Genomic DNA, 114573 nt, shown 5'->3' with positions numbered 1-114573 from the left:
AGACCGCTCCCGGTCCCGTCGCTCCCATCGCCCCCGTGCCGGCCGAAGCGGTCATCGCCAGGTAGATCCCGACGGCAGCCACCGACCCGATGCCGGTGCCGACCGCGACGGTCCTGCCGATGGCCATGGCGCTCTCCTTCGCACGGTGCTGGATCCGGATCGGTGGGCGACCGGACGATCCGACGATGCCGCGAACGGCATCAACGGCGCATCGCCGCCGGCTCAAGAGCGCGTTAAGGATCCGTCGACCGCCGCTCGCGAACGAGAGGATGACGGTTCCTTAACAGTCACCTGACGCGCACTTTGCGACGCGACGCGCAGCGTGGGGATCGACCTCGACGAACCCACGTCGGAGCCCGACGAGTCCACCAGCAGGAGCGCCATGTCCGGATTGCTCACCCCCGGCGAACGCGACCGTGCCCGCACCCTGACGACCGTGCTGACCGGCGTCGTGGCGGCCGGCTCGGTCGCCGCCGTCGGCGCGGTCTCCGCGGTGGCCGCCGAGCAGACCCGCCAGGCGCGCGAGGCCCGCGAGGCCCGGGCCCACGAGCGCACCGCGGCCGTCCTCGAGGCCGCGACGCAGGCCCGGTACGGCGCCCTGGTCGCGGACGCCGCGAGCCACCCGCAGGTCGTGCTCCTGCCGCGACCCACGCGCACCGTCGTCGACCCTGGGGTCGTCGTACGGGCGTCGGCACCGGGCAACGCCAGACCGGGCCCGGTGTCGGCGTCCTCGGGGGCGGGGCGGTCCTCCGCGTCCACCCGGACGTCGACCTCGGGCTCGTCCGGGTCCTCGGCGCCCCGCCCCGCGCCCGGCCCGGTCGTCATGGCCCCCGTGGTCCCGAGCACCGGGTCGTGACGTGAGGCCCGCACAGCCGGAGGGCCGCCCATGACCGGCGGTACGCCAACGACGCTCGTCGCCCGTCCCGACGTCGACCTCGCGACGGGTACGGCCCGGTGGCGCGCGCTCGGCACGTACGTGCACCTCGGCGTCACCGACGCCGACACCACCGCCGGCGCGGCCCACCTCGCTGCCGCCCTCCTCGACGAGGTCGACGCCGCGTGCAGCCGGTTCCGCGCCGACAGCGAGCTGACGCGCGCCAACCGGGCCACCGGACCGGTGCCCGCCTCACCCGTGCTCGTCGGCGCGGTCCGGGTGGCGCTCGAGGCCGCCGAGCAGACCGGCGGCCTCGTCGACCCGACGCTGGGCGACGTCCTGGTCGCGGCCGGCTACTCGCGCACCTTCGAGGAGGTGCCTGCCAGCGACCCCTCGCCGGTGGCCCTGCCGACGCGTCGACCCGGGTGGCGAGACGTCGTCGTCACCGACGACAGCCTCGAGGTGCCACCCGGCGTCGTCCTCGACCTCGGGGCCACGGGCAAGGCCTACGCGTCGGACCTCGTCGCCCTGTCGGTCGTCGACCGGTTCGGAACGGCGGTCGTCGTCAGCGTCGGCGGCGACGTCCGGGCAGCCACGCCGGGTGTTCCCGGCACGGTGTGGACGGTCGGCCTCGCGCACACCCCGGACGGCCCGGGCGCCTTGCCCGTGGCACACGTCGCCCTGACGGACGGCGGCCTGGCCACGTCGTCGGTCTCGGCCCGGCGCTGGACGCGGGCCGGCCGTCGATGGACGCACCTCGTCGACCCCAGCACCCTCGGCCCCGTCGCCGGGCCGTGGCGCACCGTCTGCGCCACCGGCCCCACGTGCGTGGCAGCCAACGTGGCGACGACGGCCGCGATCGTCCTCGGCGCCGACGCCCCGGCCTGGCTGGAGACCCGCGGCGTCGACGCGCTGCTGCTGGCCCACGACGGCACGACGCGCCGCACCGGCGCGTGGCCGGACGCGCACGCCGAGGACGACCACGACGGAGGTGCCCCGTGACCGACCCGATCCTCTGGTTTCTCAACCGCGGCACAGGCGTCGTGCTGCTCGCCCTCTTCACGGCCACGACGGTGCTCGGCATCCTCTCGACGCGGCGCGGTTTCCACCCGCTGTGGCCGCGGTTCGTCACCCAGGAGCTGCACCGGGCCCTGTCGGGCGTCTCGGTCGTCATCCTGGTGGGCCATGTGGCCGCGGCCGTCGTCGACGAGTACGTCGACATCCGCTGGTGGCAGGCGATCCTGCCGTTCGGGGCCACCTACAAGCCGCTGTACCTCTCGCTCGGCACCCTCGCGCTCGACCTGCTCGCGCTCGTCGTCCTCACGTCGCTGGTGCGCGGCCGCCTGACCGAGCGCACCTGGCGGGTCGTTCACCGTGCGGCCTACGCGTCGTGGGCGGTGTCGGTCGTGCACGGCTTCGGCATGGGCACCGACGCCGTGTCGTCGTGGTTCGTCTGGCTCACGGTGACGTGCGTCGCGCTCGTCACCGTCGCGACGGCCGCCAGGGTCGTCGCCGTCGTCGTCGACCGACGCCACGCGGTGGTGGCGCGGTGACGGCGACGATCGGGGTCCCTGCCACCCTCGGCGGCCGTGCGCCGGCGGGTTGGGACCCGACGCCGGTCACCGACCTCTTCGTCCACCGGGGCCCGCTGCTGCTCCGGCACGTCGGCGACCCCGTCGACCTCGCGCACCACCGGGCCCGCGGGGGTCCGCTCCCGACGCCCGACCTGGCCGCCCTCGTCCCGCTCGTGAGCGACGCGGCGGTGCGCGGACGTGGGGGAGCGGGCTTTCCGCTGGCGCGGAAGCTGACCACGGCAGCCCGGGGCCGGCGCCGCCCCGTCGTCGTGGTCAACGCGGCCGAGGGCGAGCCGGACAGCGGCAAGGACTCGGCCCTGCTGCGCACCGCGCCACACCTCGTCCTCGACGGCGCTGCCGTCGTCGCACGAGCGCTCGGGGCGCGCGAGGTCCACGTCGTCACCGGAGCCGACCGCGCCGACACGACGCGCGCCGCGCGTGCGGCCGTCGCCGAGCGCGACGACCGGTCGATCCGCTGGTCGCACCGCACGGCGGCACCCCGTTTCGTGTCCGGCCAGGCCCGCGCCGTCGTCGAGCTGCTCGAGGGCCGCGACGGACTGCCCGTCACGGCGTGGCAACCGGCGGCCGTCCGCGGGCTGCACGGACGCCCGACCCTGCTGTCCAACACCGAGACCTTCGCCCACGTCGCCGTCCTCGCGCGGGACGGAGCGGAGGCCTACGCGTCGTTCGGCACCGTCGACGAGCCGGGCACGACCCTGCTCACGGTGTCCCGCCGGCTGCCCGCCGCCGGGGTGCCAGCCTGCATCGGTGGTGGCATCGAGCCCGACGGGGGTCTCGACGGCGGTCCCGAGGCCCGGGTCGTCGAGGTGGCGCACGGCACGCCGTTCGCGGACGTCCTGCACCCCGCCGAGCTCGCGGGCCCGGTGCTGATCGGGGGGTACCACGGCACGTGGGTCGAGGGGCACGTCCTCGCCGACCTGCCGGTGTCGGCCGGTGAGCTGCGCCGACGCGGGCTCGCCCTCGGCGCCGGCGTCGTGCTGCCCCTCGGCCCCGACGCGTGCCCCGTGCGGGCCACGGCCGCCGTCGCCACGTTCCTCGCAGGACAGTCGGCGGGGCGGTGCGGTCCGTGCGTCAACGGGCTGCCGGCGCTGGCCGACGCCGTCCGGAGCCTGGCCGAGGGCGAGGACACCCGATCGCGCCTGCGCGAGCTGTGCGGGCTGCTCCCACGGCGCGGCGCCTGCGCCCACCCCGACGGCACGACGCGTCCGGTGCGCACCCTGCTCGAACATCTCGGCCGGCACGTCCACGCCCACCTCGGTGGCACGTGTCCCTGCACGAGCGGCGTCGGGGGAGCGCGATGAACCGGCTGGGCCCCGTGCGCCCGGTGAGCTCATGAGCCTCGGGGGCCCGGCGGGCCGGCACGACGCCCTCGTGCTCGCCGTCGACTGGCCGGCCTGCCGGGCCCGCGGCCTGTGCGCCGAGCTGCTCCCGGAGCAGATCTCCCTCGACGAGTGGGGCTACCCGGTCCTGCACGGGCCCGTGCCGGGCCCGCTGCGCGAGCACGCCGTCGGCGCCGTCCGCGCGTGCCCGCACCGGGCCCTGCGCGTCGTGGCACCCAGGGGCACCTGACTGACGCGTCACATACGAGGGTGGGATCGGGGCATGAACGGTGCTGCGACGGCGTTCACACAGCGTCTGCCCACCGCCGCCGGGCGCACACCCGGCCACCCGCGCGACCCCGTCGAGCGAGCCGGGCCGGCGACGCGGTAGACTGGCGTGTGGCCGACCGGACTGGACTCCGCGCCGAGCCGTCCCGCACGTGTGTGGGATGTCGAGGAACGGATAGCTGGTCGGCACTGCTGCGAGTGGTCGCGGCGACGGATGCAGAGACCGGGGCGAACGCCCGGGTGCTGTGCCCTGACCCGCGACATCGGATGCCGGGTCGTGGTGCATGGCTGCACCCGACGCCCGAGTGCCTCGGGATGGCAGTGCGCCGCAAGGCGTTCGGGCGTGCCCTGCGAGTGCAGGCCGCGGTCGACGTGAGCGCGGTCGCACGGTACCTCGGTGTCACGGACGCGTAGCAGCGACCAGGCGCAGGCGGCTCCCGCCGCCGGCGCGTCAGAACCACCAGAAACGAACCAAGGCGGGTTGAAAACGCTATGAGCACCCGATGAGTACTCAGCGATGAGCAAGCCCCAGCAATAACCACGGTTCGGCCACTTCCTGTTCAGGCCGGACCGAGACAGGAGAGATGTGGCTAAGGTCCGGGTCTACGAGCTCGCGAAGGAGCTCGGAGTCGAGAGCAAGACCCTGCTCGCACACTTGAAGAGCCAGGGAGAGTTCGTCCGGTCGGCGTCGTCGACCATCGAGCCCCCCGTCGTCCGCAAGATCAAGGACACCTTCCCTCGGGAGGGTGCCGCTGACAGCAAGGGCGACACGAAGCCGGCGGCCAAGCCCGCCCCGAAGCAGGCGGCGCCCGCGCCGTCCCAGAAGCCTGCCGCGATGCCGTCGTCCCCGACGCCGGCCGCTCCGGCTCCCGCCGCCCCCGCCCCGGCCGCGCGCGAGACGGCTCCCGCGGCCCCGGCCCGTCCGGCCGCGGCTGCCCCGACGCCCAAGGCTCCGGCTCCCGCGGCCCCGGCGGCTCCCGCCGCCAAGGCCCCGGCGCCGGTGCAGTCCTCGCGCGACGGCGGCAAGCAGACGAGCGGCGTCCCCGCGTCGCCGCGTCCCGCGCCGCGTCCGGGTCAGCCCCGTCCGGGCAACAACCCGTTCGCCCCGAGCCAGGGCATGGGCCAGACCCGCGCCCCGCGACCCGGTGGTGACGCCGGTCCGCGTCCGGGCAACAACCCGTTCAGCTCGAGCCAGGGCATGCCCCGCCCGCAGTCCCGCCCCGGCGGTCCGCGTCCGGGCGGTGCCGGTGGCCCCGGTGGCGCCCCGCGTCCCGGTGGCGCGCCGCGTCCCGGTGGCCCGGGTGCAGCCGGTGGCGCTCCGCGTCCCGGTGGCGCCCGCCCGACGCCCGGCATGATGCCCGAGCGCAGCACCGTCGGCCGTCCCGGCCAGCGCCCGGCCGGTGGTCCCGGCCGCGGTGGCCCCGGTGGCGCCGGTGGCGGTCGCGGTGGTTTCGGCGGCGGCCCCGGTGGCGGCGGTCGCGGTGGCTTCGGCGGCGGCCCGCGTGGCGGTGGCGGTGGCCGCGGCTCCACGGCCGGTGCCTTCGGCCGCGGTGGCGGTCGTCCGGTCCGAGGCCGCAAGTCCAAGCGCGCGAAGCGCCAGGAGTTCGAGCAGATGCAGGCGCCGTCGATCGGTGGCGTCACCGTTCCCCGTGGCGACGGCTCGACCGTCGTGCGGGTGCGTCGTGGCTCGTCGCTGACCGACTTCGCCGACAAGATCAACGCCAACCCGGCCTCGCTGGTCACCGTGCTCTTCCACCTCGGTGAGATGGCCACGGCGACGCAGTCGCTCGACGAGGACACCTTCAAGGTGCTCGGCGCCGAGCTCGGCTACGACATCCAGGTCGTCTCGCCGGAGGAGGAGGAGAAGGAGCTCTTCGACTCCTTCAACATCGACCTCGAGACCGGTATCGAGGGCGAGGAGGACGAGGACCTCGAGGCCCGTCCGCCCGTCGTCACCGTCGTCGGTCACGTCGACCACGGTAAGACCCGCCTCCTCGACGCCATCCGCAACGAGGACGTCGTGGCCGGCGAGGCCGGTGGCATCACCCAGCACATCGGTGCCTACCAGGTGCACCGTGAGCACGAGGGTGTCGAGCGCGCGATCACCTTCATCGACACCCCGGGTCACGAGGCATTCACCGCCATGCGTGCCCGTGGTGCGAAGGTCACCGACATCGCGATCCTCGTCGTCGCTGCCGACGACGGCGTGATGCCGCAGACCATCGAGGCGCTCAACCACATGCAGGCCGCCGACGTCCCGATCGTCGTGGCCGTCAACAAGATCGATGTCGAGGGTGCCAACCCGGCCAAGGTGCGTCAGCAGCTGACCGAGTACAACCTCATCGCCGAGGAGTACGGCGGCGACACGATGTTCGTCGACGTCTCGGCCCGCCAGGGTCAGAACATCGACGGCCTGCTCGAGGCGGTCCTGCTCACGGCCGACGCGGCTCTCGATCTCCGGGCCAACCCGGAGAAGGAGGCGCGCGGCGTCGCGATCGAGGCCAACCTCGACCGTGGCCGCGGTGCCACGGCGACGGTGCTCGTCCAGACCGGAACGCTGCACGTCGGTGACTCCATCGTCACCGGCTCGGCGTACGGCCGCGTCCGCGCCATGCTCGACGAGCACGGCAACAACGTCGCGGAGGCCGGCCCGTCGCGTCCGGTCCAGGTGCTCGGTCTCAGCTCGGTGCCGCGCGCCGGTGACACGTTCGTCGTGGCTCCGGACGACCGCACGGCCCGCCAGATCGCCGAGCGTCGCGAGGCCGCCGACCGTCAGGCCGTGCTGGCCAAGGCCCGCAAGCGCATCTCGCTCGAGGACCTCAACGAGGCCCTCGCGGCCGGCAAGGTCGAGACCCTCAACCTCATCCTCAAGGGTGACGTGTCGGGCTCGGTCGAGGCGCTCGAGGACGCCCTGCTCAAGATCGACGTCGGCGACGAGGTCGACCTGCGCATCATCGACCGCGGCGTCGGTGCCATCACGATGAACAACATCAACCTCGCGATGGCCTCGAACGCGATCATCATCGGCTACAACGTTCGCGCCGAGGGGCAGAACGCCGACTACGCCGAGCGCGAGGGCGTCGAGATCCGCTACTACTCGGTGATCTACCAGGCCATCGAAGAGGTCGAGGCGGCGCTCAAGGGCATGCTCAAGCCGGAGTACGAGGAGGTCGAGCTCGGCACGGCGGAGATCCGCGAGATCTTCCGTTCGAGCAAGTTCGGCAACATCGCCGGTTCGATCGTGCGCAGCGGCGAGATCAAGCGTGGCTCCAAGTCGCGCATCACCCGCGACGGTGTCGTCATCTCCGAGAACGTCGAGATCTCCGGTCTGCGGCGCTTCAAGGACGACGTCACCGAGGTCCGCGACGGGTACGAGTGCGGTATCAACCTCGGCTCGTTCAACGACCTGCAGATCGGCGACCTCATCGCGACGTACGAGATGCGCGAGAAGCCGCGCGCCTGACCGTCACACCGCGTCGGCCGTCCGGCCCGCGCAAGCCGGCGCCGGCCCCCGTCCTGGGGGCCGGCGTCGGCGCGTCACGCGCGTCCTGCCCGACGCGGCACCTCGGCGCCCGCCCGTTAGGGTGGATCGTCGCCGTGAGCGGTGCCACCCCACGGCGGGTACGGCACCACCCACCGGGCAGCTCAGCACGACCCGCACCGAACCCAGAACGACCCGCACCACCTCAGCAGCACCTCGAGGACAAGGAGACCACCATGGCCGACCACGCCCGCGCTCGGAAGATCGCCGACCGGATCAAGGTCATCGTCGCGGAGTACCTCGAGTTCCGCCTCAAGGACGAGCGGCTCGGGTTCGTCACGATCACCGACTGCCGCGTCACCGGCGACCTCCAGCACGCCAGCGTCTTCTACACGGTCTTCGGCTCCGACGAGGAGCGCCAGGCGACCGCCGACGTCCTCGCCGCCAACACCGGCCGCATCCGCTCTGCCGTCGGCAAGGGCATCGGTATCCGCCTGACGCCCTCGCTCGAGTTCATCGCCGATGCCATCCCCGAGGGCGCCGCGCACCTCGAGGACGTCCTGGCCCAGACCCGCGCCCGTGACGCCGAGCTGGCTCGCGCGGCGGCCGGTGCCACCTACGCGGGTGACGCCGACCCCTACCGCAAGCCGGCCGACCGCGACCTCGAGGACGACCTCGATCTCGATGCGGATGCCGACGCGGGGGCGGACGCGGACGTCGACGCACGATGAGCGAGCGTCCCGGTGGCCTGCTCGTCGTCGACAAGCCGGCCGGCTGGACCAGTCACGACGTCGTCGCGCGGGTGCGCCGCCTGGCGGGGACCCGACGCGTCGGCCACGCCGGCACGCTCGACCCGATGGCCACCGGTGTCCTCGTCCTCGGCATCGACCGCGGCACCAAGCTGCTGACGTTCCTCGTCGGCTGCGACAAGACGTACGCGGCCACGATCCGTCTCGGCATGGCGACACTCACCGACGACGCCGAGGGTGAGACCACCTCGGCGGTCGGCGTCGACGACGTCGCGGCTCTCGAACAGGCCCTGCCGGGCGCCGTCGCGGCCCTGACCGGCGACATCGAGCAGGTCCCGAGCGCGGTCAGCGCGATCAAGGTCGACGGCGTGCGCAGCTACGCCCGAGTACGCCAGGGCGATGCCGTCGAGCTGCCGGCCCGCCCGGTGACGGTGAGCCGGTTCCACGTCGAGTCGGTCCGGCCGCGCCAGGCCGCGCTCGAGGTCGGGCCTGCCATCGACGTCGTCGACGTCGAGGTCGAGGTCGACGTGTCCTCGGGCACGTACGTGCGCGCCCTGGCCCGGGACCTCGGTGCCGCGCTCGGCGTCGGCGGGCACCTGACCGCGCTGCGCCGTTCCCGCGTCGGTGGCTTCGACCTGCGGGACGCCCACACCCTCGACGAGCTCGCCGCCCTGGCCGAGGTCGGCGGGCGCGAGGCGCTCCCGCTGCTGCCCGTGGCCGACGCGGCCCGGGCGGCCTTGCCGGTGCACGAGATCAGCGAGCGCGAGGCCACGAGCATCGGCTACGGCCAGCGCATCCCGAGCGGTCTGGGACGGACCGACGCCGTGGCGGCCATCGACCCCGACGGCACCCTCGTGGCCGTCCTCGACGAGACCCGCCCCCTCGCCCGCTCGCGTGTGGTCTTCGTCACGGCGGCCGACCGACAGCAGGCCCCGAACCAGGCCCCGGACCAGGCACCGGACCGCACGGCCCGTGCCGAGGCGGGCGCCGCAGCGGGCACCGCACACACCGGGGCCTGACCCCGAGTGCGCGACCACGACGCAGCCCCGCAGACCCCGGCCACTACAGTGGGCGCCGTGCATCGCTGGTTCGGACTCGACGACATCCCGGCCGACCTCGGGCCCACGGTCGTCACGCTCGGCAACTTCGACGGGGTGCACCGCGGGCACCGCGAGGTGCTGACGCGTGTCGTGCGCGAGGCGGCCGACCGTGGCGCCACGCCGGTGGCCGTGACGTTCGACCCGCACCCGATCGCGGTGCTCTACCCAGACCGGGCACCGGCGGCGGTCATGTCGCTCGGACAGCGCCTCGACGCGCTCGAGTCGGTCGGTGTCGGCGCCACGCTCGTGCTCGAGTTCACCGCCGAGTTCGCCCAGCAGACGCCGGAGGAGTTCGTCCGCGGCACGTTCGTCGACGCCCTCGGCACGGTCGCGGTCGTCGTCGGCAAGGACACCCGCTTCGGGGTGCGCAACTCCGGCGACGTCGACACGCTGCGCACCCTCGGGGCCGAGCACGGGTTCGAGGTCATCGCCCTCGAGGACATCGGCGACACCGCCGCCGCGCACCAGACGAGCCAGGCCGACGCGTCGTCACCGGGCGCCCGGTGGAGCTCGACCCAGCTGCGCGCGGAGCTGCTCGCCGGCAACGTCGAGCACGCCGCCCAGATCCTCGGCCGCCCGCACCGGGTCACCGGCTCGGTCGTCCACGGCGACCACCGGGGCCGCGAGCTCGGCTTCCCGACCGCCAACCTGTCCCAGGACCACGAGGGCCTCGTGCCGGCCGACGGCGTCTACGCCGGCTGGCTGCTGAGACTCGACCTCGAGGCGGGCCACCCCGACCGGACGCTGCCCGCTGCGGTGTCGATCGGCACCAACCCGACCTTCGACGGGCACCAGCGACGCGTCGAGGCCTACGTCCTCGACCGCACCGACCTCGACCTCTACGGTGAGCGCGTGGCCGTCGAGCTCGTGTCGCACCTGCGACCCACCCTGAAGTTCGACTCGATCGACGCCCTCGTCGCGCAGATGAGCGACGACGTGGAGCGGTGCCGCACCATCCTGTCGGCGATCGTGCCACCGCAGCTGCCGGCACAGCAGACGACGACGCAGACCAGCCAGGGACGCGCCTGACCTCGCCGGTCCGCCTCCCCGTCGCCGCCGGTCCGACACGGCCCGGCGGCCGCGGCCGGGCGGGCTGGCTGAGGGTCGACCTCGGTCTGTTCATAGGCGCCGCGGGGCTCTCGCTCGTCGGCGTCGTGCTCGTGTGGTCGGCCACGAGGGCCGACCACGGCCAGGCGCTGGCCCTCAAGCAGCTCGTGGCGGTGGCCGTCGGGGCGGGCGCCGCCGTCGGGGTGACGCGCCTGGACGTCCGCGCGCTGCGCGCGCTCGCACCACTCGTCTACGCCGCCGGGGTCCTCGGCCTCGCCGCGGTCCTGTCACCGCTCGGCTCGACGGTCAACGGGTCGCGTTCGTGGATCCGCCTGCCGGGCGGCTTCACGCTGCAGCCCTCCGAGCTGGCCAAGGTGGCCCTCGCCGTCGCCCTCGCGATGCTGCTGGCCGACCGGGCCGACCGGGCCGACCGGGCCGACAAGGCCGACAGGGGACTGCGCCAGCGGCACCGCGACATCGCTCTCGCCTGGGGCGTGGCCGGGGCATCGGTCGCGCTCGTCCTGGCCCAGCCCGACCTCGGGTCGGCGCTGGTGCTCGTCGCCATGGCCGTCGTCGTCATCGCCGCTTCGGGCGCGCCGCTCCTCTGGACCCTCGGCGTCCTGCTGGCGGGAGCGGGCGCGGTCGTCGCGGCCTTCACGACCCCGCTGCTCAGCGGGTACCAGCGCAACCGCCTCACCGCCTTCCTCGACCCGTCGCTCGACCCGCAGGGCATCGGCTACCAGACGCGTCAGGTGCGCATCGCCATCGGCTCGGGCGGCCTGACCGGTCAGGGACTCTTCGAGGGCCGGCAGACCCAGGGTGGGTTCATCCCCTTCCAGGAGACCGACTTCGTCTTCTCGGTGGCGGGGGAGGAGCTCGGCTTCCTCGGCGCGGCTGGGCTCGTGCTGCTCATCGGCTTCATCGTCGTGCGGGCCTGTGTCGTCGCGCGCCGGGCCGACACGTTCGGACGCCTCGTCGTGCTCGGCATCGCCGTGTGGTTCGGGGTGCAGTCCTTCGAGAACATCGGCATGAGCCTCGGGCTGACGCCGGTGACCGGCCTGCCGCTGCCGTTCGTGTCCTACGGCGGCTCCTCGATGATCGCCGGCTGGGTCGCGGTCGGCATCGTCGGCAACGTGGCCTCGGCGAGCGCGCGCCGCTGACGCGTCGACCGGCTCGACGCGTCGGCCGCGTCGACGTCCGAGGGAGCGGCCACCTGCGGCAACCGGTTACCGGCGGGTCACGGTGCGATGTCGTTCGCCATCGATGCGTGACTGGACCACGGATTGTTGACATCATCCCGGCAAGGACGACGGCCCGCTGACGCCGATGACGGGCCGCCGTGGCGACGAAGGAGTCCACATGCCGCTCATGTCCCGCGCCGACCAGCCCGTGCGCCAGGAGGTGCTCGACAACCGGGCGACGAGCGTCGGTGAGCTCTTCCGGCGCCGGGTCGCCGACTCCCCGGACGCGCCCGCCTACCTCTACTTCCCTGAGGGCAGCAGCACACTGACCACGCTGACGTGGCGGGAGACCGACGACATCGTGCGCCGCTGGGCCGCCGGGCTCATCAGCCTGGGCGTGCAGCTCGAGGACCGCGTCGCCATCGCGTCGACGACCCGCGTCGAGTGGGTGCTGGCCGACCTCGCGGTCATCTGCGCCGGCGGCGCGACCACGACCGTGTACCCGACGACCATCGCCGAGGACGTCGCCTACATCCTGTCCGACTCGGGCAGCGAGATCGTCTTCGCCGAGGACGAGGCTCAGGTCGCCAAGCTCCAGCAGGTGCGCAGCGAGATCCCCGGCGTGCGCCAGGTCATTGCTCTGACCGGCCCGGGCAGCGACGACGGCTGGGTCATGACGACCGACGAGCTCGCGAAGCGGGGCGCCGAGTGGCTCGAGGCCACGCCCGACCTCGTCGACTCGCGCATCGACCAGCTCGGCCCGGACAGCCTCGCCGTCGTCATCTACACGTCGGGCACGACCGGGCGCCCCAAGGGCGTGCGGCTCGTCCAGGACAGCGTCGTCTACGAAGGTGCCGTCATCGACGCCATCGGCACGCTGACCAAGGCCGACCTCCAGTTCCTCTGGCTGCCGCTGTCTCACGTCTTCGGCAAGATGCTCGTGGCCACCGGCCTGCAGATCGGCTTCCCGACCGCGGTCGACGGGCGCGTCGACAAGATCGTCGACCACATGGCGATCATCCGGCCGACCTTCATGGCCGGGCCGCCGCGCATCTTCGAGAAGGCCCGCGGCCGCGTCATGCTCATGCTCGGACAGGAGACCGGCGTCAAGAAGGCGCTCATCGACTGGGCGCTCGGCGTCGGCGCCAAGGTCCGTGACCTGCACGAGCAGGGCCAGCAGCCCTCGGCCGTCCTCGGGCTCCAGCACGGTCTCGCCACCAGGCTCGTCCTGTCCAAGGTGCAGGAGCGCTTCGGCGGCCGGGTGCGGTTCATGATCAGCGGCTCGGCCCCCCTCGACCCGGACGTCGCGCGCTGGTTCGGCGCCGTCGGCCTCCTCGTGGGGGAGGGCTACGGCCTGACCGAGACCTCGTCCGGCACCGCGGTCAACCCGCCCGACCCCGGCCAGTACCGCTACGGGTCCGTGGGCTGGCCGCTGCCGGGCACCGAGGTGCGCATCGCCGAGGAGGACGGCGAGATCCTCGTCAAGGGGCCCGGCGTCATGCGCGGCTACCACAACAACCCCGAGGCCACGGCTGAGGTGCTGAGCGAGGACGGCTGGTTCAGCACCGGCGACATCGGCCGCATCGACGAGCGCGGCTTCGTCTACGTCACCGACCGGAAGAAGGACGTCTTCAAGACCTCCGGCGGCAAGTACGTCGCGCCTGCCGAGATCGAGGCGAAGTTCAAGGGTGAGTGCCCGTTCGTCAGCCAGTTCCTCGTGCACGGCGCCGGCCACAACTACGCCACGGCCCTCGTGACCCTCGACCCCGACGCCATCACGGCGTGGGCCGCGACCAACGGCCTCGCCGGTCGCTCGTACGCCGAGATCGCGACCTCGGACGAGGCCCGCGCGCTCGTCCAGGGCTACGTCGACCGCCTCAACGCCGGTCTCAACCGCTGGGAGACGATCAAGAAGTTCACGATCCTCGACCACGACCTCACCGTCGAGGAGGGCGACCTCACCCCGAGCATGAAGCTGCGGCGCAAGATCGTCACCGAGAAGCACCGCGCCGAGCTGGAGCAGATGTACGCGGAGTGATCAGTCCTGGCGCGCGGGGAGGTCGATGACGGCTCCGGCGTCGGCGTGCGCCGGGTCTGGGAAGACGACGTGGTGCCCGTGCTGCTCGATGAGTCGCGGATCGGCCCAGCGCTCGGTGCGCGGCGTCCGGTAGTTGAACCACAGGGTGGGCCCGGACGGCGCGTCGAGCACGACGCGGGCGATCGCGGCGTCGTCGGGGTGGTGGAACACGTCGCCGTTCGTCGAGACGAGGTAGTGGCTGGCCGGCGCGGCCGCGAGCAGCGCCGCGATGACGTTGGCCTGGCTGCCGTGGTGGGGCAGCTTGAGCGCGTCGACGGCGAGAGTCTCGGTGCCGCGCGCACGGGCCAGCCCGTGCAGGGCGGACGCGAGGACGGTGCCGTACGCGTCCGCTCCCAGGAGGACGCTCGCACCGCGGTGCTCGACGAGCAGGGCGATGCTGCTGCCGTTCGGCACGGAGGCGTCGCGGACCGTCCGTTGGTCCGCCAGGTGCTCCAGGTCGTCGAGCGGTGCGAGCGTGTCGAGCCCCACCTCTCGCTCGGCTCCGCGCAGCGCGTCCCGGACGGCAGCTGCCCACGTGTCGGCCAGGCGCGCCAGGCGCTCGGTCGTCGGGGAGAGCACGGTGATCGTGGGCCCGTCGGGGACGGCGACCACGATGTGACCGCCCGCAGCGCCCGCGTCGACGGGGCCTCGACCGAAGGCCTCGTTCCACGGCCTGGCCTCGTCGTGGGGGTGCCGGGCTGGGCTCCCCTCGGCCGGCGTACCGGCAGCGGCGGGCGTCAGGCCGAGCAGCGCGGCGACGACGTCCTCGCCCTGGTCGATGCTCCGGGAGGTGCCCTTCGGGGCGGGAAGGTGGGTGCGCCCGTTGAACCAGAAGTCCCCGACGCCTGCGGCGAGGTCACTCGCGAGGAACGGCAGCATGCCGCCGATGTGGTCGTTGTCGACGTGCGTGATGACGGCGACGTCGAGGCGTCCGTCGGCCGGGTCCAGCCGGCGCAGCCGCGCCTCGAGCAGTGGCCAGGTGTCCGGCGGGCCGCCGTCGACGAGCATCCGCCACGTCGGCCCCTGGGCCCGCGGGCACTCGACGAGCAGGCAGTCGCCGAGCCGTGCGGGCAGTACCTCGACGTGGATCGCCGTCGACACGGTCGCCACCTTTCCCACCCCGCCAACCCCAGAGTAGGACGGGCGGCCGCGCGCGTCCGGATCTTGGCCGGCCCATCTGGCTCGCTCGCATGCTTTCTCGCTCGCTTCGCTCGCGGGCTTTCTCGCTCGCTTCGCTCGCATGCTTTCTCGCTCGCTCCGCTCGCGGTGTCCGGCACGCTCCGTCGTCGCGCCTTCCCTCCTCGGCTTACTCGCTTCGCTCGTTTCGCTCGTCAGTCCAGGCGCGACGGCCTGCCGGACGGCTCGTCAGTCCGGGCGCGACGCGCGCCGGACCTGTGCATTTCGGGGGTCCGGCCGCGCCCCCGTACCATGGTCCAATGCCCGGAGAGTCACTGTTCAACGCCCTCGAGCCCCTGCTGGAGCGGGTCAACAAGCCCATCCAGTACGTCGGTGGCGAGCTCAACTCCACGGTCAAGGACTGGAACGTCGGCGGCCACGGCCCGGGCGGCGAGGAGCTGACCACGCGCTGGGCGCTCATGTACCCCGACGCCTACGAGGTCGGCGTGCCCAACCAGGGCGTCATGATCCTCTACGAGGTCCTCAACGAGCGTTCCGACGCCCTCGCCGAGCGCACGTACGCGGTGTGGCCCGACATGGAGGCGCAGCTGCGCGAGGCGGGCCTGCCGCAGTTCACGGTCGACGGCCACCGCTCCGTGCGCGACTTCGACCTCTTCGGCCTCAGCTTCTCCACCGAGCTCGGCTACACGAACATGCTCACGGCGCTCGACCTCGCCGGCATCCCGCTGCATGCCGGCGACCGCACCGACGACGACCCGATCGTCGTGGCCGGAGGCCACGCGGCCTTCAACCCCGAGCCGATCGCCTCGTTCATCGACGCCGCCGTCATCGGCGACGGCGAGGAGGCCGTGCTCGCCGTCACCGACATCGTCGGGTCGTGGAAAGCGCAGGGGCGCCCGGGCGGCCGCCGCGAGGTCCTGCTGCGCCTGGCCCGCACCGGTGGCGTCTACGTGCCAGCCTTCTACGACGTCAGCTACCTGCCCGACGGGCGCATCCAGCGCGTCGCGCCCTCCACGGACGCGCCGGGCGTGCCCTGGCGCGTCTCGAAGCACACGGTCATGGACCTCGACGCGTGGCCCTACCCGAAGCAGCCGCTCGTGCCGCTCGCCGAGTCGGTCCACGAGCGCATGTCGGTCGAGATCTTCCGCGGCTGCACCCGGGGCTGCCGCTTCTGCCAGGCCGGCATGATCACCCGACCGGTCCGCGAGCGCTCCATCACCGGCGTCGGCGAGATGGTCGAGCGTGGCCTGGCCGCAACGGGATTCGAGGAGGTCGGCCTGCTCTCGCTCAGCTCGGCCGACCACTCCGAGATCGCCGAGATGACCAAGGGCCTTGCCGACCGCTACGAGGGCACCCAGACCGGCCTGTCTCTGCCGTCGACCCGCGTCGACGCCTTCAACATCGACCTCGCCAACGAGCTGACCCGCAACGGTCGCCGCTCGGGGCTCACGTTCGCCCCCGAGGGTGGCTCCGAGCGCATCCGCAAGGTCATCAACAAGATGGTGTCCGAGGAGGACCTAATCAACACCGTCGCCGCCGCGTACGGCGCGGGCTGGCGGCAGGTGAAGCTCTACTTCATGTGCGGCCTGCCGACCGAGACCGACGACGACGTGCTCCAGATCGCCGAGCTCGCCAAGAAGGTCATCGAGACGGGCCGGCAGGTGTCCGGTCGCCGCGACATCCGCTGCACCGTCTCGATCGGCGGGTTCGTGCCCAAGCCGCACACCCCGTTCCAGTGGGCCGCCCAGCTCGGCGCCGACGACACCGATGCCCGGCTGCTCAAGCTGCGTGAGGCGATCCGCGCCGACCGCCGCTACGGCTCCTCGATCGGGTTCCGGTACCACGACGGCCAGCCCGGCATCGTCGAGGGGCTGCTGTCGCGCGGAGACCGCCGAGTCGGCCGGGTCATCGAGCAGGTGTGGCGCGACGGTGGTCGCTTCGACGGCTGGAGCGAGCACTTCTCCTACGAGCGCTGGATGACCGCCGCCGAGACCGCCCTCGCGGGCGAGCCCGTCGACGTCGCCTGGTACACGACGCGCGAGCGCGGCGAGGCCGAGGTGCTCCCGTGGGACCACCTCGACTCCGGCCTCGACAAGGACTGGCTCTGGGAGGACTGGCAGGACTCGCTCGACGAGACCGAGGTCGACGACTGCCGCTGGACCCCGTGCTTCGACTGCGGCGTCTGCCCCCAGATGGGGACCGAGATCGAGATCGGCCCCACCGGCAAGACCCTGCTGCCGCTCACCGTCCTCGGCAGCAAGCGCGACGAGCTGCTCGAGCACCAGCACTGAGCGACGGCGACCGATTCGTTTCCATCCTGGCCGCACAAGGCCGACCGACCCGGGGCGGATGCCCCGGGTCGGTCAGGTTCCGTGGGGCGGATCAGTCCTCAGCGGGGAGAGACCCGTCTCGATGAACTCGGATCACGACGTCGGCGAGCTCCCCGCGTACGCGAAGGTCGCCGTCTCGTCGGACTGCGCAGGCGTGCAGACCGTCGTGGCCGTCGTGTAGTTCGGGTTGGCACTCGTGTTCGGTGCGAAGGTCACCAGCCACGAGTACGTGCCCGCATCGACGAGGAAGGCGTTGCTCGAAGCCGCGCCGCTGGCGTCGATGGTCACCGTCTGGGTCGAGCCGGCGACGAGACCGGTCGAGCAGTCGGCCGACTTGTACAGCTTGAACGTCACGTCACCGGCGGGTGCGCCGGCGCCCGGCAGCGCCGAGACCTTGGCCGTGTCGCTCAGCTTCATCTTGGTCGACACCGGCGGTGTCACCGGAGTGACGACGACCTGCTCGGTCGTGTCGCCGCAGGCGGTGAACGTCGGGTTGCCCTGGGCGTCGAGCGGAGCGGCCTTGTTCTGCGCGTTGCCCGAGTACTGAGCGACCCACTGGTACTTGCCGACCACGGTCGGGGTGAACGAGTCGCTCGTCGCCGAGGCCGTCGAGTCGGTCAGTCTCGAAGCGCCGTTCGTGGACGTCGCCAGCAGGTTGGCCCCCGTACCGGAGTCGACGCACGAGCTCGCCGTGAGCGTCGCACCGGCCGCGAACGGCCCGTACAGCTTGAACGTCACGGTGCCGACCGCGATGCCGCCCGACGGGAAGAACCCACCGGAGATGTTCGCGACGTCGTTGATCGTGTTGGCGGGGCTCCCGCCGACCGAGATCGTGCCCGACGGCGTGGTGGCGATGGCCGGCGTCACCTTGGTGACCACCAGTGGCTCACTGGTGCAGACACTGGTGGACCCCGTGAGCCTGCTGCCCGCAGCCGGCTCGAAGTGAGCCTGCCACCAGTAGCTGGCGGGCTGGGTGAACGTCAGGCTCGGCGACGGCGGAACCGATCCGTCGGCCGCGACGGTGACGTTCGCGGTGTTCCCGCCTCCCGCGAAGGTCGGGTCGGTCGAGGCCACCTTGCAGGCGTTGTCGGTCCACAGCGAGTACGTCACGGTGCCGGCCGGCGTCCCGAGGGTGCTGCTGATGCTCGACGTGTCGTAGACCTTGACCGGCGGGGTCACCGTGTTGTTCGGCGGCTCGAGGTTGGTGTCGGTTCCCGGGTTCTGGCTCGCGCCGAGCTGCTGGCGCAGGCTCGTGGTGATCGACGAGGTGCCGCAGGTCGTCACGTTGCCCTCGGCGTAGTCATAGAGCGAGGCCGTGAGCGACTGGCTCGAGCGGGTGTCGAAGACGAACCGGTTGACACAGATCGGGTTGCCCTGCGAGTCCTGGTCGAGGTGGTTCGCGGTCAGGTCGAGACCGCCCTCATAGAACTGGTCGGCGCCGAGGGTGGTGCCCTGCGTCTTGTTGTTCACCGTCTGCCACGGCGTCGTGACGCTGGCGGAGTTGGTGATGGCGCAGATGCTGGCCGTGCCGCTGGAACAGCCGTTGCCCGTGACGATGGCGGTCGTGTTGAGGGCACCGTTGGCGCCCCCGACCCACTTGTAGGCGCTGATCTGCGGGTTGGTGCCGCCGCTGAGGAACGCCGCGACGACGAGGATGTCGCCGTCGACGTGGTGACCGGTGAACGCGTTTCCGTTGCCGCTGCCGCCGCCCTGACACGCTGCGTTGGCGTCCTGGAGGAACCACACGCCCATGTTGTTGTCACCGTTGGACGTGTTCTTCTCCATGCCGAAGTAGAGGACGAGGTGCGGAGGAGTGAATGACGTGTCGTTGTACACGGCGGTGTAGGCGTTCTGGATGTCGCCCTTGTTGGTGACGTTGTTCGCTCCGACGCACCGCCAGCCGGTGGCGATGTCATCGAGGTCCTTGGCGCCGGTGGTGTACGTCGACGGGTCGCTCGTGCTGCCCGGGATGAAGTCGCGGGCGAAACCGGCGTCGAAGAAGCCGGTGGGAAGCGGGTTCCGCTTGACGCCGATGCCACTGGCGACGTCGAAGATGCTGTTGCTGCCGCTGGCTGCGCCCCAGTCGGGGGGTGTCGAGGCGGTGTTGTCGAGGACATCGCCTTCGAGTTCGAACGCACTGTTGACCGACGCCAGTGCAGTGAGCGATCCGGCGACGAGGAGTGAGGTCGCGGCGAGTGCCGCGGTGAGGCCGACCGCGGCACGTCGCCGCAGTGGTCGCCTGGTGCCTGATCCCGACCCAGGCACCAGGGAGACGGTTCGTGAACCGAACATGGAGATCTCCAAGGTGTGGTGGAGTGACCCGCCCCGCTCCGGCGCGGGTGGCTACCCGTACGGTCGCGCCTCGTCCGCCCTCGGCCCCCGAGAGGCCCCCGTCTTCCCAGGGCAGCCGGCCGGTGCGTGTGCGGCTACCCAGACATCGACGCTAGGGGCGATCTCATGACGACGCACAGCAATCGGGGAAGTGGTCCCCTATGAGCGGAAAGTCGTGGACGAGGTCCGGAAAATCCTTGGATGGCAGGCTAATTCGTGACTGGCGGCGGTGGGCTCACACCGGGTGGCCGACGTGGGCCAGTGCCTGGCGCACGAGGACCCCGTGCGAGCCGCTCATGTCGGTGGACACCGAGATCGTCATGGCCTCCTCGGGCGTCACCCACGACAGGTCGAGGGCGTCCTTCTGGGGCCGGCAGTCGCCCATGACGGCCACGACGAACGCGAGCGACACGGCGTGCTGGCGCGGGTCGTGGAACGGGGTCACTCCGGGCGTCGGGAAGAACTCGGCGACGGTGAAGGGCTGGGGCGAGAGCGGGATGCGCGGCAGGGCCATCGGACCGAGGTCGTTCTCGATGTGCCGCAGGAGCGCGTCGCGGATCTTCTCGTGGTAGAGCACGCGGCCGCCGACGACCTCCTGGCCGATGCCGCCGTCGCTGTCGGCGCGCAGGAGCAGCCCGATGTGCGTCACCTGCCCCTTGTCGTCGACCCGGACGGGTACGGCGTGGACGTAGAGCATCGGGAGGCGCTCGCGGGCGTCGTCGAGGTCCTCTCGGCTGAGCCAGGCACCGGTCGTCTCCACTTCCGTCATGGCCTCATAGTGCCAAACGCCGGCCCGTCCGCCCGGGACGGTCCGCCCCCAGCCTGTCGTGGGCCGTGCTCGGTCGTCGTCGACGCATCGGGCCCGCCGCTCGGCGCAGGCGGCGTGCCGCACAGGTTAGACTGGGCGCGCACAGGCGTTCGAGCCGTCATCAGCGGCGAGCCTCCGGAAGAACCGAGACCGCGAGCCGGCGGTGCTCCCAGTAGAACCGGACGGGTGGGCCCGTCACAGCCACGAACGAGCGGTCGCACGCGCCTCCGGGCCCGAGCGGCAAGCGGGGTGGTACCGCGGCGGAGACGTCGTCCCCGGCACAGCAGCCGAGACCGCCGAGACCAGGAGCCCGCAGCATGACCTACCCCAAGGTCACCACGTCCGAGCCGACCTCCGAGCCGACGCCCGCCCGCAGCACCGGCGTCCCGTCGAACCCGCGCTTCCCCGAGATCGAGGAGCGCGTGCTGAGGTACTGGGACGAGGACGGCACCTTCATCGCGTCGGTCGAGAACCGCGACGCGGGCACGGACGGCGACAACGAGTTCGTCTTCTACGACGGGCCGCCCTTCGCCAACGGCCTCCCGCACTACGGCCACCTGCTCACCGGCTACGTCAAGGACATCGTCCCGCGCTACCAGACGATGCGCGGCAAGCGCGTCGAGCGTCGCTTCGGCTGGGACACCCACGGCCTGCCTGCCGAGCTCGAGGCCCAGCGCCAGCTCGGCCTCAAGACCAAGCAGGACATCGTCGAGCTCGGCATCGACACCTTCAACGACGCGTGCCGCGCGTCGGTGCTCAAGTACACGGGGGAGTGGCGCGACTACGTCACCCGCCAGGCGCGCTGGGTCGACTTCGACCACGACTACAAGACGCTCGAGCCCGGCTACATGGAGTCGGTCATCTGGGCCTTCAAGCAGCTACACGACAAGGGTCTGGTCTACGAGGGCTTCCGCGTGCTGCCCTACTGCTGGAACGACCAGACGCCGCTGTCCAACCACGAGCTGCGCATGGACGACGACGTCTACAAGATGCGCCAGGACCCCGCCGTCACGGTCGGCCTGCGCCTCGAGACCGGCGAGCTCGCGCTCGTGTGGACGACGACGCCCTGGACCCTCCCGGCCAACCTCGCGATCATGGTCCACCCCGACATCGACTACGTCGTCGTCGAGTCGGACTTCACCGGCACCACCGAGCGCTACGTCATCGCCGAGGCTCGGCTCAGCGCCTACAAGCGCGAGCTGGGGGAGGACGCCGAAGAGCGGATCGTCCAGCGGCTCAAGGGCTCCGAGCTGTTCGGTCGCTCGTACACGCCGCCCTTCACGTACTACCAGGGCCACGAGCGGGCCCACCGCGTCGTCGAGGCCGACTTCGTCACGACCACCGACGGTACGGGCCTCGTGCACAGCGCCGGCGCCTTCGGTGAGGAGGACAAGCTCGTCACCGACCGCGAGGGCATCGCCCCGGTCGTGCCGGTCAGTGCCGAGGCGCGGTTCACCTATCCCGTCGCCGACTACGAGGGCATGCACGTCTTCGACGCCAACCTCCACATCATCGACCACCTCAAGGCCGCCACGCGTGGGGAGGGCGACACCGGCTCGGTCACGGCCGGCACCGTGCTGCTGCGCCGCGAGACCTACGACCACAGCTACCCGCACTGCTGGCGCTGCCGGCAGCCGCTCATCTACATGGCGGTGTCCTCGTGGTTCGTCGAGGTCACGAAGATCAAGGACCGGATGCTCGAGCTCAACCAGGAGATCGAGTGGACGCCCTCGCACATCAGGGACGGCCAGTTCGGCAAGTGGCTGGCCAACGCCCGTGACTGGTCGATCTCGCGGAACCGCTTCTGGGGCAGCCCGATCCCGGTGTGGAAGTCCGACAACCCGGAGTACCCGCGCCTCGACGTGTACGGCTCATTCGAGGAGCTCGAGCGCGACTTCGGCGTGCCCGTCACCGACCTGCACCGGCCCTTCATCGACACCCTGACGCGTCCGAACCCCGACGACCCGACGGGGCAGTCGACGATGCGCCGGGTCGAGGACGTGCTCGACGTGTGGTTCGACTCCGGCTCGATGAGCTTCGCCCAGGTGCACTACCCGTTCGAGAACGCCGAGTGGTTCGAGCACCACTTCCCGGGCGACTTCATCGTCGAGTACATCGGGCAGACGCGCGGCTGGTTCTACACGCTGCACATCCTCGCCACCGCGCTCTTCGACCGACCGGCCTTCAAGTCGTGCGTCAGCCACGGCATCGTGCTGGGCTCCGACGGCCAGAAGATGAGCAAGTCGCTGCGCAACTACCCGGACGTCTCGGAGGTCTTCGACCGCGACGGCGCCGACGCGATGCGCTGGTTCCTCATGTCCTCGCCGATCCTGCGCGGTGGCAACCTCGTCGTCACCGAGCAGGGCATCCGCGACGGTGTCCGGCAGGTCATGCTGCCGCTGTGGAACGCGTGGTCGTTCTTCGCGCTCTACGCCAACACGGCGCGGGGCGGGGAGGGCTACGAGGCGAAGTGGTCGACCGCGTCGACCGACGTGCTCGACCGCTACCTGCTCGCCAAGCTGCGCGAGTTCGTCGGCGACATGACCGAGCAGCTCGACGCCTACGAGGTCGCGGCGGCCTGCGACACGATGCGCGGGTTCCTCGACGTCCTGTCCAACTGGTACATCCGCCGTTCCCGCGACCGCTTCTGGGGCGGGGAGACCGACGAGTCGCTCGCAGCCTTCGACACGCTGTACACCGCCCTCGAGACGGTGACGCGCGCCATCGCGCCGCTGCTGCCGCTCGTCACCGAGGAGATCTGGCGCGGCCTGACGGGCGGCCGGTCGGTGCACCTGACCGACTACCCCCTCGTCGACGACCTGCCGGCCGACCACGCACTGGTCGTGGCGATGGACCGGGCGCGCGACGTGTGCTCGGTCGGCTCCAGCCTGCGCAAGGCCCGCCAGCTGCGCGCCCGCCTGCCGCTCGCCGCCCTGACCGTCGTCGTGCCCGAGCCGGACGCCCTCGAGCCGTTCCGCTCGATCGTCCAGGACGAGCTCAACGTCAAGGACCTCGCCCTCGTCGACCTCACGACCGCGAGCGAGGCCGACTTCGGTGTCATGCAGCGCCTCTCCGTCAACGCCCGGGCGGCCGGCCCGCGGCTCGGCAAGGACGTGCAGGTGGCCATCCGTGGCAGCAAGTCCGGCGACTGGTCGGTCTCGCCCGACGGCATCGTGACCTCAGGCGGCCTGGAGCTCGTCGAGGGCGAGTACTCCCTCGAGACCGTCGTGTCCGGCGACGGTGCCGACACCGCGGCCACCGCGATGCTGCCCGGCGGCGGCTTCGTGGTCCTCGACACCGCCGTGACGCCGGCCCTCGCCACCGAGGGCGTGGCCCGCGACCTCGTGCGCGCGGTCCAGCAGGCCCGCCGCGACGCCGGCCTGCACGTCAGCGACCGGATCAGCCTGACGATCCAGGGCTCACCGGAGGTGTTCGAGGCCACGGTCGACCACCGAGACCTCATCGTCGGCGAGACGCTCGCCGCACAGTTCGCGTCGGCCGGGCCGGAGCACGCCCTGCCCGCCGGCGTGGGGACCCAGGTGGTCGTCGGCGACGACCACACCGCGACGATCGTGGTGGAGAAGCGATGAGCCTGGCCAGCACCGGCACGCAGGGTCCGGGTGTCGAGGGCGTCGAGGTGCGCCCGGCGGTCGGCGACGACCTGTCCGGCGTCCTGTCCGTCGGCCACCGCACGTGGCTTGCGACCTACGAGCCGCTCGTCGGCCCCGAGTACGTCGCCATGGGCCTGGCCAAGTGGTGGACGAGCGACGTCGTCGCCGCCTCGATCCGCAAGGGCCGCACCATCGTCGCCGTCGACGGCGACGACGTCGTCGGCGTGGCCACGTTCGGCCCGCAGGACGACGACTTCGTGCTGTGGAAGCTCTACGTGCTTCCCGACAACCACGGAAACGGCGTCGGCTCGCGGCTGCTGGATGCCGTCGTCGAGCGGGCCGTCGAGGGTGGGCACTCGCGGATCGTCCTGTCGCACATCGAGGGCAACACGGGCGCGGCGCGCTTCTACGCGCGACACGGTTTCACCGAGACCCACCGCGAGTCGGGTGGCTCGGACATGCCGGTGAGCGTCTGGATGGAGCGTCCGCTGCCGACGGCCGACGGCACCCGTACGGAGGACGCGTCGTGAGCGGCGGGCGGCCGGACGCCGCCGCCCTGGAGGCGGCCCGCAACCTCGAGGAGATGAAGCGTGTCCGCGAGATCGAGGAGGAGATCCTCGCGCGCGCCCCCGAGAACGACATCGGTCCCTCGCTGGAGCGCATCCGGGCGGTCATGCAGCTGGCCGGCGACCCGCAGCGGGCCTACCCCTCGATCCACCTGACCGGCACGAACGGCAAGACGTCGACGAGCCGGATGATCGACGCGATCCTGAGCGAGAGCGGCCTGGCGACGGGGCGGTTCACCTCGCCGCACCTGCACGACATCCGCGAACGGATCACGCTGTCGGGCAAGCCGATCCCGCGTGAGAAGTTCATCGCCGCCTACGACGACGTCGCTCCCCTCATCGAGATCGTCGACGCGCGTTCCCTCGAGGAGGGCGGGCGCCGGATGAACTTCTTCGAGGTGCTCGTCGCGGTCGCCTACGCGGCGTTCGCGGACGCCCCCGTCGACGTCGCGATCATCGAGGTCGGCCTCGGCGGGTCGTGGGACGCCACCAACGTCGTCGACGCCCAGGTGGCGGTCGTGACCCCGGTCGACCTCGACCACACGCACCTGCTCGGTGACGACGTCGTGGCCATCGCCGAGGAGAAGAGCGGCATCATCAAGGCCGACTCGTTCACGGTGTCAGGCGTGCAGGACGAGGACGTCGTCCGGGTCCTGCTCGATCGCGTCGAGGAAGTCGGTGGCTCGCGGATCGTCTTCGAGGGCAACGACTTCGGTGTCCTCGAGCGTGAGGTCGCGGTCGGTGGCCAGCAGGTCTCGCTCCGCGGCCTGGTCGGTGACCACCCCGACCTGTTCCTGCCGCTGCACGGTGCGCACCAGGCGAGCAACCTCGCCACCGCCGTGGCCGCCGTCGAGGCGTTCCTCGGTGGGGGAGAGCAGGCCCTCGACACCGACGTGCTGCGCGCCGCGTGCGCGTCGATGACCTCTCCCGGACGCCTCGAGGTGGTCCGCCGCTCGCCGACCGTCCTCGTCGACGCCGCCCACAACCCGCACGGCGCGCGTTCGCTCGTCGCCGCGCTCGGCGAGTCCTTCACCTTCACCCGCCTCGTCGGTCTCGTCGGGATCGTCGCGGACAAGGACGCCGTCGGCATGCTCGAGGTTCTCGAGCCGGCCCTCGACCACGTCGTCGTGTCGCGCAGCACCTCGCCGCGGGCGCTCGACCCGGAAAAGCTCGGCGAGCTGGCCCGCGAGGTGTTCGGCGAGTCGCGTGTCACCGTGGTCGACGCGCTTCCCGACGCTCTCGAGCAGGCCGTGACCCTGGCGGAGCAGGACGGCATGGGCGGGGGAGTCGTGGCCACCGGCTCGGTCATCACGGCGGGCGAGGTGCGGATGCTCCTCGGCCACACCGAGGTGTGAGGAGCCACGCGCGAGCCGCCTAGGCTGGCCCCCATGCACCCCTTCGTCAAGCTCGTCATCGTCGTCGCGGTCGTCGTCGCCGTCGTCGTGCTCTGGGGCCGGGTCGTGGGCCGCCGCGACCCCGACCGGCAGCCCGAAGGACTCACCGACCGGGTGCGGGGCGTCGTGAGCCGCGAGATCAGTGCGGGGCACAAGATCAACGCCATCAAGGTCTACCGCGAGGCGACGGGCGCACCGCTCGCCGACGCTAAGCGGGCCGTCGACAACTGGTTCGTGCCCGGCCAGGGGCCCGGCGTGCGCGACGCCGCGGCGTCGTTCACCGAGGGGCGGCTCACCGACGAGGCCCGGTCCCGCATCAGCCAGCTCCTCCGTGCCGACCGGCGGGAGGACGCGATGAGCCTCTACGCCGAGGCCACGGGCGCCAGCGAGACCGAGGCGCGCGCCATCATCCGCACCTGGGACACGGCCCAGGACTACTGACGCCACCGGCGTCGAGCCTCCGACGCGCACCAACCGCACGAACGCACGACCCGACCTCACGATCCGACCCCACCGACACCAGGACCGCACGCATGAACGCCCTCCGCCTGTACGGCACCACCGGAAAGTTCACGTGGCGCATGCTCGCCACCGTCCTCGGAGGCCAGTCGCTGTGCATCCTGCTCGGGGCGCTCGTGGCCCGCGGCGTCACGTCGGCGGCCGACGAGGCGGGGCGCAGCACCGCCTACCTCGTCGTCGGCATCGGCCTCGGTGCGCTGTGCGTCGTCGCCGCCGGCTCGATGCGGAAGCCGTACGGGTTGACCCTCGGCTGGGTGGTGCAGGTGCTGACACTCCTCAGTGCCCTCGTCGTGCCGATGATGCTCGTCGTCGGGCTCTTCTTCCTCGCACTCTGGATCACCTGCCTCGTCAAGGGCGCCTCGATCGACGCCGAGATGGCTCGCCGCGAGAGCGCCGCGTCGGCTGGGCACGACCAGCCCGAGGCCGGGGACGGCGCCTCCGGCCCGGCCGATAGGGTGGACGGGTGACCACGGAACGTTCTCTCGTCCTCGTCAAGCCCGACGGTTTCGGCCGCGGCCTCACCGGTGAGGTGCTGCGCCGCATCGAGGCCAAGGGGTACGTCCTCGCCGGCCTCGACGTGCTGACCCCGACCCGCGAGCAGCTCGCCAAGCACTACGCCGAGCACGAGGGCAAGCCGTTCTACGAGCCCCTCGTCGACTTCATGAGCTCGGGTCCGGTCGCCGCCGTCGTCATCGAGGGGCAGGACTGCATCAAGGGCTTCCGTGCGCTCGCCGGCGCCACCAACCCCACCGAGGCCCTGCCGGGCACGATCCGTGGCGACCTCGGCCGCGACTGGGGCACCAAGGTCCAGCAGAACATCGTGCACGGCTCCGACTCGCCCGAGTCGGCCGCGCGCGAGATCGCCATCTGGTTCCCCGCCCTCTGAGCCCCAGCGGCCCCAGCAGGACCACAGCGGCCCCAGCAGGACCACAGCGGCCTCGTAGGCCCCAGGCGTCGACTGGCGTCACGCATCCGGCGACACTCGGCGGATGCGCTCGGTCCTGCCGCCGGCTCGCGACACAATCCCGGCCATGAGCACCTGGCCGCCCCTCGGACGCGACCTGGCGGTCGACCTCGGGACGGCCAATACGCTCATCCACGTCCGGGGCCGTGGCGTCGTGCTCGAGGAGCCGTCCGTCGTCGCCGTCGAGGCCGGCACCGGTCGCCTCGTCGCGGCCGGCACGCGCGCCAAGGAGATGCTCGGGCGCGCGCCCGGCACCATCCGGGCCGTGCGCCCGCTGCGCGACGGCGTCGTGTCCGACGCCGACGAGACCGAGCGGATGCTGCGCTGGTTCATCGACCGCGTCCGCACCTCACGTCTCGTGCGCCCGCGGATGGTGCTCTGCGTGCCGAGCGAGGTCACCGGCGTCGAGCGGCGCGCCCTCGAGGACGCCGCGACGCGCTGTGGTGCGCGCCGCGTCTACATGGTCGAGGAGCCGATGGCGGCCGCCATCGGGGCCGGCCTGCCGGTCTACGAGACGGCGGCCAGCATGGTCGTCGACATCGGCGGCGGCACCACCGACGTCGCCGTCATCAGCCTCGGTGGCATCGTCACCTCGACGTCCGTCCGGGTCGCGGGAGACGAGATCGACGAGGCGCTCGTCAGCCACGTCAAGAGCGAGTACTCGCTGCTGCTGGGCGAGCGCAGCGCGGAGGACCTCAAGGTCGCCGTCGGCTCGGTGTTCCCGTTGCGCGAGGAGCTGTCCACCCGGCTGCGTGGGCGTGACCTCACGACCGGGCTGCCCAAGACCGTCCAGGTCGGCTCGGCGGAGGTGCGCCGGGCCATCGAGGGGCCGGTGCTGCGGGTCATCGAGGTGGTCCGGGCCACCCTCGACGTCTGCCCGCCCGAGCTCGCCGGCGACATCCTCGACCGCGGCATCACCCTGACCGGCGGGGGAGCGCTGCTGCGTGGCCTCGACGAGCGGATGCGCCACGAGCTCGGCGTGCCGGTGCACGTCGCCGACGACCCGCTCCGTGCGGTGGCGCGCGGCGCCGGCCGCTGCGTCGACGACTTCTCCAGCCTCGAGCGCGTCCTCGTCGGCGACCCGCGCGGCTGACCGTGGACGACCGCACGCGCCGCCGCCTCCTCGGGCTGCTCGTGGCGGTGACCCTCGGCCTGCTCGCGGCCGACCTCGCCGGCTCGGGCGTGACCGACGCGGTGCGCCGCGCGTCCGGCGTCGTCGTGGGTCCCGTGCAGCGCGTCCTCGCGGGTGCGTCTCCCGGCGACCTCTCCCGCCTCGAGGCAGAGAACGTCCGCCTGCGAGCGGTCGTCGCCGACCAGCAGCGCGCGCTCGACGACGTGGCGCGCGTCCGGTCGGTGCTCGGGGCCGAGGTGCTCGCCGCGCACGCCTTCGTGCCGGGACGCGTCGTCGGCACGGCGCTCGGCCCGCTCGGTGGTCGCAGCCTGACGATCGACGTCGGCTCGCGTGACGGCGTCGAGGCCGACTCCACCGTGGTCGCGGCCGAGGGGCTCGTCGGGCGCGTCGTGTCGGTGTCGCCGTGGACGAGCGACGTGCAGGTGCTCGGTTCGACCGGCTCGGTCGTCGGGGTGCGCGTCGGTCCCGCGGGCATGCTCGCCACGGTGGCGGCGCCCGGTACCGCCGACCGCGAGGCGCGCCCACGGGGGTCGCTCACCCTGTCGTTCGTCCAGCCGGGCACACCGGTCGTCGGCGACGTCGTCCGCACCCTCGGCAGTGTGGACGAGCGTCCCTACGCCGCAGGCGTCGTCGTCGGCACCGTCACCGACGTCGACCCGGGGAGCGGGCGGATGACCTGCACCGCCACGGTGCGCCCGGCGGTCGACGCCGACGCGATCGACGTCGTCGCGGTCCTCGTGCCACGGGCGCGGGCCACGCCGCGCCCGGTGCAGCTGCCGGTCACCGGCGTCGCGACGGGAGCGGGGCGGTGAGGCCGACGCTGCTCGGCCTGCTGCGCGCCGCCTACGTCGTGCTGGCGGCCTTGGCGACGGCGACGTTGCTGCCCCGCCTCGGCGTGCCCGACGCGTGGGTGCCCGACCTCGTGCTCCTGGGGGTCGTGGCGACGGCGGTCCTGCGCGGCCCGCTGCACGGCGCCCTCGTCGGTCTGCTCGCCGGCTGGGTCGTCGAGCTCGTCCCTCCGGTCGGGTCGCCACTCGGGCTGACGGCGCTCGTGACCGCGGTCGGTGGCCTCGCCGCGGGACTGTTCCACAGCCCGGCCTCGCGGTCGGGCCTGCGCCCGCTCGCCGCGCTCCTCGCGGCGGGTGCCGTCGTCGGCCTGGCGCGCGCCGTCACGACGCTGCTCGCGGAGGGGAGCGTCGACACGCTCGCGGGGCTGGCCCGCCTCGCCTCGACGCTGGGCGTCGGCCTGCTCACCGTTCCCGTCGCCGTCACGGTCGACCGCGCCCTCGTACGACGTCGGCTCGGATGAGGGCGCGGTCGGTTCGCAGACGCCTGCGGGTGCCTCGGCCGCGGGTGTCGTTCCGCGAGCCCCGGTCCCGACGCGCGCCACGCACCGGTGTCGTCGGCGTCGTCGTCGTGCTCGTCGTCGTCCTCTTCGGACTGCTCGTCGGGCGGCTCGGCGAGCTCCAGCTCGTCCAGGGCCCGCAGCTGGCGCGCGCCGCGACCACCGCCAACACCCGCACCGTCACCGACCACGCCCTGCGCGGCCGGATCCTCGACCGCAGCGGCACGCCCCTCGCGACGAACACCTTCACGACGACCGTGACGATCGAGCGGGCCACGCTCGTGGGAGCGCGCGACGGAGGCCGCGCGCTCGTCGCGTCGGTGGCCGCCGCTCTCGGGCTGCCGTTCCAGCGGCTGTGGGACAAGACGATGCTCTGCGGCACCCGGGGCGCACCGGAGGCTCCCGCGTGCTTCAACGGCTCGCCCTACGTGCCGATCCCGGTGGCCACCCGCGTCGACGAGCGGCGCGCCCTGACGCTCCTCGAGCAGCCGGAGAAGTACCCCGGCGTCGGGGTCACGGCCGAGCCCGCCCGCGGTTACCCGCGTCCCGGTGGCGCGCTCGCGCCCCACCTGCTGGGCTGGGTCGCCCGGGCCGACGCGTCCGAGGTGAGCGGCGGTGGCGGGCGCATCGACGCCGAGGACGCCGTCGGCCGCAGCGGCCTCGAGCAGCAGTACGACGCCGAGCTGCGCGGCGCCAACGGCTCGACCGTCGTGGCCGTCGACCCGCGCGGGATCGTCACGGGCACGGTCTCGACCACGGCGCCGACACCGGGCCGTGACGTCGTGACGCACCTCGACGCACGCCTCCAGGCCCGCGTCGAGGCCGCCCTGTCCGGCGCCGTGGCGCGTGCCCGGGCGCAGAAGCTGCCTGCCGACAGCGGTGCCGCCGTGGTCCTCGACGTGACCAACGGGGCCGTCGTCGCCGCGGCCAGCTACCCGACCTACGACCCGGGGCTCTTCACCGGCGGGATCGGCTCGACACAGCTGGCCCGGCTGACGAGCGAGGCGGCCGGGGTGCCGCTGTCCTCTCGGCTCACCGCCCAGACCTTCCCGCCGGCCTCCACCTTCAAGGTCATCTCGGTCCCTGCCGCCGTCAACGCCGGTGCCCGCCTCGACGGTCGCTACGACTGCTCGCCGAACGTGGACGTCGGCGGCCGGGTCTTCAACAACTACGAGTCCAGGGGCTACGGGCTCATCGACCTCCACCGGACGCTCGTCGTCTCCTGTGACACCGTCTTCTACCGTCTCGCCTACGCCGCGTGGCTCGCGCAGGGCGGGCTCACCGCCCCGACCTCGGCGCCGGACCCGTTCGTGGCCATGGCCCGGGCCTTCGGGCTGGGCCGGCCCACGGGCGTCGACCTGCCGGGCGAGGCTGCCGGACGCGTCGCAGACCGGCAGTGGAAGGAGGACACGTGGGCGGCCACTCGCGACACGACCTGCCGGCGGGCCCGCACGGGCTACCCCGAGGTGGCCCGCACCGACCGCGCCCGCGCCACCTACCTGACCCAGCTGGCGAAGGAGAACTGCGCCACCGGGTTCCAGTACCGCGCCGGCGATGCCGTGAACTTCTCGATCGGACAGGGCGACACGACGGTGACGCCCCTGCAGATGGCCACGGTCTACGCCGCCCTCGCGAACGGAGGCACCGTGTGGCAGCCGCAGGTCGCGGCCGCCTTCAGGTCGGTCGACGGCGTCACGACGCCCATCGCGCCCCGACGCGTCGGCACGGTGCCGCTGCGCCGCGACGTGGGCGCGTACGTGCGCGCGGCGCTCGCCGACGTGACGCGCCCGGGCGGGTCCGCCGGGTCCGCGTTCGCCGGCTTCCCGCAGCACCGCTACCCGGTGGCCGGCAAGACCGGCACCGGTGAGGTCTTCGGGAAGAAGGCGACCGCGTGGTTCGTCGGCTACGGGCCGACGACCCGGCCGAAGTACGTCGTCGCCGTCGTCGTGAGCCAGGGCGGCTCGGGGTCGAAGGTGGCGGCGCCCGCCGTGCGTGAGATCTTCGATGCCATCCTTGCCCTGAGGATGTGACCCACCGAACCGAGAGGCCGACGTGGACGACTACCTGAGGACCGACGCCCCCGTCGTCGAGGCCCTCGACCGGGCGTGGCGCCGCAGCCGGCTCACCGCGCGAACCCGCTTGTCCCGCCTACGCTCTCGTGTCTTCCTGCTGCTCCAGAGCGCCATCGCGGCCGGGGTGGCGTGGTTCGTCGCGCACAACATCGTCGGCCATGCCACGCCGTTCTTCGCCCCGATCGTGGCGATCGTCTGCCTCGGCATGTCCTACGGCCAGCGGGTCCGGCGCGTGATCGAGGTCGCGGTCGGGGTGGCCGTGGGCGTCTTCACCGCCGACGTCTTCGTCCACTTCGCCGGCAGCGGCCCGTGGCAGATCACCGTCGTCGTGTTCTTCTCGATGGCCTTCGCCCTGCTCCTCGACGGCGGGCCGCTGCTCGTGACGCAGGCCGCCGTGCAGAGCGCCACCATCGTCGCGCTCGCGGCGAGCCCCGGCCAGGCGCTGTCGCGCTGGACCGACGCGCTCATCGGTGGCGGCGTCGCGCTCGTCGCAGCGGTCGTCGTGCCCCAGGCGCCGCTGCGCCGACCGCGTGTCGCCGCGGCCGAGGCCGTCGCCAAGATCAGCGAGCTGCTGCGCCAGGTGGTGCGGCTGGCCGACGACGGCGACGTCGACGGGGTCGCCCAGGTGCTGGCCTCGGCCCGGGGCACGGAGTCGCTCCTCCGTGAGCTGCGACAGGCCGCGGACGAGGGGCTCGCCGTCATCACCAGCTCGCCGTTCTCCCGGCGCCGGCACGCACCCCGGGTGCGCTCGATGGCCGAGCTCGTCGAACCCCTCGACATCGCGATGCGCAGCACGCGCGTGCTCGTGCGTCGCGTGACCATCGCCGTGGGCCGGGGCGAGGACCTGCCCGACAGCTACCGGACGCTCCTCGGACGGCTCGCCGACGCCACCGACGTCATGGCCCGTGCGCTCGCCGAGAACGCAGCCGCGTCCGCAGGTCGCAGCGCGCTGGTCCAGGTCGCCGCCGAGATCGGCGACCTCCCGCGCACCTCGAGCCTGGCGACCGAGACCGTCCTCGCGCAGCTGCGGTCGCTGACCCTCGACCTGCTGCAGGTGTCGGGGATGGGCCTCGAGGAGGCCCACAACGCCATTCCCCCGGAGCGCGAGCGCGGCTGACGCATCCGCGTCGGTCGGCGTCGGTCGGCGTCGGGCGGGAGAGCGGACATGGCGAAGGGGCCGGGTCCGTGCGGACCCAGCCCCTTCGACCGGCGTGGCGTGTCGGCGCTCAGGCCGACGGCGTCAGCTCGTGCGGTCCCGTCTTCAGCTTCTCGACGCGGGGGTCGCCCGCGTCGGCGAAGTAGTCGGCCGGGATCGTCTCGTCGTGGCCCTCCGGCGCCTTGGCAGCGCGGAGCACCAGCGTCAGCACGGCGGCGACGACGACGTTGATGGCGAACGCCGTGACGGCGATGTAGCCGAGCTGGCCGATGATCGGCATGTTGGCGACGGAGCCGGCGAAGTGCGCCCCGGTCGCCTTGTTGGTCACGTTGTACGCGGCGACCGTGCCGTAGACCATGCCGACGGCCCAGCCGGCGAGCAGGGCCCAGCGGTGGAACCACCGGGTGTAGAGGTAGAACACGAGCGCCGGGAACGTCTGGAGGATCCAGATGCCGCCGAGGAGCTGGAAGTTGATCGCGTTGCTCTTGTCGAGCGCGAGCACGAAGACCAGCGCGAACGCCTTGACGACCAGCGAGGTGATCTTGCTGACCTGCGCCTCCTGCTTCGGCGTCGCGTCGGGCTTGATCCACGCCTTGTAGATGTTGCGCGTGAACGTGTTGGCCGCGGCGATCGACATGATCGCGGCCGGCACGAGCGCACCGATGGCGATGGCGGCGAAGGCGACACCGGCGAACCACGCCGGGAACATGTCCTCGAACAGCTGCGGGATGACGAGCTGGCCGTTGACCTTGCCGTCGAGACCCACGGGCTTGGTGCCCGCGGCGATCGCGACCCAGCCGAGGAGCGCGAGCAGGCCGAGCAGGAACGAGTACGCGGGCAGGATCGAGGCGTTCTTGCGGATCGTGTTGCGGTTCTTGGCCGACAGGCTCGCCGTCACCGAGTGCGGGTACATGAACAGGGCCAGTGCCGAGCCGAGGGCGAGCGTCGCGTAGGCCCAGTACGCCTTCGGGCCCGGGATGAACACGTTCGGGTTGCCCGTGGCGGGGTTCGTCGTCGTCGTCATCTTCTCCTTCGCCGCGTCGAAGACGTGCCCCCAGCCGCCGACCTTGGACGGCAGGTAGATGACCGCGACGATGATGACGAGGTAGATGAGGATGTCCTTGACGAAGGCGATGATCGCCGGCGCGCGCAGGCCCGAGGTGTAGGTGTAGAGCGCGAGCACGAGGAAGGCGATGAAGAGCGGGAGGTCGTTGGCCACCCAGTTGCCGCCGCCGCCGACCCCCGCGACCTCGAGGACGGCCTGGATGCCGACGAGCTGCAGGGCGATGTACGGCATCGTCGCGAGGAAGCCGGTGACCGCGACCGCGAGCGACAGGCCGCGCGAGCCCGATCGGCCCTGGACGAAGTCGGCCGGCGTGACGTAGCCGTGCCGGTGCGACACCGACCACAGCCGCGACATGAAGACGAAGATGATCGGGTAGAGCACGATCGTGTACGGCACGGCGAAGAAGCCGTTGACCGCACCGAAGGCCCACATCGCGGCCGGGACGGCGACGAAGGTGTACGCCGTGTAGAGATCACCGCCGAGCAGGAACCACGTGATCCACGTGCCGAAGCTCCGGCCGCCGAGGCCCCATTCCTCGAGGCTGTCCATGCTGGCCGGACGCCGCCAGCGGGCGGCCCAGAAGCCGGCACCTGCGACGAGGACGAAGAAGAAGACGAGGACGGCGAGTGCGACGCCGTTGACTCCCTGGTTCATCGGGTCCCACCACCCCAGGTGCGGCCCGACGCGTCGCCGGTCGTGTCGTCGTCGACGTACTCGTCACCCTCGGGGTTCATCGGCCGGTGCGGCCGGGCCTTGAGGACGAGGCGGTAGGCCGTGTAGGTCAGGGCCGAGCAGAGGATGACCCAGAGGAACTGGTACCAGATGAAGAACGGGAAACCGCCGAGGCGCGGCTCGTCCTTGGCGTAGGTGCCGACGAGCATCAGGGCGACGATCGGGATCGCGAGGAGCACCCCGGCGACGGCCAGCAGGCCCTTGTTCGCCGGTGGCGCCGAGTGTCGGTGCGGAGTGGAACTCACGCGGGTGACCTCCGTTGGTCGGGGCCGGGTGCATCCGGCCGTGCGTGTCGGAACGTACTCTCGCCCTTGCCCCGAATGTGGGGTGCGACACAGGCAGTTGCGGATCGACACCCGTTTCGTGACGTCGGCGCCGGCTGGGGTGGAACCGCGGTCGGGACCGCGTGCCCGCACGGATAAGGTGCCCTCATGGCTGATTTCGATGTCGTTGTGCTCGGTGCCGGTCCTGGTGGCTACGTCGCGGCGATCCGCGCGTCGCAGCTCGGCAAGAAGGTCGCCGTGGTCGAGAAGCAGTACTGGGGCGGCGTCTGCCTCAACGTCGGCTGCATCCCCAGCAAGGCGCTGCTGCGCAACGCGGAGATCGCGCACATCATCACGCACGAGAAGAAGACCTTCGGCATCGAGGGCGACGCGACCATGTCGTACGCGCCGACGCACTCGCGCAGCCGGTCGGTGGCCGACGCCAGCGCCAAGGGCGTGCACTACCTCATGAAGAAGAACAAGATCGAGGAGATCGACGGCTGGGGCACCATCACCTCGGCCACCTCGATGGACGTGGCCCTCAACGACGGGTCGTCGCGCTCGGTCACCTTCGACCACCTCATCATCGGTACCGGCGCGAAGGTCCGGATGCTGCCAGGCATGCAGGTCAGCGACAACGTCGTCACCTACGAGGAGCAGATCCTCGACGCCGACCTGCCGTCGTCGATCATCATCGGCGGCTCAGGCGCCATCGGAGTCGAGTTCGCCTACGTCATGAAGAACTTCGGCGTCGACGTCACGATCGTCGAGTTCCTCGACCGCATGGTCCCGACCGAGGACCCCGACGTGTCCAAGGAGCTCTTCCGTCAGTACAAGAAGCTCGGCGTCAAGGTCCTGCTGTCCACCGCCGTGAAGAACGTCGAGGACACCGGCTCCGGCGTCCGCGTCACGGTTGCGCCGGCGGCCGGGGGAGACGAGACCGTCCTCGAGGCGGACAAGTTCCTCGCCGCCTTCGGGTTCGCCCCGCGCACCGAGGGCTACGGCCTCGAGTCGCTCGGCCTCGAGATGACCGAGCGGGGCGCCATCGCCATCGACGGCCGCGGCCGCACCAGCGTCCCCAACGTCTTCGCCATCGGTGACGTCACGGCCAAGCTCATGCTGGCCCACACCGCCGAGGCCATGGGCGTCGTGGCCGCCGAGACGATCGCCGACGCCGAGACGATGGAGCTCAACTTCGACATGATCCCGCGGGCGACCTTCTGCCAGCCGCAGATCGCCTCCTTCGGCTACACCGAGGCGCAGGCCAAGGAGAAGGGCTACGACGTCAAGACGGCCAGCTTCCCGTTCTCGGCCAACGGCAAGGCACGCGGCATGGCCGAGGGTGTCGGCTTCGTCAAGATCGTTGCCGACGCCGAGCACAACGAGCTGCTCGGTGCCCACATGATCGGCCCCGAGGTGACCGAGCTGCTGCCGGCGCTGACCCTGGCCCAGCAGTGGGACCTCACCGCCGGCGAGGTGGCCCGCAACGTCTTCGCCCACCCGACGCTGAGCGAGGCCATGAAGGAGGCCATCGAGGGCATCGCGGGGCACATGATCAATCTCTGACGCGTCCCCGTCCCCGGACGCGCCTGACGCGCGAAGGGCGCCCCGCGGCGTGAGCCACGGGGCGCCCTTCGACGTCTGGTGCGGGCCGATCAGTACCAGTGCTTGCGTCCGCCGATGGCGCGACCGGTGGCGCCGAGCACGTAGAGGACGGCTCCGACGACGAGCAGGATGATGCCGATCGTCGTGAGGATGCTGATGTGGACCAGCAGCCCGACGATCAGCAGGATCAGACCGAGGATGATCATGGTGTCGCTTCGCTCCTTTGGAGTGGGTTCCCGAGACAGCTGTTCCGTACCCGGCGACGTCGCGGCATCAACATCGGCCGGGTCACGAAACGGTGACGCGCCCCGGCAGCGCCCCCTGCCCAACGCCGATTAGTACGTGCTGGCCTGCCCTGTTACGCTTGGGACCGCCGTATTCCGGCCGCGGAAAGAGAGAGCCCAGGTGGACATGCCCTGGAGCACCGCGCAACGAGTAGAGAAGGAGTCGGTCTTCCATGCCCCTGGACGCTGACGTCAAGAAGAACATCATGGCCGAGTACGCCACCAAGGAGGGCGACACCGGCTCCCCCGAGGTGCAGGTCGCACTGCTCACGCAGCGCATCAAGGACCTCACCGAGCACGCCCGCGCTCACAAGCACGACCACCACAGCCGTCGTGGTCTGCTCCTGCTCGTGGGCCAGCGCAAGCGGATGCTGCGCTACCTCGAGACCACCGACATCGAGCGCTACCGTTCGCTGATCAAGCGACTCGGTCTGCGTCGATGACGATGTGACGAAAGGCGGTCACCGCGCGTGCGCGGTGACCGCCTTTCGTCGTAGGTGCGGCCGGGTCGGGCTCCGACACCGACCGCACCCGCGGGCCCCCGGGCCCGAGGCAGTACACAGAAGGCAAACCGGGCACACAACGACGATGTGCACCGGGTTCATGAGAAAAAGAAAGCGAGGGCCCACATGGAGGGTCCAGACATCACCTTCGCCGAGGCCGTCATCGACAACGGCAGCTTCGGCACCCGCACCGTCCGGTTCGAGACCGGGCGTCTGGCCAAGCAGGCCGGCGGCGCCGTCACGGCCTACCTCGACGACGACACGATGCTCCTGTCGACGACGTCGGCCGGCAAGCAGCCGAAGGACCAGTTCGACTTCTTCCCCCTGACGGTCGACGTCGAGGAGCGGATGTACGCCATCGGCAAGATCCCCGGCAGCTTCTTCCGCCGCGAGGGTCGTCCGTCCACCGAGGCCATCCTCACCTGCCGCCTCATCGACCGGCCGCTGCGCCCGACCTTCAAGAAGGGTCTGCGCAACGAGGTCCAGGTCATCATCTCGGTGTTCTCGCTGAACCCCGACCACCAGTACGACGTGCTCGCCATCAACGCCGCGAGCGCCTCGACGCAGATCTCCGGCCTGCCGTTCTCCGGCCCCATCGGTGGCGTGCGCGTCTCGCTCATCGACGGCCAGTGGGTCGCCTTCCCGAACTTCTCCGACATCGAGCGCTCGACCTTCGACATGGTCGTCGCCGGTCGCGTCGTCGGTGACGACGTCGCGATCATGATGGTCGAGGCCGAGGCCACCGAGTCGACGTGGGACCTCGTCAGGAACGAGGGCAAGCAGGCCCCGACCGAGGAGGTCGTGGCCGAGGGCCTCGAGGCCTCCAAGAAGTTCATCAAGCAGCTGTGCGAGGCCCAGGCCCAGCTCGCTGCCGCGGCCGCCAAGCCGGTCGAGGAGTTCCCGGTCTTCCTCGACTACGAGGACGACGCCTACGCCGCCGTCGAGGCCGCCGTGTCGGCCGACACCGCGCAGGCGCTGAGCATCGCCGGCAAGCAGGAGCGCGAGGAGCGCCTCGACGAGATCAAGGCCTCCGTCAAGGCCCAGCTCGCCGACCAGTTCGAGGGTCGCGAGAAGGAGATCTCGGCCGCCTTCCGCTCGCTGCAGAAGGCGCTGGTCCGCCAGCGCATCCTGCGCGACGAGGTGCGCATCGACGGCCGTGGCCTCAAGGACATCCGCGCCCTGGGCGCCGAGGTCGAGGTCCTGCCGCGCGTGCACGGCTCGGCGATCTTCGAGCGTGGCGAGACCCAGATCATGGGTGTCACGACGCTCAACATGCTCAAGATGGAGCAGCAGCTCGACACGCTGAGCCCGGTCACGCGCAAGCGCTACATGCACAACTACAACTTCCCGCCCTACAGCACCGGTGAGACCGGCCGCGTCGGGTCGCCGAAGCGTCGCGAGATCGGCCACGGCGCCCTCGCGGAGCGGGCGCTCATGCCCGTCCTGCCGACGCGCGAGGAGTTCCCGTACGCGATCCGCCAGGTGTCCGAGGCCCTCGGCTCCAACGGCTCGACGTCCATGGGATCGGTCTGCGCCTCGACGCTGTCGCTGCTCAACGCCGGTGTGCCGCTGCGCGCCCCGGTCGCCGGCATCGCGATGGGCCTGGTCTCCGACCAGGTCGACGGCGAGACGCGCTACGCCGCCCTCACCGACATCCTCGGTGCCGAGGACGCCTTCGGCGACATGGACTTCAAGGTCGCCGGCACCAAGGAGTTCGTCACGGCCATCCAGCTCGACACGAAGCTCGACGGCATCCCGGCATCGGTCCTCGCGGGCGCGCTGACCCAGGCCCGCGACGCGCGTCTGCACATCCTCGACGTCATGGCCGAGGCCATCGACGTGCCCGACGAGATGAGCCCGTACGCGCCGCGCATCATCACGGTGAAGGTCCCCGTCGACAAGATCGGTGAGGTCATCGGCCCGAAGGGCAAGATGATCAACCAGATCCAGGACGACACGGGCGCCGACATCTCCATCGAGGACGACGGCACGGTGTTCATCGGTGCGGTCGACGGCCCGTCGGCGGAGGCGGCTCGCGCGGCGATCAACGCCATCGCGAACCCGCAGATGCCCGAGGTCGGCGAGCGCTTCCTCGGCACCGTCGTCAAGACGACGACCTTCGGTGCGTTCGTCTCGCTGCTGCCCGGCAAGGACGGCCTGCTGCACATCTCCGAGGTGCGCAAGCTCGTCGGCGGCAAGCGGATCGACAGCGTCGACGACGTCGTCAAGGTGGGCCAGAAGGTCCAGGTCGAGCTCAAGGAGATCGACCCGCGCGGCAAGCTCTCCCTGGCAGCCGTCCTCCCCGAGGACGAGGCCAAGGGCGGGGCTGCGGCCGACGCCGAGGCGACCGAGACGGCCGAGGTCTGACCTCACCCCGTCCGCACGGATCACGAGCGGCCCGTCACCCCTTCCGGGGTGGCGGGCCGCTCGCGTCTGCCGGGAGCCAGCAGCGACAGGCAGGTGGGCACCGGTGTCGGGGACGCGGGTGCCGGCGTCCGTCAGGCGTCCGTGTCGGCGTCCGTGTCCGGCGCCGAGCGCCCGTAGCGACCGGCGAAGCGCGGGTCCTGCTCCCACCACAGGCCCGACGGTGCGGCCTCCGGCGTCGTGGCCGGCACGGCACCCGGCCCCTGACGGCCCTCGCCGGGGGCCGACGTGGCCTGCCCGGCGTGTGCGGCGGCAACCTCGGCCTCGGCGGCGTCCGCTTCGGCATCGGCTGCCCGGGCGTCGCGCTCGTCGCTACGCATCCACTCGATGAAGACCGCGGCGATGATCGGCAGTCCGACGGACTCGGCCACCGCGACGAGCGCCCCGCCGCCGAGCCGCTGGTCCTCGAGCGGGTCCAGGCCGCTGACACCGCTCGTGAACCCCGGGTAGCCCGGCGACAGGATCGTCGTGGCCGTCATGACGACGATGCCGGGAACGGCGTCGAGCAGGCCGTCGACGAAGGCGAGGAAGGTGCGTACCGGCGGCGTGGCCCACCGGGGCAGCAGGTCGTCGGTGAGCAGGGGCACGACGAAGAGCAGGCCGGTGAGCAGCAGCACGAGGTCGAGCCCCACACCGAACGCCCGGGAGGTGATCGACCGGGTGAAGACCGGCGTCACGAAGACGAGCAGGAGCGTCCCCGTCGCGAGGATCGTGCTCACCGCCGGGAAGGTGAGGGCCCGCGCGACGCGTCCGCGCAGCAGGCGCAGGAGCGCGTGGTCGCCGTCGGGGTGCAGGCCACGGATCAGACGTACCGGGTCACCGAGGGCGAGGCCGACCGGCGTCACCGCGGCCAGGACGCCGAGGCGCAGGGCCCCGATCCAGTAGACCTGGGCGCGGTACACCTCGAGGGGGCCGCAGCAGGCGTAGGCGAGCGTGCCCACCCCGACCACCGCGTAGAGGGTCGTGCGCCACGCCGACGGGCGCAGGCCGGCCCGGGCCGCCCGTCGCACGAGCACGGCGTAGGGCACGGCCGCGAGCACGACGAGCGCGGGACCCACGGGGTCGGCCGTCCAGGCCGTCAGCAGGTCGCTCGGCTCGAAGGTGCTCACCGGCGCCTCGGGGCGCCCGTCGCACGCCTCATCGCATGTTCCCGGTGTGCCCGAGCGAGAACCGTCCCGGCTGCGGCCACACGAGCAGGCCGTGCGGCCCGGCGCCGACGGGGATCCGGTGCAGCAGGCGTCCGGTCGTCGTGTCGATGACGTACACCTCGGCGCTGTAGCGCCCGCTCAGCCACAGCTGTCGCCCGTCGGCGCTGACACCGCCCATGTCGGGCGTCGCGTGGCCGGGGAGCTTCCACGTCGTCACCGGGCGGTTCGTGACGGCGTCGAAGACCGTGACCGAGCCGGCGTCCCGGTTGGAGACGAAGACCCTCGACGCGTCGCGCGAGGGGTAGATGCCGTGCGCGCCGAGCCCGGTGTGGACGAAGTGGTCGAGACGGAAGGTGCGCGCGTCGACGAACCACACGCCGTTGCGGAGCATGTCCGCGACCATGAACCACCGACCGTCCGGGGTGAGGCGCACGTCCTGCGGCATCGCGGTGGCACCCTTCTGCAGGCCGACCCGCGGCCCGGCCATGCTGCCGGGTCCCATCGCCGGGGTGGCTCCGGGCGTGCCGACGTGGTTGAGGTCGATGATTTTCTGCACCCGGGTCGCCGACGCGTCGACGACGAGGAGCCGGCCGCTGAACTCGCAGCTGGCGACGAAGGTGTGCAGGTCGGCGGTGAAGTCGGCGTGGTTGACCCCGGCGCAGGCCGGCACGGGCAGTGAGCGGACCAGCTTCATGGTGTGGGCGTCGCGCACGTCGATGGCGCGGGAGCGCGACGCCATGACGAGGGCGTAGCGGCCGTCGGGGGTGAAGTAGAGGTTGTACGGGTCGCGCACCGTGACGGGACGGCCGGCGGAGCCGGTGCGCGGGTCGATCGGCGTCAGGGCGTTGCCCTTGTCGGAGTTGACCCACAGGCGGGTCAGGTCCCAAGAGGGCACGACGTGCTCGGGGGAGGCCGGCACGCGGCGGGTCGACACGACGCGGTAGGTGCGCGGGTCGATGACCTGCAGCAGGCCGGCCACCTGGTCCGGGACGTAGACGAGCGGGCGCGCGGCGCGCGCCGTCGCCGTGAGGTCGCCGGCGCCGGTGCGCGCGTAGGGCGGGGTGAGTCCCATTCCCGTCGCCGCCGTGTCGCCCTGGTGGCCGGGGGACATGGCGGTCGTCGGGGCGGCCGTACCCGTGCCGCGTGCCGACGCCACCGCATCGGCCGGGGCCGTCGTGGCCGGGTCGGTGCCCGGCGAGGCCCACGGGCCCGAGCAGGCCGCCGTGAGCAGAACCAGCGCCGTCAGCACGGCCAGGCGCGACGGACCGCCGACGGCGCGGCGGCTCATGCGAGCAGCTCGGTCAGCGTGACCGCGCTCAGGCCGCGCGAGGCGAGGCCGGACAGCACGGAGGGGAGCGCCGCGGCCGTGCCCGGGTGGCCGAGGTGCAGCGACACGATGCTGCCGGGGCGGACCGCGGAGAGCGTCCGCGCCGTGACCGCAGCGGCCCCGGGGTCGGTGTAGTCGCGTGGGTCGACGGAGTAGGACACGCACCGGTGATACCCGGCCGCGCGGGCCGCCGCACGGATCGTGGCCGTCGACGTCGGGGTGCCGGAGGGGCGGAACAGCAGGGGCGAGGAGCCCGCGACCGCAGCGACCGCCTCGGCACCGCGGGCGACCTCGGTGCGGGCCGTGGCTGCGTCGAGCCGCGGCATGGTGCGGTGCGACCACGTGTGGTTGCCGAGGTCGTGGCCGGCGTCGACGACGGCGCGGCCGAGGTCGGGGTTGGCCGACAGCCAGGTGCCGACGGCGAAGACGGTGACGTGTGCGTCGTGGCGCGCGAGCAGCGCGAGGACGCGACGCGTCAGGCTCGGGTCACCGGCTCCGTGGAACGTCAGCGCGACCTGCGGTGCCGACGAGGGCCCGTGGACGACGTCGGGTCCGTCCGTCTGCAGCACGGCCGGCGTGACCAGTCCGGGCGGCGGGGTGGTCGCCGTGGAGGTGACGGCTGTCGACACGGAGTGGCTCGGGGTGGGGGAGCCCGGCGCATCGGTGGACGGGCGGTGCGTGGGCGACGTCGGGTCCCTGGTGGCGGGGGACGAGCAGGCCGCGGCACCGAGCGCGAGTGAGCCGGTGACGCCGGCGAGGAAGACGCGTCGGTCGACGCGGGGACCGCGCGCGGTGGCGGGTCGGTCGGCCGCGTCGGGGGCGTCCGGGGCGTCGGCCGCGTCGGGGGCGTCGGGGCTGGGGTCGCCCTCGGGGTCCGTGGTCACGCGCGGATGTTCGCGCCCGCCGCTGGGTTTTGGCTGACAGGTGCCTGGCCGGGGCGTCGACGCGCTCAGAAGATCGCGTTCGCGACGTTCCATCCGGTGCTCACCTGGCGCCGCGGGGACCAGCCGGCCGACGCCGTGCGCGGGTAGAGCCAGAGCACGCCGGCGCGGTCGCGGGCGAGGACGTCACCGACGCGGTCGCCGTTGACGTCACCCGGGGAGGCGAGGGCGGTCATGCCGTTCCAGCCGGTACCGACGACGACCGGGGCGGCGAAGCCCCCCGCCCCAGTGCCGGCCAGCAGCCACAGGCGTCCGGTCGAGGGCTCCCGCGCCATGACATCGGGGCGTCCGTCGCCGGTGACGTCCCCGACGGGGACGATCCGGTCGTAGCGGTTCCAGCCCGACGCGACCTGGATGCGTGGCTGCCACGTGGCATGCCCGGTGCCCGGGTAGACCCACACGGTGCCGTCGGAGGCCCGGCGGGCAAGCAGGTCGGGTCTCCCGTCACCGGTGAGGTCACCGGGGCCCAGGATCGCGTTCATGGCACCCCAGCCGGCCCCGAGGCGGATCCTGGCGCCGGCCCAACGGCCCCGACCGTCACCGGGATAGAGCCACAGGTAGCCGGTGGCCCGCTCGCGGGCCACGACGTCGAGGGTGCCGTTGCCGTCGAGGTCCCCGGCGGTGTCGAGCGCGTCGAACCCGCTCCAGCCCGTCCCGACCTGGCGGCCGAGCGCCAGGCTGCCGGTGCCCGTCCCCGAGTACAGCTTGAGCACGCCGGTCGTCCACCGGGCGAGGACGTCGGTGCGCCAGTCGCCGTCGAAGTCGCCCGTCGAGGCGGTCAGGGTCGAGGCCGCGACCGGCAGGGCGGTGAAGGTGTACGGCTCGCACGTGCGGTCGAAGTCGGTCGTCGTGTTCCACCACTGCGACACGTACACCCGCCCGCCCGAGAAGCTCGGCTGGGTGCACCGGTCGAGCGCCTCGTTCGGATAGTCGAGCGTGCCTGCCGTGGCCCACACGGGTACGCCGGGCAGCAGCCAGGAGCCCGTGATCGCCTGCCAGCCGGACGAGTTCGAGTAGAGGCCGTAGGCGTAGCCGCGGTCGCGCAGGCCACGCATCAGCCCCTCGACGACGTAGCGGTTCTCGATTCGCTGCGCCCACGTGCTCGACGGCCACGGCTGCGCCGGCCGCGGCTCGACGTCGATCCAGACGACCGGCGGCCGCCAGCCGATGCGCGACAGTGTCGCCGTGGCGTACGTCGCCTCGGCGTAGCCGACGTTGGACAGCCGACCGGCCCGGGTCGTCGAGGCCCACGGACCGAGCGAGCCGGACGTCGACAGCTGCGCCGACGTCGGGAAGCCGGCCATGGTGTAGGCGTGCGCGGGCTTGGCGTGGTCGCGGACCCACTGCACCTGGGAGGCCACGCAGGGGTTCTCGGTGAAGGGCAGCCCGTGGGTGAGGCCGACGACGACGAACTGGGTGGAGGTCGGCGGCATCGGCTGGCCCGCACCGCCCTGGGCGACGGTGCACTGCGGCCAGGAGATGTCGTGGCCGAAGAGCACGGCGGCCCCGGCGGCCGGCGCGGTGACCACCCCGAACGAGAGGGCGAGCGCCAGGGCCGCGACGACGGCGGCGAGGCGATGGCGGCCACGCGCGTCACCGGGGGTGCGGGCCCTGCGGGCGACGGCGGTCGGGGAGGTCCAGGCGGCAGGGTGGGCGCGGTTCGGCATGGCGATCACTTCCTCCTCCCAGTGTCCGCCGGGCTGCCGGGTGTCGCGACGCTTTGTGACCGACGGAGCGCGGTGGGAGAGCCCGCACACCGGAGCCCTGAAGGTCATCACCCACAGCACGAGCCAGGTGCTGACCCGCTGAGACCTCGGACCGCCCTGCGGCACGGCGCCACTACGCTCGAGGCGTGCAGACGACGAGCGAGCAGGCGACAGGGCACGAGGGCACGAGCGCGGCGGGGCGGGAGATCCGCGTCGCCGTCATCGGGGCGAGCGGCCGGATGGGGTCCGAGGCGGTCCGGGCGCTCGAGGCGGCCGACGGCATCCGGCTCGTGGGTGCCTACGGCAGCAGCGACGACCTCGGAGACCTCGGTGGTGCCGACGTCGCCGTCGAGCTGACGGTGCCGGCGGCATCACCCGGAAACGTCGCCCACTGCGTCGAGCGCGGTGTGCACGTCGTCGTCGGCACGACCGGTTGGGACGACGAGCGGCTCGAGGCGCTCCGTGGACAGCTGGCCGAGGCGCCCCCGTCGAGCACCGGCGCCGGCGTAGGAGTCCTCATCGCCCCGAACTTCGCGATCGGTGCCCTGCTCATGATGTCGTTCGCAGCCAAGGCCGCCCCGTTCTTCGAGTCGGTCGAGGTCATCGAGCTGCACCACCCCGCGAAGGTCGACGCTCCTTCGGGCACCGCGGGCCGGACCGCCTCGATGATCGCCGCTGCCCGCGCCGAGGCGAGCGTGGCACCCGGACCCGACGCCACCACGCACGATCCCGACGGGGCCCGCGGCGCCCGGGTGGACGGCATCCCCGTGCACTCGGTCCGGTTGCGTGGCCTCACGGCCCACCAGGAGGTCCTGCTCGGCAACGCCGGGGAGCAGCTGACGATCCGGCACGACTCCTTCGACCGCGCGTCGTTCATGCCCGGGGTCGTCGCGGCCGTGCGCTCCGTCGCCGACCACCCGGGTGTCACCGTCGGTCTCGAGCAGTACCTCGGCCTGGACTGACCACCCTCCGCGAGCCGGCGCCCTCCGTCCCGCCGCTCGGCCCCTGATCGAGGGCCCGCGATCGACGGCGGCGGATCCGGGTAGGGAGGGCGAGATCCGCGGCATCCAGCGCTGCGGCGCGTCGAAGGAGTCGAGATGTCCACCGGAGTGCCTCCCATCCCGCCGTCGGAGACCCAGCCCTCGACCGCGTGCACGTGCGACAACTGCCCCGAGGGCTGCACCTGCGACACGTGCGCGTGCGAGGACTGCACGTGCGACACCTGCCGACACGGACGCTGACGCTCAGCCCCAGCCGACGGCTCGTAGCAGGGCTGCCGTCGCCGCGCCGAGCACGACGACGACGATGAACGGCGCCCGGAACAGCAGCGCCACGACCGCGACGCCGACGGCAGCGAGCCGCGCGTCGAGCGTCAGGCCGCCACCTGGAACCGTGAAGGTCTGCGTCGCGATGAGTGCGGCGAGCAGGGCGATGGGCAGCGATGCCGTGATGCGCTTGACCCGGGGCTCCGCCAGCAGGCCGGCCGGCACGAGGTAGCCGGCGAGCTTGAGGCCGAACGCGATCGCCGCGGCCACGAGGATCGCCACCCACAGGGTCATCGCCGCCCCCCGTCGTCGGTGACGTGGCGGTCGGTGCCTTCGCCGACGCCGTCCGTCTCGTGCTCCGTCGGCCCGTCCGGCCCGCCGCCCTTGGGGGTGCGCCACGCGATGAGCGCTGCGAGCGCCGCGACGAGCACGGGCACGCCGGCGGGCAGCCCCGGCGACAGCACCACGGCGACGACCGCGGCCACGGCCGCGATCGCCACGGCGTCGCGGCTGCGCAGGCGCGGCCAGAGGAGGGCGGTGAACGCGGCGCAGGCGGCGGCGTCGAGGCCGTACCGGCGCGGGTCGCCGAGCGCGTTGCCGAGCAGGGCGCCGGCGAGCGTCGTGAGGTTCCACAGCGTGAAGACCGAGGCGCCGGTGAGCCAGAAGCCGAGCCGCGACGCGCGGACGTCCTCCTGCGACACGGCGACGGCCGTCGACTCGTCGATGGTCAGGTGGGCGGCCGCGACGCGGCGCGCCCCCCGCACCCCGAGCAGCTGGGTCAGCTCGAGGGCGTACAGGCCGTTGCGCACGCCGAGCAGCGATGACGCCGCGATGGCAGCCGGGGCGGCGTGCAGGCCGTTCGCGACGATGCCGACGAAGGCGAACTGCGACCCGCCCGTGAACATGAGCAGCGACAGGGCCATCGCCTGCCAGACGTCGAGCCCCGCGGCCACGGCGAGGGCCCCGAAGCTGATGCCGTACGCCCCGGTGGCGACGCCGACCGACAGCGCCTCCCGCACCACGACCCGACGCTCACCGGAGGGGAGCGCGCCGGGCGCGGTGGCGGCGTCGGTCACGAGGGCTCCGGCTGCACCGACGCGGACAGGCGCAGCTCGCTGACGCTGCGGCCGTCGGCGTCGACGACGCGCTCGCGGTGCGCGCCGTCCGGTCCCATGCCGGCAGCGGTGAGGAAGGCGCGGACGGCGTCGTCGGAGGAGAGCAGCCAGGCGGTCAGGTGGTCGCGACCGCGGGCCCGCGCGGTGTCGACGACGGCGTGGAGCAGCCGGGAGCCGTGTCCCTGCGTCCGCGCGTCGGGGTGCACCGCGAGCACGAGCAGCTCGGCGGTGGTGTCGCCGGCGTCCGGGTCGCCCGACGCGCCGACCGCGGCGAAGCCGACGACCTGCTCGCCGGCGCAGGCCACGAGGAGGACGCCGTCGCCGGCCGCCTCGCCCTCGAGGCTGTCACGCCAGGCGTTGGCGAAGGCCCGCGGCTCGAACTGCGCGAGCACGTCCGGGGCGAGCACGCTCGCGTACGCCTCCCGGAAGACGACCGCCTGCACGAGCCCGACGGCGGGGGCGTCGGAAGTGCGGGCAACGCGGACGCTGGCGTCGGCGACGGGGCCCCGGTCGTGTTCGTGGTCGTGCCCGTGGCCGTGGTCGTGCTGGTGCTGCTGCTCGTCGTGGGGGAGGTTCACCCCGGCATCCTCTCAGCCGCTCCTCGACGCCCGGAGGGGCCACTTTGTCGGCAGTGGCGTCCTTCTCGCATACTGGACACATGTATGGCAATGACGTCATCGACCCGAACGAGCCGCTCAACGCGGCCGAGACCGCCGAGTACGACTCGGCGCTCGCGGACGGCCAGCAGGCCGAGCATCGTCCGGGTGAGGGCGGGGGCTTCGAGGCCCTCATCGCCGCCGACCAGCGCATCGAGCCGCGCGACGACATGCCGGAGAAGTACCGCCAGACGCTGATCCGCCAGATCGCCCAGCACGCGCACTCCGAGATCATCGGCATGCAGCCCGAGGGCAACTGGATCACGCGCGCGCCGAGCCTGCGCCGCAAGGCGATCCTCATCGCCAAGGTCCAGGACGAGGCCGGCCACGGGCTCTACCTCTACAGCGCGGCCGAGACCCTCGGCATCGACCGGCAGGAGCTGCTCGAGCGGCTCCACGACGGCCGGCAGAAGTACTCCTCGATCTTCAACTACCCGACCCTGACGTGGGCCGACTGCGGGGCCATCGGCTGGCTCGTCGACGGCGCGGCGATCATGAACCAGGTGCCGCTGTGCCGCTGCTCGTACGGGCCGTACGCGCGCGCCATGATCCGCGTCTGCAAGGAAGAGTCCTTCCACCAGCGCCAGGGCTTCGAGATCCTCTGGAACCTCATGCGTGGCACCGAGGGGCAGCAGGCGATGGCACAGGACGCCGCGAACCGCTGGTGGTGGCCGGCCCTGGCGATGTTCGGCCCGCCCGACACCGGTGAGGCGGCCAAGGGCGGCCACACCGAGCAGTCGATGGCCTGGGGCATCAAGCGGTTCAGCAATGACGACCTGCGCCAGAAGTTCGTCGACATGATGGTGCCGCAGGCCGACAAGCTCGGCATCGTGCTGCCCGACCCCGAGCTTCGCTGGAACGAGGAGCGCGGCCACTACGACTTCGGCGAGATCGACTGGGACGAGTTCTGGCAGGTGCTGCGCGGCGACGGGCCGTGCAACGCCGAGCGCATCGAGCACCGCCGGCGCGCCCACGACGACGGCGCGTGGGTCCGTGAGGCGGCCAACGCGTACGCGGCCAAGCAGGCCAAGAGGACGAAGGAGAGTGCCGCGTGAGCGGAGGTCCGGACGCAGTCGCCCCCTCGAGCGAGCGGAGCTGGCCGCTGTGGGAGGTCTTCGTGCGCGGCAAGCGGGGGCTGTCGCACGTGCACGTCGGGTCGCTGCACGCGCCTGACGCCGCGCTCGCGCTCCGCAACGCGCGCGACGTGTACACGCGCCGCCAGGAGGGCGTCTCGCTCTGGGTCGTGCGTGCCGACGACATCACGGCGAGCAGCCCCGACGAGAAGGACTCGTTCTTCGACCCGGCCGCCGACAAGATCTACCGGCACCCGACGTTCTACGACGTGCCCGAGGACGTCGAGTACCTGTGACCGGCGTGAACCAGCCCCACCAGCCGCAGGCTGTCCCGATGACCGCGACCGCTGCGTCCGTCCCGACCGCCGACTACCTCGTGGGCCTCGCCGACGACGCCCTCGTCTACGCCCAGCGCCTCGCCGAGTGGATGACGAACGCGCCGCAGATCGAGGAGGACATGGCCCTCGGCAACATCTCGCTCGACCTACTCGGCCAGGCCCGCGCGCTCTACCCGTACGCCGGCTCGCTCGACGGCACCGGCCGCCTCGAGGACGACTTCGCGATGGTCCGCGACGAGCGGCAGTGGCGCAACGTGCACCTCGTCGAGCAGGAGCGCGGCGACTTCGCCGACGAGATGGCCCGGCTCCTGTGGTTCTCCGCCTACCAGGTCGAGCTCCACACGCGTCTTGCCGAGTCGTCCGACGACGTCGTCGGCGGTGTCGCCGCCAAGGCGATCAAGGAGGTCCGCTACCACCTCGACCACGCCACGCTCTGGGTCTGCCGCCTCGGCGACGGCACCGACGAGTCGCACCGTCGCATGCAGGCCGCGCTCGAGCGCGTCGCCCCTTACGTCGCAGAGCTGTTCGCCGATGACGACGCGTCGGTGCTTGCCGCGTCCAGTGGTCTCGGCGTGCTCCCGTCGGCGCTCGAGGAGCCCGTCACCCGACGCGTCCACGACGTGATCGCCGAGGCGACGCTGACGGTGCCCGACGCCCCGTCGTGGCGTTCGCGCGGCGGACGCGAGGGCGTCCACTCCCGCCCGATGGGCTACCTGCTCGCCGAGCTCCAGCACATCGCCCGGTCGCACCCCGGGGCAACCTGGTGACGGCCATGGCCACCGGACAACCCGCGCGCTCAGAGGTCGAGTTCTCGGACTCGGCTGTCGCGCAGGCGATCTCGCGCATCCCCGACCCGGAGGTCCCGGTCATCAGCATCGCCGACCTCGGCATCCTGCGTGCCGTCGAGGTAGACGACGAGTCGCGGACGCTCGTCGCCACCGTGACACCCACCTACAGCGGGTGCCCGGCCATGGAGGCCATCGCCGACCGCATCGTCTTCGCCGCCCGCGAGCACGGCTACGACGCGACGGTCCGCACCCTGTTGTCCCCGCCGTGGACCACCGACTGGATGACCGACGAGGGTCGCGCGGCCCTGCACCGGTTCGGCATCGCCCCGCCCGGCCCCGTGTCGGCGGCCGACGCGTCGGGCCCGGTGCTCGTGCGCCTCGCCCGCCACGTCGTGGCCTGCCCGCGCTGCGGCTCCGACGACACCACCGAGATCGCCCACTTCGGCTCGACCGCGTGCAAGGCCCTGCGCCGCTGCAACGTGTGCCTCGAGCCCTTCGACGAGTTCAAGGCCCTCTGAATGACCGACCTCACCACCGACGCGACGAACGACGCCCCGGGCGGGCCGGGCGAGCCCGCGCACGACCCCACCGTCGACCCCGCAGCGTCGACGGCCGCGGCCACCGACGCCGCCGCGGCACCCGCGTCCGACAACGGCGACGCGCCGGCCCGCCACCGGGCGCGCTTCCACGCGCTGCGCATCGCCTCGGTCGAGCGGCTCACCGACGACGCCGTCGCGGTGGCCTTCGAGGTCCCCGACGAGCTCGCCGACGAGTTCGCCTTCCAGCCGGGCCAGCACCTGACCGTCCGCGCCACGATCAACGGCGAGGACGTGCGCCAGTCGTACTCGATCTGCCAGTCGCGGGGAGCCGCCGGCATGGAGCACCTGCGCCGGGTCGCCGTCGCTCGCGTGCCGGACGGGCGGATGTCGACGTGGATGAACGACGTCGTCGCCGCCGGTGACGTCGTCGAGGTCATGACGCCGCTCGGGTCGTTCACCTGCCCGACGCGCCCCGACCTCGCGCGCCACCACGTGGCCATCGCGGCCGGCTCGGGCATCACGCCGGTGCTGTCGCTGCTCGCGACGGCGCTGGAGGAGGAGCCGCTCTCGCGCGCGACGCTGCTGTTCGGCAACCGGCGCACCAGCTCGGTCATGTTCCTCGAGGAGCTCGAGGACCTCAAGAACCGGTTCCCCGGGCGCTTCCACCTCGTCAACGTCCTGTCGCGCGAGGCCCAGGACGTCGAGCTCTTCCACGGCCGCCTCGACGCCGAGCGCCTCACGGCGATCTTCGACCGGCTCCTGCCCGTCGGGTCGGTCGACGAGTGGTACCTCTGCGGACCGTTCGGCATGGTCACCGGGGCCGAGGCGCTGCTGCGCGAGCGCGGCGTCGACCTGCACCACGTGCACCACGAGATCTTCCACGTCGACGACGGCACCGAGCCGAAGCGCAAGGTCGTCGTCGACGAGGGTGCGCCGCCGGAGGCCACGGTCACCGTCAACCTCGACGGCCGTACGACGGTCATACCGATGCCGAGCAAGGACGAGACGATCCTCGACGCGACGCTGCGGGCGCGTCCGGACGCGCCGTACTCGTGCACCGGAGGCGTCTGCGGCACGTGCCGGGCCCGCCTCGTGTCGGGCGAGGTGCGGATGGACCGCAACTACGCCCTCGAGCCGGAGGAGGTCGAGGCCGGCATCGTCCTCGCCTGCCAGAGCCACCCGGTCACCGACGAGGTCTCGCTCGACTACGACGCCTGACGCGTCTCGCCGGGTCGGCGCGGCACGGCCGCGGGCTTCGGCGTCGGGAAGAGCCCGCGGTGGTTGCGCGTTCAACCGACGTGGAACGCGTGGAGGTCGTCGTCATCGGTGCCGGTCAGGCCGGCCTGTCGGCGGCCCACCACCTGACGCGCCTCGGCGTCGACCCCTTCGTCGTCCTTGACGCCGACGACGCGCCCGGGGGCGCCTGGCAGCACCGCTGGGACAGCCTGACGATGCGCGACGTCCACGGCGTCGCCGACCTTCCCGGGCTCGCCTTCGACGGCGCCGACCCGGACAGCCGCGCCAACGCGGCCGTGCCCGCGTACTTCGCCACCTACGAGCGGCACTTCGACCTGCCCGTCGTGCGGCCCGTCCGCGTGAGGCGCGTCGAGGCCGTCGACGACGACCCCGACGGCCCGATCCGCGTCGACACCACGGCCGGCACCTGGCTGACGCGCGCGGTCGTCAACGCGACCGGCACCTGGCGCTCGCCGTTCCTGCCGGTGTACCCGGGCGCCCGGACCTTCCGTGGCCGACAGCTGCACACCGTCGACTACACCGGGCCGGACGACCTCGCCGGTCAACGGGTCGTCGTCGTGGGCGGCGGCGCGTCGGCCGTGCAGATCCTCGGCGAGATCGCCCCGGTCGCGCACACGATGTGGGTCACGCGCCGCGAACCGGTCTGGCGCACAGGCCCGTTCACCCAGGACGCCGGCCGCCAGGCCGTCGCGCTCGTCGAGGAGCGGGTCGCGCACGGACTGGCGCCGCAGAGCGTCGTCGGCGTCACCGGCCTGGCGCTGCGCCCCCAGGAGGCGCGCGCCGCAGAGCTCGGCGCCTACCGGCGTCGGCCGATGTTCGAGCGCATCGAGCCCGACGGCGTGCGCTGGTCCGACGGCACGTTCGAGCCTGCGGACGTCATCCTCTGGGCCACCGGCTTCCGGCCGACCGTCGGGCACCTCGCCCCGCTGCACCTGCGCACCGAGCACGGCGGCATCCGGCTTCGGGCGCCGTACGACCGCCACACCTTCACCACCTCGACCGCCGACCCGCGCATCCACTTCGTCGGCTACGGGCCCTCCGCGTCGACGATCGGCGCCAACCGCGCCGGTCGCGCCGCCGCCCGCGCCGTCGTGGACCAGCTGGCTGCCGCGGCCGCCTGACCCGCGCCGGCCGGCCCGCCCGTCGCCCCCTCCGATCGAGAGAGCAGGGCGTCACGCGACGGAGTGCTCTTTCGATCAGAGGTGGGACCGCTCAGGGTGTGCCGCGCGCGGCGCGAGGCGGTGGCATCGGCGCGGGGGGTTACGCTGCGGAGCGTGCGGCAGTACCTCGACCTCCTCGACCACGTCCTGACCCACGGGCAGGAGAAGTCCGACCGGACCGGCACCGGCACGCTCAGCACCTTCGGGTACCAGATGCGCTTCGACCTCGCCGATGGCTTCCCGGCCATGACGACCAAGAAGCTGCACCTGCGCTCGATCATCGGCGAGCTGCTGTGGTTCCTTCGCGGCGACACCAACGTGCGCTGGCTCCAGGAGCGCGGCATCAGCATCTGGGACGAGTGGGCCGACCCCGCCACGGGCGACCTCGGCCCGATCTACGGCTACCAGTGGCGGTCCTGGCCGACACCGGACGGCCGACGTGTCGACCAGATCGCCAAGGTCATCGAGCAGATCCGCACCAACCCCGACAGCCGCCGCCTCATCGTGTCGGCGTGGAACGTGGCCGACGTCGACGACATGGCCCTGCCGCCGTGCCACACGATGTTCCAGTTCTACGTCTCGCCGCCCGGCCCCGACGGCAAGCGGCGCCTGTCATGCCAGCTCTACCAGCGCAGCGCCGACATCTTTCTCGGCGTCCCCTTCAACATCGCCAGCTACGCGCTGCTGACCCAGATGGTCGCCCAGCTCACCGGCCTCGAGCCCGGCGAGTTCGTGCACACCCTGGGCGATGCCCACCTCTACCTCAACCACCTCGAGCAGGCCCGGCTGCAGCTGTCCCGTACCCCGCACGCGCTGCCGACGATGCGCATCACCCCGGGCAAGACCTCCATCGACCAGTTCGACCTCGACGACTTCGAGCTGGTCGACTACGTCGCCGAGCCCGGCATCAAGGCGCCCATCGCCGTCTGAGCACGATGGCGCCGGTCTGGCAGGCTGAGGCCATGACGAACGTGACGATGATCGTCGCCGTCGGTCGCAACGGCGTCATCGGCGACGGCCGCACGATGCCGTGGCACCTGAGCGAGGACCTCAAGTACTTCAAGCGCACGACGATGGGCCACCCGATGGTCATGGGCCGGCGCACCTTCGACTCGATGGGGGTGCTGCCCGGGCGGCGCAGCATCGTCGTGACGCGCCAGGAGGACTGGAGCCATCCCGGCGTCGAGACGGCGCACTCGCTCGACGAGGCGCTCGCCCTCGCCGGGCCGGGCGACGAGGTGTTCGTCGTCGGCGGGGGAGAGGTCTACCGCCTGGCGATGCCGTTCGCGTCGCGGCTGCTCGTCACCGAGGTCGACCAGTCGCCCGAGGGGTCGGTCACCTTCCCCGACATCGACACCGCCGACTGGGCCGAGACCGCCCGCGACCCGCACCACGGGTTCGCGTGGGTCACCTATGAGCGCACCCGCGTCACGCGTCGGTGACCGCGCGCGTCCGGGCTGTAACGTCGGGGGCGCCGCCGCGATGTACCCCGTGCGAGGCACTACTCGGACCCCCGAGCGAGTAGTGCCTCGCGTCGTGCCCGGGTGATGTCGTGACCCGGGCGCGGCGGAGCCGGCCGGCCGCGATCGACGCGAAGCCCGGCGTGGGCGTCCTCGATGGCCCGCAGGCGTGGGCGCTAACCTTGGGCCCATGGCTGCCGCACCCGCGCTCGGACGTGTTCTCTCCGCGATGGTCACGCCCATGCGGGCCGACGGCTCCATCGACCTCGACGCCGCGCAGCGCCTCGCCGCCCACCTCGTCGACGCCGGTCACGACGGCCTCGTCGTGTCGGGAACGACGGGCGAGTCGCCGACGACGTCGGCCACCGAGAAGGACGAGCTCCTGCGGGCCGTCGTCGAGGCGGTGGGCGAGCGCGCCGTCGTCATCGCCGGAGCCGGCAGCAACGACACCGCCAAGAGCATCGAGTCGGTGCAGGCCGCGGCCAAGGCCGGCGCCGACGCCGTCCTGGCCGTCACGCCGTACTACAACAAGCCGCCGCAGGCCGGCCTCGTCGCCCACTTCACGGCGCTGGCCGACGCGAGCGACCTGCCCGTCATGGTCTACGACATCCCCGGCCGCTCGGTCGTCCCCATCGCCCGCGACACCTACCTGCGCATCGCCGAGCACGAGCGCATCGTCGCGGTCAAGGACGCCCGGGCCGACCTCTGGCTCGCCGGCGACCTCATCGAGCGCACCGGCCTGGCCTGGTACTCCGGCGACGACGCGATGAACCTCTTCCACTTCGTCAACGGCGCCGTCGGCTTCGTCGGCGTCACCTCGCAGGTCGCCCCCGCCGCCTACCGCGAGATGGCCGACGCGGTCGTCGACGCACGCTGGGACGACGCGCGCGCCGTCCACCGGCGCCTGGCCCCGATCGTCGACGCGGTCATGAACGTCACGCAGGGCGCCATCATGGCCAAGGCCGCCCTCGCCCTCCAGGGCGTCATCGAGACGCCCACCGTCCGGCTCCCGCTCGTCGCCGCCGACGACGACCAGACCGCGCTGCTGCGCGACGCGCTCGCGACGGTCGCCGGATGACCACGACCTGAACCACCTGCCGGCGCCGCGCGCCGTGCAGCACCCCCGACACGACAGGACACCTGTGAGCCACCCTCACCCCGAGCTGACCGCACCACCCGCCCTCCCCGACAACGGCCTGAGGGTCGTCGCGCTCGGCGGGCTCGGCGAGGTCGGTCGCAACATGGCCGTCGTCGAGACGAAGGGTCGCCTGCTCGTCATCGACTGCGGCGTCCTCTTCCCCGAGGACCACCACCCCGGCGTCGACCTCATCCTCCCGGACTTCACCTACATCGAGGACCGTCTCGACGACATCGAGGCCATCGTCCTGACGCACGGCCACGAGGACCACATCGGCGCCGTGCCGTACCTGCTGCGCCTCAAGGGCGACATCCCGCTCATCGGCTCCACGCTGACCCTCGCGCTCGTCGAGGCCAAGCTCAAGGAGCACCGCATCAAGCCGTTCACCATGGCGGTCAAGGAGGGCCAGCGCGAGAGGCTCGGCGTCTTCGACCTCGAGTTCGTCGCGGTCAACCACTCGATCCCCGACGCGCTCGCCGTGTTCGTGCGCACCGAGGCCGGCTCGCTGCTGCACACCGGCGACTTCAAGATGGACCAGCTGCCGCTGGACGGCCGCCTCACCGACCTGCGCGCCTTCGCGCGGCTGGGGGAGGAGGGCGTCGACCTGTTCCTCACCGACTCGACGAACGCCGACGTCCCCGGCTTCACCACGCCCGAGCTGGAGATCGCCCCGGCCATCGACAAGGTGTTCCGGCACGCCGAGCGGCGGATCATCGTGGCCTGCTTCAGCAGCCACGTGCACCGTGTCCAGCAGGTGCTCGACGCGGCGGCCAAGGCCGGGCGCAAGGTGGCGATGGTCGGCCGCTCGATGGTGCGCAACATGGGCATCGCCGCCGACCTCGGCTACCTCCACGTGCCCGAGGGCATCCTCGTCGACATCAAGCGCGTCAACGACATGCCCGACGAGGAGGTCGTGCTCATCTGCACCGGCTCCCAGGGCGAGCCGATGGCGGCGTTGTCCCGGATGGCCAACCGCGAGCACCGCATCGACGTCGGCCCCGGCGACACCGTGCTCCTCGCGAGCAGCCTCATCCCCGGCAACGAGAACGCCGTCTACCGCGTCATCAACGGCCTGATGCGACTCGGCGCGAACGTCGTGCACAAGGGCAACGCCAAGGTGCACGTCTCCGGCCACGCGAGCGCCGGCGAGCTGCTCTACTGCTACAACATCGTCAAGCCGCGCAACGTCATGCCGGTTCACGGCGAGTGGCGCCACATGTGGGCCAACGCGCGCCTCGCGATGCAGACCGGCGTCCCCGAGGACCACGTCGTTCTGGCCGAGGACGGCGTCGTCGTCGACCTCGTCGACGGCTTGGCGTCGGTCGTCGGCGTCGTCGACTGTGGCTACGTGTACGTCGACGGAAGCAGCGTCGGCGGGGCCGACGAGGCGCTGCTCAAGGACCGCCGCATCCTGCGCGACGAGGGCTTCATCTCGTGCATCGTCGTCATCGACTCGGCCACCGGCAAGATCGCGAGCGGCCCGCAGATCACGGCGCGCGGGTTCGTCGAGGACGACGAGATCTTCCAGCAGGTGATTCCGAAGGTCGAGCGGGCCATCGAGGAGGCCGTGGCCAACGGGGTCCGCGACGACCAGCAGCTGCAGCAGATCGTGCGGCGGGCGGTCGGGTCGTGGGTCGGTGGCAAGATCCGCCGTCGGCCGATGATCATCCCCGTCGTCCTGCAGGCCTGAGCCGCCCGTGACCGAACACACCGGGGACGCGGTGATGCGTCGCCGTTGGCGGCGGGTTGCCGACGTCGCCCTGCTCATGGCGCTCATCGGGCTCCTCGCCGTGGCGGCGCTGCGCTGGTTCGACACCACCGTGTACCCGGTGGTCGTGCTCCAGACGACAGTCCCGCTCGTCGTGATCGGCCTCGTGCTGCTGGCCGTCGCAGCGCTGCTCCTGCGGCGTTGGGTCGTGGCGGTCCCGATCGTGGTCGCCACGGTCGTGGCGCTGGTGGCGGCGGTCCCTGCGTGGTCGTCGAGCACCCGCCCCAAGGCCGAGGCCGACCTCACGGTGATGTCGGTGAACCTCAATGACGGGCATGCGAACCCGCAGCAGCTCATGGACGCCGTCCGCTACCACGCGGTCGACGTGCTCGTGCTGCTCGAGGCGACCCCGGGGGCGGTCACCGACATCGACGGCGTCGGCGCGCGGACGTTCTTCACCCAGCGTGCCGGTGAAGCGCGGGAGGGCGTCGTCGGCACGCTCGTCCTGTCGCGCTTCCCCCTGACCGAGCTCGACGACGGGGTCGGGCCGGACGGTGACAGCCTCCAGCCGGTCGTCGACGTCACGACGCCCGTCGGGAGGGTGGAGCTGCGGGCCGTGCACCCGCCGCCGCCCTTGCACTACCAGACGGACCGGTGGCACGCGGGCCTGACGTCGCTGACCACGTGGGTGCGTCAGCAGCCGACGACCGAGCCGCTCGTGCTCGCCGGTGACTTCAACGCCTCGTCCGGTCACCCGGTGTTCCGCCGGCTCGCCCAGGGGCTCGTCGACGCCCAGGTGGCGGCCGGCAACGGCTGGGTGCGCACCTGGCCGTTCGAGGGGCACCGCATCCCGCCCTACGTCGCGCTCGACCACCAGCTGAGCCGGGGCCTGGTCCTCGTCGACGCCGGCCAGGTCGCGTTCAACCGCACCGACCACGCCGCGGTCTGGGCGTCGTACTCGCTGTCGGCCAAGCGCTGATCCCCCGGGCCGAGGGTCAGCCGAGGGTCAGCCGAGGGTCACCAGGGGCGCTCGACCTCGACGTCGCGCGGGTCGGCGCCCTCGACGGTCCAACCGGCGGCCGTGCGGGTCCACGTCCGTGACGGCCCCTCGGCGACGAGGCCGGCGACCGCGTCGACGAGGCGCTCAACGCCCGCGGCGGTGCTGCCGAGGCCGACGCTGGCACGCACGGCCGTCTCGGGCCGCTCGCCCCACGGGTCCTCGAGCAGCTCGTCGACGAGCAGGTGGGCGCAGAACTTGCCGTCGCGCACGCCGATGCCGTGCTCGACCGAGAGCACCTGCGACACGAGCGCCGGGTCGAAGCCGGCCACCGTGAAGGCGACGACGCCGACGCGGTCGTGGTCGTCACCGAAGAGCGACAGGACGTCGACACCGGGCACGGCCTCCAACCCGGTGCGCAGCCGCTCGAGCAGGGCCTCCTCGTGGGCCTCGATGGCCGCGCGATGGCGCTCGATCGTCGCGCAGGCGGCGGCAAGGGCGATGGCGCCGACGACGTTCGGGCTGCCGCCCTCGTGGCGTGCCGGGCCGGTGACCCAGACGGTGCCGGTCTCGGTGACCGATGCCGTGGCGCCACCCCCGGGCAGGTACGGGGCGCCGGCGTCGAGCCAGTCGCGGCGCCCGGCGAGCACGCCGGTGCCGAACGGGGCGTAGGTCTTGTGGCCGGAGAAGGCGACCCAGTCGGCGTCCCAGGCCGCGAGGTCGATGCGGCGGTGAGCCGACAGCTGTGCGGCGTCGACCGCGATGCGGGCGCCGTGCTCGTGGGCGAGGCGGGCGAACCGCTCGACCGGCCACACCTCGCCGGTGACGTTCGAGGCGGCCGTCAGCACGACGAGCCGGTGCTTGCCGGGGTGCTCGGCGAGGGCCTCGTCGAGCAGGTCGAGGGCGTCGTCGGTGCCCTGCGGGATCGGCAGGCGCACGGTGCGCGAGCGGCCCCACGGCAGCAGCGTCGAGTGGTGCTCGCTGCCGAAGACGAAGACGACCGCGCGGCTCGGCAGCGCGTGCGCCAGGACCGACCACGAGTCGGTCGTCGTGCGGGTGAAGACGACCTCGTCGTCCTCGCGCGCCCCGACGAAACGGGCCACCTCGTCGCGGGCCTGCTCGTACCAGGCGCTCGTCAGGCGCGAGGCGTACCCGGCGCCGCGGTGCACCGACGAGTACGTCTCGAGGGCGCGGTCGACGGCGTCCTTGACGGTCTGCAGCGCCGGCGTCGACGCGGCATGGTCGAGGTTGGCGTAGGCCACCTCGCCGGCGGTGGTCGGCACGCGCAGACCGGCACCGACGACGCGGGGAAGGGCCTCGGCGTCGGCGACGACGCGGAGCGCGCGGGTGCGCACGACGGGGGCGGGTCCGCCGCCACAGAGGGTCGTGGTGCTGGGAAGGGCCGACATGGCAGTGCTCCTCGTGGGTACTGGGACCCACCCGGTGCAGGTCCGCGCTTGCCGACCTCGTCGAAACCAGCCGAGGGCGGCCTGGTCGTCACCCGGAGCACCCCACCGCGGAGGAGGGTTGCTGGCCAGCGAGCCGGGGCTTGTCGCTGACACTCTTGACCTGGCGTCGACGATAGGTGCGCGGCCGCGCGGATGTCCACCTCGCGATCGACGCGTGTCGCCATCCGAGACGGGGTGGGCTCGCGGCCGGCGTCAGCGTCCGCGGCGACCCCCACGGCCCCGGCTCCGGCGGGCGCGCAGGACCTCGCCGACCTCCGCGACGAGCGTCCGCCCGGGCTTGTCGTTCATCGAGCGCCAGGCAGCGACGCCGGCCGTCCCCATCCCGAGTCCCGCGACGAGGTAGGCGGCCGTGGTCCCGGCGTAGGTCAGCGACACCGGCCCGAGGTCCACGGTGCGAGGCAGAGGGAGCAGCGCCTCCGCACCGGCGGCCAGCAGTGGGGCGACGGCGAGCACCAGCACGAGCACGACGCGGTTCAGCGACTGGACGAGGGCGAAGGTGCGGCCCCTGACCTCGTCCTCGACGGTGAGCCCGAGGAGGGTGTATCCGACGACCCAGGCGACGCCGATGACGGCGCCGAGAAGGGTGGCGACGGGCAGCGCGACGAGCAGCACCGGGACCAGGGCGAGGACGAGCAGGAGCAGTCCGGCGCCCACCAGGGCGGCGCCGAAGGCGCGCGGCCGGGAGAACCCGGCGAGCACCCGCGGACCGCCGACGATCCCGGCCGCCATGCCGGTGAAGACGGCGACGAAGAGCAGGCCGTAGCCGGGTGCGCCCGCCCCCATGTCCTGGGCGAAGCGCGTCGCCAGGCCGACCACGAGCCCACCGGCGCCGAAGGCGCCGAGCATGCCGCCGACGAGGCCCCGGACGAAGGGGCGCCGCCTGACCACGAGCAGGCCGTCGGCGACGGTCCGGACGACCGACTGGCCCGCGAGCCTCTCGGCCGCCGGACGGACAGGGAAGGTGAGCCGCCAGATGATCACGGCGCTGAGCAGGAAGGTCGCGGCGTTGGCGTACAGCGCGACGAAGATGCCCTCGGCGTCGAGGCCGGGCAGGACGGCGTGCAGCGGAGCGCCGAGCAGGGACAGGCCCGAGAAGGCGAGGGCGGCCAGGGGCGCCGTCCCGTAGCTGCCGACCAGACCCAGCTGGTTCGCCAGCTCCAGCCGCTCCGCCGGCACGAGGTTGGGCACGGTGGCGTCCTTGGCCGGGTTCCAGAAGAGGGAGACGCACTCGATGAGCACGATGGCGACGTACATCCACCACAAGGACCCGACGACGGGGATCGACACGAAGAGGCCGAAGCGGAGCAGGTCGCCCACGACCATCGTGAGGCGCCGGTCCAGGCGGTCGGCCACGACCCCGGCGAGCGGGCCGAGGACGACGGCCGGAGCGATGCGCAGGACGAAGACGCCCGAGACGGCGAGGTACTCGCCGACGCCGCCGGTCGCCAGCTCGGCGGCGAGTGCCGCCGTGGCGAGGAGGGCGAGCCAGTCACCGAAGCTCGAGACGGTGCCGGCCGCCAAGAGGTCGCGGAAGGGCCTGGTGCGCAGGAGCTGTCGGAGCGCAGCGCGGCCGGGCGGCGTGAGCCCGCCGCCGGTCTCGTCTCCCTCGGTCGGGGGTGACCCCGCGCTCACCTCCCCAGCGTAGGAGTCGCCCGCGGACGGCCGTCCGGGTTCACGGCACTGCCGTCTGATGCTGATCCGCTCTGGTGCGCGTGTGACGCGTGAGTTCAGCGGTGCGTTGACGTACGGTGCCAGCATGGCGACACGTCCGTCCACCACCCAGCGCACGAGCTCTGCGGCCGCCACGCGCGCCAAGGGCACGTCGTCACGTCCGCCGGCGGCCCGGTCGACGCGTCCTGCGCAGCGCAAGCCGGCGGCCCCCCGCAAGGGGCAGACCAAGGGCCAGAGCAAGGCCAGGGGCGGCGGCCTGCCGTTCCCGTTCAACGCCGTGCGCAACACGTGGATGGGCGTCTCGCACCTCGCCGGGGGTGCCGTGCGCCGCGTCGGCCACAGCGCCGCAGACCTCGAGCCGGAGCACAAGCGCGACGGCATCGGGTTCGCCCTCATCGCCCTCGCGGTCATCGTCGCGGCCCGCGAGTGGTGGGGCGTCACGGGCTCGTTCGGCGAGGTGGTCCACGCGGTCTTCGCCGGCACGTTCGGACGCGTCGCCTACGCCGTCCCGCTGGTCCTCCTCGCGCTCGGGCTGCGGATGCTGCGCGCGCCCCAGGACGAGGCGGCGACCAACCGGATCATCGTCGGCACCATCGCCCTGACCTTCGCCGCCTGCGGTCTGTCGCACCTCGCCGACGGCATCCCCAACCCGCCCGACGGCGCCGACGGCATGCGCGCCGCCGGGGGAATCATCGGCTTCCTCGCCTCCAGCCCGGTCGCCGCCGCCGTCTCGCCCTACGGCGCCACGGCCCTGCTCGTGCTCCTCGGCATCTTCGGGCTGCTCGTCATCACCGCGACGCCGGTCAACATGATCCCGACGCGCCTGCGCCAGCTCAAGGCGCTCGTCATCGACCGCGGCACCCACCACACCGACGCCGACACCGACGCGCCGGCCGCCGCCCTCAAGCGGGCGCGTCGCAAGCCCGTCGACCTCGCCGAGCGCGACGGCGACGAGGCGTTCCGCCAGGCTGCGCAGAAGGAGGCCGACGACGCCCCCACCAAGCGGGTGCGGCCGGGGGAGAAACGTCCCACCGCGCCCGGGGTCCTGGCCCCACGGCCGAGCGGGGAGAGGGCGGTCGACGCCACCGACCCCCGGACCCACGGCGCCCCCGACACGAGCAAGATCGGCCCGAAGGCCGAGCTCGTGCCGCCACCGATGTCCGAGATGCCCTCTCGCGTCGAGCAGCTCAGCCTCGGCGGCGACATCACCTACCGCCTGCCCGACGCCGCGATGCTCAAGCCGGGCTCACCGCACAAGACCCGCAGCGAGACCAACGACGCCGTGGTCAACTCGCTCACCGGCGTCTTCGACCAGTTCGACATCGACGCCGCCGTCACCGGCTTCACCCGCGGCCCGACGGTCACGCGTTACGAGGTCGAGCTCGGCTCGGGCACCAAGGTCGAGCGCGTCACGGCCCTCTCCAAGAACATCGCCTACGCCGTGGCGTCGGCCGACGTGCGCATCCTGTCGCCGATCCCCGGCAAGTCGGCCATCGGCATCGAGATCCCGAACACCGACCGCGAGAACGTCGCCCTCGGTGACGTCCTGCGCAGCCAGACGGCGCGCAGCAACGAGCACCCGATGGTCATGGGCGTCGGCAAGGACGTCGAGGGCGCCTACGTCATCGCCAACCTCGCCAAGATGCCGCACCTGCTCGTCGCCGGCGCCACCGGCTCCGGAAAGTCGAGCTTCGTCAACTCGATGATCACCTCGATCCTCATGCGCTCGACGCCGGAGGAGGTGCGCCTCATCCTCGTCGACCCGAAGCGTGTCGAGCTGACGGCCTACGAGGGCATCCCGCACCTCATCACGCCGATCATCACCAACCCGAAGAAGGCCGCCGAGGCCCTCGCCTGGGTCGTCAAGGAGATGGACCAGCGCTACGACGACCTCGCGGCGTTCGGCTTCAAGCACGTCGACGACTTCAACAAGGCCGTGCGCGCCGGCAAGGTCAAGCCGCTGCCGGGCTCGGAGCGGCAGATCACGACCTACCCGTACCTGCTCGTCGTCGTCGACGAGCTCGCCGACCTCATGATGGTCGCCCCGCGCGACGTCGAGGAGTCGGTCGTGCGCATCACCCAGCTCGCCCGCGCCGCCGGCATCCATCTCGTGCTCGCCACGCAGCGTCCGTCGGTCGATGTCGTCACCGGTCTCATCAAGGCCAACGTGCCCTCGCGCATGGCGTTCGCGACGAGCTCGCTCGCCGACAGCCGCGTCGTCCTCGACCAGCCCGGCGCCGAGAAGCTCATCGGCCAGGGTGACGCGCTCTTCCTCCCGATGGGCGCGAGCAAGCCGATGCGCGTGCAGGGTGCGTGGGTCAACGAGTCCGAGATCCACGAGGTCGTCAAGTTCGTCACCGACCAGCTCAAGCCGAACTACGTCGAGGACGTCACGGTCGTGGCGCCCAAGAAGCAGATCAACGACGACATCGGCGACGACCTCGACGTGCTGCTCCAGGCGGCCGAGCTCGTCGTCACGACGCAGTTCGGGTCCACCTCGATGCTCCAGCGCAAGCTGCGCGTCGGCTTCGCCAAGGCCGGCCGGCTCATGGACCTGCTCGAGTCGCGGGGCATCGTCGGCCCGAGCGAGGGGTCCAAGGCCCGTGACGTGCTCGTGCGCCCCGACGACCTGCCGACGACGCTCGCGCTGCTGCGCGGCGAGGACGTGCCGACGCCGGCCGCGGCCGAGGACCTCGAGGCAGATGAGCTCGTGCCGGAGGACGACGAGCCGTACGCCCCGCCGCCCGTCGAGCTCGACGCGTCGGGCATCGGCGGCGACGAGGAGCCACTCGCTCCGCAGCGCACCGCGTCGATCGTCGCCGAGCGCGGCGAACGGCGTCACGCGGAGGAGGACACGACGGCCGTCCCGACGGCCGCGTGGTCGCCCGGTGACATGACGCCCACCGTCGACGAGGACGACGAGGAGTCCGAGGACGCCTGGCAGCTGACCGACCGCGGCGGCCGCGAGCGCTACTGAGCGGCGGCCTCGTCCTCAGGTGAGGAAGCGGTAGCCGAGGCCGGGCTCGGTGACGAGGTGCACCGGCCGCGCCGGGTCCGGCTCGAGCTTGCGGCGCAGCTGGTTGGCGTACACCCGCAGGTAGTTCGACTCGCGGCCGTACGACGGGCCCCACACCTGGCGCAGCAGGTCCTGCTGCGACACGAGGTGCCCCGGCGTGCGGCACAGCGCCTCGAGCAGCCGCCACTCGGTGGGTGTCAGGCGTACGTCGTCACCCTCGACCGTGGCCCGGCGCTCGGCGAAGTCGAGCGTGAACCGGCCGGTGGCGACGGTGCCGATGGCGCGGCCTCCCTCGCCGGAGCGGCGCACCGCGGCCCGCACCCGGGCGAGCAGCTCCTCGACGCCGAAGGGCTTGGTCACGTAGTCGTCGGCGCCGAGGTCGAGCGCTTCGATCTTGTCGTCGGACTCGTGCCGCGCCGACAGGACGATGACGGGCACCCCGGAGGCCCGGCGCACCTGCTGGAGCACGTCGACGCCGTCGAGGTCGGGCAGCCCGAGGTCGAGGATGACGACGTCGGGCGAGTCCTCGAGGGCGGTCTGCACGGCGCTGCGCCCGTCGGCGGCGGTGAGCACCTCGTGCCCGTGCGCGCGCAGGGCGATGGACAGGGTGCGGCGCAGGCGTGGGTCGTCGTCGACGACGAGGACGCGGCTCACGGGGCCTCCTGGTGGGCGGACGGGGCAACTGGTGTGGCCGGCGCCTCAGGCGTCGCTGCGGTCCCGACCGGCGACGTGGCGCTCGACGTGGCGCTCGGTGTGGCGCTCGGTGTGGCGCTGGGTGGGGTCGGTGTGGCGTCCAGCGCGTCGACGGGCTGCTCGACCGGCAGCTCGACGACCATGGTCAGGCCGCCGCCCGGGGTGTCCTCCGGCAGGAGGGAGCCGTGCATGACGCTCATGAGGCCACGCGCCACCGCGAGCCCGAGCCCGAGGCCCTCGCCCCGCGGTGCGTCGCCGACCCGCTGGAACGCCTCGAAGATGTGGTCCTTGTCCTCGTCGGCGACGCCCGGGCCGCGGTCGACGACCCTCAGCTGCACCGTGTCGTGGATCCGCCCCGCGGTCACCCGCACCGGCGCGGATCCGCTGTGCCGCAGGGCGTTCTCCAGGATGTTGGCCAGGACGCGGTCGAGCAGTCCCGGGTCGGCCACGACGGCGGGCACGTGGGGGTCGAGGGCCAGCTCGACGCGTCCGGGCTCGGACGTCGTGCGCAGCGCGGCGACGACGGCGTCGACGAGATCGACGGCGTCGGTGTGCGGGCGGACCGCGCCGGTCTGCAGCCGCGACAGGTCGAGGAGGTTGCCGATGAGGGCGTCGAGCTGGTCGGTCGAGCCCTCGATCGACTCGAGCAGCTCGGCCTCGTCCTCGGGTGGCAGCTCGAGTCCGGTCTGGCGCAGCGTCGACACCGCGGCCTTGATGCCCGCCAGCGGCGTGCGAAGGTCGTGCGACACGGCGGCGAGCAGCGTCGTGCGTGCGGCGTTGTCGCGCGCGAGTCCTGCTGCGCGCCGGGCCTCCTCGACGAGCCGCTCCCGCCCGTAGAGGATCGCTGCATGCGCCGCGTAGGCGTTGAGGACGCGCTGGTCCTCGGCCGCGACGGGCTCGCCGTCGAGGAGGAGGTGCACGCCGTCGTCGACGGGCACGTCGAGGGCCCAGACGCGTCCGGTCGGCAGGGCGGCACCGACCGGCAGTGCGAGGTCGGTCGAGACGAGGACGCGTCCGGTGGCGCCACGCCCGTCGGGGGCGCCGCCGTCGAGGCGGGCGAGGAGCGCCGAGCGCATGCCGAGGGCGTCGCGGGCCCGCTCGAGCACGGCGGGCAGCGGCCGCGGCTCGGCGAGCAGGTCGCGGCTCAGGGCAGCGAGCGCGGCCGACTCGCGCTCGGCCGACAGGGCCTGCTCGGTGCGCCGGGCCACGAGGTTGACGACCGATGACACGGCCATCGCGACGAGCACGAACACGGCGAGGGCGAGCGCGTTGGGGGGGTCGCTGATCGTCAGCGTGCCGCGCGGCTCGGTGAAGAACCAGTTGACGACGAGCGAGCCGACGACGGCGCAGAACAGCGCCGGCCAGATGCCGCCGACGAGGGCGCACGCCACGGTGAGTGCGAGGTAGAGGAGCAGGTCGAGCGAGAGCGTGTGGCCCTCGCGGGTCGCGACGAGCACCGCGGTGAGGGCGACGAGGCACACGGTCGCGAGCACGAAGCCGGCCACGACGCGTCGCCACGGCAGGCGCCACGCGCGCCCGACGCGTCCGGCCCGCCGTGCCACCTTGGACCGCTCGTGCGGCACGAGGTGCACGTCGATGTCGCCCGAGCCGTCGGCGACCTCCGAGGCGATGCTCGGGCGCAGCACCTGCTGCCAGCGGCTGCGCCGGCTCACGCCGACGACGATCTGGGTGGCGTTGACGCCGCGGGCGTGGTCGAGGATCGCCTCCGGCACGTCGGTGCCCGACACCTCGTGGAACTCGGCGCCGACGTCGCGGGCGATGCGGCGCAGCCGGGCCAGCTCAGCGGGATCGGTCGTCGCGAGACCCTCGGAGGACCGGACGTGACAGGCGATGAGCTCGCCGCCGGCCACGCGCGTGGCGATGCGGGCGCCGCGGCGCAGCAGCGTCTCGCTCTCGGGCCCGCCCGTCAGGGCGACGACGACCCGTTCGCGGGCCGGCCAGGGCGACTCGATGCCCTCGTCGGCCCGGTAGCGCTCGAGTGCCTCGTCGACGCGGTCGGCGAGCCAGAGGAGGGCGATCTCGCGCAGCGCCGACAGGTTGCCGACGCGGAAGTAGTTGGCGAGTGCGGCGTCGACCTTCTCCGGCGCGTAGACGTTTCCGTGGGCGAGCCTGCGGCGCAGGGCTTCCGGCGTCATGTCGACGAGCTCGACCTGTTCGGCCCGGCGGACGACCTCGTCGGGGACGGTCTCGCGCTGGCGCACCCCGGTGATCGACTCGACGGTGTCGTTGAGCGACTCGAGGTGCTGGATGTTGAGGGTGGAGAGCACGTCGATGCCGGCCTCGAGGATCGTCTCGACGTCCTGCCAGCGCTTCTCGTGCTCGGTGCCCGCGCGTGTGTCTGGGCCGGCTTCGTGACCGACGCCCTCGCCGACGCCCGGCCCCACGTTGGTGTGGGCCAGCTCGTCGACGAGCACGACGTGCGGGCGTCGGGCGAGGACGGCCTCGACGTCGAGCTCGGAGAGGACGCTGCCGCGGTAGGTCACGGTGCGGCGGGGGAGCACCTCCAGCCCATCGAGGAGCACGGCGGTGTGGGGCCGCCCGTGTGTCTCGACGATGCCCACGACGACGTCGGTGCCGCGCTCGAGACGGCGGTGCGCCTCGTCGAGCATCGCGACCGTCTTGCCGACACCAGGGGCGGCGCCGAGGTAGATCCGCAGCGACCCGCGGCCCCGGCCACGCCCGGTGCCGGGCCCCCTGCCGCCCGCGGCGCCGGACACCCCTGCGCCCGCGGCGCCGGGCGAGGTGCCGGCGGCGCCGAGAACCGGCTGCGGCTCGGGTCCTCCTGCCATGTCACGATCCTCGCAGGTCAGCCGGCGCTGGGGCCGGACGGACTCGCGAGGGCCAGGTTGAGGGCGAGGACGTCGACGTGCGGCTGGCCGAGGAACCCGAGCTGGCGGCCGGCGGTGTACTCGGTCACGAGGGCGCGGACGCGCGCTGGGTCGAGCCCGCGGGCCGCGGCGACGCGGGCGACCTGGGCGTCGGCGTATGCCGGGGAGATGTGCGGGTCGAGCCCGCTGCCCGATGCCGTCAGGGCGTCAGGAGGAGCCGTGGTCGGGTCGAGCCCGGCGGCCGAGGCCCGCTTGGCGACCTCGTCCGCGAGCGCGGACCCCGAGAGGTTCGAGCCGCCGCTGGTGTCGCCGGCGTAGTCGCTGGCCGACGGGCGCCCGTGGAACCACTGGTCGCCGGACCACTGCTGCCCGATGAGGGACGACCCCACCACCCGGCCGTCGACACTGACGAGGGAGCCGGCGGCCTGGTCCCGCGCGACGAGCTGTCCGACACCCCAGACGACGGCGGGGTAGAGGAGCCCGAGCAGGACGGTGAACACGAGCATGACGCGCAGGCCTGCCCACGACTGCTTGACGAAGGAGCTCATGGTGCTGGTCATCGGTCTCACATCATTCCGGGGAGGTGGCTCACGACGAGGTCGATCAGCTTGATCCCGATGAACGGGGCCACGATGCCGCCCAGGCCGTAGATCCAGATGTTGCGTCGAAGCAGGGCGGTGCTACCAGCGGCGCGGTAGCGAACTCCTCTGAGCGACAGGGGGATCAACGCGATGATGATGAGTGCGTTGAAGATGACGGCGGAGGTGATCGCCGACTCCGGGGACGCGAGCCCCATGATGTTCAGCGCGTCGAGGCCAGGGAACAGGACGACGAACATCGCCGGGATGATCGCGAAGTACTTGGCGATGTCGTTGGCGATCGAGAACGTCGTCAGCGCGCCGCGGGTGATGAGCAGCTGCTTGCCGATCGACACCACGTCGATGAGCTTGGTCGGGTCGGAGTCGAGGTCGACCATGTTGGCCGCCTCCTTGGCCGCCATCGTGCCGGTGTTCATCGCGACGCCGACGTCGGACTGGGCCAGGGCCGGGGCGTCGTTGGTGCCGTCGCCGGTCATGGCGACGAGCCGGCCGCCCTCCTGCTCCTGCTTGATCAGCGCCATCTTGTCCTCGGGCGTCGCCTCGGCGAGGTAGTCGTCGACGCCGGCCTCGGCGGCGATCGACCTGGCCGTGAGCGGGTTGTCGCCCGTGATCATGACGGTCCGGATGCCCATGGCGCGCAGCTGCGCGAAGCGCTCCTTCATGCCGGGCTTCACCACGTCCTTGAGGTGGATGACACCGAGGACCCGAGGCGCGTGGCCGGCTTCCTGGACCGCGACCGCGAGGGGAGTGCCTCCCGAGGTGGCGATGCCGTCGACCTCGGTGAGCACGCCGCTCGGCATCTGGCCGGCGTGGCTGGTCACCCAGCGCGCGACGGAGTCGGCCGCGCCCTTGCGGTAGCGCGTGCCGTCGGGTAGGTCGGCGCCCGACATCCGCGTCGCGGCCGTGAACTCGACGAAGGTCGCCCCGGCGCGCGGCAGCCGGTCCAGCGCCTCGCGAGAGGGCGTGTCCAGGGCCCCGGCCGCCAGCTCGACGATCGAGCGGCCCTCGGGCGTCTCGTCGGCGAGCGAGGACACGTAGGCCGCCCGGGTGATCTCCTCGTTGCCGAGCCCCGGGGCGGCGAGCAGCTGCGTCGCGCGACGGTTTCCGTAGGTGATGGTGCCCGTCTTGTCGAGCAGGAGCGTCGAGACGTCACCGGCGGCCTCGACGGCGCGGCCGGACATGGCGAGCACGTTGTGCTGCACGAGCCGGTCCATGCCGGCGATGCCGATGGCCGACAGGAGGGCGCCGATCGTCGTCGGGATCAGGCACACGAGCAGCGCGACGAGCACGACCGGGGACTGGCCCTGACCGGAGTAGATCGCCATCGGCTGCATGGCCATGACGGCCAGCAGGAAGATGATCGTCAGGACGGTGAGCAGGATCGTCAGGGCGATCTCGTTCGGGGTCTTCTGGCGCGACGCGCCTTCGACGAGGGCGATCATCCGGTCGATGAAGGTCTCACCGGGCCGGGTCGTGATGCGCACGGTGATCCCGTCCGACAGCACGGTCGTGCCACCGGTCACGGCGCTGCGGTCGCCGCCGGACTCCCGGATCACGGGGGCCGACTCGCCGGTGATGGCCGACTCGTCGACGGTGGCCATGCCCTCGATGACGTCACCGTCTCCGGGGATGACCTCGTTCGGTCGGACGACGACGACGTCGCCGATCGTCAGGTCCGAGGCCGCGACCGTCTCGACGGACCCGTCCGGGAGGCGACGCACGGCGGTCGTGGTCCTCCGGGTGGCGCGCAGGCAGGCGGCCTGGGCCTTGCCGCGGCCCTCGGCGACGGCTTCGGCCATGTTGGCGAACAGCACGGTGGCCCAGAGCCAGACGCTGACGGCCCAGGCGAACCACGACGGGTCGGCGACGGCCTGGACGGTCGTGACCACCGAGCCGACCCACACGACGAACATCACCGGGCTGCGCCAGACGTGGCGCGGGTCCAGCTTGACGACGGCCTGCGGGAAGGTGGTGACCAGCTGCCGCCCCAGCTGCGCGTACGACGTGCTGGCCCGGCCGGGCCGGATCAGCTCCTCGCCGTGGTGGTGCCGGTGCGGGGCCAGCGCGGTGGCGGCCCGCTCCGACGCCGCGGGGACGCGCGGTGTGGTGGTCGTGGACGACCGGGTCATGAGAGTGCCTCCGCGAGGGGTCCGAGGGCCAGCGCCGGGAAGAAGGTGAGACCGCCGACGACGACGGCCACTCCGACGAACAGGCCGACGAAGGTGGGGGTGTGGGTGGGCAGCGTGCCGGCCGTGACGGGCCGGCGGCGCTGTGCCACCAGCGAGCCGGCGAGGGCGAGCACGAGGACGATGGGGACGAAGCGGCCCAGGAACATGCACAGCGCCAGCGTGAGGTTGGTGTACGGCGTGTCGGCGGAGAACCCCGCGAAGGCGCTCCCGTTGTTGTTCGCGGCAGAGGTGTAGGCGTACATGACCTCGGTGAGACCGTGCGGCCCGCCGGCGAGCATCTGGGAGGCCACGAGGGGTGCGACCATCCCGATGCCGGTGAAGGCGAGGACCAGGGTCGGCATGACGAGGACGGCCAGGGCGGTCAGGGTGATCTCGCGCCGGCCGATCTGCTTGCCGAGCAGCTCGGGCGTGCGCCCGACCATGAGCCCGGCGATGAACACCGTGAGGACCGCGACGAGCAGCGCGCTGTAGAGGCCGGTGCCCACGCCACCCGGCGACAGCTCGCCGAGCATCATGCTGAACAGCGCGCCGCCGCCTCCGAGCGCCGAGAAGCTCTCGTGCATCGAGTTGACGGCGCCGGTGGAGGTACCGGTCGTGCTCGCGGCGAAGAGGGCCGAGGGCCAGACGCCGAGGCGGACCTCCTTGCCCTCCATCGCCCCCAGCGGGCCGGCCGCGGCGTGCACCTCGGCCCACGTGACCGCCGCGAGCATGAGGGCCCACAGGGTCGCCATGAAGCCGAGGACGGTCCAGCCCTGTCGACGGTCGCCGACCAGGACGCCGTAGGTCCGGGGCAGCGAGAAGGGGATGACCAGCAGCAGGAAGACCTCGACGAGGTTGGTGAGGGCGGTCGGGTTCTCGTACGGGTGCGCAGAGTTGGCGTTGAAGTACCCACCGCCGTTCGTGCCGAGCTCCTTGATCGCCTCCTGCGAGGCGACGAGACCCCCCTGGAGCACCTGGTGCCCGCCGGAGAGCGTCGGCACCGTCGAGGGCTCGGCGAGGTTCTGGATCACCCCGCCGAGGAGCAGCACGACGGCCCCGACCACGGCGATCGGGACGATGACGCGCAGCAGACCACGGACGAGGTCGACCCAGAAGTTGCCGAGCTCGGAGCCGCTCGAGCGGACGAGCCCGCGCACGAGGGCGACCGCGACGGCGAGGCCGACCGCGGGGGAGACGAAGTTCTGGACGGTGAGGCCCACGGTCTGCACGAGCGGCGAGGTCCCGGCCTCACCGGCGTAGGACTGCCAGTTGGTGTTCGTCACGAACGAGACGGCCGTGTTGAGCGCCGTGTCGACGTTCATCGCGGCGCCGCGGGCGAGCGGGAGCGCGCCCTGCAGCACGATCATGAGGAACAGGAGCACGACCCCGACGACGGAGAAGCCCAGGACGGCGACGGCGTACGTCGTCCACCGCTGTTCCGAGGTGGGGTCGATGCGGCAGAGACGGTAGACGAGACGCTCGACGCGCCAGTGCCTCTCGTCGGTGAAGACCTTCGCCATCCAGTTGCCGAGGGGCACGTGGACGATCGCGAGGGCTGCCACCAGGACGGCGATGGTCAGCAGCCCGCTGACGGTGTCGCTCATCAGAAGCGATCCGCGTGGAGGAGGACGTGGACGAGGTAGGCGAGCAGAGCCAACGCCACGACGCCCAGGACGATGTTGGTGACCATGCCACGTTCCTACGTCGCCGCCGGCGCGCGGCCGGGGCGATTGACCCGGCGCTGACGCTTCTTGACGCCTTCTTGACGCCGCCGCGACTAGGCTCCGGGAGGTGAGTGCCTCGCTCGAGCTCTGGCCGTCGACGCCCCGTCGCCCGGGCCCGCCCAACCGGTGGGACCGCCTGCGGCGCAAGGTCGCCGAGCTGCCGTGCGCCCTCCTGCTCTTTGCCCAGCTCGCGGCTCTGCTGGCCTACCCGTTCATCGAGACACGGTCCGGTGACGTGCAGGAGGCCGCGCGGGCCGTCTTCGGGCTCCTCGGGCTGCTCGTGCTCTTCCTCGCGGTGCGGGCCGTGCGCGCCACGCCGGCCCTGACCTGGGTGGCGCTGCTCCTCGGCGGCCCGGTGGTGCTGCTGACGGTCGGCGAGGCGGTGTGGCCGGACAACGACGCGGTCGCCTTCTGGAGCGCCCTGCTGCACGCGCTCTTCTACATGTACACCGGCTACGCGCTGCTGCGGTACATGTTCGCCGACAACTGGGTGACGCGTGACGAGCTGTACGCGACAGGTGCGACGTTCACGGTCGTGGCGTGGGGGTTCGCCTACCTCTACCTCGCGATCCAGTTCGTCTGGCCGCACTCCTTCACCATCTACGGCGAGACGGGGGTGCCCGGCACCCGCACGTGGTTCGAGCTGCTCTACCTGTCGATCACGACCATGACCTCCACCGGTCTGTCCGACATCTACGCGGTCGAGCCGCACGCCCGCGCGTTCGTTCTCCTCCAGCAGATCACGGGCATGCTCTACGTCGCGCTCGTGGTCGCCCGCCTCGTCGGGCTCACCATCGCCCGCTTCCGGCGCTGACGCGTCGGCTCAGGTGGCGGTGTCGCCGTCGAGCTGCTCGATGGTGGCGATGGCGGGGGAGCGGGTGGCCTGCAGGTCGCGGGCCACGTCCTCGGCGTCGCGCAGCACCCGCAGCGCGTTGCCGCGCACCAGCCGGGCCACCTCGTCGTCGGACCAGCGCCGGTCGATGAGCTCGGCGACGAGCCGTGGGTACCCGCTGACGTCCTCGAGCCCGATGGGGAAGGTGTCGGTGCCGTCGTAGTCGCCGCCGATGCCGACGTGGTCGAGGCCGGCGACGTCGCGGACGTGCTCGACGTGGTCGGCCACCTGGGCGATCGTCGCGTCGGGCTTGGGGTGCTCGCGCCCCCACGTGGCCGTGAAGCGTCCGAACGCCTCCCAGTCCTTGGCGTCGACGCCCACCTCGGCCGCGGCGGCAGCGGCCTCGACGCGCCACGCAGCGGTGTCGGGGGAGACGAACTCGGGCACGAAGGTCACCATGCAGACGCCGCCGTTGTCGGGAAGCGCGGCGAGGACGTCGTCGGGCACGTTGCGCGGGGTGTCGCACAGCGCCAGCGCGGAGGAGTGGCTGAAGACGACCGGAGAATCCGTCGTGGCGAGTGCTGCCCGCATCGTCGTGGCGGCGACGTGGCTGAGGTCGACGAGCATGCCGAGGCGGTTCATCTCGCGCACGACCTCGTGGCCGAAGGCGGTCAGGCCACCGACGGCCGGGACATCCGTCGCCGAGTCGGCCCACGGCGTGTTGTCGTTGTGGGTCAGCGTCATGTACCGGACGCCGAGCGCGTGCAGTGCCCGCAGGGCCGCGAGCGAGGAACCGATCGAGTGGCCGCCCTCGGCGCCGAGCAGCGAGGCGATGCGGCCGCTCGCGCGGGCCGCCTCGACGTCGTCGGCGGTGAGGGCCAGCGCGAGCTCGCCCGGCCAGGTCGCGACCATCCGGTGCACGGCGTCGACCTGCTCGAGCGTCGCCACGACGGCCTCTCCCTCGGGCAGCGTGCTCGGCACGAACACGGACCAGAACTGCGCCCCGACGCCGCCCTCCCGCAGTCGCGGCAGGTCGGTGTGGGTCGTGGTGAGGCGGCTCGACACGTCGAGGGCCTCGAAGTCGTAGCGCGTCAGCTCGCGCGCGGCCCACGGCAGGTCGTTGTGGCCGTCGACGAGCGGGTGCTCGGCGAGCAGCCGACGGGCACGGGCGAGCAGTGGGGACGAGGACGCGTCGAGGGCGTCGTCGGAGGCTGCGACGCCCGCGGCACCGACCCCCTCGTCCGAGGTGTCCGACTCGTCCGTGGTGGGGCGCTGGCCGTCCGCTCCGAGCATGTCCGACATTGAACACCCCGCCATCTAGAGTGGACGCATGGCCCCACCCCTCCCGACCACTGAGCGCAGCGTCGCCCTCGTCACCCTCGGCTGCACCCGTAACGAGGTCGACAGCGAGGAGCTCGCCGGGCGCCTGCTGGCCGAGGGGTGGCGGCTCGTCGACGACGCGTCCGAGGCCGACGTCGCCGTCGTCAACACGTGCGGGTTCGTCGAGCAGGCCAAGAAGGACTCCATCGACGCCCTCCTCGAGGCGAACGACCTCAAGGAGCACGGGCGCACCCAGAAGGTCGTCGCCGTCGGCTGCCTCGCGGAGCGCTACGGCAAGCAGCTGGCCGACCAGCTGCCCGAGGCCGACGCCGTGCTCGGCTTCGACTCCTACCGCGACATGAGCGTGCACCTGCGCACCATCCTCGACGGCGGCCACGTCGAGAGCCACACGCCCGGCGACCGCCGCACCCTGCTGCCGCTGTCGCCCGTCGCGCGCCAGGCCGGCGCCGCCGCGGTGGCGCTGCCCGGCCACGGCGACGCGCCGGAGCCCGAGGCCTCGGCCCCCGCACCGGTCGTCGACGACGGCGTCCCCGTCCCCGCGACCGGGCCGCGCGTCGTCCGGGCCCGTCTCGACGGGCGCCCCTGGGCGCCGCTCAAGATCGCCTCCGGCTGCGACCGACGCTGCTCCTTCTGCGCCATCCCGATGTTCCGCGGCGCCTTCGTGTCGCGGCGTCCGACCGACGTCGTCGCCGAGGCGCGCTGGCTCGCGGCCCGCGGCGTCAAGGAGCTGTTCCTCGTCTCCGAGAACTCCACCTCGTACGGCAAGGACCTCGGCGACCTCGGCCTCCTCGAGAAGCTCCTGCCCGAGCTCACCGCGATCGCGGGCATCGAGCGGGTGCGGGTGTCCTACCTCCAGCCCGCCGAGATCCGCCCCGGCCTGCTCGAGGCCATGGCGGCCACGCCCGGCGTCGTGCCGTACTACGACATCTCCTTCCAGCACGCGTCCGAGCCGCTCCTGCGCCGGATGCGCCGCTTCGGCTCGCGCGAGGCGTTCCTCGACCTCCTCGCCCGGGTCCGCTCCGACGCGCCCGAGGCCGGCGTGCGCTGCAACGTCATCGTCGGCTTCCCCGGCGAGACGGAGGCAGACCTCGACGAGCTCGAGGCGTTCCTCACCGAGGCGCGCCTCGACGTCGTCGGCGTCTTCGGCTACTCCGACGAGGACGGCACCGAGGCCGAGGCCTATGACGGCAAGCTCGACCCCTCCGTCGTCGCCGAGCGCCTCGACCGCTTCACGCGCCTCGTCGAGGAGCTCAACGCCCAGCGGGCCGAGGAGCGCATCGGCGAGACCGTCACCGTCCTCGTCGAGGAGATCGACGACGACGGCTCGCCCGTCGGCCGCGCGGCCTTCCAGGGTCCGGACGTCGACGGCGTCACCGTCCTCCGCCTGGCCGACGAGGCGCCCGTGCCCGCCGTCGGCGACCTCGTGCCGGCCGTCGTCGTCGACACCGAGGGGATCGACCTCGTCGCGGAGCCGCGATGACGCCGACCACCTTCCACCGGGGTGAGGGCCCGAACCCCCGACCGACCGACTGGAACCTGCCGAACGCGCTGACGGTGCTCCGGTTCCTCCTCGTGCCGGTCTACGCCTTCGCCCTGTTCCAGGACGGCGGCCACGAGCCGTGGTGGCGGTTCTGGGCGTGGGTCGTCTTCGCGGTCGCGGCCGTCACCGACGGCGTCGACGGCAAGCTGGCCCGGCGTCGCGGCGAGATCACGAACTTCGGCAAGGTGGCCGACCCCATCGCCGACAAGGCCCTGACCGGCACGGCCTTCATCGGGCTCTCGCTGCTCGGAGTCGTCTGGTGGTGGGTCACGGTCGTCATCCTCGTGCGCGAGATCGGCATCACCGTCCTGCGGTTCGTCGTCATCCGCCACGGCGTCATGCCGGCGGGTCGCGGGGGCAAGCTCAAGACGATGCTGCAGACGCTGTCGCTCGGCGCGCTGACGTTCCCGCTCTGGGTGCTCCCGCTCGGCGAGGTCTGGACCACCGTGGCCTACGTCGTGCTCGGCGCGGCCACCGTCATGACGGTCCTGTCCGGGATCGACTACGTGTTCAAGGCGGCTCGGCTGCGCGAGACGAGCGAGCGCACCCGGCTGCGCCGCGAGGCGCGCGCCCTGCGGCGCACGTCGCCGACGAGCGCGCCCGGGAGCTCGGCGAGCCCCTCGGCCACAGCCGGCCCGCAGACCCCGAAGACCCCGCCAGCGCCGACGCGCCCCGAGGAGCGGACACCGCACCGTGACTGACGCGCCCGGTGCGGTCGCCTCCGGCGCGGTGGCGTCCGGCGCGGCGCTCGTCGCCGAGCTGACCGGGGCGGGGGAGACCCTCGCTTGCGCCGAGTCGCTCACCGCAGGGCTCGTGGCCGCCACCGTCGCCGACACCCCGGGCGCGTCGAACGTCCTGCGCGGCGGCGTCGTCGCCTACGCGGCCGACCTCAAGACCACGCTGCTCGGGGTGCCCGCCGACCTGCTGGAGCGGGTCGGCACCGTCGATGCCGGCGTCGCCGCCGCGATGGCCGAGGGCGTCCGAGATCGTCTCGAGGCCACGTGGGGCCTGGCCACGACCGGCGTCGCCGGGCCGGGGGCCGCCGAGGGCAAGCCGGCCGGCACCGTCCACGTCGCCGTCGCGGGCCCGACGGGAACAGCGACGCGCCTGCTGCGGTTGAACGGGACCAGGGCGCAGGTCCGTACCGGCACCGTCGCCGCCGTGCTCGCCCTGGCCCTCGAGGAGACGCGCGCCACGCGCGGAACCGCTGCGCCGGTGGCCGAGCCTCGGGGTACGGTAGGCCTGTCGACACCGGGAGCACCGGCCACCGACCACTGAGCACCAGAGCACGACCCAGCGACGGGAACACCCGTCACTCGACACCGACGACCTGGAGGAGGGCGGCATGACGACACTGTTGCGACGCGAGCTCGGTGACGTCCTGCGCGAGCGCCGTCGCGCCCAGGGCCGCACCCTGCGCGAGGTCTCGGCCACGGCGTCGGTCTCGCTCGGCTACCTCTCCGAGGTCGAGCGCGGCGAGAAGGAAGCCTCCTCCGAGCTGCTCGCCTCGATCTGCGGCGCCCTCGACACCCCGCTGTCCCAGGTGCTCATCGACGTGTCCGCGCGGATGGCCGAGAGCGAGGGCCTGGCGCCCGCCGTCCGGCTGCCCGTCGCCACGGGCGAGGTCGTGTCGGCCTCCGCGGCCTGATCGTCTACCGTGCGAGGGTGCCCTCACCCTTCACGGATCTCGACTCACGCCTGACCCAGCTCGGGCACACCGAAGGCGCCACGCTGTCCGCGTGGCTCGGTGACCTCGACGGGCACCCCACGTGGGCCCACGACGCCGAAGCACCGCACTACGCGGCCTCGACGATGAAGCTGCCGCTCGTCATCGCCGCGATGCGACGCGTCGTACGCGGTGAGCTCGATCTCGACGCGACCTACCCGGTGCACAACGCCTTCGCCTCCGTCCTCGACGGCTCGCGGTTCGCGATGGACGAGGGCGACGACCAGGACCCCGACACGTGGGCGGCCCTCGGTTCCAGCCGCACCTTGCGCGAGCTCGCCGAGCACGCCATCACCCACTCGGGCAACCTCGCTACCAACCTGCTCATCGACGTTGTCGGCCTCGCGGAGGTCGCCGAGGTGCTGCGCCTCGCCGGCTGCTCGGGCACGACCGTCGTGGCCCGCGGCATCGAGGACGCCGCCGCGCGCGCGGCCGGCATCACGAACACCGTGACGGCGGCGGATCTCGGGCGCCTCATGGCGGCGGTCGGCCGACGCGACCCCGCCTTGGGGGGAGAGCCCGTGCTCGGGCCGGTCGAGGCGATCCTGGCCCGGCAGCAGCACCTCGACCAGGTGCCTGCCGGCCTTCCCGCCGGCACGCCCACCGCGAGCAAGTCCGGCTGGATCCCCGGGGTGTCGCACGACGTCGCCCTCGTGCGGCCCGAGGGGGAGGCGCCGTTCGTCCTCGCCGTCTGCACGACCGTCGACCTCGACGAGCAGGAGGCAGCCGCCCTCGTCGCCGGTGTCGCCCATGACGTCTGGGCGGCCATCCACCCCGCCATCCACCCCGCCACCCACCCCGCACCGGAAGCGGCCGCGAGCGCGACGGAGGTGACCGCGTGACCACCGTCGTCCGCGTCGAGACGACGCCGTCGTCCGTCCCCCTGCACACCCCGTTCGTCACGGCGCTGCGGCGCACCGAGACCGTCGAGACGGTCCTCGTCCGGGTCACCGACAGCGACGGCCGGGTCGGGTGGGGCGAGGCGCCGCAGGTCTGGCAGGTCACCGGCGAGTCACTCGCGAGCGCCACGGCCTGCCTCGAGCAGATGCTCGCCCCCGCCGTACAGGGACACTCGCTCGACGACCGCGACGACCTCGCCGACCTCGGACGCGTCGTCGCGCGCAGCGTGGCCCGCAACTTCGGCGCCAAGGCGGCGCTCGACGCGGCGCTGCACGACCTGCTGGCCCAGGCGGAAGGCGTGTCGGTCGCCACGCTGCTCGCCGACGGCCGACGCGTCCCGGAGGCGGTGCTCGTCACCGACGTCACGCTGTCCGCCGGGGCCGCCGCCGACCTCGCCGACACGGCCCGCTCGCGGGTCTCGGACGGCTTCACCACCCTGAAGATGAAGGTCGGCACCGACGCCGACACCGACGTCCAGCGCGTCGCGTCGGTCCGCGACGCCGTCGGTCCCGGCGTCGCCATCCGCCTCGATGCCAACCAGGGGTGGACGCGCGAGGAGGCCGTCCGCGTCATCCGGGCCCTCGAGGTGGCCGACCTCGACGTCGAGTTCGTCGAGCAGCCCGTCGTCGCCGACGACGTCGAGGGTCTGGCGTGGGTGCGCGAGCGCGTCGGGCTACCGGTCATGGCCGACGAGTCGTGCTTCGGGCCCTACGACCTCGAACGGATCATCCGGCTCGGTGCCGCCGACCTGGTCAACGTCAAGCTCGCCAAGTGCGGCTCGCTCGCGGTGGGTCGCGACCTGCTGCGCCGCGCGCACGACGCGGGCCTACGCACCATCGTCGGCTCGATGATGGAGTCGCACGTGGGGGTCGGTGCTGCCGCCGCTCTCGTGGCTGCCGAGCCGACGACGGAGGTCAGCGACCTCGACGCCGCCTGGTGGTCGGTCGCCTCACCCGTCGACGGCGGGATCGACTACTCGGGCAACGAGATCCGCCTGCCCTCGGGTGCTGGTTTCGGGGTCACGGCGATCGCTGCGGACGTCTGACGCGTCGAGCACGACGAAGGGCCCCGCCGAGGCGGGGCCCTTCGCACGCCCGGGACCGGGCGTGGGATGTGCAGGTCGTGCGGGTGCTCCGGCGTCAGTTGCCGAGGACGCGGAGCGTGAACGTGCCCTCGCCGGCGCCCGTCTGCGTCGCGTTGAGGCCGACGGCCTTGAGCGACTCGAGGAACGTCTTCTCCTGGCCGTGCACGCCGTCGAGGTAGAGCTTCTCGAGCTTGTCGAGGTCGAGGAACAGGGCCGCGTTGGAGCCGCTGACGTCGCCGACCGCCTGCTTGAAGGCGTCGGAGTCGCCGAGCCGGCCACCGGCCTTGAGGTCGTCCGCGTAGTCGGACATCGTCGCGACGTAGACCTTGTCGCCCTCGACGCGGTGCGTGAGGTCGACCCCGCCGCCGGCCGCCTTCAGCAGCTTGGTGATGACGGCATCGGCACGCTTGGCGTCGCTCGACACGATCTTCGCGCCGACGGCAGGGGCGGCCGACTTGAAGTCCTGGTCGGGCAGCGACAGCGTGAACGACCGGCCGAGGAGCGCCTTGAGGTCGTCGGGCAGCTTGATCCCGAGCTCCTGCTCGGCCATCGCGACGACGTCGTCCTGGCCTCCGCCGGCCATCGCACCGAGCTGCTTCTTCAGGTTCGGCCACGCGGTGTCGATGGCCTGGTCACCTCCGGAGACCTGGAGGGCGGCCATCGTGTTGGCCGGCAGGTTGGCCATCTCCGCCCCGTTGCCCTTGACGGTCTTGGAGGTGTCGCCGCCGCGGACCAGGCCGGCGAGCTCGACGTAGTCGGCGTCGAAACGCAGCGCGGCGGCGAAGCGTCCCTTCGCGTTCGCGGCGGGCACGGTCCCCAGGCCGAAGGCCGAGGCCATCCCCGAGTCGGCGCCGAGCTTCTGCAGCTCGGACATTCCCCGGCCCGTGTCCATCCAGGCCGACATGACCCCCTGCTCGCCGAGGGCGGACATGTCGCCGGTGAAGGTCGTGTTCTGGGAGAGGCTGCCCTTGGCCGTCGCCGCGAGCGTCGCGTCGCCGGCCCCCTTGGGCGTGATGATGGCGTAGCCGTCCTTCATCCGCAGGTCGCTGTCCGATCCGCTGTCGCCGCACTTCTGCAGCTTGGTCAGCGTGGTGCGAGCCGCGTCCTCGTCCTTGACCTGCACGGCCACGGCGAGGTTGGGGGTGTCCTTGGTGCCGCCGGGGCGCAGGGCGAGGCCGATGCGGTCACCGAGCCACGGGGCGATGTCGGTGTCGTAGTTGAAGGCCTTCATGCAGGCCTCGCCCGAGTCCTTGGCGGCGAGGTCCCACAGCTTCTTGCGGGGGTCGCCGCTGCCGAGCGTGTTCTGGATCTGCGGCACCTTGCCGAGGAACCGCACCGCGGCGATCTTCTGACCGGCCGAGGGGTCGATGTCGAGCCGCACGTAGGCGTAGGCGTCACCCGGAAGGACGTCGGCCGGCTGCGAGCCACCGCCGCTCAGCTGCTGCGCAGCGAAGACGCCGGCACCGCCGAGCAGCACGACGGCCGCGATGCCGCCGGCGATCAGCCCCGTGCGCCGGCCCTTGCCCGCACCGGGCGTCGACGGCTCGTCGGCGAGGGCGACGCCCTGGGCCGGGTCGGTGACCCCGGACGCGTCAGCGGCGCCGGGGTAGGAGTAGGGCTGCGGGACGCCCGCGGGGCCGGCAGGGCCGTGGGATGGATCGGACATGTGACTGGTGCTCCCCTGGAGATCGGTGTGCCGGCAGTGGCGCGGCGGAGCGACGATATCGCCTGCAGGCGACGGCCACGGCCGGGTTCGGCGAACCTGCGACGACGTCGTGACACGGCAGGTTCCCGCTGAGGTCGGTGGCAGACTGACGCGGTGCGCATGAGTCACTTCTGGACCCTGATGGATGACGAGTTCGGCGAGGGGTACGCGCGCTCGCTCGCCCGTGACCACGTCCTCGGCTCGCTCGGCGGGCGGACCGTCGACCAGGCCCTCGCCGACGGTGAGCCGCCGCGCCGCGTCTGGGAGGCGATCTGCGACGACATGGACGTGCCGGAGGCTCGGCGCCTCGGCCGCGACGAGCGGGTCGCGCGCGGCGCCCAGGGTGGTCAGGTGGCCGGGCCGTGACGCCGTCGCCATCCCGATGGGCGTCGTGGTGAGCGTCCTGACGGGTGTCATGACGGGAGTCGTGAACCGCCCGACGCGTCGACGGCGTGTCGGTGCACGACTTCGAACAGGTGTTCGGTACTGTTCTCCACAGGTCCGGTGTCGCCCCAGGCATCGTCCACAGGCCGTCTCGTGGTGAACCCCGATGTCGGCGCCGGCCCCTAACGTCTGACCCGACAACGGATCTCACGAGCGCCGTCGTACAGGGTCGAAGGCAGACGACCGCAGCGCAGACGGCAGATAGGTGGCCAGGCAATGGCATCGGTGATGGACAAGGACAAGGCCCTCGCCTCGGTGATGGGCCAGATCGAGAAGAGCTACGGCAAGGGCGCGGTGATGCGCCTCGGCGACGACGTCCGCCCGCCGATCGAGGTCATCCCCACGGGGTCGATCGCCCTCGACGTCGCGCTCGGCATCGGCGGACTGCCGCGTGGCCGTGTCGTCGAGGTCTACGGCCCGGAGTCCTCCGGCAAGACGACCGTCGCGCTCCACGCGGTCGCCAACGCACAGAAGGCGGGCGGCATCGCAGCCTTCATCGATGCGGAGCACGCGCTCGACCCCGACTACGCCAAGAAGCTCGGTGTCGACACCGATGCGCTGCTCGTGTCGCAGCCCGACACCGGTGAGCAGGCCCTCGAGATCGCCGACATGCTCATCCGCTCCGGCGCCATCGACATCATCGTCATCGACTCCGTCGCCGCCCTCGTGCCGCGCGCCGAGATCGAGGGCGAGATGGGCGACAGCCACGTCGGTCTGCAGGCCCGCCTCATGAGCCAGGCGCTGCGCAAGCTGACCGGTGCGCTCAACAACACCGGCACCACCGCGATCTTCATCAACCAGCTCCGCGAGAAGATCGGCGTCATGTTCGGCTCGCCCGAGACGACGACCGGTGGCAAGGCCCTGAAGTTCTACGCCTCGGTCCGCCTCGACGTGCGTCGCATCGAGACGCTCAAGGACGGCACCGAGCCGGTCGGCAACCGCACCCGCGTCAAGGTCGTCAAGAACAAGGTGTCGCCGCCGTTCAAGCAGGCGGAGTTCGACATCCTCTACGGCCAGGGCATCTCGCGAGAGGGCGGCCTCATCGACATGGGTGTCGAGCACGGCTTCGTCCGCAAGGCCGGCGCCTGGTACACCTACGAGGGCGACCAGCTGGGCCAGGGCAAGGAGAACGCCCGCAACTTCCTCAAGGACAACCCCGACCTCGCCGACGAGATCGAGAAGAAGGTCAAGGAGAAGCTCGGCGTCGGGCCGCGCGTCGACCAGCCCGCCGAGGGTGCGGACGTTCCCGTCGACTTCTGATCGTGGGCTCTGCAGCAGGACGCTCGGCCCGGGCGGCCGCCGTCGACCCCGTGGTCGAGGAGCGGTTGGCCCGGGCCGCGGCGATCCTTGCCGAGGCCGAGGGCCTCGCGGAGGTGCACGGCCCGGGTGGCAGTGCGTCCTGGGGCGAGCAGACCGGCTGGAGCGGTAGCGCCCCGTGGGGCACCCTGCCCTCGGCGGGCACCGACGCGGCCGGGGGCGCGCGGCCGTCGCGCCGCAACCGGTCCACGCGAGGTTCCGGAGCCGATGGTTCAGGGTTCTCACGAGGCTCCGCGGCGTCGTCTGCGCCGGGTGCAGCCGCCGGGGTCTCGGACGAGCGCCGACGGGGCAGGAGGCGCGGACAGGGCGCGGGTGCCCCACCCCCACCCGACGCCGCGCAGGAGGCGACCGAGGCCGACCCGGAGTCGGTGGCACGCGCCATCGTGCTGCGCCAGCTGAGCATGGCGCCGCGCAGCCGTGCCCAGCTGGCCCGGAAGCTGCGCGACCGCGGGTGTGAGGACGACGTCGCCGCTCGCGTCCTCGACCGCATGACCGAGGTGGGCCTCGTCGACGACGAGGCCTACGCCGAGCTGCTCGTCCGGTCGAAGCAGTCCGGAAAGGGACTGGCGCGCAAGGCACTCGCGCACGAGCTGCGCAAGCAGGGCATCGACCAGGACGTCGCCGAAGAGGCGCTGGAGCAGGTCGACGGCGATGACGAGCGGGCCAAGGCCGAGGAGCTCGTCGCCAAGAAGCTGCGGACCATGCACGGCCTCACGCCCGACGTGCAGGCACGGCGGCTGGCCGGGATGCTCGCTCGCAAGGGCTACTCCGGCGAGCTCGCCTGGCCCGTCGTCCGTGGCGCCGTCAACCTCGCGCAGGAGCACCAGCGCGACTGACCGACGCTGCGGCCGGGTGAGCGGGGCGAGGCGACCTGGTCGACAGCCGCCGCTTTCTCTGGGCCGGGTCGGGCATGACGAAGGGCGAGGACCGTGATGGTCCTCGCCCTTCGTCGTGGTGTCCGTCGATGCCTGCCCTGGGGCCCGTTCAGGCACCTGTTCGGGCTCGAGCGGAGTTCACCTTCAGGTGGAGGTTCAGGCCTGAGCCGGCACGACGGCGATCGCCGAGACGTCGAACTCGAGCTTGACCTTCTCGCTGACGAGGACGCCACCGGTCTCGAGGGCGGCGTTGAACGAGAGGTTCCACTCGGTGCGGTCGATGGTCACGCCACCCTCGAAGCCCACGCGGGTGTTGCCGAACGGGTCCTTGGCCGAGCCGGTCTCCTCGAAGGGGATCGTCACGGACTTGGTGACACCGTTGATCGTCAGGTCGCCGGTGATGTCCCACTCGTCGCCGTCACGCTCGACGTTGGTCGAGACGAAGGTGACCTGCGGGTAGTTGGCGATGTCGAAGAAGTCGGGGGTCTTGAGGTGCCCGTCGCGCTGCTCGTTGCCGGTCGTGACGCTGGCGGCCTGGATCGTGACCGTCACCGAGGAGTTGGCGGGGTTGGCGGTGTCGACGTGGGCCGAACCCTCGAACTCGTCGAACTGGCCGCGGACCTTGGTCACCATCGCGTGGCGGGCCGAGAAGCCGATGCGCGTGTGGCTCGGGTCGATGGTGTAGTCGCCGGTGATGTCGTCGACGGCGACGGAGTTGGCCTCGGCGGGGGCGGCCTGCGTGGCGGCGGAGCGGTTGAACAGTCCCATGATCAGTCCTTCGAAGTAGTTGATTGAACTTTCAACGAAGTATGGCATTCGCTTCGTTGAACTGTCAAGCAGTTGCTACAACCCGGACCCTAGTCCGGTTATTCCACCGTAGGGTGAACGCCGGATGACGTCCTGCTGAGCGGTGTCGGCCTCGGCAGAGGGGACAGGCCAACGGCGCGGACGCCGTACCCTAGACGCGGCCCGCGCGCCGTTCGCGCGCCACGGCCGACGCGACGGAGAAGGACGATGCCGAAGACCTATGACGTGCGCACCCACGGGTGCCAGATGAACGTCCACGACAGCGAGCGCCTCGCCGGGCTCCTCGAGACCGCCGGGTACATCGACCTCGCGAGCCTGCCCGCAGGGCAGCGCCCCGAGGTTGCCGACGTCGTCGTCTTCAACACGTGCGCCGTGCGCGAGAACGCCGACAACAAGCTCTACGGCAACCTCGGCCAGCTGCGTCCGGCCAAGCAGAAGAACCCAGACCTGCAGATCGCCGTCGGCGGCTGCATGGCACAGAAGGACCGCGGCGCCATCGTCGAGCGCGCCCCCTGGGTCGACGTCGTCTTCGGCACCCACAACATCGGCTCACTCCCGGCCCTGCTCGACCGTGCGGCGCACAACCGAAAGGCGCAGGTCGAGATCCTCGAGAGCCTCGAGGTGTTCCCCTCGACCCTGCCCACCCGCCGCGACTCGGCCTACAGCGGCTGGGTCTCGATCTCGGTCGGCTGCAACAACACGTGCACCTTCTGCATCGTGCCGAGCCTTCGCGGCAAGGAGCAGGACCGCCGCCCCGGCGAGATCCTCGCCGAGATCGAGGCGCTCGTGGCCCAGGGCGTCGTCGAGGTCACGCTGCTCGGCCAGAACGTCAACACCTACGGCGTCGAGTTCGGCGACCGCCTGGCCTTCGGCAAGCTGCTGCGCGCCTGCGGCGACATCGAGGGCCTCGAGCGAGTCCGGTTCACCAGCCCGCACCCCGCGGCCTTCACCGACGACGTCATCCTGGCCATGGCAGAGACGCCGAACGTCATGCCGAGCCTGCACATGCCGCTGCAGTCCGGCTCCGACGACGTGCTGCGCCGGATGCGTCGCTCCTACCGCAGCACGAAGTTCCTCGGCATCCTCGACACGGTCCGCGAGCACATCCCTGACGCCGCGATCACCACCGACATCATCGTCGGCTTCCCCGGCGAGACCGAGGCCGACTTCCAGGGCACGCTCGACGTCGTCCGGGCGGCGCGGTTCTCCAGCGCCTTCACGTTCCAGTACTCGATCCGCCCGGGCACCCCGGCCGCGACGATGGAGGACCAGGTGCCCAAGGAGGTCGTGCAGGAGCGCTTCGACCGGCTCATCGCCCTGCAGGAAGAGGTGTCGTGGTCGGAGAACCGCCGCCTCGAGGGTCGTGAGGTCGAGGTGCTCGTCGCGCCCTCGGAGGGGCGCAAGGACGCCGAGACCAAGCGCCTGTCGGGCCGGGCCCGCGACAACCGGCTCGTGCACTTCGCCGTCCCCGAGGGTGGCGAGACGCCGCGTCCCGGCGACGTGGTGACCGTCGGCGTCACCTACGGCGCCCCGCACCACCTCGTCGCCGACTCGGCGGTCGAGGGTGGCACCTACACGGTCCGCCGCACGGCCGGCGGCGACGCGTGGGCCGCACTGCAGGAGGCTCCGACGGGCTCGCGCAAGCCGTCCGTCAGCCTCGGCATGCCGAGCATCGGGCGACCCGCCACGACGGCGCCGAGTGCGCCGGCCTGCGCCGCCCCCTGACCTGCGGTCGGTTCGGGCGCTGGGCCCTCGCCATGCTTGACTTGGGCCCATGACCGTGCGCCCGATCGTCATCAGCGGTGAGCCCGTGCTCCACCGCTCCGCCGCCCTCGTCACCGCGTTCGACGAGGACCTCAGGACGCTCGTCGACGACATGCACGAGACGAACATCGCGGCCAACGGCGTCGGCCTCGCTGCCCCGCAGGTCGGCGTCGGGCTGCGGGTCTTCGTCTGGAAGATGCCGAACGACGACGACGTGCCCGAGTCGGGCCACATCATCAACCCCACCGTGACCACCTCGAAGGTGCCGCAGGGCCGGCCGGACCCCGACGAGGAGACCGAGGGGTGCCTCTCCGTGCCAGGCGAGTCGTTCCCGCTGCGCCGGGCCGAGCGCGCCCACGTCGTCGGCCTCGACGTCGACGGCAACCGCGTCGAGTTCGACGCCACCGGCTGGTTCGCGCGGTGCATGCAGCACGAGTACGACCACCTCAACGGCACGCTCTACGTCGACCGCCTCGACGAGCGTCAGTCGAAGAAGGCCAAGAAGGCTGTGCGCCGCAACGGGTGGGGCACGCCCGGCCACTCGTGGATGCCCGGGGTCGACGCAGACCCGTTCGGCCACGACGAGGTCGAGGACACCGACGACGCGCACGCCGCTCACCACGGCGAGCACGACGAGCTCGCCGGGTGACCGACGCGGCGGCCTCGGCCGTCTCGGGCCGAACGAGCAGCGACGGGGCGGCGGCAGCGACGCCCGTCGTCGCCGTCATCGGAGCGACCGCGACGGGCAAGTCCGACCTCGCGCTCGACCTCGCGGAGCGGCTCGGGGGAGAGGTCGTCAACGCCGACGCCATGCAGTTCTACCGCGGTATGGACATCGGTACCGCCAAGCTGGCCCCGGCCACGCGCCGTGGCATCCGGCACCACCAGCTCGACGTCCTCGATGTGACCGACGAGGCGAGCGTCGCTGCCTACCAAGAGGACTCGCGCGCCGACATGGCGGCGATCCGGGCCCGCGGTCACCGCCCGGTGCTCGTCGGCGGGTCCGGCCTCTACGTGCGCGCCGCCCTCGACCGCCTCGAGATCCCGCCGACCGACCCCGACGTCCGGTCGCGGCTCGAGGCGGAGGCCGAGCGCGACGGCGCCGACACGATGCACGCCAGGCTGCGTGCCGTCGACGCCGACGCCGCGGCTCGCATCCTGCCCGGGAACGTGCGCCGCGTCGTCCGGGCCCTCGAGGTGGTCGAGCTGACCGGCCGGCCGTTCAGCGCGTCCATGCCGGTGCGCGAGCACCTCACGCCCGCAGTCGTGCTCGGACTGCGTGTCGACCGCACCGTCCTCGACGAGCGGATCGACCGACGCGTGGATCGGATGTGGGAGCAGGGACTGCTCGAGGAGACCGAGCGGCTGCTGCGGGCCGGTCTGCGCGACGGGGTCACGGCGAGCCGTGCCATCGGCTACAGCCAGACCATCGCCGTCCTCGACGGCGACCTGTCCGAGGAGCAGGCCCGGCTCGACACCGCGCAGGCCACGCGTCGCTACGCGCGTCGCCAGGAGGCCTGGTTCCGCCCCGACCCCCGGATCGTCTGGCTCGAGGCCGACGCACCCGACCTGCTCGACCGCGCCCTCGCCGCAGTGCGGGCGGTCGACGCCTGTGCGCCCGACGTGCCGGAGAATGGCTGACATGACGCGCTTCACGAAGGGCCACGGCACCGAGAACGACTTCGTCCTCGTCCCCGACCTCGACGGCACCCTCGAGCTGACGCCGGCCCAGGTGCAGCGCATCACCGACCGCCACGCCGGTCTCGGCGCCGACGGGGTCATCCGCGTCGTGCGCACCCGCTACGCCACCGACGAGGCCGTACGGGCCCAGGCGGAGGACGCCGAGTGGTTCATGGACTACCGCAACTCCGACGGCTCGCTCGCCGAGATGTGCGGCAACGGCACCCGCGTCTTCGCCGAGTACCTGCGACGCGAAGGTCTGGCGTTCGGCCGACAGCTGAGCATCGCGACGCGTGCCGGCACCAAGACGATCCGGGTCACCGACGCCGGCTACGCCGTCGACCTCGGGCCGTGGCGCCTGGCCGACGAGGAGGGTGCCCGCCGCGACGGCTTCGACGTCATGGTGCGACCCCGGCACGGCAAGCCGGTGCCGGCGCTGTCCCTCGACCTCGGCAACCCGCACGCGGTCGTCATGCTGCCCGAGGGCATCGAGCTCGACCAGCTCGACCTCACGGCCGCACCCGAGGTGCACCCCGAGCAGCCGGACGGCGTCAACGTCGAGTTCGTCAAGGCCGTCGGTCCCGGTCACATCGCGATGCGGGTGCACGAGCGCGGCGTCGGCGAGACCCGCTCGTGCGGCACCGGTGCGGCCGCGGCCGCCCTCGCGACGCGGTTCTGGTCCGGCGTCGAGGACGACTCGCCCTGGACGGTCGACGTGCCCGGTGGCCGACTCACGGTGACGCCCCTGCCGGGCCACCGCGTCGAGCTCGCCGGCCCGGCGGCCCTCGTCGCCGACGGCGACTTCCCCCTGTGACCGCAGCCGATCGCGCCAGGCCGCGCTTCCGGGAGGCGGCCAACGCGGGGGCGGGCTTCACGCTGCGGCCGCTCGGTCCGGGGGACGTCGATGACATCGTCACAGCGTGCTGCGACGAGGAGACGCTGGCATGGCTGCCGCTCCCGCGTCCGTACGAGCGCCGGCACGCGGAGGGCTTCGTCGGTGACATCGCCACGGCTGCAAGGGATTCGGGGCGTGGCATCGTGTTCGGCATCGAGGTAGACGGGCGGCTCCACGGCGCCATCGACCTGAAGTGACCGACTGGGTGTCGTCTACTCCATCGTCAGGTCAGACCTCGGCCGGTAGCGACACCACCCGTTCGAGGTGGCGGCCCGCGCCATGGCGCAGGGGAACACCTCGAACCAGGCACGATGCGGGGTGGAGGTGATGACTCGCGCAGTTCCGCGACGGATCACCTCGACCGACGCGAGAGGCGTCCGGGGCGCCGGCGCGCGTCAGGCGTCCGGCCGGGTCCGGCGCACCTCGAGCACCCGGAAGGCCTTGGCCGACGACCGGCGCGTGCAGGTCAGTCCCCAGTCCTGGGCACTGATCCACTTCTGCAGCGAGTCCGAGCCGAGGTGCTTCTGCACGACGAGGTAGGCGACCCCGGCGTCGGTGAGGCGGGGCAGCCAGCGTTCGAGAAGTGCGTGCAGGGCGGCCTTGCCGACGTGGATGGGCGGGTTGGACCAGATCGTGTCGAACCGGAGGTCGGTCGGTACGTCGTCGGGCCCGCAGAAGGTCACGTTGGCGACGCCGACGGCGGCAGCGTTGCGGCGCGAGAGGTCGAGGGAGCGTCGGTTGACGTCGATGCCCCACACCCGGGCACCGGGCGAGCGGAGTGCCATCGTCAGGCTGATCGGGCCCCAGCCGCAGCCGATGTCGAGCAGCGCGCCCGTGGGGCTGGGGTCGGGCACGTCGGAGAGCAGGACCGCGGTGCCGGGGTCGAGGCGTTCGGGGGAGTAGACGCCGCGCGCGGTCGTCAGCCGGTAGGGCGTGCCCTCGAGCCTCACGTCGATGGTCCGCAGCTCCTCCGGGGAGGCGGGCTCGGCGCTGAAGTAGTGGTCGGTCCGCTCGCTCATCACCGGTCACGGTACCGGCCATGGCCGGCAGGCCTCGGACCGGCGACCACGGCGACGACGGCGACGAGCACGGCCCGGCCCCACACCGAGGCCTCGAGCGTCCAGTGCCGCGGCGCGAAGAGGTCGAGGCCCAGGGCGACGAAGCGCGCCGACGCCCGAGGCGGCCAGCACCGCGCGCAGCGGGCCGGGTCGCTCCCGTCGGACGGCGAGGTAGCCGGCCACGCTGAACCACAGGCACATGACGCCGAACCACAGCCCGACCGCCACGTACGTGGTGCGGAAGCCGATCGTCGCGACGCGCCTCTGGGGCAGGTCGAAGGCGGCCGCCTCGTCGCCTCAGTAGAGGGCGCTGACGGGGTCCCCGCCGGTCACCTCGCGCAGCCCGGGCGGCCACGTGGCCAGCGACTGCCCGCCGCGCCCGCCGTGCCACACGTCCGCCCGCCGCAGGTCGAGGTGGTCCACGACCGCGCCGGGCCCGGGGTCGCGTCGTGCCGTCGTCCACGCCTCACGCGGCACACCGTAGCCGCGGCGCCGGCCTCGCGGCGGCGACTCGCCCGCCTCCGTGTGGGGGCGGAGAGTCGCACCCGGAAGGGCCGATGGCACCCGCTCCCCGCACGATCCGGCCGCTGAGGGCACAAACGAGTGGCTCGTGGCGTTCAAGGGGTGGGAACCTAGGGAGAACATGACGACGAACCACACGAACCAGCACGATCGCGACACCGACCTGTTCGCGACCCGCGCCGAGGCCCTGGCCGCCGACCTCGACGAGCACACCGAGGCGGACCTGCCGCTCTATGACGGCGACCAGCTCGACCGCGAGGAGCGTGCCGCGCTCCGCCGCGTGCAGGGGCTGTCGACCGAGCTCGAGGACATCACCGAGGTCGAGTACCGGCAGCTGCGCCTCGAGCGCGTCGTGCTCGCCGGCGTCTGGACCGAGGGCACGAGCGAGGATGCCGAGAACTCCATCCGCGAGCTCGCCGCCCTCGCCGAGACCGCCGGCTCCACGGTGCTCGAGGGCGTGCTCCAGCGGCGCCAGCGCCCGGACCCCGCGACCTACCTCGGCAAGGGCAAGGCCCTCGAGCTGCGTGACATCGTCGTGGCCGAAGGCGCCGACACCGTCATCTGCGACGGCGAGCTGGCCCCGGGCCAGCGCCGCGCGCTCGAGGACGTGGTCAAGGTCAAGGTCATCGACCGCACCGCCCTCATCCTCGACATCTTCGCGCAGCACGCGAAGAGCCGTGAGGGCCGCGCGCAGGTCGAGCTGGCCCAGCTCCAGTACCTGCTGCCCCGCCTGCGTGGTTGGGGTGAGTCGATGTCCCGGCAGGCCGGTGGCCGTGTCGCCGGCGGTGAGGGCATCGGCTCGCGTGGTCCCGGTGAGACGAAGATCGAGCTGGACCGGCGTCGCATCAACACCAAGATCGCCAAGCTGCGCCGCGACATCAAGGGCATGAAGACGAGCCGCGACACACGCCGTCACTCCCGACGCGTCGGCGGCGTCCCGTCCGTGGCCATCGCCGGCTACACCAACGCCGGCAAGAGCTCGCTGCTCAACCGGCTCACCGGCGCCGGCGTGCTCGTCGAGAACCAGCTCTTCGCCACCCTCGACCCCACCGTCCGTCGCGCCGAGACCGAGGACGGCCGTCTCTACACGCTCGCCGACACCGTCGGTTTCGTGCGGAGCCTGCCGCACCAGCTCGTCGAGGCCTTCCGTTCGACGCTCGAGGAGGTGGCCGACGCCGACCTGCTGCTCCACGTCGTCGACGGCTCGCACCCTGACCCCGAGGGCCAGATCAGCGCCGTCCGCGGCGTGCTCGCCGATGTCGGCGGTGACCAGGTCAAGGAGGTCATCGTCGTCAACAAGGCCGACATCGCCGACCCGGAGGTGCTCGACCGGCTGATGCGCCACGAGAAGCACTGCATCACCGTGTCGGCCCGTACCGGCGCCGGCTTGGCCGAGCTGCGCGACCTCATCGCCCGAGAGCTGCCCAAGCCCGACATCGAGCTCGAGGTGCTCGTGCCCTACGACCGCGGCGACCTCGTGTCGCGGATCCACGAGCGGGCCGAGATCCTCGCGAGCGAGCACGTCGCCGAGGGCACGCGCGTGCGTGCCAAGGTGACGCCCGACCTCGAGGCCGAGCTGTCCGAGTACGTCGTCGTCGCCAGCTGAGCGACGACGGCGTGCCGGACCGCCGCCGTCGGTGGCGTCGGTGAGGATGGAGCGCATGGCCCTCGAGATCCCGTGCCCGTACTGCGGAGCCCAGATGTACGCCGAGCAGGCGCACAACCGCTGCCCGACCTGCCTCTACATCGAGCCGTGCTGCGACGGTGCGCCACAGGCGGTCTGCGAGACCCGGGCACCTGAGCGGCCGGCTCCGTCGCGGTGACGGCGGACGCCACGGCCGCCGAGGTGCCGACGCTGCTGCAGCCGCCGGCGCCGGTACGTCCGGGCGACCCGTGGCTCGTGACGCGCCGGCTCGTCCTGCGCCGGCCGTCCGGGACCGACCTCGAGGACTACCTGCGCCTGCACAGCGATCCGCGCACCTACTCCCACGCGCCGCACACGATGCCGAGCCCCGAGCGGTGCCGCGAGCGGCTCCAGGGCGACCTCGACTCGTGGGAGGCGGACGGCGTCGGTTATGCGGCTGTCGTCGAGCGGTCCTCGGGCGAGGTGGCCGGCTGGGCGGGCCTGCGGGTCAAGGACTCCGACGAGACCGAGCTCAACCTCTACTACCGCCTGGCGCACTCCCGGCTCGGACAGGGCCTGGGCCGTGAGATCTCGCGCGGGATCGTCGCGTGGGGGGTCGAGCACCGCTCCGAGCGTGTCACTGCGATGGTCGACCGCGTCAACGCTGCCTCCCTCGCGACGGCCACCGCGGCCGGACTCGTGCAGACCGGCACGCGCGTCAACCGCGACGACCCACCCGGCTCCGAGCCGATGCTGTACTTCGAGGCTCCCGTCGTGGCGCCCGTCGACCCGTCCGACGTCGATGCCGACCTCACGGACGCGTGCGTCGACCTCTGGGATCGGGTCAACGCCGCTGGTGGCTCGGTCGGCTTCCTGCCCGGGGCCCCGCGCGCTGCCGTGGCCGCGGCCCTCGGACGTCACCTCGCCGACGTCGACGCCGGAACCTCCCTGCTCTGCACGCTGCGTGACCCCGACGGCACGCTGCGCGGCCTCGGCTTCTGGGAGCACTCGCGTGGGTTCCCGTACGAGCACCTCGCCGGCCTCAAGCGGCTCATGGTCGACCCGGCGGCCCAGGCGCGCAACCTCGGGCGCGTCCTGCTCGGCGGGATGGTGGGCATCGCCCGGCGGTCACTGCCTGCGGTCGAGCTGCTGAGGCTGGAGTACCGCGACGGGCTCGGGCTCGGCGAGTTCTACGCGGCCGCCGGCTGGACCGAGGTGGGCCGGGTGCCGCGTGGGCTGCGGCTGTCCGACACCGACTACCGCGACGACGTCACGATGGTCCGACGCCTCGACGGCGCCCCGCTCACCTGACGCCGCCCGCTCCACCGCTGGAGCGCTTCAGGACAGCCCGACGATGCTGCCGTCCTCGGTGAGGTCGATGCGTTCGGCGTTGGGCGAGCTCGGCAGCCCCGGCATGGTGCGCATGTCGCCGCAGATCGCGTAGACGTAACCGGCGCCGACCGCGGCCCGCACCTCGCGCACCGGCATGCGCCACCCGGTCGGGGCACCGAGCAGCGTCGGGTCGGAGGACAGGGACAGGTGGGTCTTGGCGATGACGACGGGCAGCTCGCCGAAGCCCAGGCGCTCGTAGTCGCGCAGGGCGCGCGCGGCGCCGGGGGAGAGGTCGATGCCGTCGGCGCCGTACACCTCGCGGGCCACCGACTCGATCTTCTCCGCGAGCGGCATCTCCGGGGGGTAGAGGAGGTGGAACTCGCCCGGCTCGGCGGCCGCATCGAGCACGAGGCGGGCGAGGTCCTCCGCCCCGGCGCCACCCTCGGCCACGTGCCGCGTCACGGCACAGCGGTCCCCGAGCCCGTCGCAGAACCGGCGCACGACGTCGTGCTCGGAGTCGTGGTCGGTGGGGAAGGCGTTGACGGCCACGACGGGCGTCACGCCGAAGCGTCGGACGATCTCGACGTGGGCGCGCAGGTTGGCGAGGCCCGCCTCGACCGCCGACGGGTCCTCGTCGAGGAGGTCGTCGGGCAGCGGCCGGCCGGCCCGGATGCGCCACCGCCCCGAGTGCGCCTTGAGCGCCCGCACCGTCGCGACCACGACGGCGGCGTCGGGCACCAGACCGGCCACCCGGCACTTCACGTCGAAGAAGCGCTCGGCGCCCATGTCCGCGCCGAACCCGGCCTCGGTCACGACGACGTCGGCGCCGCGCAGCGCGACGAGGTCGGCGACCACCGACGACGTGCCGGTCGCGATGTTGCCGAACGGGCCGCAGTGCACCAGCGCCGGCCCGCCCTCGAGGGTCTGGAGCAGGTTGGGCTGCAACGCATCCCGCAGGATCACCGCCATCGCCCCGGCCGCACCGAGATCCTCGGCCGTGACGCCCTTGCCTTCGACGGTGTAGCCGACGACGATGCGGCCGAGCCGCTCGCGCAGGTCCTGCAGCGAGGTCGCGAGGGTGAGCAGCACCATGACCTCGCTCGCGGCCGTGATGTCGAACCCGGTCTCGCGCGGGACGCCGTCCTCGCGGGCGCCGAGGCCCACGACGACGTTGCGCAGGGCACGGTCGTTGACGTCGAGCACCCGTCGCCACGTGATGCTGCGCGGGTCGATCCCGAGCGCGTTGCCGTGGTGCAGGTGGTTGTCGACCATGGCGGCGAGGAGGTTGTGGGCCGCGGTCACGGCGTGGAAGTCGCCGGTGAGGTGGAGGTTGAGCTTCTCCATCGGCACGACCTGGCTGTGGCCGCCGCCGGCGGCGCCGCCCTTGATGCCGAACGTCGGCCCCATCGACGGCTGGCGCAGCGTGACCACGGCACGGGTACCGAGGCGCTCGAGCGCCTGGGCGAGGCCCACCGAGGTGGTGGTCTTCCCCTCGCCGAGGGGTGTCGGGGTCATCGCCGTGACGACGACGTACGTCGCCCGACGCTCGGGCCCGGGGGTGTCGAGGACGGCGAGGTCGACCTTGGCGACGTCGCGGCCGTACGGCACGAGGTGGTCCTCGGCGATGCCGAGGTCGGCGGCTACCTCGACCATCGGGCGCAGGGTCGCTGCGCGCGCGATGTCGAGGTCGGTGGACTGGCTCGTGGTCATACCTCGATCAAACTCCGCCGCAACGCCTCCGGCGAGGATTTGCCGCCAACGTCACCACACCCGCAGCGACGCAGGCCGCGGCAGGTCAGTGGCAGGTCCGTAGCCGGTCCACAGCCAGCTCAGCAGCGCGACCAGCCAGGGTCGCGCCCGAGGTAGCGCAGCAGGTCGGCGATCGGGGACCGATCCTCGGCGGGGTCGGGGAGGGCCGGCGCGAAGGCGAACCCGCGCAGCGGCTCGACGATCGCGAGGGCCACGGGCTGCAGCTGCGCCGCGAGGTCGTCGTCGACGGGGGAGGGCTGACCGGTGGCCACGGCGATGTCCCACGCGTGGACCGCCGCGTCGAGGGCGCAGGCACCGACCGCGACCGGCGCGGCCAGCGGGCCCTGCGGCAGGGGCACGGCGACGGCGCCCTCGTCGGGGGAGACGGCGGTGAAGGCGGCCGAGGACGCGTCGAGGGCCGGCGCGAGGAAGGCGCGCGGGTCGCCGTCGAGCACCCCGGAGGGCGCGAACGGGTCGAACGCGGGGAAGCCGCTGCCGGTGAGCACGCCTGCGTAGGCGAGCTGGTCGCCCGTGGCGTGCTGGAGGACCTGCGCCACCGACCAGGCCTCGCACGGGGTGGGGTCGCCCCACGCGTCGTCGGGGACGGCGTCGACGGTCCGACGGAGGGCGTCGTGCGCGGCCGAGAGGAGGGGCCAGTCGTGCGTCTCGGGAGTCGTGGCGGGCGTGCTGGTCATCGTCGCTCCTTGATCGGAATGAGTTGTTCCGATAGCGACATTAACGGAATGAAGCATTCCGATCAAGTGGTAGCATCGGACCATGTCGACCACCGACCGGACGCCCGCCGCACCCACCACACGCGCCGCAACCGCTGCGCCAGGGCTGCGCGGCCGCCAGGCCGAGGCCGCCCGCAACGACGCCGCGATCCTCGAGGCCGCGCGCACCGTCTTCCTCCGCGACCCCGCGGCCCCGATGTCGGCCGTGGCGCACGAGGCCGGCGTCGGCGTCGGCGGCCTCTACCGGCGCTACGCCGGCAAGGACGAGCTGCTCCAGACCCTGTGCGGCGACGGGCTGCGCCGCTTCGTCACGCTCGCCGAGGAGGCCGTGGCGCGCGTCGACGACGGGGGAGATGCGTGGGCGGCCTTCGAAGGCTTCGTCCGTGGCGTCGTCGAGTCCGACGTCCACGCCCTGACCGTCCGGCTCGCCGGCACCTTCCGCTCGACCCCCGAGCTGCGGGCTCTCGCCGCCCGCAGCGGGCCGCTCGTCGCGGGCCTCGTGGCCCGGGCGCAGGAGGCCGGTGCCCTGCGCCCCGACGTCACCGACGCCGACCTGCCGATGGTCTTCGAGCAGCTCACCGCGGTCCGCGTCGACGATGCCCGGCGCACGGCCCGGCTGCGGCACCGCTACCTCGCCCTGCACCTCGACGCGCTCCGGGCCCACCGCGGGGCGGACACCCTGCCGGAGGGCCCGCCGACGGCGTCGGAGCTGCGGGAGCGCTGGGACCGCAGCCACTGACCGCCGGCGTGGTCGGGCTGGAGCTGGGGACGGGTGGCTCGCACCGTCGGCGGTGCCCAATAGGGTGGGTCGGTGGCCCCTCGACCTGCGATCGACGACCTCCTCCACGCCGCGGTGTCGAAGGTCGGTGGTACCGAGCGTCCCGGCCAGCTGGCCATGGCGCGGGCCGTCACCGACGCCGTCGACAAGGGCGAGCACCTGCTCGTCCAGGCGGGCACCGGCACCGGCAAGTCGCTCGCCTACCTCGTTCCCGCCGTGGCCCACGCCTTCGACAGCGGCAAGCCGGCGGTCGTCGCCACCGCGACCCTCGCCCTGCAGGCCCAGATCGTCGACCGCGACATGCCCCGCGTCGCCGAGGCGCTCGCCCCGGTGCTCGGCCGGCGGCCGACCTACGCCCTCGTCAAGGGGCGGCGCAACTACGTCTGCCTCAACAAGCTCGAGGGCGGCTTCCCCGACGACGAGGACGGCCTGCTGTCCGTGTCCCAGGTCGACGCCAACGTCGGGCGCCTCGGTGCCGAGGTCGTCCGGCTGCGCGAGTGGGCCGGCCACACCGAGTCCGGCGACCGCGACGAGCTCGTCCCCGGCGTCTCCGAGCGGGCCTGGCGCCAGGTCTCGGTGTCGGCGCACGAGTGCCTCGGCGGCAAGTGCCCGTTCGTCGCCGAGTGCTTCGTCGAGCGCGCCCGCGAGGCCGCCAAGGACGTCGACGTCATCGTCACCAACCACTCGTTCATGGCCATCGACTCCTTCGAGGGCCGCCAGATGCTGCCCGAGCACGACGTCCTCGTCGTCGACGAGGCCCACGAGCTCGTCGACCGCGTCACGGCCACGGTCACCGACGAGCTGACCGGCGCCATGGTCGGCACCGCCGCCAAGCGCGCCGGCCGGATGTCCGACAACACCGACGCGCTCACCGAGGCCGGCGAGCTGCTCGCGGCCTCGCTCGAGCGCGTCGAGGAGGGCCGGATGCTCGGGGTGCCCGACGCCGTGGGGCTCGCCCTGGCCCGGGTGCGCGACACCGCCCGCCAGGTCCAGAGCGACCTCAAGCCCCCGCCCGGCACCGAGGTCGACGGCGCCCGCCAGGTGGCGCGCGCTGCCGTCGACGAGGTGCACGAGAACGCCGAGCGCATCCTCGAGGAGCGCGAGCTCGACGTCGTGTGGCTCTCCCACGACCCGCGTCGGGGCCCGGTGCTGAGGGTCGCCCCGATGAGCGTCGCGATGCTCGTGCGCGACAAGGTCTTCGAGGCGCGCACCGTCGTGCTCACGTCCGCCACCCTCGAGCTCGGCGGCACCTTCGACGCCGTCGCCGGCACCATCGGCCTGCGCGGCGACGGCGCGCCCGCCTGGCAGGGCCTCGACGTCGGCAGCCCGTTCGACTACCCGAAGCAGGCCATCGCCTACGTCGCCACGCACCTGCCGGCGCCCGGGCGCGACGGCACGAGCGATGCCGCCCTCGACGAGATCGAGGAGCTGATCCGGGCCGCAGGCGGGCGCACGCTCGGCCTGTTCTCCTCGACACGCGCGGCCCAGAACGCGGCCGAGGTGATGCGGGCCCGGCTCGGCGACGACTTCCCGGTGCTGTGCCAGGGCGAGGACCAGATCACCACGCTCGTGCGGCAGTTCGCCCGCAGCCCCCGCACGTGCCTCTTCGGGACGCTGACGCTGTGGCAGGGCGTCGACGTGCCCGGCTCGTCGTGCCAGCTCGTCATCATCGACCGCATCCCGTTCCCGCGACCCGACGACCCGCTCGCGTCGGCTAGGTCGCAGGCCATCGCGCGGATGGGTGGCAACGGCTTCATGGCGGTGTCGGCCACGCACGCCGCGCTGCGCCTGGCCCAGGGCGCCGGCCGCCTCGTGCGCCGCTCCGACGACCGCGGCGTCGTCGCCTTCCTCGACTCGAGGATGATGACGGCCCGGTACGCCGGGTTTCTCCAGCGCTCGCTGCCACCGTTCTACCCGACGACCGACAAGCAGATGGTCCTCGCCGCACTCGGCCGCCTCGACCAGACCGCGCCCGAGCCGCTGCCGGTCGAGGAGCCGGCGCTTCGCTCGCTCAACGGCGCCCGCTCCGAGGACGACGGCACCGAGCACCCGCGTCCGGTAGCACCCCCACCACCCGCTGCCGCGCCAGCGACGCGCAGCGCCGTGACCTCCGGGCACGCGTGGACCGACGAGCAGGACGCCGAGCTGCGCGACGCCGCCGAGTCCGGGATGCTCCTCGACGAGCTCGTCGAGCACTTCGAGCTGCCCAGCGAGACCATCGCGGCCCGCGCCGAGCAGCTCGGCCTCACCCTCGCGACCGGCCAGCTCTTCGACTGACCGGCCGCGAGGTCCTCTCACTGCTTGGCGGCGCCCGGCGGCACGGTCGGCAGCTGGCTCCTTGACCTGGGTCGAGGTGGCGTCGGGGCGTCGCGGGTCACCGACGAGACGCCGGGCAGGACGGCGCGGATGATGAACGACTCCTGGTCGGGGTACTGGCGGATGATCTCCGGCAGCTTGCGAACACGACCTTCACTTCCGGTGGGTGCGAGGGGCCGCTGTCGGGCCCGCATGGCACCCTTGACGCCATGAGCGACACCGGCGTTCCGCCCCTCGTGCTCGTCAGCGGTCCAGAGGAGGTGCTCGTCGAGCGGGCGGTCGCCTCCTTCGTCGCCGCGGCGCGCTCGGTCGACGCCGAGGTCGTGCGTCTCGACGCCGCCTCCTACGAGGGCGGGCAGCTGCGCGTGCACGCCAGCCCGTCGCTGTTCGGCGGGGCCACGTGCATCGTCGTGCGAGACGTCCACGAGGCGCCCGACGAGCTCCAGCTCGACCTGCTCGACCTCCTCGCAGCACCGGAGCCCGAGGTCAGCCTCGTCGTCGCGCACGGGGGAGGGCCGCGCGGCAAGAAGGTCCTCGACACGATGAAGAAGGCCGGCGCCCGCGTCGTCGAGTGCCCGGCGATCAAGAACGACCGCGAGAAGTCCGACTTCGTCACGAAGGAGTTCGCGGCCGCCCGCCGGCGCATCACGAGCGACGGCGTGCGCGCCCTCGTCGAGGCCGTCGGCAAGGACGTCCGCGAGCTCGCCTCGGCCTGCGCGCAGCTGATCTCCGACACCGAGGGCACGGTCGACGACGCCGTCGTCGACACCTACTACGGCGGCAAGGTCGAGGCCACCGGCTTCCGCGTTGCCGACGCCACGGTGTCGGGGCACGCGGGGGAGGCCCTGCGCCTGCTGCGCCACGCCATCGCCAGCGGCGTCGACCCGGTGCCGATCGTCGCTGTCATCGCCTCCCAGCTGCGCCAGCTCGTCAAGGTCGGCGCGGCCGGGCGCGGCAGCTCGGCGCAGCTGGCCAAGAGCCTCGGCATGGCGCCGTGGCAGATCGACAAGGCGCGCCGGGCCGTGAACCACTGGAGCGCCGACGGGCTCGCCGTGGCCATCCAGGCCGTCGCCGCCGCCGACTTCGAGGTCAAGGGCGGCGGTCGCGACCCGGTCTACGCCGTCGAACGGGCCATCCTGACGATCGCCGGCGCGCGCGGCGGACGCTGAGCGACCTCTGGTCCCGGCGTCCACCCACGCTGACCTGCGGTTTCGGGCCGCCGGCGCCGGTTTGGAGGGGTCGTCCGCCGCTGGTACCGTTGACCCTTGCGTGCGCGCTCAGGTCGTGCGCGTATGCAGGCTCCACCCAGAGCCGTTCACGCAGGGTGCCCCACGCCCGGTCCCGAACGGCTTTGCCGCCCTCTAACGGCAGAATCCGACCGAACGAAAGAACATCACGTGGCAAACATCAAGTCGCAGCTCAAGCGGATCAAGACGAACGAGAAGCGCACCGAGCGCAACAAGGCCGTCAAGTCCGAGCTTCGCACGTGGGTCCGCAAGTTCCGCGAGGCTGCTGCCTCCGGTGACAAGGACGCCGCTGACGCCGCTCTCAAGGCCGCCAGCCGCAAGCTGGACAAGGCCGTGAGCAAGGGCGTCATCCACCAGAACCAGGCCGCGAACCGCAAGTCGGCCATGGCGAAGAAGGCCGCGTCGATCTGACGCTCCGCACTCTTGCCCGAGCGGGCCCGTCACCCTCGGTGACGGGCCCGCTCCGCGTCCGGTGTCGTGTCCGACGAGGCTCGACGCGTCGAGAGTCGGTCAGCGCAGGTGGGCCCGCGCGGCGGCGACGACCTCGTCGTAGCGCTCGCGCGCCAGCACGGCGCCCTCACGGCGCACGGCGTCCGGGTCGACGCGGATGAGCCGGTTGACGCGCACCTCGCTCGGGCGGCCCTGCCGGTCCCAGGCGCCGGTGCCGATGTCGACCCACTCCCGCCCGGCCCGACGCTCCTGCCGCTCGTCGCGGTCGTGGTCCTTGCTCGTCAGCTGCAGCCCGACGAGCCACGGACCCTCGTGCCCGATGAGCAGGACCGGGCGGTCCTTGCCCTGACCGTGGTCCTCCTCGAAGGGCACCCACGTCCACACGATCTCGCCCGGGTCGGGCCGGCCGTCCGGGCGGGGTGCGTACGTCGTGTCGGGCAGCCGGGTGGCGTCGCCGGGGTACGCGCCCGGCGTCGTCGGCGCACTCGTGACGCGGCCCCGCTGACGGCTCGGAGCCGGCGACGAGGACGCCGAGGTGCGGGACGGGCCGCGCAACAGGTCGAGGAGACGGCGCAGGACGCCGCCGGAGGAGGTGGACATGGGAATCACCGTAGCGACGCCGTCGTTACCGTGTCGGCCAGAGCCCGGGTCGACGGCGATCCGCACACGCCACACGCACCAGCCGACCGCATCCCCCCCCCGGAGTCGTCCTTGAGCCCCGCCCGCCGCCGCACCGCCCTCGCCATCCTCGCCCTGTCCGTGGGCGGGTTCGCCATCGGTACCACCGAGTTCGTGACGATGGGCCTGCTCCCGCAGATCGCCGAGGGCACCGGCGTCGACATCGCCACGGCCGGGCACTACGTGTCGGCGTACGCGCTCGGCGTCGTCGTCGGCGCGCCGCTCATCGCGGTCATCGCCGCGAAGGTCCCGCGCAAGGGGCTGCTCATGGGCCTCATGGGGTTCTTCGCCGTGGCCCACCTGGCGGTCCTCTTCGCCAACACCTACCCGACCGTCCTGGCGGCCCGGTTCCTCGCCGGCATCCCGCACGGCGCCTTCTTCGGCATCGGCTCGGTCGTCGCCGCGTCGCTCGTCTCGCACCAGCGGCGTACCGCCGCGGTCGCGACGATCCTCGGTGGCCTCGGCGTCGCCAACATCCTCGGGGTCCCACTCGCGACCGTCCTGGGGCAGCGGCTCTCGTGGCACGCCCCCTACGTCGCGGTCGGTGCCGTGGCGGCGCTCACCGTGGTGGCCGTCGCCCTCTTCCTGCCGCACCAGCCCCCGAGCGGCGAGGAGTCGATGCGCCGCGAGATGAAGGCGCTGACCCGCCTGCAGGTGTGGCTCGCCCTGCTCGTCGGCGTCGTCGGCTTCGGTGGGATGTTCGCGATGTACTCGTTCATCACCCCCACGATGACCTCGCTGGCCGGCCTGGACGAGCGCTACATCCCGTGGGTCCTCGCGGCCTACGGCACCGGCATGGTCGTCGGCATGGCGCTGGCGGGCCGGGTCGGCCGCCGGTTCGGCATCCTGCGCGGGATCGTCGTGGCCCTGTCGCTCATCGCGGTGCTCCTCGCCGTCTTCGGCCAGGCGGCACATGTGCTGTGGCTCGCGGTGACGATGGTGTTCGTCCTCGGGCTGCTGCCCTCGGTGCTCGTGCCGCTGCTGCAGACGCGCCTCATGGACGTCGCGCACGAGGGCCAGTCGCTGGCCGCCGCGCTCAACCACTCGACGCTCAACACCGCGAACGCGCTCGGCGCGTGGCTCGGCTCGGTCGTCCTCGCGGCCGGCTTCGGCTACGGGGCGCCGAGCCTCGTGGGCGCCGGTCTGGCCGTCCTCGGTGTCGGCGTCGCCGTCACGTCGCTCGTGCTCGAGCGACGCGCATCGGGCAGCACCGCAGTCCGGTCGGCCGACGCTCCCGAGCCGGCGACCGCGTCGACGCACTGACCGCAGGGACGCGCTGGCCGCGGGGCGGGCGGGGCGTCACTCGAGCCAGTCGGTGACGAAGTGGTCGTTCGCGTGGATGTGGACGGCCTCGTAGCCAGCCGGACCGGTGCGGAACCGGTGCGGAGTGTCCGCGGGCACGACGAGCACCTGGCCGGCGCGGCCGACGACCTCGCGGGCGTCGGGGCCGGCGCCCACCGTGAACGTCGCCGATCCGCGCCGGATGACGAACGTCTCCGCGTACGGGTGCTGGTGCAGGCGCGGGCCGACGCCCTCCTGCGTCGTCGACTCGAGGATGAGGCTGACGCCGGCGCCGCCGGGGAGCCGCTCGTAGTTCTCGGTCCACTCCTCGCCGTCCGCACGCCCGTCGGCGCGGCTGATCAGGGTGTCCAGGGTGCTCACGGTGGTACCTCCGTCCCGGGGCGGCCGGTGCCGCCCCCCACACGACCGCGTCGACCGGGCACGACGCGTCTCGACATCGTGCCGCGGATGGGGGCGGCTGCGGGGCCTCGGACACGTGGCCGGTTCGGGCCGTGCACGGAGGGCGCCTCGGACGTGGGAGGATGGGACGATGCCGGCTCCGGCCGCGCACGACCGTCCACCCGCCGCCCCACACCGCGAGGTTCGCCCCACCGTGTCGCCCATGGCCCGCTCCGCGTTGGCTCCCAACGCAACGCCGCCGGACCTGATCCGCAACTTCTGCATCATCGCGCACATCGACCACGGCAAGTCGACCCTGGCCGACCGGATGCTCCAGCTGACCGGGGTCGTCGACGCCCGCGCCATGCGGGCGCAGTACCTCGACCGCATGGACATCGAGCGCGAGCGCGGCATCACGATCAAGAGCCAGGCCGTGCGCATGCCGTGGGAGGTCGACGGCACCACCTACGCGCTCAACATGATCGACACGCCGGGCCACGTCGACTTCACCTACGAGGTGTCGCGGTCGCTGGCCGCGTGCGAGGGTGCCGTGCTCCTCGTCGACGCCGCCCAGGGCATCGAGGCCCAGACCCTCGCGAACCTCTACCTCGCGATGGAGAACGACCTCACGATCATCCCGGTCCTCAACAAGATCGACCTGCCGGCGGCCCAGCCCGAGAAGTACGCCGAGGAGCTGGCCAAGCTCATCGGTGGCGAGCCCGAGGACTGCCTCAGGGTGTCGGGCAAGACCGGCGAGGGCGTCGAGCCTCTGCTCGACCAGATCGTCGCGCAGCTGCCGGCACCCCAGGGCGACGCGAACGCCCCGGCCCGCGCCATGATCTTCGACTCGGTCTACGACACCTACCGCGGCGTCGTCACCTACGTACGCGTCGTCGACGGCAACCTCAACCCGCGCGAGCGCATCGTCATGATGTCGACGAAAGCCACCCACGAGCTGCTCGAGATCGGCGTCATCAGCCCCGAGCCGGTGCCCTCCAAGGGGCTCGGCGTCGGCGAGGTGGGCTACCTCATCACCGGCGTCAAGGACGTGCGCCAGTCGCGCGTCGGCGACACCGTCACCAACGCGAGCAAGCCGGCCGGCAAGGACCTCGGCGGCTACCGCGACCCGAAGCCGATGGTCTTCTCGGGCCTCTACCCGATCGACGGCTCCGACTACCCCGACCTGCGCGAGGCCCTCGACAAGCTCAAGCTCAACGACGCCGCCCTGGTCTACGAGCCGGAGACCTCGGCCGCGCTCGGCTTCGGCTTCCGGTGCGGCTTCCTCGGCCTGCTGCACCTCGAGATCGTCCGCGAGCGACTCGAACGCGAGTTCAACCTCGACCTCATCTCGACCCAGCCGAACGTCGTCTACGACGTGATGATGGACGACGGCAAGCAGATCCACGTCACCAACCCGAGCGAGTTCCCCGAGGGCAAGATCTCCGAGGTGAGCGAGCCCATCGTGCGTGCGACGGTGCTCGCCCCGAGCGAGTTCGTCGGCGCGATCATGGAGCTGTGCCAGCAGAAGCGCGGCAACCTGCGCGGCATGGACTACCTGTCCGAGGACCGCGTCGAGATGCGCTACACGCTGCCGCTCGCCGAGATCGTCTTCGACTTCTTCGACCAGCTGAAGTCGCGCACGCGTGGCTACGCCTCGCTCGACTACGAGCCCGACGGCGACCAGGTGGCCGACCTCGTCAAGGTGCAGATCCTGCTGCAGGGGGAGTCGGTCGACGCGTTCAGCGCGATCGTCCACAAGGACAAGGCGTACGCGTACGGCGTCATGATGGCCGGCAAGCTCAAGGACCTCATCCCGCGCCAGCAGTTCGAGGTGCCGATCCAGGCCGCCATCGGCTCGCGCATCATCGCCCGCGAGAACATCCGCGCGATCCGCAAGGACGTGCTCGCCAAGTGCTACGGCGGCGACATCAGCCGCAAGCGCAAGCTGCTCGAGAAGCAGAAGGAGGGCAAGAAGCGGATGAAGATGGTCGGTCGGGTCGAGGTGCCGCAGGAGGCCTTCGTGGCAGCCCTCTCGAGCGACGGCGACAAGGGCGACAAGAAGAAGTGACGCGCGCTGCCTCGCCGTGAGGTGGGGCACCGTTCCCGAGCGTCCTGGTTACCGGCGGGTAGCATCGCGGGCATGCCCGACGTCTACGCCCTGTACCGACGCCTCGAGCCACGTCCGTTCGGGCGCTGGGTCTTCGCCCGCGCCTTCACGACGGCCGCGCCGTACTTCCGCAGCGTCCGACCACGGGTCGTGTCGGTCGCGCCCAACCGCGCCGTGGTCGTCGTGCCGAAGCGCCGACGCGTCCACAACCACATCGGCACCGTGCACGCCATCGCGGCGTGCAACGGGCTCGAGGCGGCCATGGGGCTGCTCGCGGAGGCGAGCATCCCGACGACGCACCGGTGGATCCCCAAGGGGATGGAGGTGCGCTATGTCGCGAAGTCGACGACCGACCTGACGTGCACGGCCGAGACCGATCCGGCGGCCTGGCAGGACGGCCGCACCGACGTGCCCGTGCAGGTCACCGCGACGCGGGCCGACGGCGCCGTCACGGTCGAGGGCGTCATCCACCTCCACGTGACCCCTCGCTGACCTCCGCACGCCCGGGTTCGAGGTGTCTCACGGTCACCGGTGACCGCGAGATGCGTCGAACCGGAAAGGGAGAGGAGGACCGGGTCAGCCCGCGTCCCCGAGGAGCTTGGCGCGCAGGCGCTCCGTGTCGGCGTCGGTCCACCCCTGGGTGTCGAGCCAGCCGAGCGCGCCGCCGTAGCGGGCCTCGAGCGTGCCGAGCAGCAGGCGCATCGTGTCGGTCGTCGGCGACTGCTGGGCCACCGTCTTGTCGCGCAGGTTGTCGGCGTACGCCGGCTTGGCGCGCAGCCGGGCCATGATGGCCGCGACCCGTTCGGCCGACGCGGCGAAGTCGGCGACGACGAGGTCGGCCGGCACCCCGACGACCGTGAGGGCCAGGCCCACGACGGTGCCGGTGCGGTCCTTGCCCGCCGCGCAGTGGACGATCGAGGCGCCCTCGCTCGCGGCGACCGCACGCAGCGCCGCGACGACGGAGTCGGGACGCTGGGCGAGGTAGGACAGGTAGTGCTCGGACCAGAAGGTGTCGTGGCTGCGGCGACGCTCCTCCTCGGCCTCCGCATCCTGGACGGAGTCAGGTCCGGCCGACGCCGCAGCGGACGTCGCACGGGCACGCTCGGCCGCGTCACGGGCCCGACGCTCGTCGGTCTCCCAGGGCAGGGCGCGCTCCGCGGCGGGGATGCCGGACTCCGAGGTGTCCTCGCGATACATCGTCAGGTGGTGGTAGCGGACGGCGGGCTCGGCGAGGAGGGGGCCGTCGCCCTCCTTGGCCACCTCGACGTGGGTGCGCAGGTCGACGACGTCGCGCACGCCGACGACGTCGACGAGGTGGCGGACAGACGCCACGGGAAGGTCCTGGAGGTTGTCCGACCGGATCAGCCGATGCGGGCGGACCGTGCCGCCGTCGGACGTCGGCAGTCCGCCGAGGTCGCGCATGTTGACGACGCCGTCGATCTCGATCCAGTTCGGCCGGTACACGTCTTCGACCCTACGCGACGGCTCTTGTCGTACGACGAGCCGGTTCCGCCGACCCGCGCGACGTCAAAGACCTTGATGTCGAGCCGAATCCACCGTGGGAGCCGGCGCCCGTGACGATGCGTGTCCCTGTCGCAGAATCCTTGGCACGCAGGGCGATTCCGATCGACCGCATTCGTCGAACCGTGCGGCGGGCACCTCATGACGGGTGGACGACCACCTCGAGCACGCTCACCGAGCGGAACGGTGGGCCGTCCGGACGGGTGTCCTCGCCGCCATGTGCGGCCACGGCGTCGATGGCCTCGAGCCCCCCCGTCACGCGGCCGAGCACCGGGTAGCGCGGGTCTCCCGCCGGCACGGTGAAGTCGGCGTACACGACGAGGAACTGCCCGGACCCGCGACGCAGATGGCCGCCCCGAGCCCCCGCCAGCATGCCGCGGACGTAGTGCCCGTCGGCGGGCACGTTCTCGAGTGGCACGTCGTAGCCAGGGTCGCCGACGTCGTGACCGGTCGGGTCGCCGCACTGCAGGAACCGCAGCGGCGACAGGTAGGAGGTGAGCCGGTGGCAGACGCTGTCGCGCCACCAGCCCGACCGGGCGAGCTGGACGAAGGATGCGACGCCGCGGGGGGCCGCTGCGCCGTCGAGCGCCACCTCGAGACTGCCGCACGTCGTGCGAATCGTCGCGGTCACCGTCCGACCGCGCACCGACGCGGGGTCGGGCGCCGCGTCGAACGAGGCCCACGTCGTCGGCGCAGGAGGTGGCGGGGTGCAGGGGCCGGAGGTTGCCGGTCGGCTGAGGGCCGCAACCGAACGATCCCCGACGGGCGACGCGGCCGGGTCGGAGGTGCACGATCCCGCGCCCAGGGCCAGCGCGACGGCGAGGGAGGCGACCACGCGTCGCTCCATGATGCGAGCGTAGGTCCGTGCCGGTTCGGCGGGAACCGTCGCCGGTGCGAGAATTGCCGCGTGCCGCCCTCCGCCCTGCCTGACGGCGACCCCGCGCCGCCGACCGGCGAGCTGCCGGCGTCCGCCCTCACCGACCTCCCCTCGACCGACCTCGGGATGTACGTCCACGTGCCGTTCTGCTCCGTGCGCTGCGGCTACTGCGACTTCAACACCTACACGCTGACCGAGCTCGGCGGCCCCGGTGCCACCATCGGCCTCGACACCTACGCCGACGCCGCCCTGCGCGAGCTCGACCTCGCCGCAGGTGTGCTCGGGCCCGACGCGCCGCCGGTGTCGACGGTGTTCGTCGGCGGGGGCACCCCGACGATGCTGCGCAGCGGCGACCTCGTGCGTGTGCTGGGCGGCATCCGCGAGCGCTTCGGCCTGGCTGCCGGGGCCGAGGTGACCACCGAGGCCAACCCCGACTCCGTGACACCCGAGTCGCTCGCCGAGCTCGCCGCCGGCGGGTTCACGCGGGTGTCGGTCGGCATGCAGTCGGCGGTGCCGCACGTGCTCCACACCCTCGACCGCACCCACGACCCCGAGAACGTCGCCCGTGCCGTGGCGGGGGCCCGCGCCGCCGGCCTGCAGGTCAGCGTCGACCTCATCTACGGCACGCCGGGGGAGTCGCTCGCCGACTGGCGCACCAGCCTCGAGACGGCGATCGCCCTCGAGCCGGACCATGTGTCGGCCTACGCCCTCGTCGTCGAGGAGGGCACCCGCCTGGCCGCCCAGGTGCGCCGTGGCCTCGTGCCCGCGCCCCAGGACGACGACGAGGCCGACAAGTACGAGCTGGCCGACCAGCTGCTCACGGCCGCCGGGTTCGGCTGGTACGAGGTGAGCAACTGGGCCCGCGACGAGCGGCACCGCTGCCGCCACAACATCGCCTACTGGGCCGGCACGAACTGGTGGGGCATCGGCCCGGGGGCCCACAGCCACGTCGGCGGCGTGCGGTGGTGGAACGTCAAGCACCCGAGCGCCTACGCCCAGCGCCTGGCCGCGGGGCAGTCGCCCGCCGCGGCACGCGAGCTCCTCGACGACGAGCAGCGCTACGACGAGCGTGTGCTCCTCGGCACACGCCTGGTCGAGGGACTGCCGGTCGGGGACCTGCGAGGATCGGGACGTGCCGCCGTGGCCGGGCTCGTCGCCGACGGGCTCCTCGACGGCGTCGCGGCCGTCTCCCGAGGTCGGGTCGTGCTGACCCGCCGCGGCAGACTGCTCGCCGACACCGTCGTGCACCGGCTGCTCGCTGCCTGACCAGCCCGGACCGCCCGCCGGGCGCCACGACAGGTCGCCGACGACCGACGAGGATGGACCCATGACGCAGACCGCGCCCACGAACCGCGCCACGCCCCAGTCCGGGACGGCGGCCGCCCCCGCCACCGGCGCGTCGGGCGCACCCGACGCGTCGGTGGCCGTCGACGTCCCGGCCCTCGTCGAGTCGGTGCGGGCGACGTTCCGCAGCGGGCGGACCAAGCCGTACGCGTGGCGCGTCGAGCAGCTCAAGGCCCTCCGCTCGCTCATCGTCGACAACGAGGACGAGCTGGCCGCCGCCCTGGACGAGGACCTCGGCAAGAGCGGCACCGAGGCGTGGGTGACCGAGCTGGGCTTCGTCGTCGAGGAGATCGACCACACGCTGCGCCACCTGCGCTCGTGGCTGCGTCACCGCCGCGTGCCGGTGCCGCTGTCGCTCGTGCCCGGTCGCGCGCGCGTCGTGCGCGAGCCGCTCGGCGTCGTCCTCGTCATCGCCCCCTGGAACTACCCGGTGCAGCTGCTCCTCGCGCCCCTCGTCGGTGTCCTCGCCGCAGGCAACGCGGCCGTCCTCAAGCCGAGCGAGGTGGCGCCGGCAACCTCACGCGTCGTGGCCCGGCTCGTGCCGCTGCACCTCGACGCGTCGGCCGTGCGCGTCGTCGAGGGCGGCGTGCCTGAGACGACGGCCCTGCTCGCCGAGCACTTCGACCACGTGTTCTACACCGGCAACGGGGTCGTCGGACGTGTCGTGCTCCAGGCGGCGGCCCAGCACCTGACGCCCGTGACGCTCGAGCTCGGCGGCAAGTCACCGACGTACGTGCACGAGGACGCCGACCTCGCCGTCGCGGCCCGTCGGATCGTCTGGGGCAAGTTCACCAACGCGGGACAGACGTGTGTGGCTCCCGACTACGTGCTCGGCACGCGCGCCACGCTCGACGGCCTCGTGCCGCACCTCGCCGACGCGATCCGGGAGTCCTACGGAGCCGATCCCCAGGCGTCGGGGGAGTACGGCCGCATCGTCAACGACCGCCACTTCGAGCGGCTGGCCGCCCTCGTCGACGCCGAGAAGGTCGTCGTCGGCGGGCAGGCTGACGCGGCGACGCGCTACCTGGCCCCGACGGTCCTCGACCGCGTGTCGCTCGAGGACCCCGTCATGCAGGACGAGATCTTCGGGCCCGTGCTGCCCCTCGTCGAGGTGTCCGGCGTCGAGGAGGCGATCGAGGTCATCACCGGTCGTGACAAGCCGCTGGCCCTCTACGTGTTCACCGGTAACGCCGACGTGCGCCGGCGCTTCGTGCGCGACACGTCGTCGGGTGCCCTCGGCGTCAACCTGCCGCTCGCGCACATGGCGGTGCACGGGCTGCCCTTCGGTGGAGTCGGCCCGAGCGGGTCGGGTGCCTACCACGGCGAGCGCTCGGTCGAGCTGTTCTCGCACGCCAAGGCGGTGCTCGAGACGCCGACGACGCCCGACACGACCGCCGTCGTGCGCCCGCCCTTCACGCCCTTCAAGCAGCGCGTCATCGACCGTGTCGTGGCCCGCGGGCGTCGTCACCGCAGCGGCTGAGCCGGGCCCCCGGCTAGCACGCGATGCCGTGAAACGCGCGCAAGCCACCACGCGTGTCGCGTGGGATTTCTGGGATTCCTGGGACGGGATGAGCGCTACGTCCTAGATTGCGTCCAGCGAACAGCGAGGACGGGAGACCCAGTGGCGGCGACGACGCGACCCCTGCATCCCTGGCGTCGACGCATGGCGGTCCTCGTCGCGGCCCTCGCCACCACGCTGACGAGCCTCGGCGTCGCCGCGCCGGCCCGCGCGGCCGAGTGGATCGTGCTCTGCACCGGCTATGACGCGTGCAACGCCGCGGGCTACCCCGACGCCGGCTACCAGGCCAACGCGTCCGCCAGCTGGTGGCGTCAGTCGACGGGCCACAACTGCACCGCCTACGTCGCCTACCGGCTCGTGCAGAACGGCCTGCCGAACACCAAACCGACGAGCCTGAGCGGCAACGCCTCGAACTGGGGACCGTCGTTCCCGGCCCAGACGAACACGAGCCCGGCCGTCGGGTCGATCGCCTGGTGGGACACCAGCTACTCGTCGACCGGGCACGTGGCCTACGTCGAGCAGGTGCTCTCGGCCTCCGACATCATCGTCTCGGAGGACAACTGGGGCGGCGACTTCCGTTGGCGCCGTGTGACGCTCACCGGCGGGCGCTGGCCCAAGGGCTTCATCCACCTCAAGGACCAGGGCCCGACCGTCGCGACCGACACCCGCGCCTGGCAGGTGGCCGCCCCGGCCCGGCTTCTCGACACCAAGACCGGCGTCGGGGCCCCCGTAGCCAAGGTGCAGGCCGGCAAGGCCGTCACCGTGCAGGTCACCGGGCGGGCCGGCGTACCCGCCAGCGGCGTCGACACCGTCCTGCTCAACGTCAACGCCACCGCGCCGGCCGCCGCCGGCTACGTCACCGCCCACGCCAACGGCACGACCCAGCCCGGCTCGCGGGCCCTGTCGTTCGCCGCAGGAGGCGTCACGACGACGCTCGTGCTCAGCCGCGTCGGCACCGACGGCAAGGTGCGGCTCTACACCTCGGCGACCACCGACCTGTCCGCGGACCTCGTCGGCTGGTCACCGACCGGGGGCTACGTGTCCGGGGCTGCGCCGGCCCGTGTCCTCGACACCCGCACCGGGGTCGGTACGCCGAAGGCACGCCTCGCCGCCGGCGGCACGCTGACGCTGCCCCTTGCGGGCAAGGCCGGCATCCCGGCCACCGGGGTCGGTGCCGTGCTCCTCGACGTCTCGGCGTCGACGCCGTCTGCCGGCGGCTTCCTCACCACCTGGCCGACGGGCGCTGCGCGCCCGGCCGCCCCGCAGGTGCGCTACGAGACGGCCAACCCGGCCACCGGCCTCGTCGAGTCCCGCCTCGGGACCGGCGGCGCCGTGACGATCCACTCGACGGCGCAGACCGACGTGCTCGTCGACGTCGTCGGCTGGCTGCCCGCCGGCGCCGACCAGCTGGCGCTGGGCCCGACGCGCATCCTCGACAGCCAGACCGGCCTCGGATACCCGGCCGGACGCGTCGCCGCGGGACAGGCGCCCCTCGCGCCCGTCGTCGGCAAGGCCGGGGTGCCCGCGAACGGCGTCCGAGCGGCCGTCCTGACCGTGACCGTCGTGTCGCCGACCGCGGCCGGCTACGTCACCGCCTACCCGAGCGGGTCGAGCGAAACCCCTTACGCCACGGTCAAGTTCGCGTCCGGGCGTACCGTCACGAACACCGTCCTCGTGCCGGTCGGGCTCGACGGCTCGGTGCGGGTCAAGACCTCCGCGGCCGCCTACCTCAAGGTCGACGTCCAGGGCTACGTGCGCTGGTGAGCCGCCTCAGGCGCCCGGCTCGGTGACGAAGTCGATGAGCTCCTCGACGCTGGCCAGGAGGGTGGGCTCGAGGTCGGCGTAGCTGCGCACCGTGCCCAAGATGCGCTTCCAGGCGTTGGCGATGTCGGCCTGGGTGCCGTGCGCCCAGCCGAGCTCGGCGCAGATGCCGTGCTTCCACGACGTGCCGCGTGGGATGACGGGCCACTGCTGCCAGCCGAGGCGCTCCGGGCGGACCGACTGCCACACGTCGACGTAGGGGTGGCCGAGCACCTTGACGTGCCGGGCGATGCCGGGCAGCGACCGGGCCTGCTCGACGATCCGGGCCTCCTTCGTGCCGGGCACGAGGTGGTCGACGAGCACGCCGAGCCGGCGGCCCGGGCCCGGCTGGAACTCCGCGATGATCGCGGCGAGGTCGTCGACGCCGTCCATCATCTCCACGACGACGCCCTCGACGCGCAGGTCGTCGCCCCACACCTTCTCGACGAGCTCGGCGTCGTGGCGGCCCTCGACGTAGATCCGCGAGCCGCTCGCCACCCGGGCGCGGGCGCCCTGCACGGCCACCGAGCCGCTCGCCGTGCGCGAGGCGGCGCGACGCGCGTCCGCCAGGGCTGCACCTGCGGAGGCGGTCGGTGGCGTCAGCGTGACGGGGCGGCCGTCGACGAGGAAGCCGGGACCGAGCGGGAAGCCCTTGGTGCGGCCGTGGCGGTCCTCGAGGTGCACGACGTGCATGCCGCCGGCCTTCTCGACGCGCACGACGGCGCCGACCCAGCCGGTCTCCACCTCCTCGACGACGAGGTCGGGCTCGGCGGCCAGCGGGGTGGAGCGTCCGTTCCGCGGGGCGCGCCAGTCGCCGCCGAGGACGTCGGAGCCGTATCGGTCGATCGGGGGGAGGGGGCTCACGGCGTCCGAGGCTAGGCGCTCCGGGGCCTTGACGCCGTTCGGCGCGCCGCGCCGGGCGGCATACCGTGGGATCGGGTTTCGGCGAGGACGCCGACTCGACGTAGAATTGGCACTCGTACGCCGAGAGTGCCAAGGTCCTGGGGTCGGCGCACCCGTCGACGACGGCACCCGGGACGGCACGGGACGAGACGCAAGGAGGTTCGCATGAGCGAGGAACGCCGGCTCATGGTGCTGCAGGCGATCGTCCAGGACTACGTGCAGACATCCGAGCCCGTCGGCAGCAAGGCGCTCGTCGAGCGCCACCACCTCGGCGTCAGCGCCGCCACCGTGCGCAACGACATGGCCCAGCTCGAGGAGGAGGGCCTGATCCACGCGCCGCACACCTCGGCCGGCCGCGTGCCCACCGACGCCGGCTACCGCCTCTTCGTCGACCGCCTGAGCGGCGTCAAGCCCCTCGGGGCGGGCGAGCGGCGTGCCATCACCCAGTTCCTCGAGGGCGCCGTCGACCTCGACGACGTCGTCGACCGCACCGTGCGTCTCCTCGCCGGCCTGACGCGTCAGGTGGCGGTCGTCCAGTATCCGTCGCTGACGCGCTCGACCATCCGCCATGTCGAGCTCGTGCCGGTCGGCGCCACGCATGCCATGGCCGTCCTCATCGTCAACACCGGACGCGTCGAGCAGCGCGTCGTCGAAACCGGGCGCGTC

The 114573-nt window shown here is 72.6% G+C and carries 104 protein-coding genes and 1 riboswitch (2 of these 105 running past the window's edge); of the genes, 69 read left to right on the top strand and 35 right to left on the bottom strand.

Annotated features, from left to right (window positions below):
- Positions 1–127: the 5' end (the start) of a hypothetical protein gene (locus tag AC3A5R_RS01620; RefSeq protein WP_487619041.1), read on the bottom strand. Its footprint begins 398 nt before the window's first position; 127 of the gene's 525 nt are visible here — the first part of the coding sequence; it begins with the start codon at positions 125–127; its stop codon lies off the left edge, out of view.
- A gap of 255 nt (positions 128–382) precedes the next feature.
- Between AC3A5R_RS01620 and AC3A5R_RS01615 the strand changes: the two genes are divergently transcribed.
- The 12 genes from AC3A5R_RS01615 (at position 383) to AC3A5R_RS01560 (ending at position 13672) form a co-directional block, all read left to right on the top strand.
- Positions 383–856 (top strand): hypothetical protein, encoded by a 474-nt coding sequence (locus tag AC3A5R_RS01615; protein ID WP_487619040.1) that lies wholly within the window; start codon positions 383–385, stop codon positions 854–856.
- Positions 857–886: 30 nt separating this feature from the next.
- A complete protein-coding gene (locus AC3A5R_RS01610; protein WP_487619039.1) occupies positions 887–1876 on the top strand; it encodes an FAD:protein FMN transferase in 990 nt (329 codons plus the stop codon).
- Positions 1873–2427, top strand: a complete 555-nt coding sequence (locus tag AC3A5R_RS01605) for a ferric reductase-like transmembrane domain-containing protein (protein ID WP_487619038.1) — start codon at positions 1873–1875, stop codon at positions 2425–2427. Before AC3A5R_RS01610 ends, AC3A5R_RS01605 begins: the two co-directional genes overlap by 4 nt.
- The gene (locus AC3A5R_RS01600) at positions 2424–3770 is read left to right on the top strand and encodes an NADH-ubiquinone oxidoreductase-F iron-sulfur binding region domain-containing protein (protein WP_487619037.1); all 1347 of its coding nucleotides are present in this window, start codon (positions 2424–2426) and stop codon (positions 3768–3770) included. Before AC3A5R_RS01605 ends, AC3A5R_RS01600 begins: the two co-directional genes overlap by 4 nt.
- A gap of 31 nt (positions 3771–3801) precedes the next feature.
- Positions 3802–4038 carry a ferredoxin gene (locus AC3A5R_RS01595; protein ID WP_487619036.1) on the top strand — a complete coding sequence of 79 codons (237 nt, stop codon included), beginning with the start codon at positions 3802–3804 and terminating at the stop codon, positions 4036–4038.
- Positions 3993–4490, top strand: coding sequence for a YlxR family protein (locus AC3A5R_RS01590; RefSeq protein WP_487619035.1), 498 nt, complete (start codon positions 3993–3995; stop codon positions 4488–4490). The genes AC3A5R_RS01595 and AC3A5R_RS01590 overlap by 46 nt, the downstream gene beginning before the upstream one ends.
- 172 nt (positions 4491–4662) lie before the next feature.
- Entirely contained in the window at positions 4663–7539 is a 2877-nt protein-coding gene (gene infB / locus AC3A5R_RS01585) for a translation initiation factor IF-2 (protein ID WP_487619034.1), read from the top strand.
- Positions 7540–7793: 254 nt separating this feature from the next.
- On the top strand, positions 7794–8288 hold the full coding sequence (rbfA, locus tag AC3A5R_RS01580; RefSeq protein ID WP_487619033.1) for a 30S ribosome-binding factor RbfA: 495 nt from the start codon (positions 7794–7796) through the stop codon (positions 8286–8288).
- Entirely contained in the window at positions 8285–9325 is a 1041-nt protein-coding gene (gene truB / locus AC3A5R_RS01575) for a tRNA pseudouridine(55) synthase TruB (RefSeq protein ID WP_487619032.1), read from the top strand. The genes rbfA and truB overlap by 4 nt, the downstream gene beginning before the upstream one ends.
- A 57-nt stretch (positions 9326–9382) precedes the next feature.
- Entirely contained in the window at positions 9383–10435 is a 1053-nt protein-coding gene (locus tag AC3A5R_RS01570) for a bifunctional riboflavin kinase/FAD synthetase (RefSeq protein ID WP_487619031.1), read from the top strand.
- A gap of 125 nt (positions 10436–10560) precedes the next feature.
- The gene (locus AC3A5R_RS01565) at positions 10561–11613 is read left to right on the top strand and encodes an FtsW/RodA/SpoVE family cell cycle protein (RefSeq protein ID WP_487619030.1); all 1053 of its coding nucleotides are present in this window, start codon (positions 10561–10563) and stop codon (positions 11611–11613) included.
- 199 nt (positions 11614–11812) lie between these two features.
- A complete protein-coding gene (locus AC3A5R_RS01560) occupies positions 11813–13672 on the top strand; it encodes an AMP-dependent synthetase/ligase (protein ID WP_487619029.1) in 1860 nt (619 codons plus the stop codon).
- On the opposite strand, the gene AC3A5R_RS01555 is transcribed toward AC3A5R_RS01560, so the two are convergent.
- On the bottom strand, positions 13673–14812 hold the full coding sequence (locus AC3A5R_RS01555) for an MBL fold metallo-hydrolase (protein ID WP_487619028.1): 1140 nt from the start codon (positions 14810–14812) through the stop codon (positions 13673–13675). It lies immediately after the preceding gene.
- Between the two features lie 335 nt (positions 14813–15147).
- Here AC3A5R_RS01555 and AC3A5R_RS01550 point away from each other — a divergent pair, with 335 nt between their 5' ends.
- Positions 15148–17139 carry a TIGR03960 family B12-binding radical SAM protein gene (locus AC3A5R_RS01550; RefSeq protein ID WP_487619027.1) on the top strand — a complete coding sequence of 664 codons (1992 nt, stop codon included), beginning with the start codon at positions 15148–15150 and terminating at the stop codon, positions 17137–17139.
- A 132-nt stretch (positions 17140–17271) separates the two neighbouring features.
- On the opposite strand, the gene AC3A5R_RS01545 is transcribed toward AC3A5R_RS01550, so the two are convergent.
- Complete coding sequence (locus tag AC3A5R_RS01545; RefSeq protein WP_487619026.1) at positions 17272–19470, bottom strand: hypothetical protein; 2199 nt, start codon at positions 19468–19470, stop codon at positions 17272–17274.
- A 274-nt stretch (positions 19471–19744) separates the two neighbouring features.
- The gene (locus AC3A5R_RS01540) at positions 19745–20278 is read right to left on the bottom strand and encodes an NUDIX hydrolase family protein (RefSeq protein WP_487619025.1); all 534 of its coding nucleotides are present in this window, start codon (positions 20276–20278) and stop codon (positions 19745–19747) included.
- Positions 20279–20634: 356 nt separating this feature from the next.
- Between AC3A5R_RS01540 and ileS the strand changes: the two genes are divergently transcribed.
- The 11 genes from ileS (at position 20635) to AC3A5R_RS01485 (ending at position 33037) form a co-directional block, all read left to right on the top strand.
- Positions 20635–23907 carry an isoleucine--tRNA ligase gene (gene ileS / locus AC3A5R_RS01535; RefSeq protein WP_487619024.1) on the top strand — a complete coding sequence of 1091 codons (3273 nt, stop codon included), beginning with the start codon at positions 20635–20637 and terminating at the stop codon, positions 23905–23907.
- A complete protein-coding gene (locus AC3A5R_RS01530; RefSeq protein WP_487619023.1) occupies positions 23904–24458 on the top strand; it encodes an N-acetyltransferase family protein in 555 nt (184 codons plus the stop codon). Before ileS ends, AC3A5R_RS01530 begins: the two co-directional genes overlap by 4 nt.
- A gap of 53 nt (positions 24459–24511) precedes the next feature.
- Positions 24512–25849: a bifunctional folylpolyglutamate synthase/dihydrofolate synthase gene (locus AC3A5R_RS01525; RefSeq protein ID WP_487620100.1), complete on the top strand. Its 1338-nt coding sequence runs from the start codon at positions 24512–24514 to the stop codon at positions 25847–25849.
- 33 nt (positions 25850–25882) lie between these two features.
- Complete coding sequence (locus tag AC3A5R_RS01520; RefSeq protein WP_487619022.1) at positions 25883–26329, top strand: hypothetical protein; 447 nt, start codon at positions 25883–25885, stop codon at positions 26327–26329.
- Positions 26330–26421: 92 nt separating this feature from the next.
- Positions 26422–26874 carry a DUF4233 domain-containing protein gene (locus AC3A5R_RS01515; protein ID WP_487619021.1) on the top strand — a complete coding sequence of 151 codons (453 nt, stop codon included), beginning with the start codon at positions 26422–26424 and terminating at the stop codon, positions 26872–26874.
- Entirely contained in the window at positions 26871–27293 is a 423-nt protein-coding gene (ndk, locus tag AC3A5R_RS01510) for a nucleoside-diphosphate kinase (protein ID WP_487619020.1), read from the top strand. The genes AC3A5R_RS01515 and ndk overlap by 4 nt, the downstream gene beginning before the upstream one ends.
- 145 nt (positions 27294–27438) lie before the next feature.
- Positions 27439–28464, top strand: a complete 1026-nt coding sequence (gene mreB, locus AC3A5R_RS01505; protein ID WP_487619019.1) for a rod shape-determining protein MreB — start codon at positions 27439–27441, stop codon at positions 28462–28464.
- Positions 28465–28466: 2 nt separating this feature from the next.
- Entirely contained in the window at positions 28467–29315 is an 849-nt protein-coding gene (gene mreC, locus AC3A5R_RS01500; protein WP_487619018.1) for a rod shape-determining protein MreC, read from the top strand.
- The gene (locus tag AC3A5R_RS01495; protein ID WP_487619017.1) at positions 29312–29812 is read left to right on the top strand and encodes a rod shape-determining protein MreD; all 501 of its coding nucleotides are present in this window, start codon (positions 29312–29314) and stop codon (positions 29810–29812) included. The genes mreC and AC3A5R_RS01495 overlap by 4 nt, the downstream gene beginning before the upstream one ends.
- A gap of 29 nt (positions 29813–29841) precedes the next feature.
- The gene (mrdA, locus tag AC3A5R_RS01490; RefSeq protein WP_487619016.1) at positions 29842–31878 is read left to right on the top strand and encodes a penicillin-binding protein 2; all 2037 of its coding nucleotides are present in this window, start codon (positions 29842–29844) and stop codon (positions 31876–31878) included.
- Positions 31879–31900: 22 nt separating this feature from the next.
- Positions 31901–33037: an FUSC family protein gene (locus AC3A5R_RS01485; protein ID WP_487619015.1), complete on the top strand. Its 1137-nt coding sequence runs from the start codon at positions 31901–31903 to the stop codon at positions 33035–33037.
- Between the two features lie 109 nt (positions 33038–33146).
- Here the strand turns inward: AC3A5R_RS01485 and mctP are convergent, their stop codons facing one another.
- A complete protein-coding gene (gene mctP / locus AC3A5R_RS01480) occupies positions 33147–34796 on the bottom strand; it encodes a monocarboxylate uptake permease MctP (RefSeq protein ID WP_487619014.1) in 1650 nt (549 codons plus the stop codon).
- A complete protein-coding gene (locus AC3A5R_RS01475) occupies positions 34793–35119 on the bottom strand; it encodes a DUF3311 domain-containing protein (RefSeq protein WP_487619013.1) in 327 nt (108 codons plus the stop codon). The genes mctP and AC3A5R_RS01475 overlap by 4 nt, the downstream gene beginning before the upstream one ends.
- Positions 35120–35305: 186 nt before the next feature.
- Here AC3A5R_RS01475 and lpdA point away from each other — a divergent pair, with 186 nt between their 5' ends.
- Positions 35306–36703 (top strand): dihydrolipoyl dehydrogenase, encoded by a 1398-nt coding sequence (gene lpdA, locus AC3A5R_RS01470; RefSeq protein WP_487619012.1) that lies wholly within the window; start codon positions 35306–35308, stop codon positions 36701–36703.
- A gap of 89 nt (positions 36704–36792) precedes the next feature.
- On the opposite strand, the gene AC3A5R_RS01465 is transcribed toward lpdA, so the two are convergent.
- Positions 36793–36948, bottom strand: coding sequence for a DUF6131 family protein (locus AC3A5R_RS01465; protein WP_487619011.1), 156 nt, complete (start codon positions 36946–36948; stop codon positions 36793–36795).
- A 251-nt stretch (positions 36949–37199) separates the two neighbouring features.
- Between AC3A5R_RS01465 and rpsO the strand changes: the two genes are divergently transcribed.
- Both rpsO and AC3A5R_RS01455 read left to right on the top strand, forming a co-directional pair.
- The gene (rpsO, locus tag AC3A5R_RS01460) at positions 37200–37469 is read left to right on the top strand and encodes a 30S ribosomal protein S15 (protein ID WP_487619010.1); all 270 of its coding nucleotides are present in this window, start codon (positions 37200–37202) and stop codon (positions 37467–37469) included.
- Between the two features lie 186 nt (positions 37470–37655).
- Positions 37656–39896 carry a polyribonucleotide nucleotidyltransferase gene (locus AC3A5R_RS01455; protein ID WP_487619009.1) on the top strand — a complete coding sequence of 747 codons (2241 nt, stop codon included), beginning with the start codon at positions 37656–37658 and terminating at the stop codon, positions 39894–39896.
- Between the two features lie 131 nt (positions 39897–40027).
- On the opposite strand, the gene AC3A5R_RS01450 is transcribed toward AC3A5R_RS01455, so the two are convergent.
- From AC3A5R_RS01450 to AC3A5R_RS01435, 4 genes are all read right to left on the bottom strand, one after another.
- On the bottom strand, positions 40028–41062 hold the full coding sequence (locus AC3A5R_RS01450; RefSeq protein ID WP_487619008.1) for a cytochrome c oxidase assembly protein: 1035 nt from the start codon (positions 41060–41062) through the stop codon (positions 40028–40030).
- Positions 41063–41090: 28 nt separating this feature from the next.
- Positions 41091–42389: a YncE family protein gene (locus tag AC3A5R_RS01445; protein ID WP_487619007.1), complete on the bottom strand. Its 1299-nt coding sequence runs from the start codon at positions 42387–42389 to the stop codon at positions 41091–41093.
- Positions 42386–43312, bottom strand: a complete 927-nt coding sequence (locus AC3A5R_RS01440; protein ID WP_487619006.1) for a polysaccharide deacetylase family protein — start codon at positions 43310–43312, stop codon at positions 42386–42388. Before AC3A5R_RS01440 ends, AC3A5R_RS01445 begins: the two co-directional genes overlap by 4 nt.
- Positions 43313–43377: 65 nt before the next feature.
- Positions 43378–45036, bottom strand: a complete 1659-nt coding sequence (locus AC3A5R_RS01435; RefSeq protein WP_487619005.1) for an FG-GAP-like repeat-containing protein — start codon at positions 45034–45036, stop codon at positions 43378–43380.
- 245 nt (positions 45037–45281) lie between these two features.
- Between AC3A5R_RS01435 and dapB the strand changes: the two genes are divergently transcribed.
- Positions 45282–46037 carry a 4-hydroxy-tetrahydrodipicolinate reductase gene (gene dapB / locus AC3A5R_RS01430; protein ID WP_487620099.1) on the top strand — a complete coding sequence of 252 codons (756 nt, stop codon included), beginning with the start codon at positions 45282–45284 and terminating at the stop codon, positions 46035–46037.
- 282 nt (positions 46038–46319) lie between these two features.
- Here the strand turns inward: dapB and AC3A5R_RS01425 are convergent, their stop codons facing one another.
- Genes AC3A5R_RS01425 through AC3A5R_RS01415 form a run of 3 tightly spaced genes read right to left on the bottom strand, consistent with a single transcriptional unit; the run spans position 46320 to position 48033 of the window.
- On the bottom strand, positions 46320–46634 hold the full coding sequence (locus tag AC3A5R_RS01425; protein WP_487619004.1) for an AzlD domain-containing protein: 315 nt from the start codon (positions 46632–46634) through the stop codon (positions 46320–46322).
- Positions 46631–47416 (bottom strand): AzlC family ABC transporter permease, encoded by a 786-nt coding sequence (locus AC3A5R_RS01420; protein ID WP_487619003.1) that lies wholly within the window; start codon positions 47414–47416, stop codon positions 46631–46633. Before AC3A5R_RS01420 ends, AC3A5R_RS01425 begins: the two co-directional genes overlap by 4 nt.
- Complete coding sequence (locus AC3A5R_RS01415; protein ID WP_487619002.1) at positions 47413–48033, bottom strand: N-acetyltransferase family protein; 621 nt, start codon at positions 48031–48033, stop codon at positions 47413–47415. Before AC3A5R_RS01415 ends, AC3A5R_RS01420 begins: the two co-directional genes overlap by 4 nt.
- Positions 48034–48113: 80 nt before the next feature.
- On the opposite strand from AC3A5R_RS01415, the gene paaA reads away from it, so the two are divergent.
- From paaA to AC3A5R_RS01360, 11 genes are all read left to right on the top strand, one after another.
- Positions 48114–49166, top strand: coding sequence for a 1,2-phenylacetyl-CoA epoxidase subunit PaaA (paaA, locus tag AC3A5R_RS01410; RefSeq protein ID WP_487619001.1), 1053 nt, complete (start codon positions 48114–48116; stop codon positions 49164–49166).
- Positions 49163–49480: a 1,2-phenylacetyl-CoA epoxidase subunit PaaB gene (gene paaB / locus AC3A5R_RS01405; RefSeq protein WP_487619000.1), complete on the top strand. Its 318-nt coding sequence runs from the start codon at positions 49163–49165 to the stop codon at positions 49478–49480. The genes paaA and paaB overlap by 4 nt, the downstream gene beginning before the upstream one ends.
- Positions 49481–49518: 38 nt before the next feature.
- Positions 49519–50289, top strand: a complete 771-nt coding sequence (gene paaC, locus AC3A5R_RS01400; RefSeq protein ID WP_487618999.1) for a 1,2-phenylacetyl-CoA epoxidase subunit PaaC — start codon at positions 49519–49521, stop codon at positions 50287–50289.
- Between the two features lie 5 nt (positions 50290–50294).
- Complete coding sequence (gene paaD / locus AC3A5R_RS01395) at positions 50295–50828, top strand: 1,2-phenylacetyl-CoA epoxidase subunit PaaD (RefSeq protein ID WP_487618998.1); 534 nt, start codon at positions 50295–50297, stop codon at positions 50826–50828.
- On the top strand, positions 50829–52067 hold the full coding sequence (paaE, locus tag AC3A5R_RS01390; protein WP_487618997.1) for a 1,2-phenylacetyl-CoA epoxidase subunit PaaE: 1239 nt from the start codon (positions 50829–50831) through the stop codon (positions 52065–52067).
- Between the two features lie 80 nt (positions 52068–52147).
- Positions 52148–53227, top strand: a complete 1080-nt coding sequence (locus tag AC3A5R_RS01385) for an NAD(P)-binding domain-containing protein (protein WP_487620098.1) — start codon at positions 52148–52150, stop codon at positions 53225–53227.
- A 153-nt stretch (positions 53228–53380) separates the two neighbouring features.
- Positions 53381–54196 (top strand): thymidylate synthase, encoded by an 816-nt coding sequence (locus tag AC3A5R_RS01380; RefSeq protein WP_487618996.1) that lies wholly within the window; start codon positions 53381–53383, stop codon positions 54194–54196.
- A 32-nt stretch (positions 54197–54228) separates the two neighbouring features.
- Positions 54229–54708: a dihydrofolate reductase gene (locus tag AC3A5R_RS01375; protein ID WP_487618995.1), complete on the top strand. Its 480-nt coding sequence runs from the start codon at positions 54229–54231 to the stop codon at positions 54706–54708.
- Positions 54709–54916: 208 nt separating this feature from the next.
- Entirely contained in the window at positions 54917–55804 is an 888-nt protein-coding gene (gene dapA / locus AC3A5R_RS01370) for a 4-hydroxy-tetrahydrodipicolinate synthase (protein ID WP_487618994.1), read from the top strand.
- Positions 55805–55868: 64 nt separating this feature from the next.
- Positions 55869–57554, top strand: coding sequence for a ribonuclease J (locus AC3A5R_RS01365; RefSeq protein WP_487618993.1), 1686 nt, complete (start codon positions 55869–55871; stop codon positions 57552–57554).
- Between the two features lie 7 nt (positions 57555–57561).
- Positions 57562–58551: an endonuclease/exonuclease/phosphatase family protein gene (locus tag AC3A5R_RS01360; RefSeq protein WP_487618992.1), complete on the top strand. Its 990-nt coding sequence runs from the start codon at positions 57562–57564 to the stop codon at positions 58549–58551.
- Positions 58552–58589: 38 nt separating this feature from the next.
- Here the strand turns inward: AC3A5R_RS01360 and AC3A5R_RS01355 are convergent, their stop codons facing one another.
- The gene (locus AC3A5R_RS01355) at positions 58590–59978 is read right to left on the bottom strand and encodes an aminotransferase class V-fold PLP-dependent enzyme (RefSeq protein WP_487618991.1); all 1389 of its coding nucleotides are present in this window, start codon (positions 59976–59978) and stop codon (positions 58590–58592) included.
- Between the two features lie 39 nt (positions 59979–60017).
- Positions 60018–60139, bottom strand: a riboswitch (SAM riboswitch).
- 91 nt (positions 60140–60230) lie between these two features.
- The gene (locus tag AC3A5R_RS01350) at positions 60231–61670 is read right to left on the bottom strand and encodes an MFS transporter (protein ID WP_487618990.1); all 1440 of its coding nucleotides are present in this window, start codon (positions 61668–61670) and stop codon (positions 60231–60233) included.
- Between the two features lie 124 nt (positions 61671–61794).
- Between AC3A5R_RS01350 and AC3A5R_RS01345 the strand changes: the two genes are divergently transcribed.
- Positions 61795–64686 carry an FtsK/SpoIIIE family DNA translocase gene (locus AC3A5R_RS01345; protein WP_487618989.1) on the top strand — a complete coding sequence of 964 codons (2892 nt, stop codon included), beginning with the start codon at positions 61795–61797 and terminating at the stop codon, positions 64684–64686.
- Between the two features lie 15 nt (positions 64687–64701).
- Here the strand turns inward: AC3A5R_RS01345 and AC3A5R_RS01340 are convergent, their stop codons facing one another.
- Genes AC3A5R_RS01340 through kdpF form a run of 6 tightly spaced genes read right to left on the bottom strand, consistent with a single transcriptional unit; the run spans position 64702 to position 72724 of the window.
- Positions 64702–65379 (bottom strand): response regulator, encoded by a 678-nt coding sequence (locus tag AC3A5R_RS01340; protein ID WP_487618988.1) that lies wholly within the window; start codon positions 65377–65379, stop codon positions 64702–64704.
- Positions 65376–68228 (bottom strand): DUF4118 domain-containing protein, encoded by a 2853-nt coding sequence (locus AC3A5R_RS01335; RefSeq protein ID WP_487618987.1) that lies wholly within the window; start codon positions 68226–68228, stop codon positions 65376–65378. Before AC3A5R_RS01335 ends, AC3A5R_RS01340 begins: the two co-directional genes overlap by 4 nt.
- A gap of 17 nt (positions 68229–68245) precedes the next feature.
- Complete coding sequence (gene kdpC / locus AC3A5R_RS01330; protein WP_487618986.1) at positions 68246–68827, bottom strand: potassium-transporting ATPase subunit KdpC; 582 nt, start codon at positions 68825–68827, stop codon at positions 68246–68248.
- A gap of 5 nt (positions 68828–68832) precedes the next feature.
- Positions 68833–70995, bottom strand: a complete 2163-nt coding sequence (gene kdpB, locus AC3A5R_RS01325) for a potassium-transporting ATPase subunit KdpB (protein ID WP_487618985.1) — start codon at positions 70993–70995, stop codon at positions 68833–68835.
- Positions 70992–72638, bottom strand: a complete 1647-nt coding sequence (gene kdpA / locus AC3A5R_RS01320) for a potassium-transporting ATPase subunit KdpA (protein ID WP_487618984.1) — start codon at positions 72636–72638, stop codon at positions 70992–70994. The genes kdpB and kdpA overlap by 4 nt, the downstream gene beginning before the upstream one ends.
- Entirely contained in the window at positions 72638–72724 is an 87-nt protein-coding gene (kdpF, locus tag AC3A5R_RS01315; protein ID WP_487620097.1) for a K(+)-transporting ATPase subunit F, read from the bottom strand. Before kdpF ends, kdpA begins: the two co-directional genes overlap by 1 nt.
- 101 nt (positions 72725–72825) lie before the next feature.
- Here kdpF and AC3A5R_RS01310 point away from each other — a divergent pair, with 101 nt between their 5' ends.
- Positions 72826–73572, top strand: coding sequence for an ion channel (locus AC3A5R_RS01310; RefSeq protein ID WP_487618983.1), 747 nt, complete (start codon positions 72826–72828; stop codon positions 73570–73572).
- A 9-nt stretch (positions 73573–73581) separates the two neighbouring features.
- Here AC3A5R_RS01310 and AC3A5R_RS01305 read toward each other — a convergent pair whose 3' ends face one another.
- Complete coding sequence (locus AC3A5R_RS01305; protein ID WP_487618982.1) at positions 73582–74883, bottom strand: dipeptidase; 1302 nt, start codon at positions 74881–74883, stop codon at positions 73582–73584.
- Between the two features lie 37 nt (positions 74884–74920).
- Between AC3A5R_RS01305 and rimO the strand changes: the two genes are divergently transcribed.
- The 6 genes from rimO (at position 74921) to AC3A5R_RS01275 (ending at position 80142) form a co-directional block, all read left to right on the top strand.
- Entirely contained in the window at positions 74921–76411 is a 1491-nt protein-coding gene (gene rimO / locus AC3A5R_RS01300) for a 30S ribosomal protein S12 methylthiotransferase RimO (protein WP_487618981.1), read from the top strand.
- Entirely contained in the window at positions 76408–77172 is a 765-nt protein-coding gene (gene pgsA, locus AC3A5R_RS01295; protein WP_487618980.1) for a CDP-diacylglycerol--glycerol-3-phosphate 3-phosphatidyltransferase, read from the top strand. The genes rimO and pgsA overlap by 4 nt, the downstream gene beginning before the upstream one ends.
- A complete protein-coding gene (locus AC3A5R_RS01290) occupies positions 77165–77749 on the top strand; it encodes a CinA family protein (RefSeq protein ID WP_487618979.1) in 585 nt (194 codons plus the stop codon). Before pgsA ends, AC3A5R_RS01290 begins: the two co-directional genes overlap by 8 nt.
- 67 nt (positions 77750–77816) lie before the next feature.
- Positions 77817–78119 carry a helix-turn-helix domain-containing protein gene (locus AC3A5R_RS01285; RefSeq protein ID WP_076261062.1) on the top strand — a complete coding sequence of 101 codons (303 nt, stop codon included), beginning with the start codon at positions 77817–77819 and terminating at the stop codon, positions 78117–78119.
- Between the two features lie 17 nt (positions 78120–78136).
- On the top strand, positions 78137–79039 hold the full coding sequence (locus AC3A5R_RS01280) for a serine hydrolase (protein ID WP_487618978.1): 903 nt from the start codon (positions 78137–78139) through the stop codon (positions 79037–79039).
- Entirely contained in the window at positions 79036–80142 is a 1107-nt protein-coding gene (locus AC3A5R_RS01275) for a mandelate racemase/muconate lactonizing enzyme family protein (protein WP_487618977.1), read from the top strand. The genes AC3A5R_RS01280 and AC3A5R_RS01275 overlap by 4 nt, the downstream gene beginning before the upstream one ends.
- 94 nt (positions 80143–80236) lie before the next feature.
- Here AC3A5R_RS01275 and AC3A5R_RS01270 read toward each other — a convergent pair whose 3' ends face one another.
- The gene (locus AC3A5R_RS01270; RefSeq protein ID WP_487618976.1) at positions 80237–81847 is read right to left on the bottom strand and encodes a DUF3352 domain-containing protein; all 1611 of its coding nucleotides are present in this window, start codon (positions 81845–81847) and stop codon (positions 80237–80239) included.
- Positions 81848–82000: 153 nt separating this feature from the next.
- Between AC3A5R_RS01270 and AC3A5R_RS01265 the strand changes: the two genes are divergently transcribed.
- From AC3A5R_RS01265 to AC3A5R_RS01255, 3 genes are all read left to right on the top strand, one after another.
- Positions 82001–82252 carry a DUF3046 domain-containing protein gene (locus AC3A5R_RS01265; RefSeq protein WP_487618975.1) on the top strand — a complete coding sequence of 84 codons (252 nt, stop codon included), beginning with the start codon at positions 82001–82003 and terminating at the stop codon, positions 82250–82252.
- Between the two features lie 294 nt (positions 82253–82546).
- The gene (gene recA, locus AC3A5R_RS01260; RefSeq protein ID WP_487618974.1) at positions 82547–83590 is read left to right on the top strand and encodes a recombinase RecA; all 1044 of its coding nucleotides are present in this window, start codon (positions 82547–82549) and stop codon (positions 83588–83590) included.
- Positions 83591–83592: 2 nt separating this feature from the next.
- Positions 83593–84483, top strand: a complete 891-nt coding sequence (locus tag AC3A5R_RS01255; RefSeq protein WP_487618973.1) for a regulatory protein RecX — start codon at positions 83593–83595, stop codon at positions 84481–84483.
- Between the two features lie 195 nt (positions 84484–84678).
- Here AC3A5R_RS01255 and AC3A5R_RS01250 read toward each other — a convergent pair whose 3' ends face one another.
- Entirely contained in the window at positions 84679–85290 is a 612-nt protein-coding gene (locus tag AC3A5R_RS01250) for a YceI family protein (RefSeq protein WP_487618972.1), read from the bottom strand.
- Positions 85291–85536: 246 nt separating this feature from the next.
- On the opposite strand from AC3A5R_RS01250, the gene miaB reads away from it, so the two are divergent.
- The 5 genes from miaB to AC3A5R_RS01225 are packed head-to-tail and all read left to right on the top strand — an operon-like array spanning position 85537 to position 89865.
- Positions 85537–87054 (top strand): tRNA (N6-isopentenyl adenosine(37)-C2)-methylthiotransferase MiaB, encoded by a 1518-nt coding sequence (gene miaB, locus AC3A5R_RS01245; protein ID WP_487618971.1) that lies wholly within the window; start codon positions 85537–85539, stop codon positions 87052–87054.
- A 49-nt stretch (positions 87055–87103) separates the two neighbouring features.
- Positions 87104–87742, top strand: coding sequence for a peptide deformylase (gene def / locus AC3A5R_RS01240; protein WP_487618970.1), 639 nt, complete (start codon positions 87104–87106; stop codon positions 87740–87742).
- Positions 87739–88734, top strand: coding sequence for a tRNA (adenosine(37)-N6)-dimethylallyltransferase MiaA (gene miaA, locus AC3A5R_RS01235; RefSeq protein WP_487618969.1), 996 nt, complete (start codon positions 87739–87741; stop codon positions 88732–88734). Before def ends, miaA begins: the two co-directional genes overlap by 4 nt.
- A 1-nt stretch (position 88735) precedes the next feature.
- Positions 88736–89587, top strand: coding sequence for a diaminopimelate epimerase (gene dapF / locus AC3A5R_RS01230; RefSeq protein ID WP_487618968.1), 852 nt, complete (start codon positions 88736–88738; stop codon positions 89585–89587).
- Positions 89584–89865 (top strand): GNAT family N-acetyltransferase, encoded by a 282-nt coding sequence (locus tag AC3A5R_RS01225; protein WP_487618967.1) that lies wholly within the window; start codon positions 89584–89586, stop codon positions 89863–89865. Before dapF ends, AC3A5R_RS01225 begins: the two co-directional genes overlap by 4 nt.
- 198 nt (positions 89866–90063) lie before the next feature.
- Here the strand turns inward: AC3A5R_RS01225 and AC3A5R_RS01220 are convergent, their stop codons facing one another.
- A complete protein-coding gene (locus AC3A5R_RS01220) occupies positions 90064–90687 on the bottom strand; it encodes a class I SAM-dependent methyltransferase (RefSeq protein ID WP_487618966.1) in 624 nt (207 codons plus the stop codon).
- A gap of 336 nt (positions 90688–91023) precedes the next feature.
- A complete protein-coding gene (locus tag AC3A5R_RS01215) occupies positions 91024–91149 on the bottom strand; it encodes a hypothetical protein (protein WP_487618965.1) in 126 nt (41 codons plus the stop codon).
- 220 nt (positions 91150–91369) lie between these two features.
- Between AC3A5R_RS01215 and hflX the strand changes: the two genes are divergently transcribed.
- From hflX to AC3A5R_RS01200, 3 genes are read left to right on the top strand one after another with little or no spacing between them, the layout of a single operon-like run.
- Positions 91370–92854 carry a GTPase HflX gene (gene hflX, locus AC3A5R_RS01210; RefSeq protein ID WP_487618964.1) on the top strand — a complete coding sequence of 495 codons (1485 nt, stop codon included), beginning with the start codon at positions 91370–91372 and terminating at the stop codon, positions 92852–92854.
- Between the two features lie 55 nt (positions 92855–92909).
- The gene (locus AC3A5R_RS01205) at positions 92910–93071 is read left to right on the top strand and encodes a hypothetical protein (protein WP_487618963.1); all 162 of its coding nucleotides are present in this window, start codon (positions 92910–92912) and stop codon (positions 93069–93071) included.
- On the top strand, positions 93068–94183 hold the full coding sequence (locus AC3A5R_RS01200) for a GNAT family N-acetyltransferase (RefSeq protein ID WP_487618962.1): 1116 nt from the start codon (positions 93068–93070) through the stop codon (positions 94181–94183). Before AC3A5R_RS01205 ends, AC3A5R_RS01200 begins: the two co-directional genes overlap by 4 nt.
- A gap of 27 nt (positions 94184–94210) precedes the next feature.
- On the opposite strand, the gene AC3A5R_RS01195 is transcribed toward AC3A5R_RS01200, so the two are convergent.
- Positions 94211–95914 (bottom strand): formate--tetrahydrofolate ligase, encoded by a 1704-nt coding sequence (locus tag AC3A5R_RS01195; protein ID WP_487618961.1) that lies wholly within the window; start codon positions 95912–95914, stop codon positions 94211–94213.
- 119 nt (positions 95915–96033) lie between these two features.
- A complete protein-coding gene (locus AC3A5R_RS01190) occupies positions 96034–96648 on the bottom strand; it encodes a TIGR03086 family metal-binding protein (protein ID WP_487618960.1) in 615 nt (204 codons plus the stop codon).
- A gap of 82 nt (positions 96649–96730) precedes the next feature.
- On the opposite strand from AC3A5R_RS01190, the gene AC3A5R_RS01185 reads away from it, so the two are divergent.
- Together AC3A5R_RS01185 and AC3A5R_RS01180 are read left to right on the top strand one after the other, a co-directional pair.
- Positions 96731–97426, top strand: coding sequence for a TetR/AcrR family transcriptional regulator (locus AC3A5R_RS01185; protein ID WP_487618959.1), 696 nt, complete (start codon positions 96731–96733; stop codon positions 97424–97426).
- A 72-nt stretch (positions 97427–97498) separates the two neighbouring features.
- Complete coding sequence (locus tag AC3A5R_RS01180) at positions 97499–99742, top strand: ATP-dependent DNA helicase (RefSeq protein WP_487618958.1); 2244 nt, start codon at positions 97499–97501, stop codon at positions 99740–99742.
- 17 nt (positions 99743–99759) lie between these two features.
- Here the strand turns inward: AC3A5R_RS01180 and AC3A5R_RS01175 are convergent, their stop codons facing one another.
- Complete coding sequence (locus AC3A5R_RS01175) at positions 99760–99975, bottom strand: hypothetical protein (protein WP_487618957.1); 216 nt, start codon at positions 99973–99975, stop codon at positions 99760–99762.
- 15 nt (positions 99976–99990) lie between these two features.
- On the opposite strand from AC3A5R_RS01175, the gene holA reads away from it, so the two are divergent.
- Together holA and rpsT are read left to right on the top strand one after the other, a co-directional pair.
- A complete protein-coding gene (holA, locus tag AC3A5R_RS01170) occupies positions 99991–100950 on the top strand; it encodes a DNA polymerase III subunit delta (protein ID WP_487618956.1) in 960 nt (319 codons plus the stop codon).
- A 228-nt stretch (positions 100951–101178) separates the two neighbouring features.
- A complete protein-coding gene (gene rpsT / locus AC3A5R_RS01165) occupies positions 101179–101439 on the top strand; it encodes a 30S ribosomal protein S20 (protein ID WP_323097115.1) in 261 nt (86 codons plus the stop codon).
- A 99-nt stretch (positions 101440–101538) separates the two neighbouring features.
- Here rpsT and AC3A5R_RS01160 read toward each other — a convergent pair whose 3' ends face one another.
- On the bottom strand, positions 101539–102078 hold the full coding sequence (locus AC3A5R_RS01160; RefSeq protein ID WP_487618955.1) for a type II toxin-antitoxin system PemK/MazF family toxin: 540 nt from the start codon (positions 102076–102078) through the stop codon (positions 101539–101541).
- Between the two features lie 111 nt (positions 102079–102189).
- Here AC3A5R_RS01160 and AC3A5R_RS01155 point away from each other — a divergent pair, with 111 nt between their 5' ends.
- The gene (locus AC3A5R_RS01155; protein WP_487618954.1) at positions 102190–103419 is read left to right on the top strand and encodes an MFS transporter; all 1230 of its coding nucleotides are present in this window, start codon (positions 102190–102192) and stop codon (positions 103417–103419) included.
- A gap of 36 nt (positions 103420–103455) precedes the next feature.
- On the opposite strand, the gene AC3A5R_RS01150 is transcribed toward AC3A5R_RS01155, so the two are convergent.
- On the bottom strand, positions 103456–103818 hold the full coding sequence (locus tag AC3A5R_RS01150; protein WP_487618953.1) for a cupin domain-containing protein: 363 nt from the start codon (positions 103816–103818) through the stop codon (positions 103456–103458).
- 241 nt (positions 103819–104059) lie between these two features.
- Here AC3A5R_RS01150 and lepA point away from each other — a divergent pair, with 241 nt between their 5' ends.
- Both lepA and AC3A5R_RS01140 read left to right on the top strand, forming a co-directional pair.
- Positions 104060–105904: a translation elongation factor 4 gene (gene lepA, locus AC3A5R_RS01145; RefSeq protein WP_487618952.1), complete on the top strand. Its 1845-nt coding sequence runs from the start codon at positions 104060–104062 to the stop codon at positions 105902–105904.
- A gap of 72 nt (positions 105905–105976) precedes the next feature.
- The gene (locus tag AC3A5R_RS01140; RefSeq protein WP_487618951.1) at positions 105977–106435 is read left to right on the top strand and encodes a hotdog fold domain-containing protein; all 459 of its coding nucleotides are present in this window, start codon (positions 105977–105979) and stop codon (positions 106433–106435) included.
- Between the two features lie 84 nt (positions 106436–106519).
- Here the strand turns inward: AC3A5R_RS01140 and AC3A5R_RS01135 are convergent, their stop codons facing one another.
- Both AC3A5R_RS01135 and AC3A5R_RS01130 read right to left on the bottom strand, forming a co-directional pair.
- Entirely contained in the window at positions 106520–107407 is an 888-nt protein-coding gene (locus AC3A5R_RS01135) for a tyrosine-protein phosphatase (protein WP_487618950.1), read from the bottom strand.
- A 196-nt stretch (positions 107408–107603) separates the two neighbouring features.
- Positions 107604–108311 (bottom strand): peptidylprolyl isomerase, encoded by a 708-nt coding sequence (locus AC3A5R_RS01130; protein ID WP_487618949.1) that lies wholly within the window; start codon positions 108309–108311, stop codon positions 107604–107606.
- 60 nt (positions 108312–108371) lie between these two features.
- On the opposite strand from AC3A5R_RS01130, the gene hemW reads away from it, so the two are divergent.
- The 3 genes from hemW to AC3A5R_RS01115 all read left to right on the top strand — a co-directional run bounded on the left by hemW (position 108372) and on the right by AC3A5R_RS01115 (position 112968).
- Positions 108372–109607 carry a radical SAM family heme chaperone HemW gene (gene hemW, locus AC3A5R_RS01125; RefSeq protein WP_487618948.1) on the top strand — a complete coding sequence of 412 codons (1236 nt, stop codon included), beginning with the start codon at positions 108372–108374 and terminating at the stop codon, positions 109605–109607.
- Between the two features lie 61 nt (positions 109608–109668).
- Positions 109669–111165: an aldehyde dehydrogenase family protein gene (locus AC3A5R_RS01120; RefSeq protein WP_487618947.1), complete on the top strand. Its 1497-nt coding sequence runs from the start codon at positions 109669–109671 to the stop codon at positions 111163–111165.
- A 183-nt stretch (positions 111166–111348) separates the two neighbouring features.
- A complete protein-coding gene (locus AC3A5R_RS01115) occupies positions 111349–112968 on the top strand; it encodes a CHAP domain-containing protein (protein WP_487618946.1) in 1620 nt (539 codons plus the stop codon).
- Between the two features lie 6 nt (positions 112969–112974).
- Here the strand turns inward: AC3A5R_RS01115 and AC3A5R_RS01110 are convergent, their stop codons facing one another.
- Positions 112975–113868, bottom strand: coding sequence for a DUF3097 domain-containing protein (locus AC3A5R_RS01110; RefSeq protein WP_487618945.1), 894 nt, complete (start codon positions 113866–113868; stop codon positions 112975–112977).
- Between the two features lie 204 nt (positions 113869–114072).
- Between AC3A5R_RS01110 and hrcA the strand changes: the two genes are divergently transcribed.
- Positions 114073–114573, top strand: partial view of a heat-inducible transcriptional repressor HrcA gene (gene hrcA / locus AC3A5R_RS01105; RefSeq protein WP_487618944.1) — the 5' portion only. Its footprint extends 543 nt past the window's final position; 501 of the gene's 1044 nt are visible here — the first part of the coding sequence; it begins with the start codon at positions 114073–114075; the stop codon falls past the right edge of the window.

The organism is Intrasporangium sp. Soil_C_50 (assembly GCF_057656595.1).
Note: the sequence above shows the minus strand (reverse complement) of the source record. Positions and strands in the feature narration are given on the sequence as shown.

Excerpts from the sequence above, each read along its gene's own strand:
- AC3A5R_RS01615 (WP_487619040.1), top strand. The coding sequence starts at position 383 with ATGTCCGGATTGCTCACCCCCGGCGAACGCGACCGTGCCCGCACCCTG.
- AC3A5R_RS01610 (WP_487619039.1), top strand. The coding sequence starts at position 887 with ATGACCGGCGGTACGCCAACGACGCTCGTCGCCCGTCCCGACGTCGAC.
- AC3A5R_RS01595 (WP_487619036.1), top strand. The coding sequence starts at position 3,802 with ATGAGCCTCGGGGGCCCGGCGGGCCGGCACGACGCCCTCGTGCTCGCC.
- rbfA (WP_487619033.1), top strand. The coding sequence starts at position 7,794 with ATGGCCGACCACGCCCGCGCTCGGAAGATCGCCGACCGGATCAAGGTC.
- truB (WP_487619032.1), top strand. The coding sequence starts at position 8,285 with ATGAGCGAGCGTCCCGGTGGCCTGCTCGTCGTCGACAAGCCGGCCGGC.
- AC3A5R_RS01560 (WP_487619029.1), top strand. The coding sequence starts at position 11,813 with ATGCCGCTCATGTCCCGCGCCGACCAGCCCGTGCGCCAGGAGGTGCTC.
- AC3A5R_RS01550 (WP_487619027.1), top strand. The coding sequence starts at position 15,148 with ATGCCCGGAGAGTCACTGTTCAACGCCCTCGAGCCCCTGCTGGAGCGG.
- AC3A5R_RS01545 (WP_487619026.1), bottom strand. The coding sequence starts at position 19,470 with ATGTTCGGTTCACGAACCGTCTCCCTGGTGCCTGGGTCGGGATCAGGC.
- AC3A5R_RS01540 (WP_487619025.1), bottom strand. The coding sequence starts at position 20,278 with ATGACGGAAGTGGAGACGACCGGTGCCTGGCTCAGCCGAGAGGACCTC.
- ileS (WP_487619024.1), top strand. The coding sequence starts at position 20,635 with ATGACCTACCCCAAGGTCACCACGTCCGAGCCGACCTCCGAGCCGACG.
- AC3A5R_RS01530 (WP_487619023.1), top strand. The coding sequence starts at position 23,904 with ATGAGCCTGGCCAGCACCGGCACGCAGGGTCCGGGTGTCGAGGGCGTC.
- AC3A5R_RS01525 (WP_487620100.1), top strand. The coding sequence starts at position 24,512 with ATGAAGCGTGTCCGCGAGATCGAGGAGGAGATCCTCGCGCGCGCCCCC.
- AC3A5R_RS01520 (WP_487619022.1), top strand. The coding sequence starts at position 25,883 with ATGCACCCCTTCGTCAAGCTCGTCATCGTCGTCGCGGTCGTCGTCGCC.
- AC3A5R_RS01515 (WP_487619021.1), top strand. The coding sequence starts at position 26,422 with ATGAACGCCCTCCGCCTGTACGGCACCACCGGAAAGTTCACGTGGCGC.
- mreB (WP_487619019.1), top strand. The coding sequence starts at position 27,439 with ATGAGCACCTGGCCGCCCCTCGGACGCGACCTGGCGGTCGACCTCGGG.
- mctP (WP_487619014.1), bottom strand. The coding sequence starts at position 34,796 with ATGAACCAGGGAGTCAACGGCGTCGCACTCGCCGTCCTCGTCTTCTTC.
- lpdA (WP_487619012.1), top strand. The coding sequence starts at position 35,306 with ATGGCTGATTTCGATGTCGTTGTGCTCGGTGCCGGTCCTGGTGGCTAC.
- AC3A5R_RS01465 (WP_487619011.1), bottom strand. The coding sequence starts at position 36,948 with ATGATCATCCTCGGTCTGATCCTGCTGATCGTCGGGCTGCTGGTCCAC.
- rpsO (WP_487619010.1), top strand. The coding sequence starts at position 37,200 with ATGCCCCTGGACGCTGACGTCAAGAAGAACATCATGGCCGAGTACGCC.
- AC3A5R_RS01455 (WP_487619009.1), top strand. The coding sequence starts at position 37,656 with ATGGAGGGTCCAGACATCACCTTCGCCGAGGCCGTCATCGACAACGGC.
- AC3A5R_RS01445 (WP_487619007.1), bottom strand. The coding sequence starts at position 42,389 with ATGAGCCGCCGCGCCGTCGGCGGTCCGTCGCGCCTGGCCGTGCTGACG.
- AC3A5R_RS01435 (WP_487619005.1), bottom strand. The coding sequence starts at position 45,036 with ATGCCGAACCGCGCCCACCCTGCCGCCTGGACCTCCCCGACCGCCGTC.
- AC3A5R_RS01425 (WP_487619004.1), bottom strand. The coding sequence starts at position 46,634 with ATGACCCTGTGGGTGGCGATCCTCGTGGCCGCGGCGATCGCGTTCGGC.
- paaA (WP_487619001.1), top strand. The coding sequence starts at position 48,114 with ATGTATGGCAATGACGTCATCGACCCGAACGAGCCGCTCAACGCGGCC.
- paaC (WP_487618999.1), top strand. The coding sequence starts at position 49,519 with ATGACCGCGACCGCTGCGTCCGTCCCGACCGCCGACTACCTCGTGGGC.
- paaD (WP_487618998.1), top strand. The coding sequence starts at position 50,295 with ATGGCCACCGGACAACCCGCGCGCTCAGAGGTCGAGTTCTCGGACTCG.
- paaE (WP_487618997.1), top strand. The coding sequence starts at position 50,829 with ATGACCGACCTCACCACCGACGCGACGAACGACGCCCCGGGCGGGCCG.
- AC3A5R_RS01375 (WP_487618995.1), top strand. The coding sequence starts at position 54,229 with ATGACGAACGTGACGATGATCGTCGCCGTCGGTCGCAACGGCGTCATC.
- dapA (WP_487618994.1), top strand. The coding sequence starts at position 54,917 with ATGGCTGCCGCACCCGCGCTCGGACGTGTTCTCTCCGCGATGGTCACG.
- AC3A5R_RS01355 (WP_487618991.1), bottom strand. The coding sequence starts at position 59,978 with ATGTCGGCCCTTCCCAGCACCACGACCCTCTGTGGCGGCGGACCCGCC.
- AC3A5R_RS01345 (WP_487618989.1), top strand. The coding sequence starts at position 61,795 with ATGGCGACACGTCCGTCCACCACCCAGCGCACGAGCTCTGCGGCCGCC.
- AC3A5R_RS01335 (WP_487618987.1), bottom strand. The coding sequence starts at position 68,228 with ATGGCAGGAGGACCCGAGCCGCAGCCGGTTCTCGGCGCCGCCGGCACC.
- kdpC (WP_487618986.1), bottom strand. The coding sequence starts at position 68,827 with ATGACCAGCACCATGAGCTCCTTCGTCAAGCAGTCGTGGGCAGGCCTG.
- kdpB (WP_487618985.1), bottom strand. The coding sequence starts at position 70,995 with ATGACCCGGTCGTCCACGACCACCACACCGCGCGTCCCCGCGGCGTCG.
- kdpA (WP_487618984.1), bottom strand. The coding sequence starts at position 72,638 with ATGAGCGACACCGTCAGCGGGCTGCTGACCATCGCCGTCCTGGTGGCA.
- kdpF (WP_487620097.1), bottom strand. The coding sequence starts at position 72,724 with ATGGTCACCAACATCGTCCTGGGCGTCGTGGCGTTGGCTCTGCTCGCC.
- AC3A5R_RS01305 (WP_487618982.1), bottom strand. The coding sequence starts at position 74,883 with ATGCTCGGAGCGGACGGCCAGCGCCCCACCACGGACGAGTCGGACACC.
- rimO (WP_487618981.1), top strand. The coding sequence starts at position 74,921 with ATGGCCCCACCCCTCCCGACCACTGAGCGCAGCGTCGCCCTCGTCACC.
- pgsA (WP_487618980.1), top strand. The coding sequence starts at position 76,408 with ATGACGCCGACCACCTTCCACCGGGGTGAGGGCCCGAACCCCCGACCG.
- AC3A5R_RS01285 (WP_076261062.1), top strand. The coding sequence starts at position 77,817 with ATGACGACACTGTTGCGACGCGAGCTCGGTGACGTCCTGCGCGAGCGC.
- AC3A5R_RS01270 (WP_487618976.1), bottom strand. The coding sequence starts at position 81,847 with ATGTCCGATCCATCCCACGGCCCTGCCGGCCCCGCGGGCGTCCCGCAG.
- recA (WP_487618974.1), top strand. The coding sequence starts at position 82,547 with ATGGCATCGGTGATGGACAAGGACAAGGCCCTCGCCTCGGTGATGGGC.
- AC3A5R_RS01250 (WP_487618972.1), bottom strand. The coding sequence starts at position 85,290 with ATGGGACTGTTCAACCGCTCCGCCGCCACGCAGGCCGCCCCCGCCGAG.
- miaB (WP_487618971.1), top strand. The coding sequence starts at position 85,537 with ATGCCGAAGACCTATGACGTGCGCACCCACGGGTGCCAGATGAACGTC.
- def (WP_487618970.1), top strand. The coding sequence starts at position 87,104 with ATGACCGTGCGCCCGATCGTCATCAGCGGTGAGCCCGTGCTCCACCGC.
- dapF (WP_487618968.1), top strand. The coding sequence starts at position 88,736 with ATGACGCGCTTCACGAAGGGCCACGGCACCGAGAACGACTTCGTCCTC.
- AC3A5R_RS01220 (WP_487618966.1), bottom strand. The coding sequence starts at position 90,687 with ATGAGCGAGCGGACCGACCACTACTTCAGCGCCGAGCCCGCCTCCCCG.
- hflX (WP_487618964.1), top strand. The coding sequence starts at position 91,370 with ATGACGACGAACCACACGAACCAGCACGATCGCGACACCGACCTGTTC.
- AC3A5R_RS01205 (WP_487618963.1), top strand. The coding sequence starts at position 92,910 with ATGGCCCTCGAGATCCCGTGCCCGTACTGCGGAGCCCAGATGTACGCC.
- AC3A5R_RS01195 (WP_487618961.1), bottom strand. The coding sequence starts at position 95,914 with ATGACCACGAGCCAGTCCACCGACCTCGACATCGCGCGCGCAGCGACC.
- AC3A5R_RS01190 (WP_487618960.1), bottom strand. The coding sequence starts at position 96,648 with ATGACCAGCACGCCCGCCACGACTCCCGAGACGCACGACTGGCCCCTC.
- AC3A5R_RS01185 (WP_487618959.1), top strand. The coding sequence starts at position 96,731 with ATGTCGACCACCGACCGGACGCCCGCCGCACCCACCACACGCGCCGCA.
- AC3A5R_RS01175 (WP_487618957.1), bottom strand. The coding sequence starts at position 99,975 with ATGCGGGCCCGACAGCGGCCCCTCGCACCCACCGGAAGTGAAGGTCGT.
- holA (WP_487618956.1), top strand. The coding sequence starts at position 99,991 with ATGAGCGACACCGGCGTTCCGCCCCTCGTGCTCGTCAGCGGTCCAGAG.
- AC3A5R_RS01160 (WP_487618955.1), bottom strand. The coding sequence starts at position 102,078 with ATGTCCACCTCCTCCGGCGGCGTCCTGCGCCGTCTCCTCGACCTGTTG.
- lepA (WP_487618952.1), top strand. The coding sequence starts at position 104,060 with ATGGCCCGCTCCGCGTTGGCTCCCAACGCAACGCCGCCGGACCTGATC.
- AC3A5R_RS01140 (WP_487618951.1), top strand. The coding sequence starts at position 105,977 with ATGCCCGACGTCTACGCCCTGTACCGACGCCTCGAGCCACGTCCGTTC.
- AC3A5R_RS01130 (WP_487618949.1), bottom strand. The coding sequence starts at position 108,311 with ATGGAGCGACGCGTGGTCGCCTCCCTCGCCGTCGCGCTGGCCCTGGGC.
- AC3A5R_RS01120 (WP_487618947.1), top strand. The coding sequence starts at position 109,669 with ATGACGCAGACCGCGCCCACGAACCGCGCCACGCCCCAGTCCGGGACG.
- AC3A5R_RS01115 (WP_487618946.1), top strand. The coding sequence starts at position 111,349 with ATGGCGGTCCTCGTCGCGGCCCTCGCCACCACGCTGACGAGCCTCGGC.